Here is a 112,524-nt window from a genome sequence, read left to right as displayed (position 1 = left end):
CCATCGTTGGAGAAGCCGAAGAATATGCCGTGCTTCCGTGGTTCTGGAGTCAGCAGGGAAACCTGAAACTCCAGATTGCGGGTCTGGTGCGGCCCGGCGATCAAACAATCGTGCGCGGCGAGCCAGCCACGGGCAAGTTTTCGGTCTTCTGCTTCCGCGATGGCGAGCTTGCCGCTGTCGAATCCGTCAATCAGCCGGCCGACCATATGGCCGCCCGGCGCCTGCTCGGTCAGCGGCGTTCGTTGAGCACCGCACAGGCGCGGGATCCCGAATTCGACTTCAGGAACTACTCCAAACTTCAGCCAGCAGTCGCTGGCTGAACTGGCTATTTCCGATGAAAAAGTTCGCACCGGCAACGAAGACGTTGCCGCTTACTAAAGGACAGCTATGAGCTCCGTCTCGATTCACCCGTCTCGTTCGACCAGCAAGGACCAGCGCCGGGTGGCGTTCGCCACCATAATCGGCACCACAATTGAGTGGTACGACTTCTTCATCTACGCGAACATGGCGGGCCTGGTCTTCGCGACCCTGTTCTTCGAACCTGCCGGCTCTGAGATCGGCATCCTGATCTCCTTTGCGTCAGTCGGATTGAGCTTCCTGTTCCGTCCCCTGGGCGCCTTCCTGGCCGGCCATTACGGCGACAAGATCGGCCGCAAGGCGATGCTGGTCCTTACGCTCATTCTGATGGGCGGCGCCACGACGCTTATCGGAGTTCTGCCGACCTATGCGAGTGCGGGCGTCGTCGCCCCGGTCCTCCTGCTGCTGCTTCGAATCGTGCAGGGCATATCCGCAGGCGGCGAATGGGGCGGCGCGGTGCTGATGGCGGTAGAGCATGCGCCCCGGGGGAAGCGAGGCCGGTTCGGGTCCTATCCGCAACTCGGTGTTCCGCTTGGCATGCTGCTTGCCTCGGGGGTACTGGCGCTGATGTCCGGTGTCGTCTCGCCCGGTGAGGCTTTTGTGCAATGGGGCTGGCGAGTGCCGTTCCTGATCAGCTTCGTTCTGATCATCGTTGGCTATGTGGTGCGAAAGTCTGTCGACGAAAGCCCTGTCTTCGAAGAGATCGCGGAGAAGAAGCAGCAGGCCCGGGTTCCGATTGTCGAGCTGTTCAGGAAACACTCGCTGCTGGTGATAATCGCCGCACTGCTGTTCGCCGGCAATAACGCCGCGGGCTACATGACGACCGGCGGCTACGTGCTCAACTACTCCACGAACCCCGAGGGGCCGCTCGCAATGGACCGCACCGAGGTCCTGCTCGCCGTGACAGGTTCAGCCGCTCTGTGGTTCGGATTCACCCTGCTCAGCGGATTCCTGGCAGACAAGATCGGTCGCAAGAACACCTACCTGATCGGTTTCAGCTGTCAGGTGCTGACAGTCTTCCCGCTGTTCTGGCTGATCAACACCGGTGACATCTGGTCTCTGTTCCTAGGCCTGGCGCTGTTCACCGTTGGGCTGGGGCTGAGCTATGGCCCGCAAGCTGCGTTGTATAGCGAGCTTTTCCCGGCGTCGATCCGTTTCTCCGGTGTCTCGATCTCTTACGCGCTTGGGGCGATACTGGGGGGAGCTTTCGCCCCAACGATCGCTACTGCGCTGGTTCAGGCGACCGGAACTACTACGTCCGTCGCCACGTACCTGTTGCTCCTCACGCTGATCTCCATCGGCGCGGCGGTGCTGATCCGCGATCGTAAGGGCATCGACCTAAGTATCAGGAACCAGGCGGAGCAGGAAGTCGGCGCGACCATCTTCGACAAGCGCCGTGGCATTCCTGCCGAGTGATGACGAGCGGGCGTTAACGGCGGGCGGCGCCGAAGAGTCGACGGATTCCGGTGGCCAGGGCGGCAAGCCGTCCAACCCGCGAAACGCGCTCGCGACGAGGCGGCAGCCACAGGTCGGGGTCGATATTGATCGCGGGTTCGACGGCCGCGCGTGCCACGGAGGCGTCATGCGGCCCGGCTGGTTGTGTGTTCATGGTCCGGCTACCTCCTGCAAGTCATATCCGGTTCGCGGATTGCGATCGGCTAAATTCCGTAAGACGGAATTAAAATACTGTTCTATGGAAAAGAATAGGCGGCTCTGACTGACTGCGTCAAGGGTTGTCCGCACTCGCAGCAGGCAGTTGGGCCGCAACGTGATCGGCGTCCGGCCGGACCTGTGCAGGTCCGGCCGGACGCCTCAGCGACGAACTGACGTAGGGTCGGCGACGAACTGACGAGGGGGAGCGTCGTCCCGCCGGTCAGCCAGGCAGCGTCGTTGGTTATCAGCCGCCGAGCCATGCAGTGATCGGCCCGCGGGCGAAGTAGACCACGAAACCTGCGGCGACGACCCACAGCAAGGGGTGGATCTTCCTGGCCTTGCCCGAGGCTCCGCGGATCAGCACCCAGCTGATGAAGCCGACGCCGATCCCGTTGGCAATCGAATAGGTCAGCGGCATGGTGACGATGGTGAGGAACGCCGGCAGTGCGATCGAGAACTTGGCGAATTTGATCTCCCGGATCTGCTGCATCATCAGGGCACCGACCACGACCAGGGCGGCCGCAGCGACCTCCATCGGTACGACGGCGGTCAACGGCGTGAAGAACATCGCGCCGAGGAAGAGCGCGCCGGTGACGACCGAGGCCAGCCCGGTCCGGGCGCCTTCGCCGATACCGGCGGCCGAATCGACGTAGACGGTGTTCGAGGAGCCGGAGGTCACTCCGCCAGCGACTGCACCGAGGCCCTCGATCACGAACGCCGACTTCAGCCGGGGGAACTGGCCGCTCTTGTCCGCCAGGCCGGCGCTCTTGGCCAGGCCGGTCATAGCGCCCATCGCATCGAAGAAGTTGGTGAAGACCAGGGTGAAGACCAGCATGGTCGCGGTCAGTACGCCGACCCGCTCGAACGCGCCGAACAGGCTGAACTGTCCGATCAGGCCGAAGTCCGGGATCGAGACGAACTTTTCTGGCAGTACCGGAGGATTGAGGTGCCAGCCACCGGGATTGTCCGGCCCCGACGGGCCGAGTTTCATTACTGCCTCGATGATGACCGCGAGGATCGTGGCGACGATGATGCCGATCAGCAGTCCGCCCTGGATCTTCCGCGCCATCAGGATGCCCATGCAGACCAATGCCACGACGAAGACCAGGGTCGGCACCGTGGAGATCGAGCCGCCGTCTCCAAGTTGCACCGGCGGCCCGCCCTCCGTGCCCTGCACGAAGCCGGAATCGACGAAACCAATGAAGGCGATGAACAGGCCGATGCCGACTGTGATGGCGGCCTTGAGTTCCTTGGGAACCGCACGGAAGATCGCGGTTCGGGCCCCCGTGGCGCCGAGCACCACGATCAGGATGCCGTTGATGGCTACCAGGCCCATCGCCTCGGGCCAGGTGACGTCGCCGATCACCGCGACGGCGAGGAACGAGTTGATCCCGAGCCCGGCGGCCAGGCCGAAGGGCAGATTGGCCACCAGGCCGAACAGGATGGTCAGCACGCCCGCAGTGAGGCCGGTAACCGCGCCCACTTGTGCCGCGGGCAGCCAGCCGCCGGCGACATCGACGGGAGCAGCATCCGGGCCAAAGCCGCCGAGGATCAGTGGATTGAGGATGACGATGTACGCCATCGTGAAGAATGTGACGATCCCGCCGCGGAACTCGCGGACGATTGTGGAGCCGCGTTCGGTGATCTGGAAAAATTTGTCGATCCGGGAAAGCTTCGGATTCTGTGTGCCGGCGGGTTGTTCCTCTTCGCCGGTCTTCGCCAGGAGTGTCATGTCGGTCTCCGGTCTCAGTAGTCGATCCGGGCCGCGAGCGTGTTCCACGCTTCAAACGGAGCCGTCGCCTTGATTTCCTCGGTCTGCAGGTGCCGGACCGGCATCGGGCGGTCTTCGACGGCGATGTCGAAGTAGTCGTAGAAGTTCGCGTCGTCGAAGCCGGCGTTTGCCGCGTCGTGCCGGTCGGCGGCAAAGACTACTCGTTCGACCCGCGCCCAGAGTGCCGAAGACAGGCACATCGGACAGGGCTCGCAGCTGGTGTAGAGCGTCGCTCCGGTCAGATCGAAGGTGCCGAGGGTCTGGCAGGCGTTACGAATAGCGCTCACCTCCGCGTGGGCGGTCGGATCGTTATCCGCGGTGACGCGGTTCACGCCTTCGTGCCGCGAACCGTCTGCGGCGACGATCACTGCGCCGAACGGGCCGCCGCGATCATGCACATTGGCTACTGCAAGATTGAGTGCGTGACTAAGCACGTGCTGGTCATCTGTTGGCGACGTCATGGCTATTCCTTTGGTTGCGGCTGCCGCCATGCGCGCATCGAGCTCGGCTGGGTGCGAGTCGTCGCTGACTTAGGCGGCAGCAGTTTAAATGAAGGTGCCTACGCCCGGTAGATAGCGCCGGTGAAGTCCGGAGCCCGCCGTGAGCTGTTGATGACACTAACAACAAAGTGTGAGCCACGCCATACTTTCGGAATAAATATTTCGTTACATGGAATTATCCCGGCCATCGCATTGACCCGTGGGCGCGACTGTCCTTAGGCTGGCCCGGTATCCGGCCGTGTGCCGATAGAACCTGGATCAGCAGACAGGGCGTAACTGAGCTGGCACGATGATGCCAGCATTCGCCGCGGCTTCGGCTCGGTCGGCGTCATCGAAACCCTTGTAGACACTGCGAGAAAGGTTCTACCGATGACTCAACCATCCCGGCTCTGGATCAAGAATCCACTGGACACCTTCACCGGAAACGATCTCGATGCCTCCGGAGGCATCGTTATCGAAGACGGGCGAATTGCCGAAGTGCTCGGCTCAGGCCGGCATCCGGCCGTGCCCTGTGAGCAGGTATTCGATGCCAGTCAGCACGTGCTGTTGCCCGGCCTGATCAATAGCCATCACCACTTCTATCAGACGCTGACCCGGGCCTGGACGCCGGTAGTCAACACCCCGCTCTTCCCGTGGCTGCAAAACCTCTATCCGGTCTGGGCCCGGCTCACGCCGAAGGATCTGGAGCTTGCAACCAAGGTGGCGTTGGCGGAGTTGCTGCTGTCCGGCTGCACCACAGCGGCCGATCACCACTACCTTTTTCCCGGCGGCCTCGAGCAGGCGATTGACGTCCAGGTCGATGTGGTGCGGCAACTGGGGATGCGCGCGACGCTCACCCGTGGGTCGATGAGTCTTGGTGAGGCCGAAGGAGGATTGCCGCCGCAGTCGACCGTGCAGGCCCCGGACGTCATCCTCGCCGACAGTGAGCGTCTGGTGCGGGAGTACCACGAACCGGGTGATGGCGCGGCCATCCAGATCGCGCTCGCCCCCTGTTCGCCGTTCTCCGTGACGACCGACATCATGTCCGCGAGCGCGGAACTGGCGAGGACCCTGGATGTCCGGCTGCACACGCATCTGGCCGAGACCCTCGACGAGGAGGAGTTCTGCCGTGAGATGTTCGGGCTGCGCACCGTCGACTACCTGGAACACGTCGGCTGGCTGACCGATCGAACCTGGCTGGGGCACGGCATCCACTTCGATGACGACGAAGTGGCGCGCCTCGGTGCTGCCGGCACCGCAGTCGCACACTGTCCGACATCGAATATGCGGCTAGCCTCCGGGATTGCCCGGGCGGTGGAGCTCGAAGATGCCGGCGTGCCGGTGGGCCTGGGAGTCGATGGCTCGGCGTCGAACGACGCGTCCAACATGATTTTGGAGGCGAGGCAGGCGCTGTACCTGCAACGCCTGCGGTACGGCGCCGAGTCGGTGACCGTTGATCGCGCACTCGGCTGGGCCACCCGCGGTTCAGCGCGGGCGCTCGGCCGGCCAGACCTGGGCGAACTCGCACCGGGCAAGCAGGCGGACCTTGCCATGTTCCGGCTCGACGAGCTGCGATTTTCCGGAAGCCACGACCCGCTGTCCGCCCTGTTGTTGTGCGGCGCGGATCGAGCCGACCGGGTTATGGTCGGCGGGGCCTGGCGGGTCGTCGACGGAACGCTGCCCGATGTCGATCTGCAGCAGCTCATCGCCGAGCACTCGGCGGCAGCTCGAAGGTTGGTGTCGGGCTGACGGGCGTTGGGGGTGCGGGTAGCTGGCGCGGCCCGTCTCGCCCTTGAGTCGTGGGTTCGTCGCTCAATCGTCGGTTAAAATCCACGATTGAGCGACAAACCCACGAGTCACCGGGCGGGCCTCCATTGTGACGTGCGCCACGAGATGACGTACGCTGGTCTTTTGTAAAACTTGTGACGGACGTCACGAGCCCTGGGAGCAGCAGGCAGGGAAAAAATGAGCTGACATCCGTCTAGGGGTGTCGGCTTTTTTTATGTCCGGCTTAGTGCTTGTCGCCGGTGCAGCCAAGGGAGATTGCAGAATGTGTGCCGCTAGTCCGATTCGGCCGGACCGGCTAAATCTCGAATAGCTCTTGTCGTGGAAGCCCAAGCGCAATATAGTGGAAAAAACTTTCCACAAAGTGGAAGTGAAGGAGGAAGACTTGAACCTTTCGGAGTTCAACGCGGCGCCGGCGCAAGACGCTCGCGCGCTTTTGCTGCCGTGTCTGGATGTCGAGCGCTGGGCGGCCGACGTCGTGGACCGCCGTCCGTTCGCAGCACGCTCTGACGTGCTCGAATCGGCACGAGCCGCGGCTCGGCCGTTCACCGATGCCGAGATCGAGGGCGCGCTGGTTCACCACCCGAGAATCGGCGATCGAGCGGCCGGTGCGGGACAAGAAGCCAAGATGTCACGCGCAGAGCAGTCCGGCGTCGATCCGGCCGATGCCGAGGTCGCGGATGAGCTGAAGCGCGGAAATCTGGCCTACGAGCAGAAATTCGGCCATGTCTTCCTGATCCGTGCTGCCGGTCGGAGTGCCGATGAGATTCTGGCCGCGCTCAACAGCCGGCTGTTGAATTCGCCCGCGCAGGAGCGGGAGATCATGGCCGAACAATTACGCGAGATTGCCGTTTTGCGGTTGGAAGGAGCCCTGCAGGAATGAGTCAGATCACAACGCACATACTCGATGCCGCCCTGGGAAAGCCGGCGGAGGGTGTGGCTATCCGCCTGCTCGACCCGGCAGGAGACGTGCTTGCCGAGGGACGCACCGATAGCGACGGGCGGATCGGCGACCTCGGACCCGACCGGCTCGAACCCGGCCGTTACCGGCTGGAATTTTCAACCGCAGACTACTTCGCCGCCACGGATCGGGACACCTTCTACCCGGGAGTCAGCATCGATTTCCTGGTCGGCGACGCCGGCGAGCACTACCACGTGCCGCTGCTACTGAGCCCATTCGCCTATTCAACCTACCGAGGGAGTTAAGTCATGTCAGCGCAAAACATCGTGCTGGGAGCCAACCAGTACGGAAAGGCCGAGGTGCGCCTCGTCCGGATCACCCGTGACGCGCCACGTCACCAGATCGAAGACCTCAGCGTGACGTCCCAGCTCCGGGGCGATTTCGCCGACGCGCACCTCACCGGTGACAACGCCCACGTGGTGGCCACCGATACACAGAAGAACACTGTCTATGCCTTCGCCAAAGACGGCGTCGGAACGCCGGAAGAGTTCCTGCTGCGACTCGGCAGCCACTTCGTAGACAGCTTCGACTGGGTCGATGGCGGTCGCTGGGCAGCCGAGAAGTATCAGTGGGATCGCATCGAGGTCGGCGGGCAGGGACACGACCATTCCTTCGTGAAGGCCGGCACCGAAACCCGGACCGCCGTCGTCACTATCGACAAGGGCAAGCCGACCGTCATCTCGGGCCTGCAAGACCTGTCCGTGCTCAAGTCGACCGGTTCTGAATTCACCGGTTACCCCAAGGATCAGTACACGACGCTGAAGGAGACGACGGATCGCATTCTGGCGACATCGGTCACCAGCCGGTGGCGGTACAACACCCTCGATGTCGACTACGACAAGTCGTTCGACGATGTGCGCCGGACCATGCTCGAGGCCTTCGCGACAACTCATTCCCTCGCCTTGCAGCAGTCACTGTTCGAAATGGGCAAGCAGGTGCTCGCCGCGCACGAGGAGATTGACGAGATCAAGTTCTCGATGCCGAACCTGCACCACTTCCTTGTCGATCTCTCGCCGTTCGAGCTGGAGAACCCGAACGAGGTTTTCTACGCCGCCGACCGGCCGTATGGCCTGATCGAGGCAACAGTTCAGCGTGAAGGTGCAGCCGACGCCGGCCGCGCCTGGGAAGGCATAGCAGGTTTCTGCTAGCCACGGGTGACGTCGGACGCCGGTCGTTTGAACCGGCGTCCGACGGCCCAAACAGACAAGGAGGTCTGACATGCGCAACAAACTACGGCCCAAGGGTCGGCCGGAGGACGAAAAACTGTCCGTCGGCGCCACATTCGCCTACGGGTTCCAGCATGTGCTCACCATGTACGGCGGGATCATCGCCCCGCCGCTGATCATCGGCGCGGCGGCGGGCATGCCGTCAACGGAGATCGGCGTGCTGATCGCGGCGTGTCTCTTCATGGGCGGCCTGGCAACTCTGCTGCAGACCATCGGAGTGCCGTTCTTCGGTTCGCAGCTTCCGTTGGTCCAGGGCGTTTCGTTCTCCGGCGTGGCGACCATGGTGGCCATTCTCGACTCCGGCGGGGGTATCCAGTCGATCTTCGGCTCGGTGATAGCTGCCTCGATACTCGGTCTGCTTATCGCCCCGATCTTTTCCAAGGTGATCAAGTTCTTCCCGCCGGTGGTCACCGGAACGGTGATCACCACGATCGGGCTTACCCTGATGCCGGTCGCGGCGAACTGGGCGATGGGTGGCAACAGCGAGGCTGAAGGTTACGGCAGCATGGCCAACGTCGGGCTGGCCGGTCTGACCCTGGTGATCGTGCTGCTGCTGAGCAAGGTCGGCAGCGCCACCATCTCCCGGCTGTCTATCCTGCTGGCGATGGTGATTGGCACGGTTATCGCCGCGGCTGTCGGGATGGCGGATTTCTCGGCCGTGCCGGACGGCGACATCGTTGCCTTCCCGACGCCGTTCGCCTTCGGGATGCCGACCTTCCATATTGCCGCGATCATCTCGATGTTCATCGTGATCCTGGTGACGCTGACCGAAACCTCGGCGGATATCATCGCGGTCGGCGAAATCGTGGACACCAAGGTGGATTCGCGACGGATTGCAGCCGGACTGCGGGCGGATATGCTGTCCAGCGCCGTATCGCCCGTGTTCAACTCGTTCACGCAGAGCGCGTTTGCGCAGAACGTCGGCCTGGTGGCGATTACCGGCGTGCGGAGTCGATGGGTGGTCAGCGCGGGTGGACTGATTCTGGTCATCCTGGGTCTGTTGCCGATTCTCGGCCGGGTGGTCGCGGCCGTGCCGACATCGGTGCTGGGTGGAGCCGGCGTGGTGCTGTTCGGCACCGTCGCGGCGAGCGGAATCCGTACCCTGGCCAAGGTCGAGTACCGGAACAATATGAACTTGGTCGTGGTGGCCACCTCGATCGGCTTCGGCATGATTCCGATCGCGGCACCCACCTTCTACGACAAGTTCCCGGACTGGTTCTCCACCATTTTCCACTCCGGAATCAGCTCGGCGGCGATAATGGCGATTCTGCTCAACCTGCTGTTCAACCATCTCAAATTTGGCAACTCGGACAAGCAGTCGGTCTTCGTTGCCGGAACTGGACGTGTAGTCAGTGAAGCTGATCTCGCGGCGCTTGCCGACGGAGACCGGTTCGAAGGTGGCAAGCTGATCGATGCCAACGGCGTCGAGGTTGCGGTGGAATCCGCGGAACCAGTTGATGCCGAAAGTCCGGCCGCAGCGCGTTCCGGCGGTGTCCCGGCGGCCGACGAAAAGTCGGATCCCGAGGTGCCGGTACGGCCGGAACGGACGACATAGGCCGTCTCGGCGGGCTAGGAATCGAAACCCAGGCGGGAGTGCGGCTCCCGCCTGGGTTTCGGCCGTCAGGAGGACAGGCATCCCTCCAGCCCCTCCGTGATCTCGGAGCGATCGAGTTCGCGGCCGATGATCACCAGTTTGGAAGTGCGCTCGGCCTGGCCCCACGGACTTGTCGGCGTTAGCTCGAACATTCGGTGCACGCCCTGGACGACGATGCGCCGGTGATCGTTGTGCATGGCCAGTAGCCCCTTGAGCCGGTACACGTCACCCCCTCGCGCGTCGATGAACGTGTTCAGCCAGCTCTCGAACGACGAGCGGTCCAAGGAACCATTCAGGCTGATTCCCACCGAGGACAGCGAGGGATCGTGGTTGTGTTCTTCCTCCAGCCACGACGGGTCTTCCGTCACTGTGCGGGTCAGGTCGAACGCTCCGATGCCAAGGATGCGTTCGAGATCGATATCGGCGTACGTCGACGTGAGGATATCCGCGCTGGCGTTGATCGAGCGCACCCGGCGGGTGACCGAGCCCAGCTTCGCCTCGTCCACGAGGTCGATCTTGTTGATAACGATCCGGTCGGCGAACGCAATCTGATCCTGGGCCTGAGCGCCGACGCCGTGTTCGCCTGTCTCGTCCAGATGCTCCTCAATGTGCGCGGCGTCGACGAGAGTGACGATCGCGTCCAATCCGAAGTTCTCCGCCACGCTGTCGTCGACGAAGAAGGTCTGAGCCACCGGGTTCGGGTCGGCCAGGCCACTGGTCTCGATCAGGATGTGGTCGAAGCGTTCACGGCGACCAAGCAGGTCGTGAAGGATCTCGATCAGGTCGGTGCGCGCCGTACAACACAGGCAACACCCATTGCTCATCTCGATGATCTTCTCGTCGCCGCTGACAACGAGGTCGCTGTCGATATCGATCTCGCCGAACTCGTTCTCGATCACCGCGATTCGCCGCCCGTGCTCCGCTGTGAGGATGTGGTTGACCAGCGTGGTCTTGCCCGATCCGAGGAAGCCGGTCAGTGCTGTGACCGGGATCTTTGGCAGTGCGTTCATGATTGTCCTCCCGAACTGGTTTCATCTGACGTGGGTTGGGTCTTGTTCAGCGGGGGCACGGCTTGCGCGGAGGCCAGGATGTGCCGGGCGCGCTCTCGTGCCTGGTCGGAAATTACGATCCGGGCGCCGTCGAAGTCCGGGCCGCGGGTCGCGTCGAGTGCCAACCGCGAAGTCGTGCCGTCGGCGGTGGACGACGGGTCCAGCGGCGATCCGGGCAGCCCGTCGATGACGAATAGGTCGCGGTGGGGCTGGAAATGTGTGGCCAACGCCCACAGCACCTCGCCATCCTGGCTGACGTCTATGTCGTCGTCGACCGCAATCACCGTCTTGACGTACGGATCCCAGCCGAGCAGGCCTAACATCACCTGGCGTGCCTGGCCGGGCCGGCGTTGACGAAGACCGACATAGCAGTGGAAATGGGTTCCGGATGTCGGGTAATGCACGGCCGTCACGTCCGGGAAACGAGCCTTGAGCTTCTCTGCCATTTCCGATTCTCGCGGAATGCGGGCCAGGTTGAGATGTTCGTCGGTGTTGCCGCCCTCAACGTCGAGCAGCAGAGCGTCCCGGCGGCGAAGCACGGTGTCCACCCGGAACACGTTGTTCGTCGACCGGTTCGATGAGTAGCCGGAGAATTCGCCGAACGGGCCCTCTTCGGCCCTGGCCTCCGGATCGATCACGCCCTCCAACACCAGGTCGGCGCTGGCCGGCACCTTGATCCCCCACCGGGGGGTACGGACGACATCGAGCGAGTCGCCGAGCAGGCCGCCGGCGATCTCCCGTTCGTCGACGTCATACCCGACCCTGGAAGACGCCGCGAGCATTAAGAGCGGATGGCCCCCGATCACCATGGCAACCGGCATCTGCTCACCGCGTTCGCGGTACTTCTGCAGCATCCGCCAGAGGTCGCCACGGGAGTGCAGGCTGGTTGCCAGCTCCGTGTCACTGTGCTTCATTGAACGGTGATAGCTCAGGTTGCCGACGCCGGTGTCCGGGTCCTCGGCAACGATTATCCCGCTCGTGACGTAGGGGCCGCGGTCGGACGCGAAGTGTTTGATCATTGGCACGGTGTCCAGGTGGACGTCGTCTTCGACCAGGTCGAGGATCGGTCCGGTCTCGACGACCCGCATCGGGCGTGGGTTGCTGGCAAGCTGGTGATACCGCTCGTGCAGTCCCGCCACGTTGGTGCCGAGCAGCCGAGCGATCCGCTCCCGTGAGGCGAACATGTTGCTCACAACGGGAGCGCCGATGCCCAGCTCCTCGCACCACACCACCGGGGACCGGCCCTGGTCGCGCAGTTCGTAGATCAATCCGGTGACGCCCTCCTCGGGAGACACCTTTTCCTCGATGATCAGCACGTCCTCCGGATGGGTCCGGCGATATGCGTCGAGCAGAACGTGGAGATCCTGGGTATCGGCGATCATGCCGTCTCCTCCGAGTGCAGTAGGTGTGCGGCAGGCGGCCCCTGCCAGCGCGGGTAGAGGTCGTGATCGATCCCGAACTGATCGAGGATCTTGCCCGAGAGGTGGCCGAGCAGATCATCGATCGTCTGCGGGGCGTGATAGAAGGCGGGCATGGGGGGGAGCACCGTCGCCCCGGCCTCCGTCACCGTGACCAGGTTGCGAAGGTGGATCAGGCTGAGCGGAGTTTCCCTGGCCACCAGGACCAGCGGCCGGCGTTCCTTGAGACATACGTCGGCAGCCCGGGGGAGCAGACCATCGGCGTAGCCGTGGGCAATAGCGGCGACAGTCCGCATGGAGCACGGAACGACCACCATCCCCAGCACCGGGAACGAACCGGAGGCGATACTTGCCGCAATATCGTCACGACGATGGACGTGATCCGCAAGCGCCCGCACGTCCTCGATCGGCAGGCCTGTCTCTAGTTCGATCGTGCGGTTCGCGGCCTTGGAGATCACGAGGTGTGTCTCGACGGTGCCGAGCCGACGCAGCGATTCAAGCAGGTGAACGGCGAGATGGGGGGCGCTGGCGCCGCTTATGCCCACAACGAGGCGGTCCCGGGGTCGCATGGTTCTCACGCCTCTTCCTGCAATCGGGACGGTTCTGCGGGAACAGGCTCTTCAGGAGCCGGGGGGCTTCGGCGAAGGACGTGGAACACGATGTTCAGCGAGACGGCGATAATCGTGCCCGAGGCGACGCCGCTCTTCAGGAAGATCTGGCACCAGTCCGGGAACTGCGTGTAGAACGCCGGCGCACCGGCGGGAACCAGGCCGACTCCTAGGGCTAGCATCACGATCACCAGGTTGCTGCTCTGGTTGAAATCGACCTTACCGAGGATCTGAAGGCCTGCCACCGCGAGGGCGGCGAAGGTCACGACCGCAGCCGCGCCGACCACGGGCTGTGGAATTGCCGCTACCACTCGGCCAATCGGCTGGAAGATTCCGAGCGCGACCAGGAGCACGCCGCCGACGATTACCGGATAGCGACTGCGAACCTTGGTGAGTGCGATCAGCCCGATGTTCTGTCCGAACGTTGTGTACGCGAAGCCGTTGAACACACCGCTGATCGCAGTCATCAGCCCGTCAACGCGGAGCAGCCGGGTGATCTCCTCCGGGCCGACCTTCTTGCCGACCACCTGACCGACCGCGAGCCCCTGACCGGTTCCCTCGACCATCAGGACGAAGACGATCACCAGGAATAGCAGGATCGACGGCACGTGGAACTCAAGCCCGCCGAAATGGAAGGGCCGCATCATCCCGATCACCGGACCATCCGAGATGCCGGCCAGGCTGCCGATGCCGGTCGCCCAGCCGACGATCGAGCCGATGACGAGGGCGAGCAGGATGGACAGCTGACCGAGCAGGCCGCGGAACACCCGGTAGAACACGACCATCAGGAACATGGTCAATGCCGCCAGTCCGATGTGCTTCGGGTCGCCGTATCCGGGACCGGCCGGATCGGGCCCCGCGATCAACCGCAAGCCGATCGGGATCAGGGTCAGTCCGATCAACGCGATGACGGTTCCGGTCACCACGGCCGGGAAGAAACGGAGCAGCCGGCTGAAGAACGGTGCAATGAGCATCCAGATCACGCCGACCACGAGCAGTGACCCGTACACAGTGGGCAGGCCGCGGTCCTCGCCGACCAGAACCATCGGGACGATTCCATTGGACGCCGCGCCGACGACCAGCGGCATCCGGATGCCGAACTTCCACACGCCCAAGGCCTGCAAGATGGTGCCGATTCCGGACAGGATCAGGTCGATGCTGACCAGGTCGGCGATCTGTTCCTCGGTCAAGCCGAGGCTGGCCCCGACGATGATCGGCACGACGACGACGCCGGCGTACATCACCAGGATGTGCTGCATCCCGAGCAGTACCGTGCTGGGGAAAGGTAGTCGTTCGTCCACGGCGGACTGGTTCGCGGAGCGTTGCTTCTTGACCATAGCTTCACTGCCTCACTGTTCGGGGCGTCAGCCGGGTCGCCGCCCGGTTGAGGTCCCCCGGCCGCGCGGCGATTGCCACAGCACCTACGGGGCGAATGCCCTTGCTATTGCTGGCTGATTACTCGGTTGAACAGGTCACCCATTGACGTCCCTTCCTCGACGAACGTTCAGCAACAAGTTGAGGAGGAACGCTGCGATACCACCGGCGGCAATACCACTTGTGAGCACGATGTTGAGCGCGCCGGGCAGGTGCTGGTACAGCTGCGGGGCGCCGACCGGCAGGAGCCCGAATCCGAACGAGACGGCGACAATGAGTAGATTGCGCCCGTCGGTCAGGTCGGCCTGGCCGATGATCTTGATGCCGATTGCGCCGACAGTGCCCAACATGACGACTCCGACGCCGCCCAGCACGGGGCCAGGGAGTGAAGCCACGAACGTGCCGAGCTTCGGCAGGAGGCTGATGATGATCAGGAAGATTCCCGCGGTTGCCACGACGAACCGGCTCATGACCTTGGTGATGGTCACCAAGCCCACGTTGTTGCCGAACGTAACGATCGAGGGTGATCCGAAGACGCCGGCCAAGACCGTGCCGGCCCCGTCTGCCCGCAACGCGCGGGCAACCTCGTTCGGACCGATCTTTCTGTTGACGATCTGACCGATCGCGAGGGTGTCGCCGACGGACTCGACCATGTTGACCAGTTGCACGATCAGCATCGGGATGATCGCGGCGATCGGGAACGTCGGCAGGCCGAACTCGAACGGCCGGACGAACCCGACCAGGTCGGCGTCCTTGACCCCCGAGAAGTCGGTCAGTCCCAGTGGTATCGCGACCAATGTGCCGACGCCGAGCGCGATCAGGATGGCGAACCGGCCGACCGCGGGCGGAGCGAACCGCTCGAGTCCGATGACTAACACGATGGTGAACAGGGCGAGCAGCAGCCCGGTGGCCGAGCCGTAGTCGGCTGCCGCGGGATCCGGACCGGCGATCAGGTTGGCGGTCGAGGGCAGAATGGAGAAGCCGATGATGGCGATGATCGTACCGGTCACGATCGGCGGGAAGAACCGCATCAGCTTGCTGAACCACGGCGCCACCAGCCAGGTGAGTGCGCCGGCGACGAGGGTTGCCCCGAACACCGCCGGTAGCCCGGCGTCATTACCGATGACGATTGCCGGGCTGATCGCGGTGAACGTGGAGCCCATCACGATCGGGAGTCGCACCCCGATGTTGAATAGTCCCAGAGTCTGCAGGACCGTCGCAATCCCGCAGACCAGCACGTTCGCGCTGACCAGGACGGCGATCTGCTCGGTGGACAGCCCGACCCCGACGCCGATCAACAGGCTCGTCGTGATCATGCCGGAGTAGGCCACGAGTACGTGCTGCAACCCCAGCGGGATCATGTGCAGCAGGCGTGGGGCGGTATCGACGGCATCCTTGATCGGGATGTCGCCGGCGGTCGCGGACTTGTTTCGCTTCTTTCGGAATGAGAGGAAGGTCATGACGCACTCCCGTGGTCCCACGCCTGGAGCAGGCCGGTCATCCCGGCGCGGGCGACGACGTCGTCCGCGTGTCGCCGCGCGTCGTCCAGCGCCGCCTCCTCATCGACCAGCAGACAGCGTCCGTCTCGGTAGATGAATTCGCCGCCGACCATCGTCCATGAGATGTCACTGGGCTGCGCCGAGTAGACCAGGGCGCTCACGGCGCGGTGCATCGGATTCAGATGCGGTGCGGACAGGTCGACCGCGACGATGTCAGCGAGCCGGCCGGCCTCGAGGATGCCGGCGTCGACGCCGGCATAGCGGGCGCCTTCCCGGGTGGCGAGCTCCAGTGCCTCCTCAGCCCGGACAACTGTCGGATCCTCGGTGCCGAGCCGCTGCGCGAAGATCGTGAGCTTCATCGCCTCGAACATGTCTTCGCGATGCCCGCAACTGGGGCCGTCGGTGCCGAGTGACACCGGGACACCACGGTCAAGGAGGTCGCGCAGACGCATCGTGCCGGAGGCCAGGTAGGCGTTGGACGCCGGGTTGTGCGCCACACCGGCACCGGCCGCCGCGATCGAGTCGATCTCGCTGTCGTCCAGCCAGACCGCGTGCGCGAGGGTGGCCCGCTCGTCGAGCAGTCCCTCGTCGGCGAGCCACTGCACCGGACGCTGGCCGTATTCCTCGACATAGCTACCCGGGTCGCCGCTGCCTTCGCAGCAGTGTGTGTGCCAGCGGGTGCCCAGCTCAGCGGCCAGCTCGATGGCGCCGCGGACGAGGGAGGGCTCGACGTAGGTGAGGTTGAGCGGCGCCGGCCAGATGGCAACCTTCTCACCGCTCGGCCGGGCCTCAATGCACTCCCTCGTGATCGCCAGCTCGTCGATTGCTGAATACCGGAACAACTCGGCGGGCTGCCCACGCCGCTTGGCGATGCGCGACGGCTCGCCAACGATGCCCCGCGCCACGGCGCCGCGCAGGCCGACCTGCTCAATCGTTTCGGCCACGGCCAGGGTCGTCTCCGGGTCGGCCGGGGCGTAATGATTGTCGATCACCGTGGTGATGCCCGCCCTGGCTGCCTCGATGGCGCCGAGCCGGACACCGGCTATAGCGTCGGACGGTTGCATGGCGATCGAGTACGGCCACATGAATTCACAGAGCCAGGGGACGATGGACATCCCCTCGCCCAAGCCCTTGGCCAGGGATTGGTACAGATGGTTATGGCCGTCGACGAAACCAGGGATCAATGCCTTACCGGCGCAATCGATCCTGGTTGTCGCCTCCCAGCCGGCAAGTTCGATCTCGGGGCCGACTGCGGCGATTCTGTTGCCGGTTATTGCAATGGCGCCCGGGCTATGCACGGTTCTGTGGTCGTCGATCGTGAGCACGATGGCTCCCGTGAGCAGGATGTCGCATCGATGTTCGCCTGCTGCGGGGGATTGCTGATGGATTTGAGAGCTGGCCGGTGGCATTGTGCCTACTTCCCTGGCAGCGTCATCGCCGCCTCATCGTTCGAGCTGACTCCGGGATCGAACTCCCCAACGAGCGGGGATGAATCTGCCGAAACGGTTGACCCAGGGGTCCTGGGAGGTCACCGGCGCTTTTGACGGGGGTGCGTCGAGATTTCATGTAATCCCGGCTCGAAGGCGGTTGTCAAGAGGTTTCGGGGACGATTTTCTATCGCTAACCGTTGCTTTCCATCCAGGGCCAGTCGTAAAGCCGACGAGCAAAAAGAATTACATGTTGTTCTTGACGGATCGGGTTTCCATGTGCTGAGCTGCAGAGGCAAGCCCGAAGGTGCGGCATGCCGCGGCCGGGGACAAGTTAATCCCAATGGAGGCCACTATGATCATCGATACCCATGTCCACCCCACTAACCTCGTCGACGAGGCTTGGCGGCACACCGGCGAGCCATTCAACGGCGAACGCACGCTCGAGATGATGGACGGGCCGTTCTGGCTGAATGGCAAGCCGCGTCGCGTCGACGTCAGCTGCATAATGCCCCCGCCGGGGAATACGCAGTGGCGTGAGGGCAATCGAACCGGGCGGGAGGGCATCCGGGATTACCAGGCGTACGTCACCTCCCTGGTGCAGAGGTATCCCGACCGGTTCGTTGGCAACTTCATCTACAATCCCCGGTTCGGTCCGGAGAACGGTGCCAAGGAGCTGGAGTTCCACGTCAAGGAGCACGGGTACAAGATGCTCAAACTCCACGCCAACATGCACTCGTACCGGCCCGACCGGGCGCTCGACTGGCTGCGGCCGGCGATGCGGGTATGTGATGAGCTCGGCGTGATCGTGCTCATTCATACTGGTGACGGACCGTACTCGATCCCGACGCAGTTCTATCCGATCATCAGGGAATTCCCGAACGTCACGTTCATTCTCGGGCACTTCGGAATCCAGACCGGCGGCGTGTACTGCTTCGAGGCGTTCTGGATGATCCAGGACTCGACGAACGTGATCGGGGAGTCCGGCTGGCTGCTTCAGTCGCGGATCGTGGAGTTCGCAAAGGAGATGAAGAAGAGCAAGATGGTTTTCGGCACCGATTCTCCTCCGAACGAGCCGGGAATGTGGGCCCGCGAACTCGAGGTTCTTTGCCACAAGCCGCCGCAGGGACTCAACCTCTCCGAGGACGACCTCGAGGGGTACCTGGGCAACAACATGGCGAAGCTCCTCGGTCTGCAGCCCACGCCCCCGCCGAAGGACGAGGCCCAGGCTCAGGCGTATCTCCGGGGCGACATCACCCAGGCGTCGGCGACGAATTCGCATGCCTCGGACTACGCGGGGTACGAACCAACCGCTTGGGCGGAGGAGGCCGCCGCCGACGCCGCTGCGGTCACCGTCTGAGTGCGCTACTCGGCGGGCCGTCGCTCGCAGTAGCGGCGCGGTCAGGCCAGGTGTGACAGCTGGGCACGTCAGGCCAGGTGTGACAGCTGGGGGCGGAGTCGGTGTTTCACCGGCTCCGTCCCTGCCGGAACAGCCCGGGCAAGGCGGACCCGCAGGCGAGCGACGTGGCGCTGGGCGGCGGCTTCGGCCGCGTCAGCGTCGCCGGCGATCATCGCGTCCAGAATGAGTCGGTGCTCATCGAGTGCGAGGCGGGGCGCTTCCGGGCTGCGCCACAGTGAGTGCAGGGCGATATGGGAACGGCCGACGATCGGCTCCAAAGCGAATGAGAGGTGCGGATTCCCTGCGAGGTCGCGGATCTCGCGGTGGAACCGCATGTCGAGCTCGATGTGCGCGGCGTTGTCGGCCCCGGCCTGGACGACGACCTCGTGGTCGGCGACAATCTCCTTCAATACCTCGAGGTGGGAGCTGTCCAGGTGCTCGGTTGCCAACCGGGCCGCGACGCCCTCGAGGGCCTCGCGCACGACGTAGAGCTGACGGAGGTCCTCGACATCGACCCGGCTGACCTCCGCACCGCGGTACATCGCCTGGGTCGCCAGGCCGTCGTGGATCAGTCGTAGCACGGCCTCGCGCACCGGGCTGCGGCTGACCTTGAGCTGCCGGGCGAGCTCGGGGACGCTCAGTGATGTGCCGGGCGGCAGTTCGTTGCGCAGTACGGCGAGTTTGAGGGTCTCATACGTCTGGTCGGCCAGCAGGCTCCGTTGCTCCGCTGTGCTGTCCTGTTCCAATCTTCTGGCCTCCCTTTAGCCGGCGCCGCGATCGCTGCCGAAATTTACATGTAATGCCAGTCTAGCTGCTCCGTCCCTCCGCGCATCCACAGCTCGCCCGCGGGATGAGGTGGACGTCGAGGACGTGGCTGTCCCGGCTGGTGAGTAGCGATGACACCGCCGCTGTCGCCAGGTCGTCGAACGAGCGCCCGATCGTGGTCAGGGTGGGCCAGCTGTGCGCGGCGGGCGCCGTTGCCCCGAACCCGACAACGGCCAGGTCGGTGGGGACCCGTAAACCGAGCTCATGGGCCACGGTCAGGACGTCGATTGCCAGGCCATCCGCAGCAGCCACGATTGCCTGTGGGCGCTGTGGCCCTTCCAGCCAGGCGGTGACCTCTCGCTTGGTTGAGTGCCGGTCGAGGCCGGTCCTCAGTACCCGAGTCGGGGCGAGGCCGGCGCTACTCAGAGCCTCCAGGCAGCCGCGGGCGCGGTCGGCCACCGGGCCGGTGTGCGCCTGTCCGGTGAGGCATCCAACCTCTCTGTAGCCGTGTGTCAGCAGGTGGTCGGTGATGGCTCGTCCGCCGCCAACGTCGTCCAGTCGCACGGAAGGCGCCTGTGCCCCGGCCGGCGGTTGGCCATTGAGATAGACGACGGGTACGTCGACGTCCGGAATCGGGTGGCCGTTCCTGTCATCCACCTCCGCGGGGACGAGTAGTAGCCCGTCTACCCGCATGTTCGACAGTGATTCGGCGTACTGCCGCTCGCGCTCGGCGGAAAAGCCTGAATTTCCCAGCAGTACGAGCGACCCCTGTGCGAACGTCGCGCGTTCGACTGCGCGCACCAACTCGGTGAAGTAGGGCTCCCCGCTATCCGGAACGATAAGTCCGATGGTGTTGCTGCGAGTGGAGCGTAAAGCCCGGGCGACGAGGTTGGGTCGGTATCCGAGCTCGGCAATGGCGGCCAGGACGCGCTCCCGGGTCGAGGCGGCGACGGGACGCGGCCCATTATTGACAACGAAGCTGACGACGGCTGGGGAGACCCGAGCTCGTCGCGCCACGTCATCGCGGGTCACTCGGCGCACGACTTAAGGTCCTCTCTTCCAATCGCCTCATGTTCGAGTGCTGCCCAATCTTCCATTTGCCAATCGTAGTCACGAGAACAAAAAAGCTTGACAGTCGGGGTTTACACGTGTTGACTCGGCCTCTAAGCACGGCATTCCGGGTTAGCGCACACGAAGAAGTGTGCGGTGCTAAGTGGCGGATGCCCCATCTCATCCAGGAGATCGACATGCCACACACCCAGGTACGGAGCGCGGAGACCAGCGGCGTCGGCCAGATCGGTTCGAGCCAGAGGCGCCCGGATGCGGCGTTGAAGGTCAGTGGCCAGTTTGCCTACTCATCGGACCTCTGGATGGACGGCATGGTCTGGGCGACCACACTTCGCAGTCCGCATGCTGCGGCCCGGATAGTCGCCATCGACACCAGCCTTGCCCTCGCGGTTCCGGGTGTGCGGGCGGTGCTTACGCATGAGGACGTGCCGGGGGCCAAGACGTATGGGATGAAGGTTTCCGACCAGCCTGTCCTCGCCATCGATGAGGTCCGCTATCAGGGCGAGTCGGTCGCGCTCGTGGCGGCCGATGACCCCGAGGTCGCCCGGCAGGCCGCCAAGCTGATCCGGGTCGAATATGAGGTCCTTCAGCCGGTCACCGATCCGGAACGCGCGCTCGAGGACGAACGACCGGTCCATCAGGACAGCAACCTGGTCAGGCACGTGAAGATCAGGCGCGGCGACATGAGTCAGGCCAGGGACGAGGCCGAGGTGGTTGTCACTGGGGATTACGAGATGGGTATGCAGGATCAGGCATTCCTCGGGCCTGAGTCGGGGCTTGCTGTCCCGACCGAAGACGGAGGAGTCGAGCTCTACGTGTCCAGCCAGTGGCTGCATAAGGATCTCGAGCAGGTTGCCCCGTGCCTCGGCCTGGAGCCGGACCGCGTCCGACTGACTCTCGCCGGCGTAGGTGGAGCGTTCGGCGGCAAAGAGGATCTGTCCGTGCACGTGCATGCCTGCATGCTCGCGCTGCGGTTGGGCAGGCCGGTCAAGATGGTCTACAACCGGCAGGAGTCGTTCTTCGGACACGTGCATCGGCACCCGGCCAGAATGCGGTTCGAGCATGGCGCACGCCGGGACGGGCGGCTCGTCTACGTCAAGGCCAGGCTGCTGCTCGACGGCGGGGCCTACACCTCGACATCTCCGGTCGTCATCGCAAACGCCAGCTACTTTGCCGCCGGTGCGTACGAGGTGCCAGTGGCCGAAATCGACGGCATCGCGGTTTACACCAACAACCCGCCCTGCGGTGCGATGCGCGGTTTCGGAGCGGTGCAGTCCTGCTACGGCGTCGAATCCAATATGGACCGACTGGCGACCGCGCTCGGCATGGATCCGGTGGAGTTGCGCAGACTAAACGCGATGACCACCGGGACTGTGCTCCCGACCGGGCAGGAGGTGGATGGCCCGGCGCCGGTGGCCGAGCTGTTGCAGAGCCTTGAGGAACTGCCGATGCCGCCCGCCGTCGACTTGGAAGCCGACATTCGGGCACTGCCGGGCGGCGTGTCCAACACCACCCATGGCGAAGGGCTGGTGCGAGGGGTGGGCTATGCCGTAGGAGTCAAAGCGATCGGCTACTCCGGCGGCGTGGACGACATCTCCACGGCGCGGATCAGGCTGACGGTGAGCGGTGGCGCTCCCGTGGTCAGCGTGCACACGGCCGCGGCGGAATGCGGTCAGGGGGTGACAACGGTTCAGGCCCAGATCGTCAGTACCGAACTCGGGGTCTCCCGGGTCGTCATCCTGCCTGCCGACACCACGATCGGGGATGCGGGATCGGCATCTGCATCCCGGATGACCTGGATGTCCAGCGGGGCGGTGCAGCGGGCGTGCCGATTTGTCGCGGCCGAGATACTTGGCCGCGCGGCAGAACGCGTGGGCATTCCGGCCTCCGCACTGACGCTCGCGGAGGATGGCGTCGTCAACGCCGCAAGCGGCGAGGCTGTGGTGACGATCGCCGAGCTGGTCGATGACGTGATCGAGCGGGAGGCTGAATTCCACCACCGCAAGACAGAGACGATCGACCCGGAGACCGGACAGGGCGACGCCCACATCGCGTTCGCGTTCGCCGCGCACCGCGCCGTGGTGGATGTCGACACCGAGCTCGGCTTGGTCCGCGTGGTCGAACTGGCCACCGCTCAGGACGTCGGGAAGGCAATGAATCCGATAGCCGTCGAGGGGCAGATCGAGGGCGGCAGCGTGCAGGGCCTCGGTCTGGCTCTGATGGAGGAGATCCTGGTCGACTCCGGCGGGCTGGTGCGCAACCCCTCATTCACCGACTATCTGATCCCGACGATCCTGGACGTCCCGTCGATGCCGATCCGGCTCTTCGAGTTCCCGCACCCGGACTCGCCGTACGGGCTGAACGGCGTCGGCGAGCCACCCACCCTGTCCTCCACCCCGGCGATCCTGAACGCGCTTCGCGACGCGACCGGCCTCGATCTGCCGCGCGCGCCGGTCCGGCCCGACGACATTGCCCTGGCCGGCGTTCGCACAGAGACACCTCGCCAAGAAGGGATGAAGAAATGAAGTTTCTGCAACCGCACAGCTGGTCTGAGGCGCTCGCGGCGAAGTCAGCCCACCCCGATGCCGTGCCCATCATGGGCGGCACAGACATCATGGTCGAGCTGAACTTCGATAGGCGACGTCCGGCCGCCCTGCTCGACCTGTCCCGCATCCCAGACCTTGCCGATTGGACCGCCTGCGATGGCCGGATCCGGTTCGGGGCCGGCGTCACCTATCGTCGGCTGATCGACGAGCTGGGCGATCGGCTTCCCGGGCTCGCGATGGCCGCCCGAACGATCGGATCACCGCAAATCCGGAATCGGGGCACCGTGGCGGGAAATCTCGGGGGTGCCTCCCCCGCGGGGGACTCCCATCCCGCGCTGCTGGCCGCCGGCGCCGAGGTGGTGATTGCCTCGTCCAGGGGTAGACGGGTGGTACCCGTGTGCGACTTCTACCTCGGCGTCAAGCGGAATGTGCTCGAAGCAGACGAGCTGATCGAGGCCGTGGAGATTGCCGAGGCGACCGGACCGCAACAGTTCTGCAAGATCGGAACCCGTAACGCGATGGTGATCGCCGTGAGTTCGTTCGGGCTCGCGCTGCATCCGGTGGATCGGGCCGTTGGCACCGGGATCGGCTCTTCTGCCGTGACCCCGCGCCGCGCGTATGCGGCCGAGCAGTTCCTCGCCGACGCACTCGAAGCGAGCGGGCTGTGGCAGTCCAGGGCTCAGCTTCCGGACGCGCTGACCACCGAATTCGGGCGCCGAGTGAGCGGAGCGGCATCGCCTATCGACGACGTCCGTGGCACCGCGAACTACCGCCTGCACTCGTTGTCCGTCATGGCCCGCAGGTCCCTCACGTGGGCCTGGCACGACTATCAGAAAGCAGCGTGAGGATGCGCATCACGACAAAGATCAACGGAGAGCCACGCGAGATTGACGACGCGTGGGAGGGCGAGAGTCTGCTCTACCTGCTCCGGGAGCGGGTGGGCCTTCCGGGCTCGAAGAACGCCTGCGAGCAAGGTGAATGCGGTTCCTGCACCGTTTACCTCGACGGGGACGCAGTGTGTTCGTGTCTGGTCGCGGCTGGGCAGGCGCAGGGGAGGGAAGTCACGACGGTCGAGGGTATCGCCGACGAGGCCGGACTGCACCCGGTGCAGCAGGCATTCATCGCAGCCGGAGCCGTGCAGTGCGGATTCTGCACTCCTGGGCTGATCGTTGCCACTCACGACCTGCTGGAACGGAGCCCTGAGCCGAGTGAGCTGGAGATTCGAGAGGCGCTGGCGGGGAACCTCTGCCGGTGCACCGGCTACGCAAAGATCCTCGACGCCGTGCGCCAGGCTGGGAACCAGCTGAGGGCCGCGGGAGCCACATCTCAGGGCGAGGCATCCCAGGGCGAGGCGGATAGGTCCGGCGGATGACGTCGCTGCGGGGTGAGGTACCGGGTCTGGCTGACATCGGGGTCGGCGCCCTGGCCTCCCCTCACGTCGTGATGCCGGCGGCCGAGGCCGAACGGATCGCCGGCAGGTTCTGGGGCCTGGACGTCCGGGCGGAACGCTTGGCGAGCGAAAAGGACGACACCTTCCGGCTGGCCGACACGACCGGTGACAAGTGGGTGCTCAAAGCGTCGAACCCAGCCGAGCCGGCTGATGAGATCGACTTCGAGGTCAGCCTGATGAGGCATGTGCTCGCTGCGGACAGCGGCGTTCCCGTGCCGCAGATCCTGCCGGCACGCGACGGGCTGCCGGTCGTCTCGGTTGAGGACGACGCCGGCCAGCGTCGACTGGTTCGAATCATGACTTACTGCGTGGGGACGCCCCTGGACTCGGTCGACTGCAGGCCGAGCGAGCGGGAACAGGTTGGGGAGTGCCTGGCCCGGCTGCGGCAGGCGACGAGGTCGTTCAGACACCCGGCCGAACGCCGCGTGCTTATCTGGGACGTGCGTAATCTCCCGGCGTTGCGCCCACTGGTGAGCACGATCGACGACCCGGACAAACGCGAGATGCTCGACGCGGCCATTTCCCGCTTCCTGCCGATGGTCGACTCGATCTGCCGGTTGCGGTCCCACGTTCTCCACAACGACTTCAGCCAGTCAAATCTCATTGTCGAGCAGGGTGCGGAGCCGTTCATTCGCGGCGTCATCGACTTCGGCGACGCCGGGCATACCGCCATCGCGATCGACGCCTCGACCGCGATGCTCAATCAGCTCCCGGCAGACATGACGCGCGACTCGGCCGACGATGTCTTCGGCAACGCCCGCGACGTTCTTCGCGGCTATTTCCGGTACGCCGACCTCGACTCAGACGAAGTACGCCTCATTCCGCACCTCATTATGGGCCGGGTGGTTTCCCGAGCCCTGATCACCCTGAGCCGCGCAGCTCTGATGCCGGACAACTCGGCCTACATTTTGAGGAACACGGAGCAAGGCTGGGGCCAACTCGAGTGGTTCCTCAGTCGGACGAACGAAGAAGTGAGCGCCGCGCTACTGTGAAGCTCGGAGAAGAGGGTTAGGAAGTTGATGAGCAGTACAGCAAATACGTCGAACCTCACGATGGTGAATGCCTTCGATCCGGAGAAGGCTTCCGGACTCGATCCGAAAACGCAAGAGATGGTCCGTCGTCGAGAGAAGCTGCTCGGGCCGGCATATCGCCTCTTCTACCAGCAGCCGGTCCAGGTGGTCCGAGGAAGCGGCACGAGGCTCTGGAATCCGGACGGCGAGGAGTACCTCGACGCCTACAACAATGTCGTGCCGGCCGGACATGCAAACTCGCGCGTGACCGCCGCCGTCCACCAGCAGATGCAAACTTTGTCGACCCATACAAGGTACTTGCAGGACGGCATCCTCGATTACGCTGAGGATCTCCTGGGGACGATGGGCCCGCTGGGTGACACCGGGCACGTGATGTTCACCTGTACCGGTTCAGAAGCTAACGACCTCGCGCTTCGGATCGCCAAGCACCACACCGGGCATGAGGGGATCATCGTCACCTCTGAGGCATACCACGGAAACTCCGAGCTGACCTCAGGCTGCTCGCCCGCCCTTGGGTCACGAGCACGGCTGGGTACCTGGGTCCGGCAAGTCCCGGCGCCGGACTCCTACCGCATACCCCGTGAGCAACTTGCCGATCTGCTCGTTGAACACGTTCGCGAACAGATCGCTGATCTGCAGCGGCGGGGTCAGGGGCTCGCGGCATTCATTGCCGACTCCGTATTCTCCTCGGACGGCATCTTCGGGGAACCGACGGATCTGCTCGCGCCGGTAGCGAAGGTCGTCCGGGATGCAGGCGGACTGTTCATTGCCGACGAGGTGCAAAGCGGTTTCGCCCGCACCGGTGATTCCTTTTGGGGCTACCAGAGGCACGGCGTGCAGCCGGACATCGTGACGATGGGCAAGCCGATGGGGAATGGCTACCCGGTGGCGGGCCTGGTCGCTCGGCCGGGTGTCGTCGAGCGCTTCGGAAATGACCAGCGGTACTTCAACACGTTTGGTGGAAACACTGTCGCGATCGCTGCCGCCCAGGCGACGCTCGACGTCCTCCGGGACGACGACCTGTTGACGAATGCGAGAACGATCGGCCAAGTCCTGCGAGATGGAATCGCCGAGCTGAGCCTGCGGTATGAGTGTCTCGGTGACATTCGTGGCGCCGGCCTCTATGTCGGTGTGGAAGTCGTCAGTGATCGTGATGGCAAGGTCCCGGACCAGGCGAGGGCCTCTGCAATCGTCAACGCCATGCGGGACCGGCGGGTTCTCATCTCATCGACAGGTCCTTCGGCCAACGTGCTGAAAATCCGCCCCCCACTGGTCTTTTCATCGGACGACGCAGACTGGTTGCTCAGCACGCTTGCCGACGTGATGTCGACAACCGACGAGGGCTGAAGCTCCAGCAGGATCGATATTGCCGGCCTGACTTTTCGGCAGCCGGTCGAGGCGGAGTCAGCATGTCGGGTCAGAGGTCGTAGGTGCGGGCGGCGCCGTGCAGTTGCTGAATCGCTGACTCCGCAGCGACTGCCGCGGCGATATCCCGGGCCTTGATCAGGCCGGGTTCTTCGATGCCCAACTGCTGTGCGACATCCAGCGCCTGACCGATCAAGGCGTCATCCCGCAGCGCGAATGCCATCGACACGACCAGCAACGCCTTGGTCTGCGGATGCAACTGGCGCACATGTGTGTTCAGTGGCAGGAGCAGGAACGAATCCGGCTGCCGGCCACCGGTCCGCAGCTGCGCCGGCATTCGACCGGTTACCTGACGGGCCAGCACGGCTGCCGCCAGTACGCCTGCCTCGACGAGAACCTCGACTCCGACGCCAAGCTGCCGTGCCATAGCGGCATGGTGGTCGACGCAATACGCCGAGCGGGCGATGTGGCTGACCCCAACTGCGATCACCTCGGTGCTGGCAGGATCGATGTGCGGCGAGGCCCAGACGTCGTCTGCGAACGTCCGATACTGCCGGAAGATCGTCGGGTTCGTACTCGCTGCCTCGCCGATCGCCCTGTCCATCTCACGGTATTCCGACACGGGAGTCCTTTCCGTCAGCCCTGCCCCGAATGTATCCGCAGACGGCATCGGTGACCAGTGACTGGCGACGTTTTGCGCCTCTCGGCGGCTATTCCCATCCGCTGTGCGAAGACCCGCTCAGGATCAATTTGGCCGAAACCCACGATTGCGCCGGTCGACGGTGGCAGGATGTAGCGAAAGTCCGCAATAGTGGCGGCCCCTATCGATTAAGGACGATCGAATGTCGGATCCCGTGATGAACACGGCCAGTGGCGGTACAACCATTCCGGAAAGGCACCGGCTGCCGGTGAAGACCTTGCTCGCGGCAAGTGTCGGAAACGCCGTCGAATGGTATGACTGGACGGTCTACGCCACCTTCTCGATCTACTTCGCCACCCAGATTTTCTCACCGGATGACCCGGCGCTCGCGCTACTGAGCACTTTCGCAACCTACGCCCTGGCGTTCTTCTTCCGTCCTCTCGGCGGCTACATCCTGGGGCGCTTCGCCGATCTTCGCGGGCGCAAGGCAGCCATGATGTTGACAATCACCCTGATGGCCGGCGGCTCGATGGTGATCGCCATCCTGCCGACATTCGAACTGGTGGGTTGGCTCGCGCCCATCCTGCTGTTGCTGGCGCGGATTGCACAGGGCATGTCCCTCGGCGGTGAGGTCGCCAATGCCTCGGCTTATCTGGGCGAGATCGCGCCGCCGGAGCGCCGCGGCCGCTATTCCGCCTTCTTCTATATCTCCACCGGCTCTTCGGTGCTCGTGGCGTCGCTACTCGGCGCGCTGATGGCCAACACGCTCAGCGACGAATCGTTGGCCAGCTGGGGCTGGCGGATCCCGTTCATCATCGGCGGACTCCTTGGCCTGGTAGGCATCTGGCTGCGGCGAGATATGGCCGAGACCGAGCAGTTCGAGGAGAACAAGGCCAAGGCCCAGGCGGTGAAGAACCCGTTCTGGGTGATCCTGCGGGACCATCCCAAAGCCGTGGCCCAAATCGTCGGTATCACCCTGCTGAGCACGCTCTGCTATTACACGTTCTTTTCCGCGCTGACCCCGTTCGCGGTTGGATTCCGCGGCGCGGACGATGGCGAAGTCTTCATTGCGCTTTCGATCGCGACGGCCCTGTTCGTGGCGCTCCAGTACCCGTTCGGCGCGTTGTCCGACCGGTTCGGCCGCAAACCGCAGCTGCTGGTGTGGTCGGCGGCAATCGCCGTCCTGATCGTGCCGCTATCCCTTCTGATCGGGCCGGGTATCGGCAACATGCTCGTCGTGTTCTGTGTCGGTCTAGCCCTCTACAGCCTGCTGAGCTCGTTGGCCCCGGCGATCATGAGCGAGCTGTTCCCGACAGAATTGCGCGGCCTCGGCATCGGGGCGTGGTACAACATCACCGTCGCGATATTCGGCGGGACGGCGCCGTTCGTGATCACTGCGTTGAGCAATGCCGGGCATCCGGATGCGTTCTTCTGGTACGTCGCCGTCGCGGCGGTCATTGCGTTCATTACGATCCTTTCCCTGAAGGAGACGAAGGGATCGGTGCTGCGATGAGCGCGGCGGCGGTCCTGCTGAACAAGGGCTGAGCCAGGGATGGCGCAACGAGGGCGGGGACCGTTTGGTACCCGCCCTCGTCTTTGCGCTACGTCGAACGCAGAGCGCCGGTTTAGCGGTTCAGTTCGGCCTCGGCGTCGAGATCAGCTGCCGGTGAGCCGGCTGCCGATCCAGCGGCAGGTCGAGAATCTTCGGCCTGGATCGGCCCCTCGGTGATGGCGATTTTGCGCGGCTTGGCGCGTTCGCTGACCGGGAGGATGACGTTCAGCACGCCATTTTCGTAGTGCGCGCTGATCGCTTCGGTGTCGATTCCCTGCCCAAGCGTCAGCTGACGCACAAACGAACCGTTCTGCCGTTCGCGGACCAGCCACTTGACACCCTCGGTGGTGCGCAGGTTCTTCTCGGCGCGGATGGTCAGCTGCTGGCCGTCCACATCGACGTCGACCGAACCGGGATCAATTCCGGGTAGCTCGGCGTTCAGGATGTAGCGATCACCATCGCGATACAGATCCATCGGCATCTGGCGCAGGCCGCGTCGCGGCCCGGCGACCCGGTCGAGTTCACGGAATGGATCGAAGGTCATAGCCATTTTCGTTGTTCCTTTCTCGCCCAGCGACTCCTGATAGACGCAACAACCATGAGTCGCTATCGCTCAACTTGCTTACATAGAACAGAACGAAGCGATCCGGAAAAACATTCCCTGGGATGATCGCGATCGCTAAGGTTGGCGCTAGTTCGGATCTTGCCCCGGTTCTCCTGGCACTGAGCAACTGCGAAACCTAGTGGCTGCACCCATACGCATACGGAGGGGGAGCTCGAGCATGATGCGGCGAACTACGGCCGCCGCTCCGTCGGGTGGTGCTCTCCCGACGTTCGGGCCAGCGCAACGAAGAAGATCGCGGCGTAGGTGACGCCGAATGCGATCGTTGATAGCGATACCCCGATAGCCAGGGCGTGCAGTGTTTCGTCGCCAATACTGAGGAAGACAATCTGGGCAATAGCCATGGCAATGGCAGCGGCAAGCCCGGCGCTTGCCGCAGCTGAGCCGTTGAGCACGAGCCTCGAGGGTTTCATAACTTCATCCTTTCCGATGGGTGTTCTCCTTTCGAAACATAGGTAGGCTCGGGGCAACCGGCAATGCTGTCACGATTCGTGGAAAAAGTGTGAGCCAAGGAATGCGCTACAGGTACACCAGGAACTCCATAAATGTTGCCTTCGTCTTCGGTGCCTTGGGTGCCAGCGTCCTCACCGGTCCTGTTCTGATTCGAATGCTGCGAGGGCTATACATCGGCGAGTCCGCCGCCCGGAACATTCTGACGAAAATGCGGAACATGCAGACACTTGATGTCTCCAAGACCGGGCGGACACCCGTGTACCGGCTGGGCCACGGGCTCACTGAAAAGTATCGGGAGATCGAAGGCACCGCCGGCCGGGTCGCCTGGGACGGGTCCTTCCACTCCCTCATCTACGACATTCCCGAGCGGCAGCGCGCCTTCCGCGACAGGTTTCGCTATTTGGCGCAGTACACGGGTTACGGGCTGATCCGACCGGGTGTGATGATCTGCCCAGAGGATCGGCTGCACCGCGTCGCTCACTTTCTTCGGGAGCGTCCTGCCGGTACTAACTTGTTTACGGCGAGGCTAGACGTGCACTCGCTGCGAGAAGCGCGTCGGATGGCGTCCGTTGCTTGGGACCTCGAGCCGCTGGCTGCGGGATACCGCGAGACATTAGGTACCATCCGGCGCGCACGCGACGACGGATTCAAGGCCGGCGCCGACAACGGCTACTGGGAAGGATTCGTGCGCTGGAACAGGCTCTACCAGGAGTTACTGACGCTGCAGCTTGCAGACCCGGAGCTGCCGGAAGAGCTACTGCCGATGGATTGGCCGAGGAGCCGGTTCTCAGAATCGTTGCACCAACTGAATTCTTCCTGGGGTCCGAAAATACAACCATTCCTGCGGACTGTCGCTGCCCAGATGGATCCCGCGGAAAATTGCAAATTCAATCCGCCGCGCTGGGGCGGTGACTGATTCGGTAAATTTCGATTACGGGTAGGTCCTAGCTGGCGCCATCAAGTGCGGGACATCAGTGCGGCTCTCGCTGCCTCGAGTTCCTTCAGTTGCCCGGATGTCTTGTGCCTGCGTTCAACACAGACCTCGATGCGTTCCCGCACGGCATCCCTGGCCTTCACCGCCTTGGTCAGTGCGTCCTTTATATGGCCAGCGACGCTGACGTCAGCCAGGATATTGTCAAACCAGGTGTCGAGAAAGCGCTGGCTGTGTTCCATCGCCAGGGACGCGCCGTGTATCTCCCCGGACACCCCGACCAGCTTCCGGGAGAACTGTGCGAGCCTGAGATCGGCGAGCTTGGCGAGGCTTACAGTTTTGTCGACGTGTTCATGCTTGAGCGAGCTGGTCAGCAGGCTGCCACCGGGATAGGAGTCGTAGATCGTCCACTGCGAGGCCTCCTGTAGATCGTCCACAAGTTCATCGAGTGCCTCGATAGTGGAGCTTCCGGTGGCGATGGCGTCGTCCAATTCCCGCAGCTCGGCCGTGAGCTCGCCCTTCTGCCCGGCGAGTTCAAGAATATGGTCAGACTGCGGTGAGCCTTCCTCCACCAGGTACTGCTCCTTCTGGTGCACGGCATGATCGAGTTCGGATTCGACATCACCAAGATCGCGAATCTCCCTCTGGATCGTCTCGACTTCCTGCGCCAGGGCGTCGCGCCGTGCCTTCGCCTCGGCGGCGATTCCCTTCGCGGCCTCGCCTTCAGCGGTTTGACGCTCGGAATCCGAACCCTTGGAGCCGGAGAAAACCGACCACATCCGATCACCGGAGAATGAGGTAAGCCGCTCGGCCTCGGCATCGCCCACCTGAGCGACATTGAGCTTGTCGAGGAGCTCGCATTCGGCCTCGTCCAGGCGCAGTTGCAATCGTTCGAGTTCGGATGTGAGTTTTTCGTGTTTGCGAACCCCGTCGCGCGCAGCGGAGATCCTGACTTCGATGTCATCTCTCTGGCTCATAGTTGTCAGCATAAGCCTCGGATTACGTCCTGTGCAGGGGTGCAAAGCAGAAAGACCGCGGGGTACTGCGAGTCCTTATCTGTTGTTGTCCGAACGGTTACTTCACGACCGGCATAGGCTGGTGGAGAACCCACGCGATGGCGGACCGGCCGCCCCGCGACGACGCACCGAGGGATATCGTGACTGAGCGATTGAAGAAACTTTCGCCATCCGGGCTGAGCTCCGAGCAGCGCGGGCTGTACGAGACGATCAGCGCCGGTCCGAGGAGCGCCGGGCCCCAGGCTTTTGCGCTGACCGATCAAACCGGCGCGCTGGACGGCCCCTTCAATGCCATGCTGCTTTCGCCCGCGGTCGGCACCGCGCTCCAGCAACTCGGCTCGGCTATCCGGTTTGAGTCAGAGCTCACGCCACGAATCCGGGAGATCGCCATCCTGAGCGTTGCCGGGCATTGGCGCAGCGATTTCGAGACCCGAGCGCATGAGGCTCTCGGACTCCAGGCCGGGCTGAATGAGGATGAACTGGCCTCGCTCCGGGCGATCCAGGTGCCGGAAAGCCTCGATGGCACCGAAGCTCTGGTGCTGCGCGCCAGCCGGGCTCTACTGGCCGACGGCCTGCTCGACAATGACTTGTATCAACAGGTAATCGAACGGCTCGGGGAGAAGAGCGTGTTCGAGCTGTCCACCCTGATCGGCTACTACTCACTGCTCGCCATGCAACTACGGCTGTTCGGGGTTGACGAGGCGCCACTGGCGGCAGAGGACGCCGGCCCAGCGTAACCGGAGTCCTCAGTCGCCGAAGGCGACGAGCATCCCCGCTGCAATGCTCACCGCTACCGCCGCCGGTTCCTTCGCGGTGATCGCAGGCAGGCCGATAGGCGTGGTGATCCGGGCCAGATCCTCTGCCGAATGCCCCTCCTTTGATAGCTGCTGCCGGAACCGGGTCCACTTGGCCGATGAGCCGATCAGCCCAATAGAGGCCAGCTCCGGCTGCCGCAGCGTCGAGTCGCACAACGCGAGATCCTCGGCGTGGTCATGCGTCATGATCAGGACGTGCGTTCCGGTCGGAAGCTCGTCGAGTGCTGCCTCGGGGACCGGCGCATGGTGAACATGCAGCAGCGCGGACCCATCGCGCAGCGGGGCAAGACGCTCGTCGGTGAGCATGTCGGCACGGGAGTCGATCAGCGACAGTTCAATGTCGTGCCGCGACAGGATGCGGGCAACCTCGATCCCGACGTGGCCCACTCCGAAGATTGCCACCGACGGAACCACCCGGATTGGCTCCAGGAGCATTGTCACCTCACCTCCGCAGCATTGGATTCCGAACTCGGCAGGCGCCTTGTCGCTGAGCTTGACGGTTTCCATCACCGGAGACTTGACTGACTTGCGGACCATCGCCCGCGCACGATCGACCGCTGTGGCCTCCAGATTGCCGCCGCCGATCGTGCCCCACACCTCGGCGGCCGCCACGACCATCTTTGCCCCGGCATTCCGTGGGGAGTGGCCTCGGACTGCCGCCAGGGTCACGATGACGCCTGCCTGGCGGCGCGCCCGCAGTGATTCGACGGCTGCCAACCAGTCCATGACTTAGGAACCGGACAGGACGGGTGCACGCTCCGGCGCGGATGCGGACGTAGCGGTCGCCGGAGTTGCCAACTGTTTCGCCTCGGTCAATGCCCAGAAGACAGCTTCTGGTGTTGCCGGTGAGGCGAGCTCGATCTCATATCCGCCCGGGCCGAAGGCGCCGACTGCCTGGCGCAGCGCCTCGCGGACGCTGAAGGCGAGCATCAGCGGCGGCTCGCCGACCGCCTTGGAGCCGTAGATCACGCCATCCTCGTGGGCGCGGTCGAACAGGGTGACATTGAACTCCTCGGGCATCTCGGAGAAGCTCGGCAGCTTGTAGGTGCCCGCCGCCTGGGTAAGCAGCCTTCCGCGGCCCTCCCCGTCCGAGGTGTCCCAACGCAGATCCTCCAGGGTGAGCCAGCCGGCGCCCTGGACGAATCCGCCCTCGATCTGACCGATATCGATCATCGGGGAAAGTGAGTCGCCGACGTCATGCACGATGTCGACGCGACGGGTCCGGTACGCCCCGGTGAAACCGTCGACCTCGACCTCCGTCGCCGCGGCGCCGTAGGCGAAGTACTTGAACGGCGAACCGAACCAGGCTTCGGGATCCCAGTGCAGGCCCTCCGTGCGATAGTAGCCGGATGCCGAGAGCTGAACCCGCTGCATGTAGGCTGCCTGCGCAACCTCGGCGAACGTCAGCTCCTTGCCAAATACGCCCAAGCCGGTGACCCGGCCCTGGGAGAATCGCACATCGCTCGGGTTCACGCCGAGCATTCCGCCGGCAACGACCGCCATCCGCTCCTGGATCTGGTCGCACGCGTTCTTGACCGCGCCGCCGTTCAGGTCAGCACCCGTGCTCGCAGCGGTCGCCGATGTGTTCGGCACCTTGTCGGTCCGGGTCGGCGCGAGCCGCACGGCGGAGCGTTCGACGCCGAGGGCGGTCGCGGCCACCTGGAGCATCTTGGTGTGCAGGCCCTGGCCCATCTCTGCCCCGCCGTGATTGATCAGCACGGAACCGTCCTTGTAGACCAGGACGAGGGCGCCGGCCTGGTTGAAGGCCGCGACATTGAAGGAGATGCCGAACTTGATCGGTGTCATCGCCAGGCCGCGCTTGAGGTTCGGGTTGCTCGCATTGAACGCCTCGATCTGCGCGCTGCGGGCAGCGAATCCCGAGTCCTCCAGTAGCTGTGACCAGATGTCGTGCATTCGCTCCGGATGCCGCACCGGCTGACCGTAGGGCGTCGACTGGCCGGCCGTGTAGAAGTTGCGTCGCCGCAGGTCCGCAGGGTCGATTCCCAGCGCGGGCGCGCACCTGCCGAGGATGTCCTCGATCACGAAAACACCCTGCGGCCCGCCGAAGCCGCGGAAAGCGGTCTGGGACGTCTTGTTTGTCTTGGCGACCCGGCCATCTGCCTCGAGGGCCGGAATGAAGTACGCGTTGTCCAGGTGACACAGCGCCCGGGCGAGCACCGGCTCGGAAAGGTCGAGGCTCCAACCACCATCGGCGGTCAGCGTTGCCTTCAGTGCCAGAATTTTCCCGTCATTGTCGAACCCGGCCTGCCAGGTGACGTAGAACCCGTGCCGCTTGCCGGTCATTGTCATGTCCTGGGTGCGGTTGAGCCGCAGCCGCACCGGGCGGCCTGTCAGCTTGGTGCCGATCGCGGCGATCGCCGCGAGTCCGTGCGGCTGCATCTCCTTGCCGCCGAAGCCGCCACCCATCCTCAGGCACTGCACCGTGACCTCGTTATTACTCAGCCCGAGCACGTGCGCGACGATCTCCTGTGTCTCGGAAGGATGCTGCGTTCCGGCCTGGATGTACAGCTGGCCGCCCTCGTCGTAGTACGCCAGCGAGGCCATCGTCTCGAGATAGAAATGCTCCTGGCCGCTGAACTCGGTCACACCGGAGAACACCCGTGGCGCCGCCGCGAGCGCGGCGTCGGCATCCGCACGCCGGGTTATCCGGTGTGCGCCCTGGTACGAACCGGCCTCGATTGCCTCGGGCACTGTGATCAGGGAGGGCAGCGGCTGATAATCGACCTCAACCGCCTCCGCTCCGAGACGTGCCGCTTCCTGGGTCTCGCCGAGAACCCAGCACACGGCGTGGCCGTAGTACATCACCTCGGTTGGGAACAGCGGCTCGTCGCCCCTGACGCCGGAGTCGTTGACTCCGGGCACATCGGCGGCGGTAAGCACGCGAACGACGCCGGGGACGTCGAGCGCCGGCTCTGTGCGCAGTGCCTTGACGAGCGCGTGGGCGTGCGGAGCCTGCACCGGCCACGCGGTGAGAGTGTCGGCCCGAGAGATCGCAATGTCATCCGTGTACAGGGCCGCGCCGGTGACGTGACCTGCCGCGCTCTCGTGCGGCTCTGGCTTACCGACAACGGGTACTTCTGGGCGCTGGGACAGGGTGCTCATACCGTTACCTCCAACTCTTCTGATGTTTGGCCGAAGAACTTGAGCATCGCCTGCGACAGCATTGCGCTGCGGTATGACGAGCTCGCCCGGTGGTCACTCATTGGTGTTCCCTCGCTGTCCAGCACGGCTGCCGCCGCACGTGCAGTCTCCTCGGTCCATGGCTTGCCGACCAGTGCTGCCTCGGTGTTGCGAGCGCGCAATGGCGTGGCGGCGACCCCGCCGAGGCCGATCCGGGCTGAGGTCACGATGCCGTCCGTGATGTCGAGCGCGAATCCGATCGCGACGCTCGAAATATCGTCGAAGCGGCGCTTGGCGATCTTGTGGAACGCAGTCACCCGGGCTAGCGGCAGCGGAATCCGGATCGAGCGAATCAGCTCGTCCGGACGGCGTACGGTCTTCCGGTAGCCGGTGAAGTACTCGTCGAGTTCGACTTCGCGCTCGCCGTCGACGGACGCCAGCACGACCCGTGCGCCAAGCGCGAGCAGCGCGGGCGGGGCATCGCCGATCGGCGATCCGGTTCCCAGGTTGCCACCAAGGGTGGCGCGATTGCGGATCAGCCGCGAGGCGAACTGCGGGAACAGCTCGGCAAGCAGCGGCACCCTGCCGTCGAGCACGCGCTCGGCCTCCGACAAGGACACACCGGCGCCGATTTCGAGTTCGTCGTCGCCGAACTCCAGCGCGCCCAGCTCCGGCAGGCGGTCGATGGCGATGACGAGTGGCGCGCGCCGACCGCGGAGGTTTACCTCAACGCCCCAGTCGGTCGAGCCGGCCACCGGCACGGCCGTGGGGTTCTCGGCGAGTAGTTGCACGGCGTCCGCGAGCGTGGCGGGCCGGATGAACCGGCCATCGGCTGCCTCCAGCGTGGTCGGTACCGGCTCCGGCGCCGGGCGATCGCGCCGAGCGGCGAACGTGTCATCGGCGGCCGGTTCACCAATCGAGTAGGCAGCATCGCGGATCGGGCGGTAACCCGTGCAGCGGCAGAGGTTTCCGCTGAGCGAGTGCAGATCGAAGCCGTTCGGTCCGTGCTCACTTGCGCCATCTGACGCGCCGCAGGCGGCGGGCACGCTGTCGGCCTGCGCGGCGCCGTCGGCCGGAACGCGGTCCTCATGTGCGGCGCCGTCTGCGGTCGGGGTGCGGTCGCGGCGGTAGAACTCCGCGGCCATGCTGCAGACGAAACCCGGCGTGCAGTAGCCACACTGCGAACCACCCGCTATCGCGAGTTTTTCCTGCACCGGGTGCAGGTTCTCAGGCGTGCCGAGACCCTCCGATGTCACGACCTCCTGGCCGTCTAGCGCGGCGACCGGAACGAGACAGCTGTTAACCGAGGTCCACATCGTGCCGCCATCGCCATCGGACTGGGCGACCAGCACTGCGCACGCGCCGCATTCACCCTCCGCGCAGCCTTCTTTGGCGCCGATCAGGCGATTACCGCGTAACCAGTCCAGGGCGGTCGTGTGCGCTGACGCGCCATTCAGCGGCCGTCGCTGTCCGTTCACGGTGATGTTGGTCTGATCCATTTGGCCCTACTCCTTATGACTGTCGAGGCGACATCCGCGTCGGCCCCCGTCATACGAAAAAGAGCCGGCATCAAAGGATGCCAGCTCATTTTTACCCTGTCCGCTACTCTCAGGTTCCGGGGTTGGCCCGGGCATTGCTTCGTCAGCTTCCGGGGTTGGCCCGGGCGTTATTTCGTCAGCATAGCGCACTTGTTGCCGTGGCGCACATCACAAATTGTGCACGGGTTCCAGCCAGCGCTCCGGGCTGTTCTGGTATCCACGGGTGGCCCGGCGGCCCGGTGCTACAGTCGGTGGATCTAGCTCTTGGGAGAGTCGAGCCGTCGTCCCCAAGAGCGCGAATCCCGCCACGCCGACGGGCATCGGACACCAGACGATCGACGCAGACGGCTGCTGAAGAGGGGAGCGAGGCGATGGCACCTACAACCGCCGATGCAAGCGAGCGCGACGCGCTGCTGCTCAGGAAGGCCGTTGACCTGGCCGCGGCCAACGTGCTCAACAGCGGGGGGCCGTTCGGCGCCATCGTCGTAGCGGCGGACGGCAGGGAGTTCGAAGGACTAAACCGGGTAACCGCGAACCTCGATCCAACCGCGCATGCCGAGGTCACGGCAATCCGCAATGCCTGCCAGCGGCTTGGCACGTTCAGCCTGGACGGCGCGACCTTATACACCAGCTGCGAGCCGTGCCCAATGTGCCTGGCCTCCACGCTGTGGGCCCGGATCGATCGCGTGCTGTACGCTGCCGACCGCACCGATGCAGCCGCCGCGGGTTTCGACGACGCGGCGTTCTACCAGTACTTCGACCAGCCGAGCATCCGGGACACGGTGATGCCGGTTCGGCAACTCCGCCTGGACAGTGCGGTGGAGCCGTTCAACGCATGGAACGCAAGCGGGAACCGGCTCGACTACTAGTCGAGCACGCCCGCGGACTGACGAGGGTTGCCTGCTAGCCAGGTTGAACCCGAGCCACCGGGCATTGCGGCGAATCTTTGTGGAATTTGTATCGCACCTCAATCGTTGTCGGGGCAGAGAGCAAGTGTGCGGGTCGTGAGCGGGCCCGCCGGATCGGAACGACACGACTCTAGGAGACTCATGGCGAGAAGAGCCTCGGCACGCGTTGAATTCGAAAACGATCAGGGCGAGATCGTCCAGTACCTAAGGCATGCCAATGGCGGTGGGCTGGTCTCCCCGGAGGCCAACGTGCCGGAAAGCGCGAGGATTGATCAGGCCGCCTACGTCGAAGCCGGTGCTCGAATCGGCGAGCGGACCAGGATCGGCGTCGGAAGCTGGCTTGAGCACGGCGCGGTGGTCGGCAATGACGTCACGATCGGCGGCAATGTCCGAGTCGGCGTGCGCGCCCAGGTTGAGGACGGTGCCCGAATAGGCAGCGGCGCCAGGATCGGGGAGCGAGCCACAATTGGGCAACGGGCGGTGGTCAGGTCGGACACCCGGGTTGCGCCGGGGGCCGTGATAGGCCGGCAGACTACGGCTCGCCAGCGAGCACGTGGTGGAGTCGCGGCGTAGCGATCAACGGCTCCTTCCACTCCGGCGACGCTTGTCCGTGAGCACGATGCGAGGCCGAAGCGGGGCGAAATCGCGGAAACCAGGTCAGGTCAACGACTGACTGCTCCGCGAATGATGGCGGTCTCAACCGGACAGCGCATCACCGCACGACGTGTGTGGCGGTGTCGGAGGCGTGGGTCAGACTGGGTCTATGGATATGGGACTCAGGGGCAAGCGTGCACTAGTGACGGGCAGCTCGGGCGGGCTGGGTGCGGCGATTGCGCGGCGTCTTGCCGCGGAGGGATGCGTGGTCGTGATCCACGGGAGGGACCCGGTCGCTACCGACGCGGTCATGGCCGAACTTCGCGAGGTCGGCGTGATCGCGACTGCTGTGCTCGGTGACCTGACGGATCCGGAGCAGGCTCGTCGGGTCTGCGAGGAGGCAGCGTTCGGAGGGTCGATCGACATCCTCGTGGCGAACGCGGGGCCGTTCGCTGAGCATGCGTTCTTCGATGCGAGTGATGAGGAATGGGTGAGCGCGTTCGAAGGCAACGTGCTGTCGGCGGTGCGGTGCATCCGTCACCTCGCTGGTCCGATGCGCGAACGAGGATGGGGCCGCATCGTGACAGTCGGCACGCGCGGGGTAGGTGCGCCGTTGGCCAACATGGTGGAGTACTCGGCGGCGAAAGCTGCGTTGGCGAATGCCACTGGCGCGCTCGCGCAGGAACTCGCCGGCTCTGGGGTCACAGCGAACACCGTCAGCCCAGGCGTCATGCTCACGCCTGGACTGCAGCGGATGTTCCTCGACCGCGCGCAGGCTCAGGGGGATGCGAGGTCGTGGGAGGAGTTCGAGCCCGAGGTCGTCGCGACGTATGCCCCGAACCCCGTGGGCCGCCTTGGCAGGCCCGAGGACATCGCTGACGCTGTCGCATATCTTGTCAGTCCGCGTGCGGGCTATGTGACCGGCGCGACCCTTCGTGTCGATGGCGGCATCACGGGATCTATCAACCCCTAACGGCTGCGGGGCTCGGTAGTGCAGTGATCGGTGGAGACCGCCATCGTCTTCGGGCGTCGCAGATCGGCCGGTCCGGCGACACCCTCCTGGTCACGAGGCTCGACCGCCTCGCCCGGTAGTTGCCCTGCGCGCGGGACATCGCCGATGAGCTCACCAAGTCGACGTCCAGCGATAGGGCAATCACGTCCGATCCGGCTCTACCCGGAGACGGCGGGTGATGTGTTGATCGGCTGCTCCGCGAATGATCGTTTCGGGATCTCTCCGGCCCGGCCCTGTTCTGTCTTCAGTTCCCGAACGGCGACCCAGCCTGAACCGGGGCTTGCAGTTGGGTGGCGTCGAGCAGGACGCGGACGGCCTCCCTGTCGCCTTCGACTGTGATGTCCTCGCAGCTTTCGAGGGGAGATCGGTCCCCGCTGATAATTAGGGACTTCCATGCCCTTGTCGTGCTGGTGACGAGCGCGTCGACGTCGTCGGAGCCGAACATCTTCGTAATGAATGTCCCTTCCGTTGCCAGAGTCGCGAGATACTCGACCGGCTCGCGGTCAGCGACGCGGGAATCGGTCAGCTTAAGCGAGATGCGGCGACTCCGTGCGCCATGGGCTAGCGGTCGCGCATGTGCACGCATTGCCAGGACGACCGTATCGGGGCTCATGTCCGCGTCGAGCGGGAGTCGTGGTGAGCGAACGGCCCAAAGCGATAGAGCACTGTTGACTGCCTCAAGATCACGTCCCCAGTCCGTAAGGTCGTACATTGTGACGTGAGTGGGCATGGGCAGTTTGCGGCGCACAGCAATGCCTGCCTCTTCAAGGTTATGAAGCCGCTGGGAGAGCGCCGCAGGTCCGATGCCCGGTATGTCGCGTTGTATGTCTAGAAACCGCTTGGGCCCGAGTAGCAGTTCTCGCACGATTATCAGCGCCCAGCGCTCCCCGATGAGATCGAGTGCGTGAGCGGAGGCGCACCCGTCGTTGTATGAGCCGTATGTTCTGCGCACTGCCATATTCTCAGTTTACTACTTGACTAGAAGTGTCAACTACTGTTTTAGTAGTGAAATGACCCCGCGACCCAGTTCCACCATCTGGCCTGTGGTGCACGACGAGCGTCGAGCACTGATTCAGGACCTGGATGCGCTGCAACCGCAGCAGTGGCAGACGGCGTCGCTGTGCCCCGATTGGGACGTGCACGACGTCCTGGCTCATCTCGTCGACACCGCGAAGGCGACCCGACTTGGCTTCGTCCGCCGCATGGTCGCAGCTGGCTTCGACTTCGATCGGGACAACGCCGCGGGGGTAGCGCGGGAGCGCGCAGAGGATCCGGGTCGCACTCTGGCTGAGTTTCGCGCTGTGCTCACTCGGACAAGCAGCCCCCCGGCACCGCTCGCCACTCGGCTGGTCGAAGCGTTCGTCCACGGGGAGGACATCCGTCGTCCTATCGGGATCAGCCGCGACTACCCGACTGCCCATGTAGCCACCGCGCTGAGGTACCAGCTGAAGACGACCGTAAAGATCGGCGGCGGCAAGGAATATGCCGAGGGGTGGCGACTGGTCGCCTCCGACGTGGCTTTCGAACACGGCGCGGGCCAAGAGGTTCGCGGCCCCGCCATCGTCCTGCTGCTCGCCGTGTCAGGACGACCGGTGGAGGTGGGCGAGCTCACTGGGCCGGGCGCTGTGCCCTTCGCGCAGCGCATTCGCTCTTGAGTGTAGGAAAAGGTGGGCACTAAGGGTTGGCGGCCACTGTAGAACGAACACATGGAGGCTGTGCTTATGTCGCGAATCATTCGGTTCGACCACGTCGGTGTCACCGTTCAGGACCTCGACCAGGTGGCGGCGTTCTTCGTCGGACTCGGGCTCGAGATCGAGGGCCGGGCATTCGTGGAGGGCGAGTTCATCGACACAGTCATAGCGATCCCTGATTCCCGTACAGAGATCGTTATGTTGCGAACGCCTGACGGAGGTACAGGAGTGGAGCTTTCTAGCTTCGTTCGGCCCGACCCCGAGAGGGGATCGCCCGCAGCCGCGGCTAACGAGCTCGGCCTGCGCAGTTTGTCTTTCGAGGTCGATGATCTCCAGGCGCAGGTCGATCGGCTGGCCGCTGAGGGTTACGGGTTGGTGGGTGGCATCGGCGAGTATGAGGGCGTCTGGCGAATGGCCTACGTGCGCGGCCCGGAGGGAATCATCGTGGCCTTGGCTGAACGGATCGGCTGACCGCGGCCACCGGGTAGCGACATTGCCTCGGCGGCTGCCGGTTGGCCAGTCGTTGACTGCATCGCCGAGGCTTGGCGCGCAGACTTCCAACCCTCGATGCCGGTAAGCGGAACGTCTCGCGGGAGGCTCAATACGGTGGACTAGTCGAAGACAACTCTCGACTTAGACCTCCCCGAAATGCTGCAGTTAATCCAAGCGGATCCCAAGTATTTGAGCAGGGTGGACACCGCGTCCTCATTGGTGAGTGGCAACATGTCCCCGAGGTCTGGGACCGTGTCCGCCGCTCCGAACGTCGATGAGAAACTGAGGACATGATCAAGTTTCTTCACCTTCCTGTCTCGTTAACCACGAAGAGTGGGGATCTGACTCTCCGTCGCGCCAGTCACGATGACCTCGACGCACTCATCGGCCTTCTCTCTGACGATCCGATCAGCGCAGCGAGGGGTGATCAGGCTGACCCAGCTGACGGCCCAGCCTATGAAACCGCGCTCGTGGAACTGATTGCTGATCCGTCCAACGAGATTCTGTTGATAGTCGACGACGCAGATCGCCCCATAGCCACGATGCAGCTCACCCGGATCCCCGGGATGGCTCGACGTGGGTCAACGCGACTCCTAGTCGAGGCCGTCAGGGTCGGAGACGACCATAGGTCGAGCGGCATCGGTTCAGCGATGATGCGCTGGGTAATTGAATCGGCTGCCCCGGCGACGGGGTCATCCCTCGTGCAGCTCACGTCAGATGAAGCACGGGCCGATGCTCATCGCTTCTACGAGCGGCTGGGGTTTGTGGGTTCTCACCGCGGATTCAAGTTCAAGGTCGGCTAGCGGGGGTCCACACGTTCCAGTCGCACGGTGACCGACCGCTACGTGGCACAGATAGTTGTCACAGCCTCTTGCCTTAGAGCGCGCTCTAATGCATACGCTGATCGTTATGAGCATCACGGCGCACGACATCAGCCAGCATCTAGGCCAGATTTCGTCCGAAGCACCATCCGGTCCGGCCGAGGTGCTGAATTGTGCGCAGGACATGCCCAGCCGACTCGACTGGCCGCTGAGTATCGCCACAGTGGCCGAGCTACTCGGCGTCTCGACGCATACCCTGCGCTACTACGAACGCATTGGACTGGTTCGGGTGCAACGCGACAGCTCGGGCTACCGATCCTACGACCGGACCGCTCTGGCCCGGGTGAATTTCATCACCAGGCTACGGATGTCCGATATGCCTATCCGTGATATTCAGCGTTACGTCGCGCTCGTCGAAGAAGGGGACAGCTCTGTGCCCGCGCGGCTGGAGATATTGCTGAACCAACGTGACCGGGTGCGCCAGCAAATCGCCGACCTGCAACTTTCGCTGGCCGTCATTGACTACAAGGTCACCACCTACGGCGGCAACTGCAGCGACTAGCGTTCGCCACAACCGGTACGTCACCTGCAGGCAAGCAGGGCATTTCAGCACGTTTCGCTGCTTGATCCTGCCCAAAATGTGCGGGCAAAAAGCGCCCGCAGCTTCGATTGGAGAAGAAAGATGAACAATGCATCGATCCCTAACCGCCGGATCGGCGAGCTCAGCGTGTCAGCGATCGGGCTAGGTTGCATGGGCATGAGCCTGGCATACGGCCCCGCGGATCGAGGTGAATCGCTGGCCACCTTGAACCATGCCCTTGACCAGGGCGTGAACTTTTTCGACACATCTGACATGTACGGCAATGGTCACAATGAGCGGCTGCTCGCCGAGGTGCTGGCCACTCGACGCCACGAGGTGGTGCTGGCAACCAAGTTCGGAATCGTTACCGACCCTGAGACCTCGCTGCCGCAAGGAAACAATGGTTCCGCGCAATACGCCCGCAAGGCAGTTGACGAGTCTCTGTCCAGGCTGGGTGTTGACGTGATCGACCTGTACTACCTGCACCGGGTTGATCCGGCCGTACCTATTGAGGAGTCCGTGGGAGCGATGGCCGATATGGTCGAGGCTGGAAAAGTCCGGCATCTCGGCCTGTCTGAGGCCTCGGCCGAAAGCCTCCGCCGTGCGTCAGCGATCCATCCGATCGCGGCGCTGCAAACCGAATGGTCGATATTCAGCCGCGATATCGAGCGCGATGTGCTTCCGACAGCGCGCGAACTGGGCGTCACTGTGGTCCCATACAGTCCGCTAGGCCGGGGATTGCTGACTGGATCCCCGGTTGCTTCCACCGATCTCAGCGAGACCGATTTCCGCCGAACTCTCCCGCGCTGGCAGGACGGAAACCTGCAGACGAACCTGGCTCTGGTACGGCGGATTCAGGAACTCGCCGAGCAGCTGAGTTCCACACCGGCACAGATCGCGCTGGCCTGGCTGCTTGCCCAGGGTGACGATATCGTCCCCATTCCCGGCACGAAGCGTCGCAGCTACCTGGATGAAAACATCGGTGCGCTCAGTCTGCAGCTTCCGAATGAGGTGCTGGCCGAACTAGCCGAGATGCAGCCTGCCGGAACCCGTTACCCGGACATGGGCTGGGTGAAGGGCGACAGTGCGCCGACCACAGTCGGATAATCCCTGGATCGCGGCTGGCTCAGTCGGCCTAGCGAACTGGCGACGGTCCGAGGTCTCACGGCTCTCTGCGCGGTAGCTCATCAAACTCTTAGACTTTGATGCGATCCTGAGGGAAAGCGCGGCGTCGATGGTGGCTTTGCCATTGGCGTCGCGTCTTCAATTTTAGGCAAGGGACGTAAGGCGTGAAGGATACGACGACAATAGAACCCAAGGACGAGAAGAAGAATGACTCCGACGTAAAGTCGGCGCTCAGCCCGAGCAAACTGGTCGCGAGTGGTGCAGCTGCAGCGACGGCATCGGTCGTCGGCGGCCAGCTCGGTGTGGCCGGGACGGTTATCGGAGCCGGCCTGGTCAGCGTTGTCTCGGCCGTCTCTCTGACTCTTTATCAACACTCGCTGGACAAGGGCCGGGAGAGACTTCTCAGGAGCAAGACCGACACCCGCCGGCTGCAACGGCTTGAACCCGTCGGCTCGACGACGGGCCGGACGCCGACATCTACTTTTCCGCTGATCGAGCGGGACGAATCCAGTGCCGCATCTGACCGTAGCGACAGTGACGCAACCAGCGCTCGTGATAGCAATGCAACCACGGTTCTCGATCCCCGCACAGCGCTGATCAGGACGCAGACCGGGCGGATTGAGACGCCCACCACGGTGCTGGACCGGCAGGACCTCTTTCCCGGCACCGGTGGCGACGGGGACGAATCCGAGCCGACGACGGACCAATCTGAGCAGCCGCAGCGCTGGTGGCATCGACTGTCGAAGAAGCAGGTTTTCCTGGCGGTCGGCTTGGCCGCGGCCGCATTCGTACTTGGCCTCGGCGGCATCCTGGCGGCACAGGCTGTGACCGGAACGGACCTGTCGAAGGGCACCGGGACCATCCACACCCAGCTTTCCTCGGGAGGTGGCTCGGCGAGCGATGACGGCAGTGAGAAGGACGGCGAAACTGACGGGAGCTCCTCTGACGGCAAGGACGATTCCTCGTCCGACACCACGGTGAAGGACTCCGGAAACACCGAGAAGCAGCAGAACGGCGAACAGCCAGCGACCGATCCGAGCGACGTACCCACCGGTCCGGAATCCGACTCCGCGACGAACCCAGGGGACGATACGCCGAGCACCGAGCCGAGTGCACCGAGCAATCCTGGCAACGAACAGGAATCGGGTGGTTCTGACACCACGGAGCAGGGCGGCAGCGATTCAGCTGGACGCGACTCGTCCGGCAGTGGAACGTCCGGGAGCGACAGCTCATCCGGGAACGGTGGGGGCGGATCGTCGCAGCGCGGATCGTCGCAGCAGGGCACAGACGGCGCTGGTTCGTCGACTGCGCCCTGACCGCGGCACCGGTTCGGCTACCTGGGCGGGTGCTCCGGTTGGTTATCCGAGGAAGTTTGCCAGGTTGTCCAGCGTCGAGGCCTGGATCTTTTTCAGGCCGAGTGGCGCAAACGTCTTCTCGAAGAATCCGCCAATTCCGCCGGCGCCGTTCCATGACGTTGTGACAGTGACTTCGGAGCCGGACGCGGCGGGCGTCACGCGGTAGACCGTGACCAGAGTGGAATTGGCGTCGCGCTCGGTGACGCTGTCGGCGTCGACGGACACAGCGGATTCAACGTCCCGGATCCGCTTCTTCGTCGCGTGCAGCTTCCACCGCACGACGGTGCCATCGCCTGTGCCGCCCTTCAGCACCTGGTAGTCGGTGTACTGCTCGGGCAGGATTCGTTCCCGCACCGTGCTGTAGTCGGCTAACGCAGACCTGACCTGTTCCGGCTCGGCGTTCATCGTTTTCGAGGCGGAAGCCACAACCTGTGCCATATCACTCTCCTTTGTCTGCAGCCACCACGCTAGCAGCGGCACAGATCGGTCCCGCAGGAACCCAAAAAGCCTGGGGCCGGCCGGCGGCGCGGATAGGGCGGTCCGGAATAAACCGGACCATCGTTCAGGCTATGCACACTATGAGCAATCTCAGCACAGCAGGAACAATCGACATCAAAGACCTTGGCACCGTGACCCGTCTGGGTTTCGGGGCGATGCGGATCACCGGCGAGGGCATCTGGGGTGACCCTGTCGACCGGGACTCGGCCAGGGCAGTCGTCCGACGGGCAGTGGAACTCGGCGTGGATTTCATCGACACTGCCGATTCCTACGGTCCCGAAACCAGTGAGCAGATCCTGGCCGAGGCGCTGTATCCCTATCAGGACGGCCTGAAGATCGGGACCAAAGCCGGACAAGCTCGCACCGGGCCGGGGCAGTGGATCCCGCTGGGACGCCCGGAGTACCTCCGTCAGCAGGCGGAGCTGAGCATCCGCCGGTTGAAGGTCGACGCGCTCGACCTGTTTCAGCTGCATCGGATCGACCCGAAGGTTGACACGGCGGAACAGTTCGGCGTGATGCGGGAGCTGCAGGCCGAGGGAAAGGTAAAAGCACTCGGACTCTCCGAGGTCAGCGTTGCTGAAATCCAGGAAGCGGAGAAGTACTTCACTGTTGCCTCGGTCCAGAACCGCTTCAACCTGACAGACCGGAAGCACGCCGATGTGCTCGACTATTGCACCGCGAACGGCATCGCATTCATCCCGTGGGCGCCGGTGTCAGCTGGTGAACTCGCGCAGCCGGGAGGCCCGGTGGACGCCGCAGCAAAGCGGCTGAACGTCTCGCCGGCCCAGGTAGCGCTGGCCTGGCTACTTCAGCGCTCACCGGTGGTGGTGCCTATCCCGGGGACCTCGTCGATTGAGCACCTGGAAGACAATCTGGCCGCTGCCGAGCTGACTCTTGATGCCGACACCGTCGCCGAACTGGATGCCGCCGGACCGGTTTCCTAAGTGAGTCGCGCGATAGGTCTGCTCGCGCGACACATAGATGCCGCAGTCGCGACATCCATGCCGCGTAGTACCGCGCGAAACAGCCCGCCAGCTTCTCCGCTGGCGGGCTGTTTCGACTCGTGGCGGCACAGGCGTGGTGCTGCCCCACCACGTCTGTGCCGCCCGGCGGACGACATCGCGGGCATTACACCAAACGAGTCTCAGGAGACTTGGTCAGGCGTGGGTCCCGCTCCGCAAGGCCTCCCAGCGCGTCATCGATCTTGGTCAGGATCGCGTCATCGAGCTTCACTCCGGCGGCCTGGACGTTTTCCGAAACCTGCTCAGGGCGGGAAGCACCGATCAGGGCAGAGGCGACGTTCTTGTTCTGCAGCACCCAGGCGACGGCCAGCTGTGCCATGCTCAGCCCGACCTCGGCGGCAATCGGCTGAAGCTTCTGAACACCGCTCAGCACCTCATCGTTCATGAAGCGGCTGATCATGTTGGCGCCGCCCTTTTCGTCGGTCGCGCGGCTGCCTGCCGGCGGCTCGGCGCCGGGCTTGTACTTGCCGGTAAGGACGCCCTGAGCCACCGGTGACCAGACGATCTGGGAGAGGCCGAGCTCTTCGGACGTCGGGATGACCTCAGGCTCGATCACTCGCCACAGCATCGAGTACTGCGGCTGGTTGGAAATCAGCAGGAAGCCAAGTTCTGTGGCCAAGGAGTGTCCGGCACGGATCTGTTCCGCGGTCCATTCGCTGACCCCGATGTAGAGCGCCTTGCCCTGCCGCACGATGTCGGCGAACGCCTGCATCGTCTCTTCCAGCGGGGTCTCGAAGTCGTACCGGTGTGCCTGGTAGAGGTCGACGTAGTCCGTACCCAGCCGGGTCAGCGAACCGTTGATTGACTCCATAATGTGCTTGCGCGACAACCCGGTGTCGTTGTGGCCCTTCGGGCCGGTCGGGTGGTAGACCTTGGTGAAAATCTCCAGGGATTCCCGTCGCTCGCCGCGCAGGGCGTCACCGAGCACCTGCTCGGCGGCGGTGTTCGCATAGACGTCGGCGGTGTCGAAGGTCGAGATGCCCTCGTCGAGCGCTGCACGGACGCACTTGGCAGCGATGTCGTTTTCCACCTGCGACCCGTGGGTCAGCCAGTTTCCGTAGGTGATTTCCGAGATCTTGAGGCCGCTGTTTCCGAGATATCTGAATTCCATTACTTCAGCCTACGTCGGCGAGCTCAACCGTGCAGCAGGCCGTTGGGCTTAGCGGTGCAGTAGCTTGAAGCGACGCCAACTCTCATCTGCCGCCTTGATCGAAGCCCCGGTGCGTTCGGCGTCGATAGTGGAAAGCGCAGTCACGATTGCTTGCTGCGCCGCCATGCCGGTGGTCAGTGAAGGGAAAAAGGACGCTCCTTCGCTCGGCACCAGGATTATCTCGTCGGCTGAGTCCTGAAGTTCCCGGGGCACCGTGTCGCTGATAACGAATACCGACACGCCGCGCTTCTTGGCCTCGGTGCTGGCGATCAGGGCGGATTCGTACAGTCGCCAGAACGACACCACGACGTACACGTCTCCGGGCTGCATCTTTGCGATTGAATTCGCCAGCGTCGCGCCGCCATCGACAATCGCGTGCGCGTCATAACCGGCAAGCCGAGTGTTGTGTGCCATTGCGATAGCGATGCTGGAATAGCTGCCCTCGGCGCTGATGTAGATCCGATGCGCCGAGCCCAGGCCCGTCGCAATCCGATTCAACTGATCGTGATCAACCTCGCGCAGGAAGACGGCCAATGAATCCAGGTCCTGCTGAACCGAGGAGTGGGACGGCAGCGCGCTGCCCTGATGAGCCCTGATCACCTCGGTGAGCGACAGGTACGACAGATGGCGCGTTCGTATCTGTCGCTGCAGGTCGGGCCAGCCTTCGAATCCCAGTGACTGTGCCAGCCGCGTGACTGTCGCGACTGTTGTGCCGGAGGCAGTCGCCAGCTCATGCGCGCTGGCATATGACGCTCGAGACGGGTGGGTCTGCAGTTGGTGCAACAGCGCATGCGCCTTCGCTCCCAGCCCCTTCGCAGGCACCAGGGAACGGAGCCAATCGTCGACAGAGTCGGCGGCGACTGCCGATGTCGACTGCTCGGCGGATCGAGGCCCCTCGGGAACTGAATCTACGGTAGTCACGCGACTAGTCTAGACACTCTCCACGTAAGAAAACTTGCAAAAGCAGTTGCGTGTAAAGAATCTTGCGTCTAGGTTCTTGAGAGACAACTTCGTGATTTGCCTCACGCCCAGGAGCCAAAATGTCGCTTAACGCCCGACTGGATCGCCTGCCCTTGAGCAGACCGCATTACAAGCTGCTTCTGATCGGCGGGTTGGGATATACCTTCGATGGCATGGACGCCGCTATCGTTGCGTTCCTGCTGAATGACCTGCGCGAGGTCTTTGGACTTAACAACGCGCAACTCGGCCTGGTGTCCTCGGCCGCACCCTTTGGTTTCCTCTTCGGCGCAATCTTCGCCGGAATCCTGGGTGACAAGATCGGGCGCAAGAAAGTGATGATGGGGGCGCTCGCGGTTTATGCCATCTTCTCGCTCGTCGCCGCGGCCGCACCGAACTTCGAGATTTTCCTCGTCGCGCGAATCTTCGCCGGGTTCGGTGCGGGTGCCGAAAGTGCCATCATCGCACCGTTCCTCTCCGAATTCGTTCCGTCGTACAAGCGGGGCTGGTTCGTCGGCACACTGTCCGGCTTCTTCTCGTTCGGCTTCGTCGGTGCTGCCCTTATCGGCAGATTCATCGTGCCGAATATTGACGAAGGCTGGCGCTGGGCACAGGTGATCACCGCGGTACCAATCGTGATGCTGTTGTGGTGGCGCCGCAATCTGCCGGAATCACCGCGATACCTGAGGAATGCCGGCAGGCCGGACGAAGCGGAGGCCGTCGTCGCAAAGCTTGAGCAGGATGTTCTCGCTGCCACTGGTAAACCGTTACCGCCCGTCGATCAGAGTTTCGCGGAGGCTGAGGCGCCGCGCAAGTTCAAGACGCTGGAAGCCATTACCTATCTCTGGTCGAGAAAGATGGCGAAGGTGACGGCGGTGACCTGGCTGATGTGGTTCGTGATCACCTTCTCCTACTACGGATTCTTCTCCTGGATTCCAACCCTGCTGGTGGACAAGGGAATCACCGTCACCACCAGCTTCACCTTTTCGCTGATCATCTACCTGGCGCAGATACCCGGCTACTTCAGCGCCGCGTACTTCAATGAAAAGATCGACCGGAAGAACGTCATCGCGGCCTATCTCACCGGTTCCGCGCTTTCAGCGCTGTGGCTGAGCCAGATGACCGATCCGATCCTGATCACCTGCGCGGGGGTTGCTCTGTCGTTCTTCCTCAACGGAACCTACGCCGGGCTTTACGCCTACACGCCTGAAGTGTTCCCGACCTGGCTGCGTGCCACCGGGACCGGGCTTTCTTCATCCTTTGGACGAGTGGGCTCGATAACCGCCCCGCTCCTGATCGGAGTCTTCTCCGCCCAGCTGGGCTTCGGCGGGGTCTTCGGACTGACCACCACCGTTTTGGCCGTCGGCGTGATCTGTACCCTGCTGTTCGCGGTCAAGACCGCAGGGCGTTCGCTGGAAGACATCACCCAGGCAGAAATCAAGGGGAAGGTATGAGTGAAGAATTCGCCTCACTTGAGGACGTTCATCGCGCGGTAGCCGAGCACATCGGGGTGAAGCTGTTCACGGTGCTCGGGTTCGCCGACCAGGGCAGGACGATGTGCCGGATCTACTCCACCCACCCCGTTGCCTATCCGGTGGGCGGGACGAAAGACACCTCGCAGGATGTCGCCGCCGAATGGCTGGCTCTGGCCATCGAGGAACAGAAGCCCTATTTCGGCCAGGGGCCGGCCGAGGTCGAGCGCATCTTCAAGGACGCCGAGGTTATTCGGTCGCTCGGCTGCGGGACGATCATCAATGCCCCGGTGGTCAAGGACGGAGTGACCATCGGAGCCCTCAACATCCTGGACGCCGAAGGCGCCTACGACCAGGAATCGGTCGGGGATGCCGTAGACATCGCCGGGCGGAGCGCGGGCGCGGTCAGCACAGCGCTCCGCCGCACGCTGAACCACTAATCACCGAACGAAGGATCCGCTGGTGGCCAACAACCTACTCATTCGTAACGCAAACGTCCTCGACGTCGTCGAGGGCAGCTATACGCAAGCCGATATCCGGATCGACGACGGGATGATCACCGAAGTCGGCAGCTCTCTCGGCGCAGCAGAGTCTGCACGGGAGATCGACGCGGGCGGGAAGTTCGTCCTGCCGGGACTCATCGATGCTCACGTGCACGTCACGGCGGCCACCGCGGATCTGGGGTCGCTGTCCTCCTGGTCGCCAAGCTACGTGGCATTCCAGGCAGGCCGACTGATGGGAGACATGCTCGATCGGGGATTCACCACGGTCCGCGACGCGTCGGGGGCCGACTTCGGGCTGCACGACGCCCAGGCGGAAGGGCTCGTCCGGGGTCCCCGGCTGTTCTTTTGCGGGAAGGCACTGAGTCAGACCGGTGGACACGGCGACTCCCGGGCGAGGGGTACGGCGTTGTTCGACTCACATCAGTGTTGCGCCGGCCTGGGCCGGATAGCGGATGGCGTCGATGCGGTGCGGGCGGCTACTCGGGACGAGCTGCGAAAAGGTGCGCATCACATCAAGGTGATGGCGTCAGGAGGCGTCGCGTCACCAACTGACCGGATCGATTCGACCCAGTACTCGCTCGATGAGTTGCACGCGATAGTCGAGGAAGCCGAAGCGGCAAACCGCTACGTCACCGCTCACGCCTATACGGCAAAGGCGATTAATCGGTCGTTGGAGGCCGGTATTCGCGGCATCGAGCATGGCAACCTGCTTGATGACGAGACGGTCAGCCTGTTTCGGAAGCATGACGCTTTCCTGGTGCCGACGCTGGTCACCTACTGGTCCCTGCAGGAGGAGGGCCGGGAATTCGGACTTGGCCAATCGAACTGGGAGAAAGTTGCGACGGTCCTCGATGCCGGCCGCCGAGGTTTGGAGCTCGCCGTCCGTGGCGGGGTGAACATCGTTTACGGCTCGGACCTGCTCGGCGGGATGCAGCGGCATCAGGCTCGGGAATTTCAGATTCGCGCCGAGGTACAGCCGACGATCGATGTCATTCGTTCGGCCACCGTCACTGCCGCCAAGCTCCTGCAGCGTGAGGGTGAGCTCGGCGTCGTCGCCCCCGGCGCACACGGTGACCTGTTGATTCTGGACGCCGATCCGGTTGACGACATTTCGATTCTCGCCGAGTCGAGGATCGGAACCGTAGTTCAGGCAGGCCGCGTCGTACTTGAAAAGTAAAGCCGGGTGCTTCGATCGGCCCGGTTATGGTGGCGCGCCAGCCGAACGCGACGTAGCTTTAGGGAAATGACGCCGAGATAGGCAGGCTACGATGCAGAACCTGGACCAGTTGGTAGTGGAACACCTCGAGCTTGCGGCACGGGACCATCACGGGCGCAGTGCGCACCTGCTCATTCATGACCGGAACCTTCGGCAGGCGATAATCGCGATGACGCAGGGCACGACTCTGGCCGAGCATGACACGCCACCAGCCGCCAGTCTGCAGGTGCTGAAGGGTGCCGTTCGACTGAATTATGGCTCCGGCTACGTCGACGCAGAAGCGGGACAGTTGCTGCGCCTGCCCGAGCAGCGACACAGCGTCGACGCCCTGGAAGACTCCGCGATTCTGCTCACCGCGGTGACGTCGATCGACTGACCGCGGTGCGGGGCCGATCGACTGACTAGCGGCGCGAGGCTGCGCAGCTAAGACACAGCCTGGTCGCCGGAAGGGCCTCCAGCCGAGCCGGAGCGATCGGTTCGCCGCACTGCTGGCATTTGCCGTAGCTGCCGTCCTCCACCCGGAGCAGGGCCGCATCGATCTCGTTCACTTCATCGTGCGTGTCGGCGAGAAGCTGTGCGGTCTGGGTCCGTTCGTAGGCGATGGTCGATCCTTCTGGATCGTGTTCGTCGTCAATTGCCGCGAACTGCGTTGCGGCAATAATGTCCGCGTGCTCATGGGCGAGCGCTTCGCTTCGTCGCTGCGCATCAGAGCGGGCAGCGAGCAGATTCTCGCGTGGTGATGGCTTTGGCATGAACAGTTAACGCCGAGACAGCGCGTTCAATTCCGGATCAGGACGCTGGACGAGGTCTGCCGGGAATGGCACGTCAAACTCGGGAGAGCACAAAGACCGGGATCTCGCGGTCTGTCTTCTTCTGGTAATCCGCATAATCCGGATAGGCAGCGACAGCACGTTCCCACCAGGTCGCCTTCTCCTCGCCCGTCACCTCGCGGGCAACCATCTGCCATTTCTCCGGCCCGTCCTGAAGGTCAACGTCCGGATGAGCCTTGATGTTGAAGTACCAGACGGGATGCTTCGGCGCGCCACCCAGCGAAGCCACCACCGCGTACTCGCCGTCGTGCTCCACGCGCATCAGCGGCATTTTGCGAAGTTTGCCGGACTTGGCGCCCGTCGTGGTCAGCAGGACCACAGGCATGCCGCGCATCGTTGTGCCCTTGGTGCCTCCGGAGCCTTCGTACAGCTCGACCTGGTCGCGGACCCATTTTTCCGGACTCGGCAGGTACTCCCCGTTAAGTGTCATCTCTTGATTATGCTCCTGCTACCGAACGCGGTGTAACGCTGTCGCGGCTTGTCAGAGCGCGGTGGCCTTGGCGAGCAAGACGTCGCGTTCACGAATATTGGCGGTAAGGGATGCCGCAGTCGTGAACTCGGAGCGGGCCTCCGCGGTGCGGCCGAGCCGGGCCAGTAGCTCGCCACGGACGCTCGGCAGGAGGTGTGTGCCGCGAAGTGCGCCCCCGGCGGCGAGCCGGTCTACAAGGAGCAGGGCCGACGCGGGGCCAGTCGCCATCGAGACCGCCGCAGCCCTGTTGAGTTCCACAATCGGGCTGGGCGCGACTCTGCCGAGCGCCTCGTAGAGTACGACGATGTGCTCCCAGTCCGTGTCGCCGAAGTGCGCAGCCGTGGCATGGCATTCGGCGATCGCAGCTTGCAGGGCGTAGCTGCCTCGTCCTCGGCCGAGCGCGTCTGCGCGGGCGAGCGCCGCGCATCCTCGGCCGATCTGCGCTCGATCCCAACGGCTCCGGTCCTGGTCGGCAAGCAGGATCGGCGTGCCGTCCGGCTGTAACCGGGCGCCGAACCGCGAGGCCTGGAGTTCCATCAGGGCGACGAGTGCGTGCACCTCGGGCTCGCGCGGCATGAGTCCGGCGAGCACTCGTCCGACGCGGAGTCCTTCGTTTGCGAGCTCTGCGCGAATCCACCTTTCACCTGATGTGGCCGCGTACCCCTCGGTGAAGATCAGATAGACGACGCCGAGCACGGAGGCAAGCCGCTCCCGCCACTCGTTCGGGTCGGGAACCTCGAACGCGACGTTCGCAGCGGACAGCGTCTTCTTCGCCCGGACGATCCTCTGCTGAATGGTTGCCACCGGCACCAGGAACATCCGGGCGATCTCCTCGGTGGTGAGACCACCGATGATCCTCAGGGTCAGCGCGATCTGGGCTTCGCGGCCGAGCACCGGATGGCATGCCGTGAACACCAGGCGCAACACGTCGTCGTCGATCGGCTCCCACGCGTCGGATGCGATGCCTTCCATTCCCGACGGATCGGCCTCCAGCTGCTGAGCGAGCTGGCGGTAGCGCTCATCGAGCCGCTCACGGCGGCGCCATCCGTCAATCGCCTTGCGCTTTGCGACGGCCGTGAGCCAGGCGGCCGGCTTCTGCGGGACGCCCGAGACCGGCCATTGAGCGAGCGCATCGACGACAGCCTCCTGAGCGAGATCCTCGGCGAGGCCCACATCGCCGGTCACCCTGGCCAGGGTCCCGACGATGTGGGCGCTCTCGATCCGCCAGACGGCCTCGACCGTGCGCGGAACCGAAGTCATGCCCGGATCCCGGCTGGCGGAATCACTCCTGGCCTCGCTCCGCCCGCCATGCCGCTTCCTTCTTGATCGCATCGGTGTCTGCGAACTCGGCGAAGTCGTCCATCTCGTTGACCCGGCGCACCTCGAGCTTTGAGCCCGGCCCGAGCGGGCAGCGGCTGGCCCACTCGGCAGCCTCTTCCTTGGACGAGGTCTGGATGATCCAGAAACCGTTGAAAAGCTCGTGCGTCTCACCGTAGGGGCCGTCGGTAACCACCGGAGGGTCCGTCGAGAAGTCGACGACGAAGTTCTCGGTCATTTCGTCAGCGAGTCCTTCGCCGGCGAGTAGCACACCCGCCTTGATCAGTGACTCGTTGTAGGCGCCCATTTTTTCGATGATCTCCTGGAAGGGGACCTGCTCGTACGCTTCGCGCGCCTGATCGGTCGAACGCATAATCAGCATGTACTTCATCGGATTCTCCTTGAGTAGTGAGAGAGCGGGAGTGCGTCCCTCTGCTATCACGTCGAACGGTGCGCGCCCGGATCGACAAGCGTGTCAAGAAAGTTTCCTTAGCCGCTCTTGCGACGGAATTCCCGCTTGTGGTCGGCCGGGCCGTGCGCCTCGTGCACCTTCGAATCACCCTGGACAGGACCGTTTGGATCCTTCGTATTGCGATCGTTCTTGGCGTCGAGCACCTCTTTGAACTTCTTCTTCATCTCTTCGCTCGGGCCGGTGGGCTTGGAGTTTTTGTTCGACATTTGAATCTCCTTGGAAAGCTCGTGCAGATGACTATCAACGGTAACCGGCAATCAGCCATCCCCGCTCCGCTTTTTGGCGCCTGGCCTGTATTTCGGAACCGAACGCCGCGGTCGCCAGGCACAATGCGGTCGCTCTTCCGGGAAGGGCCGCAGTCAGCCGAAGACCATCTCGGTCATTCGCCATAGCCGCTCCAGGACGTGTTTCGGCAGCGCCGGCGTCGATTCTCCGGAGTCGTCCTCGACGCTGAGCAGCGAGCAGAACTGCTGGATAGCGGTGCCTTTGAGCTGGTGAACGTCACCGGGCAGCACGAGCTGTGCGGCCCAGTCCCACGGCACGTCCGGATGGTCGGGGTAGGCCCAGTGCCACATCCAGATTGGATACTCGAGCGCACGGATTCCGAGCCGGTCGCAGGCAATCAGCGTTGCCCGGCCGGTTGCTTCGTGGTCCGGTTGTCCGTCGGAGCGCCAGGTGGTCAGGCACCACGCCTGTGGATCGGCATCCTCAAGCACTACCTCTAGAGCAGAAACCAGGGTGGTTTCCTCGTGCACGAGGGAGCCCTCGGTGAAGCCCAGCCGGACCGGGGGATCCACCCCGAGCACGGCGAGCGCATCGGCAGTTTCCGCAGCCGTGGCCTCAACAACCTGGGATTGGGTCAGGGACGGGGCGGCGGCGAGAGTGTCGGCGCCGTCGGTGACAGCGATGACCCGCACCGGGATCTCGTTGGCCCGCGCCAGGGCGATAAGCCCGCCCACGCCAAGTACTTCGTCGTCGGGGTGAGGCGCGATCACGATAAGTTCCGTGCAGTCTTGCAAGGACAGCTCGGGGAAGTCGCGGCCCCATTTGTTCCACACGGTTTCGGGAGTGCCGGGTTTCCGCGCGTCGGTGTCTCGAATCTTCCGACTCATCGTTGCGCCATCGCTCGGGTGCCCCATCTCCTCGAGGCCGGTGCACCGCGGGGGAGGCCCGTTCGCTCCGGCGGGTACAGCTCAAGTGAACTGTGACCAGCTTGCCGCACCGACTGGCAGATATCCACCAAAACCGTAGCACTGGGTCTTCTCGCGACGCTGTCCGTTCCCTTGCAGCTGAAGCGGTCCACCTCACAGACCGTTGCGTCCGTCAGGACTTGCTCACAGAAGTCACCGCCAGCGCACCTGGACCGTGCGCCACCTACGACAAATCCAACTGCGACGAACAACTACGGAATAATCGCGCCAGCAGAACCCCGGAAACATCAGGCAGGCGATTTCTTCTTGGCCTGTGGAGGCTGCCGGGCGATACGTCGGTCAGCTGTAAGAGTACTGAGCGGAAGTAACGCTTTGGGTACGAAGTAGCTGGATACCAGGTGGAACGTGTTTGAGTCGGGCATTGTTTAACAGTCCCCATTTGCTTGAGTCCGAAAGAGACGGCGTTGAAAAATAGAATAAAGACGATCCCACTTCTGCTACTGGGAGTGGGATCGCTAATGCTCGCTGGCGGTTTACCTGCCATGGCAGCTACCCCTGGCGAAAATCCAGACGGTTCCCGTCTGGTGACGGACGGAACAAAAGTATCCATCGTTGCCGGCCAAACCGTGTTGACTACGACCACCGTTCCCGAAGGGGAAGCGGACTTGAAAGTCGTGTCGTACCTGGGCGCACCCGCGGTAATGTATGCCGAAGCCGACGACACAACTGATCCATTGCCCGCGATCTCATCGGTCGCCAGCGCCGAGGCTGTCAGGCTTTTCTGGGAGGACGTAACACACAAGACCGAGCCATTCACCGTCACCAGAAACGATGAAGTCATTGGTACTACCAGCGATCTGAACTTCACAGACACGACGGCAGTGGCAGGTGTAGAATATGACTACGTAGTTACCACCGCTTCAACCGATGATTATGAAGCACCTGAAGATGTAGGAACGGGCGTGGAAGCGCCTGAGGGCCCAGTCTCCTCACCTCAAGACCCGGTAGTCGCCGAACCACCAATCATCTGGCTACCGCAGCCAGAGACTGAAGTTCCGGAGATTATCGAATCGCAAGTGGAACCTGACAACGAACCCGGACCGATTTCTATCGGGGTTTTAGCTTCTAGACTATCTGCCGCCAAAGGCGCAGCTGAACAGTTTGTTTCCGCGGCGAAGGCGAAATCAACCTCAAAGGCAACGCTGCGATACACCACCTTTATCAGCAGCAAAACCGTCAAGACATTCATGTGCGAACTCAAAGATCGTCGATATGGAGGAGATGACCGCGGCTACTCGGCAACTGCACGTAGCTACCGCACCCGAGTTCAGGTCAATGCGACATTTGGCAAAAGCGCAAGTGTGACGGCCGGTAAGCGAGTTCAAGACACCCACTCGTACAACACGTCCGGGAAGCTTGTGGGAACACGTAACGCCGGAAGCAAAGGCATTAAGGTCCTTGTGAAAAGCCGGTCCGCAACCAGGGCAAAAGTCAGAATCAATCACTCAGTCGGTAACCCGTTCTGTTACACCGGAGCCATCAAGTACAACATGGACGTGACCCTATCGAAGTACGGTGGTTACAAGGTCGCAGGGAGCCACCGTCAAGCGCCACATCATGAAGTATATCGGTCGCGCGACGACGGACCGTTCTATTTTGTTTACAAGAAGGCAGCGAAATCCTTCACCTGTCTGGTAGCTGGCGCGTGCAAATCAGCAAAAGTCAACAAGTCCACCCTATGAGCCCTAGGAGAAAACGATGAACTTCCGACTAAAACCATGGGCCACCAGACTCCGCGCATCACTAATCGGAGCAACAATCGGACTGCTTGGCGGACTCATCTACATGGGCTCACTCACACTGTGGTCGATCATCATGCACCCCGACTCGAAGATGTACGCCATGGATGCCGTAGTCGCTAACGTCGCAGCATGCATCGTTGGAGCCGTATTCGGTGCCCTGGCGGGTCTTGGTGTTCGCGAAGGTCTCAAGTGGGCAGCGTCACGGGGATCAACTCTTCCGAAGGCGCTGGTAATTGTGGGAGCGGTTGCTACCGGGGTCGTGGCACTCATGTGGATCGTCCTCGCACTGACGCTCTCGCTACCTCCGATTGTCACAGCTGCTCTTATTGCACTGGCCGCCGGTGCAATCGCTGCTGGTATCGGCCGCATCATGGTGTCTCCGCTCGGCGGTGCCCCCGTCTAAAGCTGATCTTGCGACGGTCGGCCATGGGCGTCGCACCATGGCCGACCGTTGTCTCTGCATCTGCCCATCCCGAAGGTGTTGCTGATGCCGGACAACCCACAGATTTTCAGCGGCGCACTTCCCCTCGTTTATGGATGAACGCGGGTTGGCTGCTGGGCATCTGCGCCAGGATGTCCAGTGCAGGCAGCAGCGGCTCGCGGTCCTTCAAGCTGGCCTATCGTATGCTTAGGGTCGCTCCCACGGATGCGATGCAGACGTGCGTCTTCCGGCGACAACGGGTTGACTCGGGGATCGCGGCTAGCTCCTGCACCCACTTCAGCAGGACCGATGAGGCCATCTCACGGGGCTGGCCGACGGACCACTGCACGTATGTGTGCAAGGCAGCAGCGACGGAATCTCCGGTGAGCGACAGGCCGTCACTGACCAGTGACAACCCCTGACGTCTGTGATCATCAAAAAAATTGACGAGGGAATCCGGCAGCCGATCCGCCACCAAGAAGTTTTCGAAAATTGTTGACAATATGTCTCGCTCTTCGACAGGTTGGAGAAGATCACCATCACCCATTGAAGGGGAGGCGCGCCAAGTGCCCGAGCATGTCCGTACTGATCTGGCCGACTGGACCGCAACCGAGCTGCTCACGGCCTACCGCAGCAAAGAGGTGTCGCCGGTTGAGGCCACGACTGCCGCGCTTGACCGGATTTCCAAATTCAACCCCGAGTTCAATGCGTTCTGCCTTGTAGACGCGGAATCCGCTCTGCGGCAGGCGCGTGAGTCGGAACAGCGCTGGCGGGCCGGTACGCCGGTCGGCAAGCTCGATGGTGTCCCGTCGAGTATCAAAGACCTGTTGCTGACCAAGGGCTGGCCGACGCTCCGCGGTTCGAAACTTATCGACGCCGACGCGGCCTGGAATGAGGATGCGCCGGTAACCGCCAGGATGCGTGAGGCGGGAGCGGTACTGCTCGGAAAGACAACCACGCCGGAATTCGGTTGGAAGGGCGTGACCGACAACCCGCTGACCGGGAACACCGGCAATCCCTGGGATTCCACCAAGACGTCCGGAGGCTCAAGCGGTGGATCGGCTGTCGCCCCTGCACTCGGAATGGGACCCCTATCTGTCGGCACCGATGGCGGCGGGTCGGTCAGGATCCCGGCCGCGTTTTCCGGTGTTGTCGGCATCAAGCCGACGTATGGAGCGGTGCCCGTCTATCCGCCGAGCCCGTTCGGCACGCTGTCGCACGCGGGGCCGATGACGAAGACGGTTGCGGATAACGCGCTGCTGCTCGATGTGCTGTCCGGCTTCGACAGCAGGGACTGGTCGGCGATGCCGCGCCCGGCCCTGTCATACACGAGCGTTCTGGACAAGGGGGTCAAGGATCTGCGGATCGGCTACTGCCGCGGAAGCGGATTGGCCGATGTCGATCCGGAAGTCGCCGCGGCTTCTGCCCGGGCAGTCGAGGTGCTTCGGGCACTCGGCGCCAGGGTAGACGACGTCGATGTGTCGTTCCCGGACGCTCAGTGGGCCTACCATGTGCTGTGGTTCTCGGGCGCGGCCAAGGTGGTTGACGGCTATCCCCGGGAACGCCTGAACGAGATCGACCCGAATCTGCTGGAGATAGCAGAGGAAGGGCGCAGCTACTCCGCCAGGAACTACGTTGACGCGAATGCGGTGCGGGCAAGCCTCGGGATGGCGATGGGATCCTTCCACGAGAGGTATGACCTGCTGGCCACGCCGAGCGTTCCGATCCCCGCCTTCGAGATCGGGGAGGAGGTGCCGGTCGGCTCGGGAATGAAGCGCTGGACGGACTGGACGCCGTTCAGTTACCCGTTCAACCTCACCCAGCAGCCCGCGATCAGCGTGCCGTGCGGGCTCACCTCGACCGGACTGCCGATCGGCCTGCAACTGGTGGCCGCCCGGCACGAGGACGCGCTGCTGATGCAGGCCGCCAATGCCTACGCGCTCGCCGAACCCTTCGGCCTGCCGCCGGTCGTCACGGCAGGCTAGGGTACGTCGCAGAGATTGCGCTGACCATGGCCGGAATGCCTAGCCGAACCACGGCTTCTCCGCCGCGGCATAGGTGCCGTCGTGTTTCGCGAAGTTCAGCCACTGGTTGACGTACTCCTGAAAGACGACGTCTCCGCGCGGCACCATGAAGGCCTTCTGGCTGAAATTGAACGGTTTGTCCGGGTGTACAGCGCACAGGCCCTTCTTCTCGTGCGCCACCCACTTGGTCTCCGAGGCGTCGGTGGTCATCACGTCTGCCCGGCCCTGGAGGATCTCGTCGAAGATCGTGTTGTTGTCCTTGAATCTGATGATCTCTGCCTTGGGGTAGTTTTCGTCGGCAAAGACCTCGTTGGTGCCGCCTAACGGGGTGATCGCTTTGACGCCGGGCCGATTGATCTCTTCGATCGTGTCGTACTTGCTAACATCCTCGCAGCGGGTGATCGGCGTTTTGCCTTCGGTCAGGGTGGCGTCCGTGAAGAAGGCCTGCTCGGCGCGCTCGGTGCTGATCGAGACTCCGCCAACCGCGATATCGCAATTTTCCAGGAAGTCCGGCATCAGTTCGGACCAGCTGGTCTGGATGAACTCCGGCTCCACATCAAGCCGCTCGGCAAGATCCTTAGCCAGGTCTATGTCGATGCCGCTCCACGCTTCCGACTTTGGATCCAGGTAAGTGAAAGGCCGGTAGTCGCCGGTGGTGCAGACCTTCAGTTTTCCGCTCTCCTTCACCGCGTCCAGCCGGGACGCACCGTCGGGACCCGTTGAGCCCGTTGATCCGCCCTTGGCATCGGCGGATGACGCGCCGCTGGCGGTGGGCGTCTCGGCCTCCTGGGCCTGCGTGCAACCTGCAAGGCTCAGCAGGGATGCCGCGAATATCGCTGCAACCAGCCGGGTCGAGTTCATTGGATCTCCTTTGATCTTCAGTGCCTGCATATCTTCATGCCTGGATAGGGAAGCGCGCCATGCAGCTGAGTCGTCCCACCCGAAGCGGTTAACTGGCTACGACAGTCAGCTTAATTCGGCTGACTGCGCAATACGGGTGCAGCCCAGATGGCGGAATCGGCAGTTGGAGCCGGAGGCAAAGCGCCCGCGGGGAAGGATGCGGCGCCGGATTACCTGTGGGTGATGATGTCCGACAGTGGGACCTGTCTCAGACCTGATTTCAGCCGCCAAGCCGGTGTAGGGATTCCGGCTCGGATGTGGTTTGGTTTCACTATGGGCGAGGAAATAAGTTCCAAATCATTCAGCCGGCAACAGCGCACCCGCTATCGGGAACGTTTGCAGCACAACCTCGACGATTTCGCGAAGTTCCTGACCACGGAGAGTTTCGTGGATGAGGGAACTATCGGTCTCGAGATGGAAATCAATCTGGTCGACGAAGGCTTCCAGCCGTCCCTGCGCAACGCGCAAGTCCTCGACAACATTGCCGACGAATCGTTCCAGACGGAGCTCGGCGCGTTCAATATCGAGCTCAACTATCCCGTGCTCTCCATTAATGGCGATGGCCTGGCCCAGTTGGAGCAGGGACTGAAGGACCGGCTGGATGCGGCTGCCGCCAAGGCAGCGGATGCGGAGTCTGCGCTGCTGCTGGTAGGCACGCTGCCTACGCTGACCCGTGAACTTCTGCAAAGCGAAGACTGGATGAGTCCCGGGAAGCGCTATGAGGCGCTCAATGAGTCGGTACTACAGGCCCGCGGCGAGGACGTGGAGCTGGACATCCATGGCGACGAGGACCTGAGCGTTTTCATGGGCTCCGTGGCACCCGAGGCTGCGTGCACTTCGGTGCAGTTCCACCTCCAGGTATCGCCGCGCCGCTTTCCGGGGGCGTGGAACGCCTCGCAGATCATCGCCGGTCCACAGCTGGCACTTGCGGCCAATTCGCCGCTTTTCCTCGGCAAGCGGCTCTGGCACGAAACCAGGGTGGAGCTGATCAAGCAGGCTATCGACACCCGCGCGCCTGAGATGCAGAATCAGGGCGTGCGACCCAGGGTGTGGTTCGGCGAGCGGTGGATCACCTCAATTTTCGATCTGCTTGAAGAGAACGTGCGCTACTTCCCGGCTCTGCTTCCGGAACTCCGCGAGGACCAGGACACCCCGGAGTTCACCGAATCCGGCGCGCCGGTGGCCCATGAGCTACGGCTGCATAACGGCACGGTGTACCGCTGGAACCGGCCGATCTATGATCCCGGCACAGACAAGCCACACCTGCGGGTGGAAAACCGGGTGCTGCCGGCCGGCCCGACGTTGATCGACACGGTCGCCAATGCCGCGTTCTACTTCGGTCTGGTCGAGTCGCTGCAGCGCGAAGATCGGCCGCTGTGGAGCCGGATGTCGTTCTCGAGCGCGGAGGAGAACTTCATTGCCTGTGCCCGCGATGGCCTGGGCGCCCAGGTGTATTGGCCTGGGGTCGGTAACGTGCCCGTTGACGAGCTGATCGTTAAGCTCTTGCTGCCGATGGCGGCGAAGGGACTCCGGGCGCTTAACGTCGACGAGGACCTGGTGACCAAGTACCTGGGCATCCTGCACGATCGCGCCACCAGCAACCAGAATGGCGCGCAGTGGCAGCTCGACTGCCTGGAGCGGCTGGAGGCCAACGGCATGGACCGGAAAGACGCGCTGACCGAACTCACCAGGCTGTACGCCGGGCACTCCCGGTCCAACCAGCCGGTGCACACTTGGCCGCTGCCGGGCTGAGGCCACCAGCGAAACGGTCCCTTTGGTTCGGCGAAACGGTCCGCAAAGTTGCCAATGTAGGGGCTTATAAAGACCCCTAAATGCAAGATTCCGGACCGTTTCGCCCTGGCATGGCCCAGAAACTGGACCGTTTCGCCTGGAGCCGCGAGGCCGAATGCCTCATCACGGGGGCTGGTCCGGACAAAAGATCGGGTGCTTCAGACGTACGGTCGGGCGAGCAACCCCAGGGTGCTGCGAGCGTAGAAACATGACAAATGGAGACATGACAAGTACGGCGACCATCGACACGATTCCAGCCGCCGGCGCACAGCGCATCCGCTACGGAGCGCTCGTGGTGATCATGCTCATGAGCTTCCTGCTCGTGACCGCGGAGTTCCTGCCCGGGGGCATCCTCACCGAGCTCGCTGTCGCACTCGACATCACCCCAGGCCAGGCCGGTCAGATGGTGACTGTCACTGCCCTCGTCGGCTTGATCGTGGCCCCGACCATCGGTCTGATCTTCCCTCGGCTAGATCGTAGATCCCTGCTGGTGTGGATGGCGATCGCTGCTGCAGCGTCGAACCTCTTGGTCGCGTTCGCGCCGAACTTCGCTGTCGTACTCATGGCCCGATTCCTGCTGGGGGCGGCGCTCTCCGGATTCTGGTCGATGTCGATCACCGTCGTCTCGCGCATCGCGGGTCCCGCCAATCTAGGACGTGCCGTGATGTTTTCCGCAGGGGGCGTGTCGGTCGCGACCGTCGCCGGCGTGCCGCTCGGGGTCCTGCTGAGCGAGCTCGTCGACTGGCGAGCGGTCTTCATCGTCGCTGGTGTAGCGACCGGGGTGCTCGCCATCGCGCTGCGCACGCTGCTGCCGAGTGTGCCGGCCGAGCAGGCCGCGAGCTTCTCCGTACTGTGGAATACGCTGCGCCGACCCGGGACGGCGATCGGGCTCACCGGCCACTTTCTGGTCGTGCTGGGACACTCGCTCGCCTACACATACGTCCGATTGGCCTTGGAGCGAGTGCAAGATGCCTCGGGCGTTGCAATCAACGCCGGCACGATCGTCCTGCTACTCGCCATGTACGGGGTGGGCGGTGTGCTCGGGAACCTCGTAGTCGGCTTGGTGATCGATCGCGCGCTGCGGGTCGTCTCGATCGTCGTACCGCTGGCGGTCGCCGCGCTGGTCGCAGCAATGCTCGTGCTCTCGACTTCGGTAGTCGGCATCGGCGCAGTGACCTTCGCATGGGGGTTCTTCTTCGCCTCGTGGCTGATCGTGGTGAACACCTGGGTCGGGCGCCGGATGCCGGACCGACTCGAGGCCGGCGGAGGCCTGGTCGTCGTCGGGTTCCAGGCCGGAATTATGGTCGCTGCAGGTATTGGCGGACTGTTCGTCGACGCGCTCGGGGTGGAGGCGGTGTACGTGGCGGGCGCGGTCGCGCTCGTCGCCGGTTCGGTACTGTTCGGAGCGTCGCAGCGGAAGCCCGCGAAGGTCGACTTCGGGTGAATACGCAGCGACGACAGCTCAGCTGCCAATCCCGGCCGGTGAACGGCTGGCGCGCCAGGCCGAGGGCGTCATGCCAGTCGAGCGGCGGAACGCGCGGCTGAAGCCTTCGTCGGAGGCGTAGCCGGCGCTCCGGGAGACATCTGAGACGGAGCGTCCGGCAGCCAACATCCCTTTGGCGGCGTCCATCCGCACTTCGGTTACATAGCTGGCTGGTGTTCGGCCCAGAGCAGCGCGGAACCGCTCGGCGAAGACTGAACGTGACATCGCGCCGAGGTTCGCCAGCAGGTCGACGGTCCAGTCGCGACCCGGTTCGTTACGGATGGCGGTGACCACACGATCAAGGAACGGATCGCCTGAGACGGAGGGCCAGCCCGACGGCGCGCACCCGTTCTCTGCCCAGGCTCGAATCACGGACAGGAGTATCGTGGTTGCCATCATGCGGCAGATCACCGGGTCGCTCGAGCGCAGCTCTGGCGGTTTCGGCTGAGTCAGCCTCATCGATACGGCCAGGGCTTCGGCCAGGGCCGCAGCCACCGGTTCGAGGCCGGCAAAGCCGGTCACGGCCATCGAATCGGGGAGTACCGCGGCAATGTGGTCGGCGCTCTCGGACAGGGCCAGCTCTATGACCATGATCGTCGCGTCCGACCTGGCCTCGAGGACGCTCGAGCGATGCCCGAGCGACAAAAACGAATCGCCGGCGACGAGCGCTGCGTGCTCGGGTCGCACTGTGTTCGACGTGCGATCGATGTCGAGGGTGCAGGTGTCGCGAAACGCGGGAATGCCGCGCACGCTGCCCTCGGTGACGTATGCCAGCACGACGTGTCCCCGCGGGAGAGCGACGATTTCCGATGCCGCGATCGTGGTGAGGCGCATCGCGATCAGCCGCAGCTCGATCGTCGCGAGAATTCGTTCTAGAGCAGCTCCGTCTACCCGAGGACGCCTCGGCCACTCCTGCACGGGCATCGCCGAGTCGATCATCACCATGGTCTTGTCAACCGACGGCGAGCTACTGCTATTCCGCTGATCCGGCGGCAAGAGCCGCAAGGAGTGAAGGTTAGGACGGAGAAACCCCGTGGACCCATGGATACATCTGCTCTTCGCTGTAGTAGAGCTGCTGCAGGCCAGTGAAGCGGACTAAGTACTTGCCGCTCGACTTCTGAAAGCCGACTACGATCCCGAAAATGCCCTTCATGGGTCCCTCTGTCACGCCAACTTCATGCCCGATCTTGTATGTCTGCACGTTTTTCTCTTTTCTCTCGGAGTGAAGCAAATCAGCTGGGCAGGAGTGCGTAGGCCGCCACGCCGATCAGGTTGTTCACGGCATGGACTACGACGCCGGGCCAAACTGAACCGCTCCGGCGGCGAAGTTCGGCGGCAAGGATTCCAACGATGAAGGCTGCCGGCAGCACAACGTTGATGCCATGCATAATTGCGAAGATCGCTGCGCTTCCGAGTGTCGCGACCCACGGGGCGTAGCGAGCGAGGCCGGTGAAAATGACACCGCGGAACAGGAACTCCTCGCCGATGGGTGTCAGCACTACGAGAGCGAAGATCGACAGCACGAGTAGCAGAGGGCCTCCCTGGGAGCTGGCCGCGTAGTCGGCCTGCGTATCCGTCGGCGCATTGGTGAGGGCAATGAACAGCGGTACCAGGATGAGCTTCGCGATGAGAGCAATCACGCCGCCTGCGACTCCCAGAAGCAACCACTTGGGGGTTGTGCGTCGAACGCCGAAAACGTCCCATTGTCGCACTCTGACGGCGGCGGCAAGTGCAAAGGCAGCGAACGCGGCCGCGCCGGACATCACCCCGGCGATGACCCCGGCAACCCCCGGCGTCAGCCCGGGAATGTCTAACAATAAGGAGGTACCGCCATACCCGACGACCGCCAATGTCGCGACGCCGATGATGATCTCCAGCCAGGCTGGCCGTCGAACGAGAGTCTCGCGCTGATCTATAGTCATAAACCAATCAAAAACTATGCCACTGCGGCACAGTCAAGGGGACAGCCCAGGCGGCCACCGCTACCTGCGATCGCTGGACGGACCTAACGGTCCGCAAAGTTGCCAATGTAGGGGGTAATAAAGACCCCTAAATGCCGGAAACTGGACCGTTTCGCCATGTATGGCCCGGAAACTGGACCGTTTCGCCGAGCCCGGGGCCGGTGCGCCTTAGACGACGCCGAACGCGAGCATTGCCTCGGCCACCGATACGAATCCGCTGACGTTGGCGCCCAGCACGTAGTTGCCTGGCGCGCCGTACTCTTCGGCGGTTGCCGCGCACCGCTCGTGGATGCCGACCATAATCTCGGTCAGGCGCTGCTCGGTGTGCCCGAAGTCCCAGGCGTCGCGGCTGGCGTTCTGCTGCATCTCCAGTGCCGAGGTTGCCACCCCGCCTGCATTGGCCGCCTTTCCGGGGCCGAAGAGCACCCCTGCCGACTGCAGGAGCTCGACCGCTTTCGGTGTCGCCGGCATGTTTGCGCCCTCCGCCACCGCAATCAGACCGTTTTTCGCCAACCGCTCCGCGGCATCCGCATCGAACTCGTTCTGGGTCGCGCACGGCAGAGCGACCTGGGTGTCGACATCCCACACGCTGCCGTATTCGACGTAGTCGGCGCTCTGCCGGCGCCGCGCGTACTCCGAGATCCGGGCACGCTCCACGTGCTTGACCTGACTGAGCAGTTCGACGTCGATTCCGGCCTCGTCAACGATGTATCCGGACGAATCAGAGCAGGCAATTACCCGGGCGCCGAACGTCTGGGCCTTGGCGATCGCGTAGGTGGCCACATTTCCGGAGCCGGAAACCGTGACCCGCTTGCCGTCGAGGGAGTCGCCACGGGTCTTCAGCATTTCCTCCGCGAACAACACTGTGCCGAAGCCGGTCGCTTCGGTTCGCACCAGCGAGCCGCCCCAGGCGATGCCCTTTCCGGTCAGCACGCCTGATTCATAGCGGTTGGTGATCCGCTTGTATTGGCCGAAAAGGTAACCGATCTCCCGGGTGCCGACCCCGATGTCACCTGCCGGAACGTCGGTGTATTCGCCGATGTGCCGGAACAGCTCGGTCATGAACGACTGGCAGAAGCGCATCACCTCGCCGTCACTCCTGCCGCGCGGATCGAAGTCCGAGCCGCCTTTGCCGCCACCGATCGGCATCCCGGTCAGTGCGTTCTTGAAGATCTGTTCGAAGCCCAGGAACTTGACGATGCCGAGGTTGACCGAAGGATGGAAGCGCAACCCGCCCTTGTAAGGGCCCAGAGCCGAATTGAATTCGACCCGGAAACCGCGGTTGATCTGTACCGCGCCCTGGTCATCGACCCACGGAACCCGGAAGATGATCTGCCGTTCCGGTTCGCACAGCCGTTCCAGGATCGACGCTTCCTCGAACTCAGGATGACGCCCGACGATCAGCTTGAGGCTGTCGAACACTTCCCGGACCGCCTGGTGGAATACGGCTTCCCCCGGGTTACGATTCAGCACCTGGCTGTAGATGGCTTCCAGCCTGTCGCTCATGGGCGTACTCCTCTTGCGTCTTCGGTGACGTGTCTTGCATCGTCAGTGACTGATGCGCAGACGGCCAGTAACGGCGCCTGTCGACATCTGCGCGCATGACCTGCACGGCGGGACGGTCTGCCTATCGGTCTACCAAAACCGCCGGGTCCGGCACCGAATCGCCCAATCCGTGGGACGGGCATCGGCCAGGCCGGTCGGAAGAGGGCGGCTGAACTTCCCGATTTCAGCGCTGCGGCGGTAGTCTGGGTCACAAGAATTGAATAGCCGTTTGAGCCATGGCGGGAGAGTTCCCGCAGACGTGCATTTGGCGGGACGCCGTAGGAGCAAACCCTCCCCGGGAATCTCTCAGGCCCCTGTACCGCCGTGGCGAGGCAACTCTGGAAAGCAGCCGCAGCATGATCGCGGCTCACCGACGGTGCAAGCAGTCACTCCCAATACGCGGAGCGGCTGCGGAATCTCTCAGGTCCCATACAGAGCGGGGAGGAACCCATCTGCGGCCGGGCAGCCGGTCGCCGTCGACTCTGGAGTTCCTCTATGTCTGATGCCGTACCCGCATACACGTTCGTCGAGCCTGAGGTTGTCACGTTCGGTTCGGATACCGCTTTCGACTTCAGGCGGCGCCACATCGGCCCGGGCTGGCAGCCGACGCACCTGATGCTCGACCACCTGGGCTATCGAAGCCTGGATGCGCTGGTTGACGCCGCGGTGCCGCAGAAAATCCGGCAATCCGGCGATCTCGATGACGAGCTGCCGGCTGCCCTGAGCGAGGAAGAGGCCGCGGCCGCGCTCCGAGGCTTCGCCAACAAGAACACCACCGCTGTGCAGATGATCGGCCAAGGCTACTACGACACCATTACGCCGCCAGTGATTCGGCGCAATGTGCTGGAATCACCCGCCTGGTACACCGCCTACACGCCGTATCAGCCGGAAATTTCCCAGGGCCGCCTGGAAGCGCTGCTGAACTTTCAGACCGTTGTCGAGGATCTGACTGCGCTGCCGATTGCGAACGCCTCGCTGCTCGATGAGGCAACGGCCGTCGCCGAGGCGATGCTGCTGATGCGCCGGGCCAATAAGAAGGGCAACCGCGTCATCGTCGACGCCGAGTGCTTTCCGCAGACGATTGCCCTGCTGAAGGGTCGCGCCGAGGCGCTGGACATCGACGTCGAGGTTGCCGACCTCAGCCAGCCCCTGGTCGGTGACGGCGTGTTCGGCGTGATCGTCCAGCAGCCGGGTGCCTCCGGCGTCGTCCGCGACTACTCTGCCGTGATCGCGGCGGCCAAGGAACGCGGCGCGCTGGTCACAGTTGCCGCCGACATCCTGTCGCTGACCCTGATCACCCCGCCCGGCGAGCAGGGTGCGGACATCGCCGTCGGCTCCGCGCAACGGTTCGGCGTGCCCTTGTTCTTCGGCGGCCCGCATGCTGCCTTCATGTCCGTCCGCAATGGACTGGAACGGATGCTGCCCGGCCGTCTGGTCGGCGTATCCAGGGACGTTGACGGCGCTCCCGCCTACCGACTCGCGCTACAGACCCGGGAACAGCACATCCGGCGCGAAAAGGCGACCAGCAATATCTGTACCGCCCAGGCGCTGCTGGCGGTTGTCGCCAGCATGTACGCGGTGTACCACGGACCGGCCGGCCTCAAGGCGATCGCCGAGCGGGTGCACTCCTACGCCGCGACCATCGCCCGGATGCTCGGCGCCGCCGGTATCGAGGTGGTACACGACAGCTTCTTCGACACTGTGCTGGTCCGGGTGCCGGGGCGCGCGGATCGGCTTGTCGCCGATGCCGCCGCCGCAGGGATCAACCTGCGCCTGGTCGATGCCGATCGCATCGGGATCAGCTGCGACGAGCGAACAACGCTCGACATCGTCGCGGACCTGCTCCAGGTGTTCGGCGCCTGGCTGGTCGATATCGGCGAGGGTTTCACCGTGAACGAGCAGCGAGCGCTGCCCGGCGAACTGCTGCGCACCAGCGGATTCATGGCCCATCCGATCTTCCATAAGCACCGCAGCGAGACATCGATGATGCGCTACCTGCGGATGCTGTCCGACCGGGACCTTGCGCTGGATCGCACCATGATCCCGCTCGGCTCCTGCACTATGAAGCTGAACGCAGCCGCGGAGATGGAGGCGATCAGCTGGCCCGAGTTCGCGAACATCCACCCCTTCGCGCCTGAGCAGCAGACCGCCGGATGGCGCGAGCTGATCCAGGATCTGGAATCGCAACTGACCACGATCACCGGCTACGACACGGTGTCGATCCAGCCCAACGCGGGGTCGCAGGGCGAGCTCGCCGGACTGCTCGCCATCCGCGGGTATCACCGCTCGCGCGGCGACGAACAGCGCGACATCTGCCTGATTCCGGCATCCGCGCACGGCACCAACGCTGCGTCCGCGGTGCTGGCCGGGATGAAGGTCGTCGTGGTGGCTACCGCGAGCGATGGACGGATCGACCATGCCGATCTGACCGCGAAGATTGCCGACCACCCGGACGCCATCGCCGCGATCATGATCACCTACCCGTCTACGTACGGGGTCTACGATGCGGATGTTCGCGCGGTCTGCGAGGAGGTGCATAAGGCCGGCGGCCAGGTGTACATCGATGGCGCAAACCTGAACGCGCTGGTCGGCCTGGCCAAGCCGGGCGAGTTCGGCGGCGATGTTTCGCATCTGAACCTGCACAAGACGTTCTGCATTCCGCACGGTGGCGGCGGCCCCGGCGTCGGTCCGGTCGCGGCGCGCAAACACCTCGAGCCATTCATGCCGGGTAACGCGAATTCCCCGGAGAACAGCTCGCCTGATTCCAGCCAGCCTGGCAGCACCGGCGTGCCGATCTCGGCATCGAACTTCGGCTCGGCCGGCGTGCTGCCGATCTCCTGGGCGTACATCGCGATGATGGGTGGCGGCGGCCTGACCTCGGCCACCGGACACGCCCTGCTGGCCGCCAACTACCTGGCTTCGAAGCTGAACGACTCGTTTCCGGTGCTGTACACCGGGGACGCCGGGCTGGTCGCGCACGAGTGCATCCTCGACCTGCGTGCGCTGACCGCGAAGACTGGCGTCACCGCCGAGGATGTCGCCAAGCGGCTGATCGATTACGGATTCCACGCGCCGACGCTGGCATTTCCGGTGGCAGGCACGCTGATGGTCGAGCCAACCGAATCCGAAGACCTCGAGGAGCTCGACCGGTTCATCGAGGCAATGGTCGCCATCCGTGCCGAGATCGACCAGATCGCGAACGGCGACTTCGACCTCGCCAGCAGCCCGCTTCGCAACGCGCCGCATACCGCTGCCGCCGTCATTGACGATTCCTGGGACAAGCCGTATTCCCGGGAACAGGCCGTTTTCCCGGTGCCGGGACTCCGGGTCACCAAGTACTTCCCGCCTGTGCGCCGAATCGACGGAGCACACGGCGACCGCAACCTGGTGTGCTCGTGCCCGCCAATCGAATCATTCGAGGAGAACTGAATGACCCTGCAGCACACGGCGCTCTATGCCGAACATGAAAAGCTTGGCGCGTCCTTCACCGACTTCGGCGGCTGGCAGATGCCGCTGAAGTACTCCAGCGAACTCGGCGAGCACCATGCCGTGCGGAACGCTGCCGGGCTCTTCGACCTGTCCCATATGGGAGAGGTCTGGGTCACCGGGCCCGAGGCAGCCGAACTTCTGGACTACGCGCTGGTCGGCAAGCTCTCGGCGATCAAGGTCGGCAAGGCCAAGTACTCGCTGATCTGCAACGAGGACGGCGGCATTCTCGACGACCTGATCACCTATCGGCTGGCCGAGGACAGGTTCCTGGTCGTGCCCAATGCGTCGAATGCCCCAACGGTCGCCGCGGCGTTCCAGCAGCGTGCCGCGAACTTCGACGCCGTCGTCGATGACCAATCGCTGTCCACCTCGCTGATTGCGTTGCAGGGGCCGAAGGCCGAGGCGATCCTGCTCCGCCTGGTGGCCGGCGACCAGGCCGACGCGGTACGCGAACTGAGGTACTACGCCGCGATCGAGCTGCGAGTTGCCGGCATCGATGTGCTGCTGGCCCGCACCGGCTACACGGGTGAAGACGGTTTCGAGCTGATGATCAGCAACTCGGACGCTGTCGCGCTCTGGACCCAGCTGCTTGAGACCGGCGCCGACGACGGACTGAAGCCCGCGGGACTCGCCTGCCGGGATTCGCTCCGGCTTGAAGCCGGAATGCCGTTGTACGGCCACGAGCTCAACGTCGACATCACCCCGGCCGAAGCCGGGATGGGGAAGATCGTCAGCTACGCCAAGGACGGCGACTTCGTCGGACGGGCGGCGTTGGAACCCGCGAAGGATGTCGAGCCGGAGCACGTGCTGGTGGGACTGCGGGGCACGGGGCGGCGCGCGGCCCGCGCCGGCTATGGCGTGCACGTTGACGGCGCGGATGTCGCCGTCGGCGAGGTCACCTCGGGCGCGCCGTCACCCACGCTGGGCTACCCGATCGCCCTGGCATACGTGGAACGTTCCAAAGCCGCTGAGGGCACCGAGCTCACCGTGGACCTGCGCGGCAAGCGCGAGCCGTTCATCGTCGTGAAGCCTCCGTTTTATCGGCGGGAGAAGTAGGCGGCCGCGCGGAACCTAGTCTGTCGGATTGGCCCTTCGTTCAGGCCTGTCGGTTGGGCCGCGCGAAACGTAACCTGATAACACCTGCGAGCAAAGGAACAACATGTCCAAGGAACTGCCTCCCCTTCCGGAAAACTTCACCTACTCCAAGGAACACGAATGGGTTGAGCAACTCAGTGACGGCATCGCCCGGGTCGGCATCACCGCTGTGGCCACCGATGCGCTCGGCGAGATCGTCTTCGTCGAACCGCCGCAGCCCGGAACGACCGTCACCGCCGGTGATGTATGCGGCGAGGTCGAGTCGACCAAGTCCGTCTCCGATGTGTACTCCCCAGTGAGCGGCGAGGTGGTTGACGTCAACGCCGTTGCGGTGGACGATCCGGCAAAGGTCAACTCGGATCCATACGGCGACGGGTGGCTGTTCACCGTCAAGGTCAGCGCCGAGGGTGAACTCATGTCGGCCGCGGAGTACGGCGAATTGAACAAGCTCGGCTGATTCTCGCACCAAACCCGGACTTCCAACTGGCAGCTTCCGGGACATGTGCGCTTCCAAGCGCGCAAGCAATAGTGGTAGAGGAGCTGGACAATGGCGGTCGGCGTCTTTGATCTGTTTTCGATTGGCATCGGGCCATCGAGTTCGCACACGGTGGGACCGATGCGTGCCGCCGCCGAATTCGCCGCGGAAGTAGCCAACGCCGGAGACTCGGCGCGGGTCGGGTCGGTTCACGTCGACCTGTACGGCTCGCTGGCGGCTACCGGCGCGGGGCACGGCACGATGACCGCGGTGCTGCTCGGACTCGAAGGCTACCGGCCGGACGAGATCGAACCCGAGGTGGTGGATCAGCGACTGGCCGCAATCCGGGAATCCGGGCAGCTCAGCTTTGCCTCCGGACCGACCCTTGAATTCGGCGTCGACGATATTGTGCTGCACCCGCTCACGGTGCTGCCCAGGCACACCAACGGCATCACTATTGAGGTGCGCGACTCGGCCGGCGAGTCCCTGCTGAAAGCCACCTACTTCTCGGTCGGCGGCGGATTCATCGTCCGCGACGATTCGGCCGGAGAATGGGCGCAGGGTAAGACGGACGCCCGGCTGGCAGCATCGACGGGCGCTGGTTCCGGGGCCGGCGCTGGTTCCGGGGCCGGCGCTGGTTCCGGGGCCGGCGCTGGTTCCGGGGCAGATGCTGGTTCCGGCTCGGGCGGCGATTCCGTGGCGGACGGCGAAGCGACAGACGCCGGAGCGCCTCCGGCGGTCGAGGACGAGGAACAGTCCTTCGCGGATGCCGTCTCCGATGACGAGGTCGAGCTACCCTATCGGTTCCGCAGCGCCGACGAACTTCTCAAGCTGTGCGCCAATACCGGCCTGAGCATCAGCGAGATCATGCTCGCCAATGAATGCGCCAGCCGTAGCGAAGCGGAGGTGCGGGCGGGCCTGCTGAAGATCTTCACGGTGATGAAGCAAAGCGCCCGGCACAGCCTCGATCGTGAAGGCATGTTGCCTGGCGGCTTGAAGGTCCGACGCCGCGCGCACCGCTGGTACGAAAAGCTCAAGGCAAAGGATCCCAACCGTGATCCGGAGTTTTACCAGGACTGGGTCAATCTGATTGCGCTCGCGGTCAATGAAGAGAACGCCTCCGGAGGTCGGGTTGTGACGGCGCCGACAAATGGGGCGGCCGGCATCATCCCGGCCGTGCTCTACTTCACGACGCGCTACATTCCTGAGGTCAGGGCAGGCGGCAGGACGAGCGAAGACGACGCCGCGGTGACATTCCTGCTGACCGCCGGGGCGATCGGGGTGCTCTACAAGGAGAAGGCATCCATCTCGGGTGCCGAGGTCGGCTGCCAGGGTGAGGTTGGTTCGGCGTCATCCATGGCTGCTGCCGGGCTGGCCGAGGTGCTTGGCGGTACCCCGGCCCAGGTGGAGAATGCCGCCGAGATCGCGATGGAACACAATCTGGGACTCACCTGCGACCCGATCGGCGGCCTGGTGCAGGTGCCGTGCATCGAGCGAAATGCCATCGCCTCGGGTAAGGCGATCAACGCCGCGAAGATGGCGCTCTGGGGCGATGGCGATCACCGGGTGTCGCTCGACGAGGTGATCGAGACGATGCGGCAGACCGGTGCCGACATGAGCTCCAAGTACAAGGAGACGGCGATGGGCGGACTGGCGGTCAACGTCGTCGAATGCTGAGCCGCCCAGGGTTGCTGAGCCGCCGAGGGGATGGCGAGCCGCCCAGGAGTTGCTGAGCCGCCGAGGGGATGGCGAGTCGTGCGTTTGGCACTGAATCGTGGGTAGTAACTGACGTTTCGAGGACAAACCCACGGTTCGCCTGCCTTACCCACGGTTCGTCTGCCTTACCCAGTTGGCGGGGCCGCTGCAGTGTCCACAGAAATGTGCCGCAGCGCAGTTATGCACATAATTGCCGACTGGGACCGCAACTCCGTCCACTCGGGAATCATCGGTGGATGGATCCGTCCTCTCTACTGCCGGAAGTCGTCGACACAGCCGGGTCGCAGCACGGCATCCTGACCAGCCAGGATGCCGCAGATCTGCTCGGCAGCCGATCTGTGCTTGCCGGTTACGTGCGCCGCGGCCAGCTGTACCGAATCGGGCGCGGAGTCTACGTGCTCCCGGACGTATGGAACGAGGCCACGCCTGGGCGCAGAAAGTGGCTGCAGGCAGTCGGCACCGGGCGGCGTGAGGCCGATGCTGGCGGCGGCGGAGCGCTGAGTCACGGTTCAGCGGCATTGCTTTGGGGCCTTCCGCTACTTAGTCTCCCGCGATCGACGCATCTGACCCGCTCGGGGACCAACTCTCGTAAACATGTTTCGGAACTGATCGTGCATACTTCCGCGTTGGATGGCGAGGTCGCCACGGAGTCGGGAGTGCCAGTGACGTCGATTGCCCGTACGGCTGTTGACTGCGCCGCTGCATCATCGTTCACTCAGGCATTGATGGTGGGTGATGCCGCGCTGCGGCTGCTGCTTGGAAAGGCCGGTGAGAGGCTGGGCAGGGATCGGGAGCTGCCGACCGATCGGATCGAAGAGATCCGCCTGCACCTATTGACGAGGCTCGAGGAGCGTCGTCTCCGGGGGCGAGTGACAGCGCGCAAAGCGATAGCAGCCGCGAATCCCCTGTCGGGTTCAGCGGCAGAGTCCCGGGCCCGCGCAGCATTCATATCGCTGAAACTCCCCGCGCCGACCCTCCAGATGAAGATCAGCACCCGAATGGGCGTCTGCTATCCGGACTTCGCCTTCCGGAGTCTTGGCGTGCTGGTGGAAGTAGACGGACTCGTGAAACTTGCCGACCCATATTCCGGAAGCGCGGTTGAGGCGTTGCGCAGGGAACGTCAACGGGAGAATGCGCTGACCGAAGCGGGATGGGAGGTCTTGCGACTGAGCTGGCAGGACCTTGGTGATCGAGACGCGGTGGGCCGACGGATCATGGCAGCTCACACGCGCGCTCGTGGACGGGGAATTGCCGGCCGTGACTCCCGCGTTGCGCAGTGACTCGTGGGTTTGTCTTCGAGTCGTGGCATTTAACCCACGACTCGATGACGAACCCACGTCTCGCCTGCCTTAACCCACGACTCGAAGACAAACGACTGGCGAAACGCAGAGTAGAGCCTAGGTCGCCGGACGAAGACGAAGGCCCTGCATTCCGCCGTCGATGGCGAGGCTGGTGCCGGAGGTCGACCCCGACAGCGGGCTGGCGAGGTAGGCGATGCCGGCGGCCACCTCCTCGGGCCGCACCAGCCGGCCATGCGGTTGGCGTGCGTCAAGCGCCGCACGTTCGGCGGCCGGGTCGTCGGCCTTCGACAGCAGACGGCCGATCCACGGCGTGTCCGCTGTGCCCGGGTTCACGCAGTTCACCCGAATGCCCTCGCGCAGGTGATCGGCGGCCATCGACAGGGTCAGCGACAGCACCGCCCCCTTGCTTGCCGCGTAGAGCGCGCGCTCCGGCAGCCCGGCCGTTGCCGCGATCGAGCAGGTGTTGACGATTGCCGCATTCGACGATTTCCGCAGGTAGGGCAGTGCCGCCCGACTGACCCGGACCATGCCGAGGACGTTGATGTCCCACACCCGGTGCCATTCGTCGTCATCGTTGGTTTCGATGGTGCCCTGCGCGCCGATTCCCGCGTTGTTCACGACTATGTCGATACCGCCAAGCTTGAGGGCGGCACCGTCGACGGCTTGGCGCACCGAGTCGTCGTTCGACACGTCGGCCCGCAGCGCAGTCACGTTCGGTCCGGCGTTCTCGGGCGCCAGGTCGAGAATCGCAACGTCGGCTCCCCGGCTGTCGAGCAGGTCCGCAGCGGCGGCGCCGATGCCCGAGGCGCCGCCGGTCACGATCGCCTTGAGACCGTCGAATTCCAGTTTCATAATGTAAGTCCTTGTGTCGGGTGCCTGGCTTAGTGCCTCAAGCAGTGAATTCCTGGCGTTGCCGGCCGAGGCCCTCGATTTCGATCTCGACCACATCGCCGGCCTTCAGATACGGGAACCGGCCGGAGAGCGCGACTCCCTCAGGTGTTCCGGTGCAGATCAGGTCGCCCGGCTCGAGCACGAGGTACTGGCTGAGGTTCCAGATCACGTAGTCCACGTCGAAGATCAGATCCGCCGTGGTTGAATCCTGGCGAGGTTCGCCATTCACCCAGCTGCGCAGGCGCAGGTTGTTGTAGTCGACCTCGTCGGGCGTGACCAGCCATGGACCGGTGGGGCAGAACCCAGCGCAGCTCTTACCCTTCGACCATTGACCACCGGATACCGCGAGCTGAAAATCCCGTTCGGAGAGGTCATTGGCAACCACCAGGCCGCCGATGTGCTCGCGGGACTGTTCAGGCGACTCGAGGTAGGACGCACGCTTGCCGATGACGACGCCGAGTTCGACTTCCCAGTCGGTCTTGGTGGAACCACGTGGGATGGCGACCGGGTCGTTCGGTCCCTGCACCGTGTTCGCCGCCTTGTGGAAGATGATCGGAACCTCTGGCGGCGCCGAGCCGGATTCAGCCGCGTGCGCGGCATAGTTCATGCCGATGCACACGACGGATGACGGCCGGGCGATTGGTGCGCCGAGCCGAAAACCGTCTAGGGAGATTTCGCTGAGCGAACCCGCCTCGAGCGCGGCGGCGACCTTTCCAGAGCCGCCGGTCTCCCAGAACGCGGCGTCGATGTCATTGGCGATGGTGTCCAGCGAGTAATAGCGGTTCCGGTGCAGAACCGCCGGCTTCTCGGCGCCGCGCGCACCAATTCGGACCAGCTTCATGGGTACCTCTTCCTTGTTGCGGGAATGCATGTCGGAGCCACGGCCGCCGAACGGCCACAGCCGAGCGCCGCCAAAGCCAACGGCGCTTATCGTGCGATCCTAGTGAGCCACGACCATCCAACCGAGGATTGGCGTGGACTGAAGGTAGACGAGCACGCAGGTGAGCAGCAGGAAGAGCAGACTCCATTTGATCGTGTGGCGCAATATCTCGCCTTCTTTTCCGACCATATTGATGGCGGCGGCGCCGACGGCGAGGTTTTGTGGTGAGATCATCTTGCCCATCACGCCTCCCGTTGTGTTGGCGGCGCCGAGCAGCACGGGTGAGGTGCCGATCTGCTCTGCGGCGGTGGCCTGTAGCTGCCCGAACATGGCGTTCGCCCCGGCATCCGTGCCGGTGATGAAGACGCCGGCCCAGCCCACGATAGGGGCGAGGAAGGCGAAGAACGGTCCGGTTTGGGCCAGGGACGTGCCAAGAGTGACAATCATGCCGGAGTAGTTCATCAGGTACGACAGGGCGAAGACGCACAGAATCGTGAAAATTGCCCAGCCGAATTGCTTCAGCACGCCCCGATAGACCAACAGGGCCTGCTGCGGCGAAATCTTCAGCACCGCCATCGTCACCAGGCCGGCGAGGAACAGCAGGGTTCCGGTCGCGCTGCCGTAGTTGAACACGTAGTCGGTGTTCACCGGGTTGCCGGCCGCGTTCACGACGTTGAGCCCCGGCCAGGCGAAGGTCACGCTAAGGGTTGCAAGAAACTCCTTGATCGCTGGCACCTGGGCGAGCGAAAACAGTCCGATAATGATGATGTACGGCGAATATGCCCGCCAGCGCTCCGTCGGCGTGACCGCGAGCACCGGCGGATCCGACGGCGACGTCTTCAGGGTGGTCGCGGTCAGCTGGGAGTCGCCGCGCACACTGGGTTGATTTGGTGAACCGGGCCCACCCGACTCCCCGTCTATTCCGCCGGATGCCGTGTGGTTGCGATCGGCTGATGCTGTTGGGCCGTGATCAACGGAGCCGGCCCCGCCACCGTTGATCACGGGTCCGGGCACCTTGCCGACGAAAGAGACCGTGTTCTTCGGCTGCCAGAACCGACCGAGTATCACGATGGCGAGTGTCGCGACGAGCGCCGAGAAGATATCGGTGAGCTGGTACGAGAAGTGGTTTGACAGCAGGTACTGCGCGATGCCGAAGGATACGCCGCCGACGAGTGCGGCGGGCCAGACCTCTCTGACGCCTTTCTTGCCGTCGATGATCAGGAGCAGGGCGAACGGCACCAACACCGAGAGGATCGAGGTCTGCCGGCCGGCCATCGCGGCAAAGATCTCTGGATCAATAGTGGAGCCATCGGAGAGCTGGACGGTCCGGCCAAGAATCGTGATCGGATTCCCCATCCCGCCGAACGCGACTGGCGCCGTGTCGGCAACCAGGGCGGCAACAACTGCCTTGATCGGATGCAGGCCGAGGGAGATCAGCATGACGGCGCAGATAGCGACTGGCGCACCGCCGCCGGCGAGTGCCTCGAGCAGAGCGCCGAAGGCAAAGGCAATGATGATTGTCGCGATCCGGAGGTCGCTGGAGAGCTGGGCAAATGTCTTCCTCAGCACCTCGAAGTGGCCGGAGGCCACCGACATGTTGTGGATCCAGATCGCGTTGAAAGTAAGCCAAAGGATCGCCAGGACTGCCTGCGCCATCCCGTCAAGGCTTGCGTTGAATGCCTGAGTGGCAGGCATCTTCCACACCGTGACGGCCAGGATCAGGCCGACCGCGAGCGTCGCAAGCGAGGCCCACTGTGCCTTCCAGCGCAGACCGGCGAGCAGAAACAGCAGGACCGCGAGCGGGATTATGGCCAGGAAGCTGGACCACCACAGGCTTCCGGTCGGTGCCAAGAGCTGTTCGAACATGGTGCGACACTCCATCGTGTTCGGGGATACCGGTCGCGGTCCTCATTAGTTCCGCGTAACGGAATATAGTTCCATATCGATTCGGGCGCAAGCGCTTCATTCGCGATCGGTGCCACGGGGTGGATCCGGGCGCGAAGGACGGGGTGGAACCAGACGCCAGGGACAGGGTGGATCCGCGCGCGAAGTGAGGCGCTCAAGGCAGAGATGCGAGCCTGTCGAGCTGGGGTCGAGCACAGCTGCCGGGCGGTCGCGCTTGACATTCGGTGCGCGTATTGCAGGATATAGCCTATAGGTTCCGCGTCCGGCCGACGCCTCAACGTCGGTCCGTACCCGGAAGGGTCGGACTGCGCCGGCGCAGGCACCGTCGCCGCGCGACTGACCTGCTCAGCGACCTCGGTGAGAATTGGAGAAGGATCGATGTCTCGAATCACAGCTGCGAGAGTCACCGACATCAGGTTCCCCACCTCGATCGAACTCGACGGTTCCGATGCCGTCAATGTCGACCCAAACTATTCCGCCGCGTACATTCAGCTCGCCACCAGCGATGGGCCGGACGGATTCGGCCTGGTCTTCACCGGTGGTCGCGGCAATGAGGTCGTCGCGGCGGCGCTGCGGTCCGCCGTCGATCTGCTGCCGGACAGCGATCTGGAGGCCATGCTGGAAAATCTGGGCGATGTCTCCCGGCGGCTCGTTCACGACTCGCAATTCCGCTGGATCGGCCCGGAAAAGGGCGCAACTCATATGGCCGCCGGCGCGGTGCTGAACGCGCTGTGGGATATCAAGGCGAAGCGGGCCGGGCTGCCGTTGTGGGAGTTGCTGGCCCGGATGACGCCGGAAGAGCTGGTCGCGGTCGTCGACTTCTCACACCTGCGCGATGCGTTGACGGAACGGGAGGCCTTCGACATCCTGCGCCGTGGCGAGGGCGGCAAGGAGGAACGGATCGCCGAGCTGAAGGCCAACGGCTATCCCGCGTACACGACGTCTCCGGGCTGGCTGGGGTACAGCGACGAGAAGATGGTGCGACTGGCGCGGGAGGCGGTCTCGGAGGGTTACTCGCTGATCAAGCTCAAGATCGCAGGGAGCCTTGACGACGATGTTCGCCGGCTACGGCTGGCCCGGGAAGCGGTCGGGCCGGACGTTGCGATCGCCGTCGATGCCAACCAGAACTGGGAGGTGCACGAGGCAGCGCCGTGGATGAGGGAGCTGCAGCCGTACGACGTCCACTGGGTCGAAGAGCCGACCAGTCCCGACGACGTGCTCGGGCACGCCCGCATTCGGCGCGAGATTGCGCCGATCAGGGTCGCCACCGGAGAGGCCGTCCAGAACCGGATCATCTTCAAGCAGCTGCTCCAGGCCGAGGCGATCGACGTGTTGCAGATCGATGCGACGAGGGTGGCCGGGCCAGGCGAGAACATCGCGATTCTTCTGCTTGCCGCCAAATTTGGCGTCCCAGTGTGCCCGCACGCCGGGGGCGTCGGATTGTGCGAGCTGGTGCAACACTTCGCATTCTTCGACTACGCCGCGGTTTCCTGCAGCCAGGACGGCCGGGTGATCGAGTTCGTCGACCACCTGCACGAGCATTTCCACGCACCGGCGCGCGTGACCGGTGGTCGCTACCAAGCCCAGCTCGCGCCCGGGAACGGCGCGGAAATGCGCGACGAGTCGGTCGAAACGTGGGCCTACCCGGCCGGGCCTGGCTGGCAAGACCTGCGGGCGCGCGGCCTGATCGACTACTAGGAGGAACTTATCCATGCACATTGTTCGGTATCGATACCAGGGCCGGATCTCGATCGGAATCCTTGAGGGGGAGACAGTTCGGCGGCTCCCGCACGATTCGATGTCCGCTCTGCTGGCGTTGCCACTGAGTGACATCCGTTCGCAGGTCGATGCCGCACCGACGACCGAGGAGCGCCCTGTTCACGATGTCGACCTGCTGGCACCCTTGGACGGCAACACCGAGGTGTGGGCGGCCGGGGTCACCTACCTTCGATCGAAAGATGCCCGGGTCGAGGAGAGTGACCAGGCCAGCGTGTATGACCTGGTCTACGATGCCGAGCGGGCCGAGATATTCTTCAAATCGGTTGCCTGGCGGGTCGTCACCGACGGCGACCCTGTCGGCATCCGCGCGGACTCCGTGAACAGTGTGCCGGAATCGGAACTTGCCCTGGTGCTCAATGCCGCGGGGGAACGAGTCGGATACCTGGTGTGCAACGACATGTCCTCGCGCAGCATCGAGGGCGAGAACCCGATCTACCTGCCGCAGGCGAAAATCTATGCCGGCGCCTGCGCGCTGAGTCCCGGCATCGCGCCGGCCTGGGAGGTCGGCGCACCCGAGGCGCTGTCGGTCAGCTGCTGGGTCGAGCGTGATGGCGCGCGGGTATTCTTCGGCGAGTCACACACTGGTCAGATCAAGCGCGGGCTTGACGAACTGACCGAGCTGCTGTTCCGGGCAGATCACTTTCCAGGCGGTGCGGTGTTGTCCACCGGGACCGGGATCGTGCCGGACCTCGACTTCCGGCTACGGGCCGGGGACGTCATCGAGATCGAAATTCCCGGCGTTGGCCGGCTCCGGAACGAAGTTGCGGTTGGAAAGGACGCATTCGGCGGGGGATAGCAGCAAAAATGGCCGCTTCGCGGAAGAGTCAGCCGCGCACCGACCGACCGGCGGAACCAAGCATCTGGGCGGCCTCGACGACCCGCGCCGCCATCGCCGATTCCGCCGTCTTGCCATAGGAGCGCGGATCGTAGGCCTTCTTGTTGCCGACCTCACCGTCGATCTTCAGCACGTCGTCGTAGTGACTGAACATGTGTCCGGCCAGCGACCGGGTGAAGGCGTACTGGGTATCAGTGTCGATATTCATTTTGACCACCCCGTGAGACACCGCAGCCGCGATCTCGTCCGCGCTTGAGCCCGAGCCGCCGTGGAACACGAGGTCGAACGGCTTATCGGCGCCCACTTCCCCGCCAATTACCGACTGGATCTCGCCAAGGGTTTCCGGACGCAGGTGCACGCCGCCCGGTTTGTAGACGCCGTGCACGTTTCCGAACGTCAGGGCGGTGAGATAGCGGCCGCGCTCGCCTGCCCCGAGGGCTGCGACAGTGGCCCTTGCGTCCTCAACTGTGGAATACAGCTTCTCGTCGATGGCGCCGACGATGCCGTCCTCCTCGCCGCCGACCACTCCGACCTCGATTTCCAGCAGGGTCCTCGCCGCAACGGACCGTTCCAGCAGTTCTTCGGCTATGGCAAGATTTTCGGCGAGCGGAACTGCGGAACCGTCCCACATATGCGACTGGTAGAGCGGCAGCTGGCCACGCCGGACCCGATCGGCCGAGTGCGCAATCAGCGGGCGAACCCAGTCGTCCAGGTACTCCTTCGCACAGTGGTCGGTATGAAGCGCCACGTTGACCGGATAGTGGCTGGCCACCTCGTGGGCGTATGCAGCCAGGGCCAGCGAACCCGCGACCCTGTTCTGCACGCGGTTGCCGGAAAGGTAAAGCGCCGTGCCGAGCGAAACCTGGATGATGCCGTCGCTCTCGGCTTCGGCGAACCCCTGCAGCGCGGCGTTGAGGGTCTGAGATGACGTGACGTTGATTGCCGGGTAGGCGAATCCTTCGTCTCGCGCCCGGTCGAGCATCGCGACATAGGCGTCAGGGCTGGCGATTGGCATGGGGCCTCCGGTTCAGGGTTGGGCGTGGCATCCGCAGGAGCTGCGATGCTGATAGACGGGGTCGGTGCGAAGTCTCTGGGTTGGGCCGTCCCCGCCTTTCATCCTGTCGATCAGCAGATCGACGGCCCGGGCACCCATTTCCTCGACGTTCTGGGCGATCGCCGTGAGCCTGGGCTCGAACAGGTCAGCCCACTCGAAGTCGTCATAACAAACCAGCGCGACGTCATCGGGAACTCGCAGGCCGAGTTCCCGCAGCGCCCGCATCGCGCCGATGGTCATCGAGTTGTTCAGCACAGCGACTGCTGTGGGCTGGGGGTCATTGCCGAACAGTTTCAACAGAGCGTCGTGGGCGGCGCCGGCCTTTGAACCGCCGCTGGCGACCAGCTCCGATGGCAGCGAGATGCCGCGGGAGGCGAAGGCAGACCTGAAGCCCTGCTCGCGCTCGATCGAAGACTGCAGTCCGTCCAGGCCGGTGATGGCCGCGATCCGGGTGTGTCCGAGGTCCAGCAGGTGTTCGGTCAGCCGCTCGACCGGTGCTGAATTTTCCGGCGCGATCTGATCGCAGTCCACTTCGGCGTGCCGGTCAATCAGGACCAGAGGAGTTCCCGACCGGACGATATGCGGAATGCAGTGGTCTTCGGCCAGGGCGGACGGCGCGACGATGATGCCGTCCACTCGGCGATCCAGTAGCGAGCTGACCACGCGTTCTTCGATTTCCGGGTCATCGTGCGAGTCGCCGAGTACCAGTGTGTAGCCGGCTGTGCTGGCCCGGGATTCGATCGCGTTGACCAGGCCGGCGAAATACGGGTTGGTCAACACCGAGATGGACAAGCCGATTGTGTGCGTCCGCGACGTTGCCAGCGCGCGGGCAAGGGTGTTGTGCCGGTAGCCGGTGTTCTCGATCGCCTCAAGTACCCGTTGCCGGGTTTCCGGGTCAACCTTCCGTGTGCCGTTAAGCACGTGCGACACCGTAGACCCGGAAACCTCGGCGAGGCGGGCCACGTCGGCCATCGTTGCCATTGCACTCCTCGTTGAACGCGATTGCGATTAGCTCAACCATAAGTCATACAAGCGCTTGCGCAAGCGCTTGTCTGGCCTTATTGTCATAACACCGGCAACGAAGCCAGGTAATGATTGATGGTCGAGGGAGTCCAGATGTCTTTTCTACGTCGCACAGATGCACGTCGAGCGCCATCCCGTGGATGGGTACGCGTCGGAACCGCGATGGCCGCGGGAGCATTGCTCCTGGCATCGGCCGGCTGTTCCGGTGGCGATTCTTCTTCCGGTTCAGGCGATGCGGTCAAGATCGGCTTGGTCACCAAGACCGATTCCAACCCGTTCTTTGTCAATATTCGTGAAGCCGCCCAGGCGCAGGCCGAAAAGAGCGGCGCTGAGGTTGTCGCCCTGGCAGGCAAGTTCGACGGCGACAACGAGGGTCAAGTTGCCGCAATAGAGAACCTGGTCAGCCAGGGTGTCAAGGGAATCCTGATCACGCCGAACTCGTCATCAGGAATTCTCAATGCCATCAAGCAGGCCCGTGATGCCGGCGTCGTGGTGATAGCGCTCGACACGGCGACCGAGCCGGAAGATGCGGTCGACGCAACGTTCGCCACCGACAACAAGCAGGCGGGCGTGTTCCAGGGCAAGTGGGTCAAGGCCACGCTGGGAGACAAGGAACCTAAGACGATCATGCTGGATGGAACGCCCGGCGGCACAGTTGACACGTTCCGTCATGACGGCTTCCTCGAGGGCATGGGCCTGAAGGAAGGCGATCCGGCCATCGTCGGCCAGGAAAACACCAACGGCGACCAGACCAAGGCGCAGACCGCGATGGAGAACCTGTTGCAGAGGGCCGGCGATGTCAATTCGCTGTACACCATCAACGAGCCAGCCGCGGCCGGAGCCTACGAAGCGATCAAGGCCGCAGGTAAGGAAGACCAGGTCACCATCGCCTCCATCGATGGAAGCTGCACAGGCGTTGAAAACGTGAAGAAGGGCGTTATCGGTGCCACCGTGATGCAGTTCCCGGGAAAGATGGCCGAGCAGGGTGTCGATGCGGTAGTCAAGTTCGCGAAGGACGGTGAGAAGCCCTCGGGATTCAACGACACCGGATCGCAGCTGATCACCGATAAGCCAGCCGACGGGGTCGAGTCCAAAGACACCAGCTGGGGCGCGGAAAACTGCTGGGGCTAACCACTGCTAGCCGGCGATTGCGCGGGGCAGAACGCTTGAGCGGGCTGCCCCGTGGCAAACGCATGGAGGAGTAAACAATGACAAGTCCCACCATGGCAAAGGGCGCCGCGCAGCCGCGCCTCAGCCTGAGTAACGTGATCAGGCAGCCGCTGCTTGGCCCGCTCGCGGCACTTATCGTCGCCGTCATCATTTTCAGTTCGATCTCGGATTCGTTCCTCAATCCGCAAAACATGTCGCTGATCCTGCAGCAATCGGTTGTGATCGGCATCCTCGCCGTCGGACAGACGCTGATCATCCTGACCGCGGGAATCGACCTGTCGATCGGCAGCGTCGCAATCCTCGGCACCATCGTGATGGCGAAGACCGCCGGCGCCAACGGACCGCTGGTGGCGATTATCGCTACGTTCGCCATCTGCCTGTTGGCGGGTGCGATCAACGGCGGCCTGGTGACCTTGCTTCGGTTACCGCCGTTCATCGTCACGCTCGGGGCGTTCACCGCGATCTACGCCGCCACCCAGCTACTTGCCGGCTCGAAAACATATCAGGTGCCGCAGGGTCCGCTGACGTTCCTCGGAACTTCGTTCCGGATCGGCGGATTTTCCACCACCTACGGCGTCGTGGCCATGCTGATTGTCTACGCGATCGTCTGGTACGCCTTGTCGCAAACCGCCGGCGGGAAACACATCTACGCTGTTGGCGGGAATCCGATTGCGGCCAGACTGGTCGGCATCAAGACGAACCGCACACTGTTCACTGTCTACCTGCTCACCGGCCTGATTGCCGCGGTGGCAGCGTGGGCCGCCCTTGGCCGGATCCCGAACGCAGACCCGAATGCCTACCAGAACGCGAACCTTGAGACGATCACGGCAGTCGTTATCGGCGGCACCAGCCTCTTCGGCGGCCGGGGCAGCGTGATCGGCACCTTGATCGGAACCCTGATCGTCGGTGTGCTGCGCAATGGACTGACCCAGGCAGGCGTTGACAATCTTTACCAGAACGTCGCGACCGGCATCCTGGTCATCGTGGCGGTCGCAATCGATCAGATTGCCCGAAGGAGGTCGTCATGAAGCAGGCGCCAGTGCTGGAAGCACGCGGACTGGTCAAGCGATACGGTAGCGTCACCGCGATCAATGGCGCGGACTTCGAGCTCCGGGCCGGCGAGGTACTTGCCGTTATCGGCGACAATGGCGCCGGGAAATCGAGCCTGATCAAAGCGCTCGCCGGCGCTGTGGTCCCCGACTCCGGGCAGATCTTGATGAACGGTAAGCCGGTGCATTTCCGGAGCACAGGAGACGCCAGGGAACACGGGATAGAAACCGTGTACCAGGATCTTGCCGTCATTCCCGCCCTCGATATCGCGAGCAACGTCTTCCTTGGCCGCGAGATCAGGAAGAAGGGGATTCTCGGCTCAGTTTTCCGGCAGCTCGACAAGAAGCGGATGCGGGAGCAGTCCGCGGGGCACCTGGCCGACCTGAAGATCGGTGTCGGCTCAGTTACCCAACCGGTCGAGACTCTTTCCGGTGGGCAGCGGCAGGGCGTCGCCGTGGTGCGAACCTCCGCCTTCGGCCGGCAGGTCATCATCATGGATGAGCCGACCGCGGCCCTCGGGGTCAGGGAATCCGGGATGGTGATCGACCTGATCCGGCAGCTGCGGGACAAGGGCCTTCCTGTCGTGCTGATAAGCCACGATATGCCGCACGTCTTCGAAGTTGCCGACCGGATCCACATCCATCGGCTCGGTCAGCGCGCCGCGGTGGTCCGGCCCGATGAGCGCTCGATGGCCGAAGTGGTCGCCCTGATGACGGGTGCGACCGAGCCGAGCGATGAGGAGCGCTCGGGTGGCTCCTGAGCAGCCCGCGCCACGGGCGGTGTTCGTCGGCCTAGCCACCCTCGATGTGTTGCATTGGGTGGACGCGCCGCCCGCGGCCAACCAAAAGGTGACGGCGCTTCGCCAGGATGTCGCTGCCGGAGGGCCGGCGACGAACGCCGCGGTGACTTTCGCGGCCCTTGGCGGCCAGGCGCAGCTGATCAGCGCGGTCGGTGCTTCCGCGGCCGCGTCGGTGCTCCGGGAAGACCTTGAGACGCACGGTGTCGAGCTGATCGACGTTGTTGGTTCCGGGCGTTTCCAGCTTCCGGTCTCGGCAATTGCGGTGACCGAGGCGAGTGGCGAGCGGACGATCGTCTCAGTCGACGCAGCCGGCCAGGCCGTGCCGGTCCCGGCTCAGGCCCTCCGGTCTATCGCCGGCGCCGCCGCTGTATTGGTCGATGGCCATCACCCGGAACTCGCCCTGGCCGCGGCCAGCGAGGCGCGCAAGTGCGGCGTTCCGGTGATCCTGGACGCCGGCCGGTGGAAGCCGGTGATGTCGGAGTTGCTGCCATTGACCGACATTGCTATCTGTTCCGCCGATTTTCGGGTGCCCGGCACAACCTCGTCGGCCCAGACCGCGGCAGAGCTGGCGGCGCTGGATGTGCCGGCGATCGCCGTGACCAATGGCGCCGCGCCGATCAGTTGGCGGCAACAGAACCAGGCTGGAATAGTGGATGTGCCGGAAGTCCGGGCGGTGGATACCCTCGGCGCCGGCGATAGTTTTCACGGGGCGTTCGCGTTCTTCCATGCCGATCCGGCGATGGAATTTTCCGACGCCCTCGCCGCAGCGGCCCGGGTGGCAGCCTTGCGCTGTCAGTTCACCGGACCGCGCGAATGGCTCGGCCACCTGGCTGAGCTTGATCTGAAACGGAGTAGTTCATGACCGCGGTTCCGGGGTTGGCCACAGAAACGCGGACGTTCGAGCAGCTGGTGCAGCGCGCCAGGACGCTCGCCGTCCCCGGGCAGCGTCACATCCTCGGCCTCACCGGAGCGCCCGGCGCCGGAAAGTCGACAGTCGCCGAACAGCTTGTCGATGAGCTCGGACCGGAGCTGGCAGTGCTGGTGCCGATGGACGGTTTCCATTTGGCCAATCGGGTTCTCGCCGACCTCGGTCGGCGTGAGCGCAAGGGCGCCCACGACACCTTCGATGACGACGGTTACGCAAACCTGTTGGAACGCATCCACAGCCAGACGTCGGATGCGGTGATCTATGCACCGGAGTTCCGCCGCGACCTCGAAGAGCCGATCGGCTCGAGTATTGCCGTTGCAGCCGATGTTCCGCTGATCGTGACGGAGGGCAACTACCTGCTGCTCGATCACGGAGCCTGGCCGCGCGCCCGGCGCTGCGTCGACGAGGTGTGGTTCCTTGCGCCGGGTGAGGATGTGCGGCACGACCGGCTGATCCGACGGCACGAGTCTTACGGAAAGTCGCCGGACGAGGCCCGGACGTGGGCGCTTGGCAGCGACGAGCAGAACGCCCTGCTGATCGCGGCCACCGCGCACAACGCCGACGCCGTCATCGAACTGATCTAGTCCTTGGTGCTGTCGGCAAACGTTTTGACCGCGGTTTCGGCGGCCGCCGCGATCAGGGCGTCGTCGTGCTGGGCACCCTGGGTGTCTCGTTTGGAAAGGACGGCGAGCACGATCGGCTCGTCATCCGGCGGCCAGAGCACGGCGATGTCGTTTCTCGTGCCGTAGGCGCCATCGCCGGTCTTGTCGCCGACGGACCAGTCGGCAGGTACCCCTGCCCGGATCAGATCGGTTCCCGTGGTGTTGTCGCGCAGCCAGCTGGTGAAGATATCGCGCCGGTCTGCAGGGAGGCCGTCATCCAGGGCGAACGTCTTCAGCATCTTCGCCCACATTCGTGGCGTGCTGGTATCCCGGATATCGCCGGGAACCGCCTCATTCAATCCCGGCTCGTTCCGGTCGACGTGAGTCACGTCATCGCCGTTGTCGGCGAGGAAGCTTTGCAGCCCCCGTGGTCCGCCTATTTCCTCGAGGAGCAGATTCGCAGCCGTGTTGTCGCTGTACTTCATGGTGGCAGCTGCCAGGTCTTTCACACTCATGCCTGAATCTATGTGCTTGCTGGTGACCGGAGAATGGCTGATGATGTCGTCGGCCGAGTAGCTGACAACATCCTCAAGCTGTTCGTCGGACTTCTGCTTGAGGATGGCGGCGCACAGGAAGGCTTTGAAGGTGGACGCATAAGCGAAACGGTCGTCGGCGTTATAGGCCAGGGAGTTTCCGGTGCCAGTATCCACCGCGTAGACGCCCAGGTCGGCGTCGAAGGTTTGTTCAAGCTTCTCGAATTCCTGATCCGCCTGTAGTTCGACGGGAGGCGCCGCAGTCTGGCTGCTTTCGGCTGTTGGCGGCGCTGCCGTGTTCCCGGCATCCGGCGAATTGCTGCCGGCCTCGGGCCCAGAGCAGCCGAGTGCCGATGCCAGCACGACGGCCTGCGCCAGAAGGAAGGCACCGCGGCGGATATTGCGTCTCTTCATATTTCTCCCTGTGTCCTTGTGCTGAATCAGCTTGTTTGCTCCGGCGTCGTTCGTTCCAGTCTCGTTGGTTCCAATCTGGTTCGTTCCGGCCTCGGAGTGTCGTTACTGGGTGTCTTTGCCCTTGATCCCGCCCTGGTCGGTTTTTTTACCGGGTTCCCTGCCGGGCTGCTGCTCGGATTTCTGGTCAGGCTGCTGACCGGATTGCTTCTCGCGCTTCTCGCGCTTCTCCTGCTTTTCGTCCGAGCCAGCCTTCTGATCCGAGCCAGCCTTCTGATCCGATTCAGTCTTCTCGCCCGAGTCTTCCCCGGTCGTGCTCTTACTCCGAGTCGACTGCGAGCCCAGAATCGACGCGGCCGGCCGCGCGAAGGCAGTATTTCCCTTGGTGTGTTTGACCGCGGTCTTCATGTACGACGACCAGGTCTTACCGGAGATCGTTGCGCCGAAGACAATCGGTGGCATGCTCCCTCTGCTGTTTACCCGCCAGTCGTGGGTTCCTTGCGGGTCTCCGGTCCATACGGCCGTCGAGAGGGTCTTGGTGATGCCGACCAACCAGGTGGCGCCGACCTCGAAATTGGTCGTGCCGGTCTTCGCCCCGGCTGGAACCCCAATCTGCAATCCATTCGTGGTTCCGCCATTGAACGTCTGCGTCAAGGCATAGGCGACACCGTCCGCCACCTCCTTCTTCATCACCCGCTTGCAGTCCGCGTCGGGAACATCGACCTGGTTGCCGTCTCGATCGAGGATCGAATCAATCGGAACCGGGTTGCAGTGAATGCCTCCCGTGGCGAAGGTCGTGTATGCCGCGGCCATCGTGAGCGGCGAAATTGACAGCGAACCGAGAATCGACGCCGGGTACAACACCTGCTCGGTGTCACCCGGACCCGAGGCGTCGTCCAGAGGCTTCCCGGTGCCCAGATGCACCCCGAGATCCATCGCCGTGTCGCGGATCTTGCACATGTCCAGCTCCGAAGCCATGTCGGCGTAAGCCTTGTTCACCGAGTTCTTCGTGGCATTCAGGACCGACATGTTGCCGTTGGCTCCGCCGCTGTCTCCGGCGTTCCTCGGTCCGTACCCGTTCGCCGCATAGTCACGACCATCGCAGCTCGTCGTCCGGAAGCCGTAATACTTTGCCGCTCCGCCGTTAACTGTGTCGTTGAGCTGCCGGCCGGATTTCAGCCAGGCTGCCAGTACGAACGGCTTCCAGGTAGAGCCAGGCTGAAACCCGGTGCCGCCGTTGAATTGTTTATCGACGTTGTAATTGACGTTCGTCTCGCCTCGCCCGGCCTTCTCGGACGTCGAGTACTTCCGGTTCTGCGCCATCGCGAGGACCCTGCCGGTACCGGGCTCGACCGTGACGATGGTATGTCCGGCGCCGGAGGCGTCCTTGTTCGGAATCCGTTTGCTTACTGCCTTTGCCGCAGCCTTCTGCATATCCGGATGCAGGGTCGTCTTGATCCGCAAACCTCCGCGGGTCAGGAAGTTCTTCCGATCCTCGAGGGTCTTCCCAAAGGTGCTGTCAGTCTCGATCGTGCGTTGCACGTAATCGCAGAAGAAGGCGCTGACTCCTGCCGCCTGGCACCCATTCGGGACTTTGTGGACGTCCAGGTCGAGCTCGGTCTTCCTCGCCTCATCGAAGTCCTTCTGCGAGATTTTGCCGTGCTTCAACATCAGGCTCAGCACCACGTTGCGTCGCTGCAACGCCTTCTCGGGCTCCGACTCCGGATTGAACGCGGATGGGTTCTGCACTATGCCCGCCAACAAGGCGGACTGCTGAAGGTTCAGGTCCTTGGCCGGAATGCCCCAGTAATGCTGGGAGGCCGCTTCGACGCCGTACTGACGCGGGCTGCCACCGTAGTTGTTGATATTCAGGTACCGCTCAAGGATCTCGCTTTTGTCGTACTTCTTCTCGACCGCGATCGCAAGCTTCGCCTCGCGCATTTTCCGGGCGATGCCGGAGCTGCCGTCCGACTCTGTCGCCTCGGCGATTCCCTCGTCATCGCCGCTTTGATGCGAAGCCTCGATCAGCACGTTCTTCACGTACTGCTGGGTCAGGGTCGACGCGCCCTGAGTCGACGGGGAAAGCACGTTATGAACCGCTGCCCGGGCAATGCCGTTGATGTCGACGCCGCCGTGGTCGAAGAACCGGTAGTCCTCGACCGCCACGGTCGCGTCCTGCAGGTCGGCCGGCATGTCTTCCAGCGGTTTCTCGATCCGGTTCTCCCAGTAGAACTTAGCGATTGTCGAACCGTCAGCTGCCAGCATCGTCGTCTGCTGTGCCAGCGGGCCCTCTTCCAGGGATGCAGGCAGCGATTCAAAGATGCCGATGGCGGCATCCGCGCCGGCAGACACCGCGCCGACGGCCGGCAGCGCCAGGCCGGCGCCGACCACGCCCGTGATCGTGCTTACGGCGATAAAGGCTAACAAGGCGGCAAAGCCCTGTTTCGCGTTCTGTGGCGCTGCCATTAGTCCTCCGCTCCTTGGCCGAATCAGGTCGATTCCGGCTTCTCCTGACCGAAAGTCAAGCAAGTCAACCGGATGTATGTCCAAGACTGAAGGAGATATTTGTCCATACTCTTAAGGTATGGTTGACGGATGGACCTGCTCAGGCACCTGCGCTGCTTCGTTGCGGTGGCGGACGAAGGAAATATTTCCCGGGCCGCCGAAATCCTGCACATGGCTCAGCCCCCGTTGAGTCGTCGCATCATGGCCCTGGAAAAAGAACTCGGTCAGACCCTGATCGATCGGAGTCGTCGAAAGATCAAACTGACCCCGGCAGGCGAGCTCTTGCTGCCGGCGGCGCAGGACGTGCTGGCGCAGGCCGATGGCGTGTACGAGTTGATGGCCGAAGAACCACGGGCGATGTCGGTGCGGCTCGGCGTGCCAAGCGGTTCCGACCTTGCCGGGCTGGCTGCCCTGATCCGCAGCCTCAAGGCCGAAGGCGTATTGCTCACGGTGAAGGAGTTCTCCGGCTCAGACCTGCAAAGCGCCTGGCACCGTGGCGATGTGGATGCCGCCCTGGATACCTCGGAGCGACCGGACGGTGACGCCCAATGGTGGGCGCCGCTTGGCTTCGCGGCAGCTTCCCACGGCATTTTGAACGGGGAGGCAATGCATATCGACGAACTTCGGCTGAGTAACATCCGAGGCTCGGTAGCTGCATCGGCAGCCGATCCCGTAGCCGCTGATGCTGCGGCGACGCCGGCGCCCCCGGAATCCCGGCACCTCCTCTTGCTTCCCGATGATGCGCATGGACCGATGCGTGCAGCTATCGTCAACCGGCTGTCATCCGCCGGTCTTTCCCTCGATCAGTTGGTGATCGCGGAACATGCCTCCAGCGCGGTGAGCGAGGTTCTGGCCGGTGAGGGCTTCCTGCTGTGCGATGCGGGATTCGCCCAGCGAACCGGGCTGGAATTCCGGCCAAGCGCCGACACAGAGCTGCGACGTCCGGTTATCCTGCGCGGCCGCGACGCTCTGCTCGCCGCAGCTCGGGCGCACGATGATTCCGAGGCGTTTCTGATACAGCTCTACGCGACGGTCGGTGCCCGGCGGGATGCCGATCGGCCAGCAGATACCCCACGTGTTCTTGCCCCGCATCCGACCAACGGATTGTTCTCCAGGTGAGCAGCAGTCAACTCCCGTCGTTAACCGCCAACGGCTCGCCATCGAAACCGCATATCGTGAGCACTCTGAAAGCTCGATGGCAGGAGCTGGGCGCGGGCGGCGCGTTTCTCGCCCGGAGCCTTGCTACCGGTTCGGAGATCGGGTTCAACGTGAACCAGATGCTGCCGTTGGCGTCCGTCGCAAAAGTGCCGTTGGTGCTGGCCGTCTTCGATGCGGCCAGCCGGGGAGAACTCGAACTGGATCGCCAGTTGCTGGTATCCAGGGAAGCTGCCACCCCCGGGCCGACCGGTACATCCGCATTTCAGCACCCCGCCCGGATCGCGATCGAGGACCTGGCCTACCTCAGCCTGACAATTAGCGACAACGCGGCGGCCGACACGCTCTTCGCCGAGATCGGCCCTCCAGCGGTACAGGAGGTGATTAATCGGTGCGGTATCGAAGACTTGCGAATCCGGCATTCGATGCGATACCTGTACGACTCGGTTGAACGAGATGCGGCCGGCGACGAAACCATGGCGCTGGCACTTGCGACGCGATCGGAGTCGAAGGGGTCCAAGCGACAGCTCCTGAGCGGGATCGACCAGCGCCTTGCCAACGTCGGCTCTGTCCGCTCCTTGGTGGCTTTGCTTGAAGCAATATGGACCGATGAGGCCTCGGCACCCGAGGCGTGCGCCCGGCTCCGGCGGTTGATGGGATTGCAACTGTCCACGCATCGGCTGGCCACCGGGTTTGCTGCCGATACATTCCGGCTCAGCGGAAAAACGGGCACGTTCCTCAACCTTCGTCATGAGATCGGCGTCGTGGAGACCAGCCAGGGCGAGAAGTTCATCATCGCAGCGTTGACATCGTCATCCCTGCCGGTTTTCGCGCAGCCGGCGCTTGATGCCGCCATCGGGACCAACGCCCGCCAGGCAGTCGAATTCCTTCGCCGTCACGACGCCAGGCCGCGATGAATGGCGTTGACGGCCGGGAGTAGTCCGGTTCCGCGCGGAATAGCGGGGGAGTGCCTCGACGTTTGAGTGCTCATGACGCAGACTCCGATAGGAATAACCGGCGCGACCGGAAAAGTTGGCCGACTGCTGGTTGCAGAACTCGACAACGCCGAGGTCCCGATGCGGCTGATTGTCCGGGATCCGGCCAGGATCCCCGGCGATTTCGGCGAGCACGCCAGTGCCCAGGCGAGCTACGGCGATGCTGCTGCACTTCGACGGGCCTTCGAGGGGCTGGAGACGGTGTTCATGGTGTCGGCGGCCGAATCGGCGAATAGGGTTGCCGAGCATTTCAGCGTTATCGACGCGGCGAGGTCGGCCGGCGTGCACCGGGTCGTGTATCTCTCCTTCGTCGGTGCCGATGAAGGGGCCGCCTTTACCCTGGCCCGGGACCATGCGAAGACCGAACAGTACCTTCGTGACTCCGGCTTACAGTTCACGATTCTGCGCGACAACCTGTACCAGCACGCCTTCGCCGCGTTCACCGGAACCGATGGGGTGATCCGCGGCCCGGCCGACGATGGCAGGGTGGGCGCGATCGCGCACCGGGACGTTGCGGCGTCCGCCGCAGCAGTCCTGACCGCCGGTGGTCGTTTCGACAGCGAGACATTCACCCTCACTGGCCCGCGCACCTACTCGCTGAGCGAGGCTGCCGAGCAACTGGGCCGGGTGGCTGGACGCACAATCAGCTACCATGCCGAGACCGAGGACTACGAATCGCGTGAGCACTTTGGCGCGCCGCGCTGGGAGGTGACCGGCTGGATTTCGTCGTATCTTGCGATCGCGGCCGGAGAAATGGACGTTGTCACAGATGACGTACTTCGGCTCACCGGTCGTCAGCCGATCGATTTCGCCCAGTACCTCGCGGAGAACCCTAGGGACTACAAGCGCCTGGGCTAGCCGGGTCAGGCAGTAGTTCATCCAGCCCGGCATAGCTGAACTCGTTGTGGCAGACCGGCCCGGGCGCGATTCCAAAACGCCGAACGCTTAGGTCCATCACCACGCTGTATACGGTTTTGTCTCCCGGCGGTAACCGGAGGTCCGCGCCGGCGTGGCGGCAAATCGCGTCGATGCCGCCCGAATGGTCCCGGAACACCTGCTCAAGCGTGTCGGTGCTGATCCGTCCCCGTAACGGCCTGAGTATCGCCTCTGCCTGGGCGCAGCGTGCTCCGGTCGACGGCATTGTCTTGGGTCCTACATCGCTGACGTCGTTCTTTGCCCGGAAATGATTGGTGTGTACCAGCAGCCCGTCATCGGGAGTCAGCTCGGACGCTCCGTCGGGAGAGAGCTCCAGGTCCACGGCGCTCGGATGCTCCCCGGCCTGCGCGATCAGGATGTTCACCGACGCAGCCCGAGGGCCGGCGGATGCCGCGGCGACGGCGGCCCCGAATTCTCTTTCTTCCAGCGCCGCCCGCAGTCGCACGTGATAAGGAACGCCAGCGCGTGGCCCATCGGACTCGGAGCGCAGCAGATTCACCGTGAGCCCCAGGCCGGCGTCGTTGAGTCCAACTTTGGCGAGCATGCCAGCCTCCGCGAGGCAGAGCACCTCGTGGCCGCGCTCATCGCGGGTTGCCAGCAGAATTGTGGTGTCGGGAGTGTCCGATGCCCAGTCCCAATTCTGACCGAGAAGCACGTTGCCAGTGGCGCTCGCGGCCGGGAGGACAGCGCTCGCCGTGCAGGCGTCGGGTAGCGGAAGCGGCGAGCCGGCGAGAAGCTCAGTTCGAGCGTTGATGGCGTACACGGCATTCGTGGATACGCCGGCGCCTTCGGCCAGCGCGTCGAGGGCGGCGCCGATCCTCGGATGCCACTCGTGTGTGAGCCGCCGGAACTCCGTACCCAGCCTGGCAACGTCTGCATCGTCGAGTTGCGCCTTGTCGCGGAAATTCCGGGCGTAGTTCTCGAAGTTCTCGCTTACCTCGGCTGCCGTGGCCTCACCAAGCTGGCCGCCAATCGCCTGAAGAGGTCCGGAGAGTTGCAGCAGACGAAGCGGAAGGTTCGGTATTGCCATCTCATGCACCTTTGCGATTGTGCGTTCCACCCGTTCCGGGTCGTTCCACCCGCTCCGGGTGGCGGGCCGAACGTGATTACCAGGCTACCCATGATGCCACCATCGTTGCTGGACGGCGGTGCTGGACGGCGTTGCAGCCGGGTCACCCGGGTCACCCGGGTCAGCCTGGTCAGCCGGGTCAGTCAGCCGGGGGGCGATGCTTTCCGGTGATTTGAACTAAGGGCTTGACTCGGGGGAGAGGCGGGCGTACGTTATCAACGTAACGGTTTATCAATGAAGTGGTTGTCAATGAAAGACCAGGCAGAAGAACTGCTCGACCGGGCGTTCATGGCCTTGGCGGATCCCGCGCGGCGTCAGATCATCGCTCGGCTAAGCCGCGGCCCAGCCACGGTCAACGAACTCGCCGAGCCCTTCGGCATCAGCAAGCAGGCGGTGTCAAAGCATATTCAGGTCCTGGAACGCGCGAACCTTGTCTCCCGAAGCCGGGAGGCGCAACGGCGTCCCGTGCATCTGAGACCCGAACGGCTCGAGGCACTCACCGCCTGGATCGACAAGTACCGACTAGTGCACGAACAGCAGTTCCGTCGACTCGACGGCCTGCTCGACACCATGAAAAAGGGAGATAACAATGAGCACTAACCCAGTCACCATCACCGTGCCCGAAGGCGGCCCGTTCATCGAAATCGTGCGCGAATTCGATGCCCCGGTCGACGCGGTCTACCGCGCGCACGCCACCCCGGAGCTGGTCAAGAAGTGGCTTGGGCCGAACGGCTACGAGATGGAGATCGAATACTACGACGTCCGTACCGGAGGCCGATACCGCTACACGCACCGGAACGGAGAGGGCGAGGAATTCGTGTTCAACGGGGTCTTCCATACCGCCCGGCCGAACGAACTGATCATTCAGACCTTCGAATACGAAGACTTCCCGGACGCGGTCAGCATCGAGACGCTGCGCTTCGAGGAACTGCCGAACGGCAGGACCCGATTGGTTGGCCACTCCGTCTACCCGAATCAGGAGGCCCGCGACGGCATGGCCGCCAGTGGCATGGAGCAGGGCGTGCGCGAGGGCTACGAACGCCTCGATGAGATTCTTGGCAGCTGAGCAACGACCGCGTTTCAGCCGTCGGCCGGATCAACCTCACTGAGTCCGTCCACTCCGACCCGGACCCACCGGCCGACGGCCAGCTCGTGCAGGAAATCCGCAGCGTGGCTGACCACGATGAGCGCGCCGCAATAGCCATCCAGCGCGGAGACCAGCTGGGCCACGCTGTCCAGATCGAGGTTGTTCGTCGGCTCATCGAGGATCAGCAGCTGCGGAGGCTGCCGGACCAACAGAAGCTGGGCGAGGGCGACTCGGAATCGCTCGCCGCCGGATAGCTGCGCGACCAGCTGCTCAGGCTTGTCGCCGCGCAGCAGGAAACGGGCGAGACCGGCCCGGATCTCGTGCGGAGTCGCCTCGGGAACCGCCGTCCGGACGTTGTCCATCACCGTACGGGAATCGTCGAGCGAGTCCAGACGCTGCGGAAGATAGCCGATCCGATCGATGACGAATCGCGGCTCGAAGTCTGTTTCGCCGGCGGATTTCTCGGCGTTGGCCACAGGGTATTCCGCAGCGGTCCTTCCCGCAGGGTATCCGGCGGGGGTCTCCGCGGCCTTTCCCGCGGCGTTTCCACCTGCGCTTCCAGTCGCGCTTCCCGCGGCGACGATGGCATTCAGCAGCGTCGTCTTACCGGAACCATTGTCACCCAGCAGCGCGATCCGTTCCGGGCCGCGCACCTGCAGCGTGGTGCCCCGGAAGTCGACATCCAGAATGGTCCGCCCGGCCGGAACTTCGGATCCGGAGAGATCGATCCGGATCACCCGGTCGGCTCGCACCTGCTCTTCGGCGGCTTCGGCGGCCGCTTCTGCCTCCGCGACCTTTTCCAGGTGCATCGTGCGGTGCTTGCCGGCGGATTCCTGCGCCTCGCGCTTTCGCTGATTCATGATGATCTTCGGCTCGCGCTTGTTAGCCTGCATCTTCTTGCCATACCGAACCCTGCGGTCAAGCTTGATCCGCGCTTCGGCCAGCTGGCGCTTCTCGCGCCGGGCGGTGGATTCCGCTGACGTCAGCATCCGACGTGCCGCTTCCTGTTCTGCATCGATCTGCTCGAGGTAGCTGCTGAAGTTGCCGCCGAAATTCCGGAGCTCGCCATCGCGCAGTTCGGCGATGTTATCCATCAGGTCCAGCAACTCCCGGTCGTGGCTGACCACGATCAGTACCCCGCGCCAGCCACGGATCGCGGCGTACAACAGCTCGCGGGCGCGCCGGTCCAGATTGTTCGTCGGCTCGTCGAGCACGGTGATGTCGGGTTTGCGCAGCAGCAGACCGGCGAGCCCGGTGAGCACAACTTCGCCACCCGAAAGCGTTGCGACCCGCCGGTCGAGCACGTCGCCGTCGCCCGCACCATCTGCGTCGCGGGCACCGTCCGGATCACTGTCCGGGGCGTCGGCACCGTCCGGGGTGTGGGCGTCGTCCGGCAGGATGCCGAACCGGCCCAGTTCAGCCTGCGCCAGCTCCTCGATTTCCCAGTCGTCGCCAACGGTTGCGAAGTTGTGCTCGCTGGCATCGCCCGCGTAGATGGCGTGCAGCGCCGCACGTTTGGCGCTGATGCCGAGTAGATCAGCGATGGATCGATCACCGGTCAGTGTGATGTTCTGCGGCAGATACCCGACGGTGCCGTCGATAGACAGCGTTCCGCCGGCCGGCACGAGTTCGCCGGTGATCAGCCGGAGCAGCGTTGACTTGCCGGTGCCGTTGCGGCCGACAAGCCCGGTACGCCCTTCGCCAAAGGCACCGTGCAGTTGGTTGAATGCGGTGCTGCCGTCAGGCCAGGCGAATGACAGGTCAGCGAAAACAATTGAATAAGCCAAGAAAAGCTCCTCAGACGTCCGTAAATGGGATGCGCTGAGGAGCCAGGAATGTAAGAGGTACCCGGTGAAGGCGGTGACAGGCTCGTCGACTCAGCGCGAATTACGCGGAAACGTCGAAGAACTTCACACTTCAGCCTTTGCTCGGGGATAGGACACCATCAATACTGCACTGTCGGCAGGCCAGGCGGCAAGTGATTATCCCGCCGGGCGTCGAGGTCCGGACGGCACGGCGACGCCGAGGTCTGGACGGCACGGCGGCGTCGAGGTCCGGGTTCCGTAAGGTTCCGGGCGCGGACACCTTACGGAACCCGGACCTCGGGTGCGAACTCTTAGTCCTGCTGGACCTCGGACTTGTCCTCGCCCCAGAGGGTATGGAACGTGCCATCGACATCAACCCGGTTGTAGGTATGCGCGCCGAACAGATCACGCAAGCCCTGGGTAAGCGCAGCAGGCAGCCGGTCGCGACGCAGGCCATCGTAGTAGGCCAGCGACGACGAGAACACCGGCACCGGAATGCCCAGCTGCACCGCTGTGGCGACTACCCGTCGCCAGGCCGGGACGGCATCTGCAATCGCGCTGGCGAAGGCCGGTGCGAACAGCAGGTTCGCCGGGCGCTCGTTCTGGTAGGCCGCGGTGATGTCCTTCAGCAACTCGGCCCGGATGATGCAGCCCGCGCGCCAGAGCGACGCGATCTCTGCCAGGTTGAGTTCCCAGTCGTATTCCTTGGCCGCGGCGACGAGCATGTCGAGACCCTGGGCGTAGCTGACCAGTTTCGAGGCGTACAGCGCCTGACGGACGTCCTCGACAAAGTTGTCCGGAAGCTCTGTCGGTATTTCGTTTCCGACCAGCGTGGTCTGAGCTTCCTCGCGCTGGGCATGCTGCGAGGACAGCGCGCGGGCGAAAACCGATTCAGCTATTCCCGAGGTCGGCAGCCCGAGCTCGAGCGCGGAGATAACGGTCCAGCGGCCGGTGCCCTTCTGGCCTGCGGAGTCGACCACGACGTCGATAAACGGCTTGCCCGTCTTGGCATCCACATGCCCGAGCACCTCGGCAGCGATCTCGATCAGGAAGGAGGACAGCTCGCCCTTGTTCCATTCGGCAAAGATTTTCGACTGTTCGGCGGGCTCGATCCCCGCAGCGGACCGCAGCAGGTCGTGGGCCTCGCCGATCACCTGCATGTCGGCGTACTCGATGCCGTTGTGCACCATCTTGACGAAGTGCCCGGCGCCATCGGTTCCGATCCAGGCGCAGCAGGGGACGCCATCGACGTGCGCGGAGATCTTCTCCAGCATTGGACCGAGCGATTCGTACGACTGCTTCGAGCCGCCGGGCATGATGGACGGCCCGTTCAGCGCGCCCTCTTCGCCCCCGGAGACTCCCACACCGACGAAGTGCAGACCCTTTTCCGCCAGCGCGGCCTCCCGGCGGCGAGTGTCAGTGAAGAGAGAATTGCCGGCATCGATGATGATGTCGTCAGGTTCGAGTAGTGGCACGAGGTCTTCGATCACGGCGTCGACCGGTGCGCCGGCCTTCACCATGACGAGCACCCGGCGTGGCCGCTCGAGCGCGCCGACAAGTTCTTCGAGTGATTCGGTTGGGATGAATTCACCCTCATCGCAGTGCTTCTCGATCAGAGCATCGGTTCGGGCTTTGGTGCGGTTGTGCAATGCGACCGTGTACCCGTTGCGGGCAAGGTTTCGCGCCAGGTTCGCGCCCATCACGGCAAGTCCGGTCACGCCAATCTGTGCAGCCATAACAACTCCTAGTCACGCCCGCGGTTCGTGCGGGCTATCGAATGCGTTCGCTTTTCAGCGGATGGCGGGCTCACTTGGTCTCGCTTTAGATTACTGTGCGTCCGCTTGGCGGTTGAGGTCGCGCCCGGCCGGGTCGAGAGTGAAACGGATCGGCGTGCGTGCTCAGAACGCCGGTGAATCCGCAACGTACACTTGCCCCCGGAGTTGGGTTCAACAACGGGCCCCGACGAGGAGAGACATGACTGCCGTAATCGTGATGGGCGTTTCAGGTACCGGAAAGACGACCATCGCGGAGGCGCTTTCCGAAGAACTGGACTGGGCCTTCGCGGAGGCCGACGAGTTTCACAGCCAGGCGAATATCGCGAAGATGGCCAGCAGCACGCCGCTGGTCGACCACGACCGCTGGCCCTGGCTCGGCCTGATCGCTGCCTTTCTCAGTCAGTGCGAGACGGACGGCGACAACGTCATCGTCACCTGTTCTGCTCTGAAGCGGGCGTATCGGGACGTCCTGCGCCGCAGCCAGACGCGGGTTCTCTTCGTTCACCTCGATGCTTCTTTCGACGTAATCGCCGAGCGGGTGGCGAACCGCAAGGGGCACTATATGCCGCTTAAGCTACTCGACTCACAGTTTGAGATCCTGCAACCGCTCGAACCGGACGAGGAGGGCGTTGTCATCGACTCGGCACAGTCGCCGGAGGAGATCGTTCGCCAGGCTGCCGCGTGGGTGCGGGACAGGTGTCAGGACGAGCAAAGCGGCGTCGGCTAGGCCGGCGAGTCCGGGCAGACCCGCTAAGGCAGGCGAGGCGGCCGGCGCCGGCTAGGCCGGCGAGTCCTTCATTTCGATCTCGACGAAAACGAAATCTTCCTCGCCCGGGTTGACCACATTGTGCTCGCTCGGCACCGGCCGGGTGTACGAGGCGCCGATCACCAGCGAACTCGACGCCGAGCCGTCCGGCTTCTCCACGATAAGTTCACCCGTCGTCATCGGCACCACGACGTAATTCAGATCGTGGGCGTGCCAGCCGGTTTCGCTGCCCGGCGGGAATCGCCACTCGGTGACCCGGGTGTACTCATTGTCGATCTGCACCGTTGGCACTGCTTGAGGTCTGCTCATGGCACGACTCTACTGATTAAGAAGCCGCAACTCGTGGGTTTGTCGTCGAAACGTTGATTATTTACGACGAATGGGCGACAAACCTACGAACGAACACGGCGCGGGGCTTCACATCCGACAACACGGCGCGGGGCTTCACCGCGGCCCGCCCACCCGTGCCGGCAGCTTCTGCACGGACTTTCCGATACTCGAGTGACGGCGGAGTCGCCGTAATGACACGATGAATAGAAAATCGCACACGAGACAGGCGAGGGCGCAGTGTTTCTTGGAATCGATATTGGCACCGGCAGCAGCAAGGCGGTCCTGGTAGACCGCGATGGCGAGATCATCGACTCGGCCGTTGTCGCCCATGCGGTGTCCTTGCCAAAACCCGGCTGGGCCGAGTTCGATGCGGAAGAGGTCTGGTGGGCAGAGGTCGGCCTGCTCTCCCGGGAGCTATTTTCCCGCAATGATGCCGTGGATGTGGCCGGAGTCTGCGTCAGCGGGGTGGGACCCGCGCTCGTGGTCACCGACGAGAACCACACGCCACTCAGGCCAGCCATCCTCTATGGCATCGACACCCGCGCCGGCGCGGAAATCGACGAGCTGAACCACGAGATCGGCGAGGAGGTGATTTTCGCCGAATGCGGCAAGGCGCTCTCCTCGCAGGCCGTCGGGCCCAAGCTGCGCTGGATAAGCAACCACGAGCCAGAGGTTTTCGAGAAGACAGCCCGTTGGTTTGGCTGCAGCTCGTTCATCGTGGCGAAGCTCAGTGGCGCCTATGTGCAGGATCACCATACGGCCAGCCAGTGTGATCCGCTCTACGACATCCGGGCGGGCGAGTGGAACGAGCCGCGGGTCAAGGAAATCGCCGGACATATCCCGATGCCGAGGCTTGCCTGGTCGTCCGACGTTGTCGGCGAGGTCACCGCGCAGGCTGCCGAATTCACCGGTATCCCGCAAGGCACCCCGGTGTGCGCGGGAACCGTTGACGCCTGGGCGGAATCGTTCAGCGCCGGCATCCGCAAGCCGGGCGATCTGATGCTGATGTACGGCTCGACCCTGTTCTTCGTGTTGATGCTGAGCGAATTCCGGGCCAGCGACAAGTTGTGGACGACGGCCGGCATCGAAAAGGATTCCCTGACCCTCGCCGCCGGGATGTCGACCTCGGGCAGCCTCACTACCTGGATGCAGCAACTTTTCGGCGGCGTCGAATTCGCCGAGCTATTGGCCGAAGCGGGGGAGGTGCCCGCCGGGTCGGAAGGGCTGCTGGTGCTGCCCTACTTCGCGGGAGAACGATCGCCGATTTTCGATCCGGACGCACGGGGCGTCATCGCCGGCCTGACGCTGCGGCATTCACGTGGTCATCTATTCCGGGCGACGTACGAGGGCATTGCCTTCGGCATCCGGCAGATCATCGACTTTCTGGAAGCCGGTGGAGAGCCGATCGAACGGCTGGTGGCGGTCGGTGGCGGCACGCAGGCCAGGTTGTGGACACAGATCGTCAGCGACGTGACCGGCCGGCCGCAGATGGTGCCGACCCAGACCATCGGCGCCAGCTACGGTGACGCCCTGCTGGCCGCCATCGGCACGGGAGCCGTGCCGCCGGACACCAATTGGGCCACGGATGGGACACTGATCGAGCCAGATCAGCGCAACAAGGAGATTTACGCCGAGCTGTACGGCCACTATGAGTCGTTGTATCCGTCGACCCGCGAGCACATGCACGCGCTGGCCCGGGTCCAGGGGCGTCCGAAAATTCAGGACAGCCCGGAAGCGTAGGGGCGATTCAAGACGCGGCGGGCCGACGCCGCAGCAGGGCGAGGATTGCATCTGCCGTCGCGGTGTCTGTAACGAGCTGCCTGATGTAGCCGCCTTTGGCCGCGGCAATAATGCTGAGCGTCTTCTCTGCCCCAACGGCCACCCCGACGGTATGTTCAATCTTGCGCAGCATTGCCGGGGACGTTCGCACCACGCGATCACTGCCGGTGAATTCGATCTCCGTGCCGTCGGCGGCGAAGAAGTTCAGACAGACGTCTCCTACAGCATTCACCAGTGAATCGTCGTCCAGGGGGATGAACCGTGAGATCGAGCCGCGAGCGGCCGGTGGCGCGCCAATGCCCAGTAAGGCGCCCTTGGCGGTATCCCAGAGCCGGGTGACCCGCTGGAACGATGGGTCGCTGAGCAGACTTTGATACAACTGTGCGGACGGCATCGCCTGGGCGAACAGGAAAGTTGGATGCGCCCCGGTCTTCTCCGCCACCGCCCGGGTTATTTCGTTCGTCTGGTACCAGGGTTCCGGTTCCGCCTGGCCGCCGACCGTCGGCGCGAGCACGATGCCGGCCAGCGACGGCAGCCGTGTGCGGCTGACCTCGTACAAGGTCCGGCCCGACGACACCAGCAGTGAGTTGCCGGGAACCAACTGCATGTCCTCGATGGCGGCGCCCACCTGGGCGGAGAGTCCGGAGAGCATACCGGCCGAATGGTTGCCGCCAGACAGGTAAACCTTCTGCAGGCCGAGGGCATCGGCCAGTTCGTGGCCGAGGCTGCCTTCATTAGCCTGCTGCGGATCGATGACGTCGATCTGGACCAGGCCGACTCGTCTGGCCTCGGCCAGAAAACGGCTGACAGTGGGCCTGGAAACTCGCAGCTTTGCCGCGATCTCGACCTGGGTTGCGTCGTCCAGGTAGTACATCCGGGCGGCCTGGTACAGCGTCTCAAGCGGGAAACGGCTCGATGCTGCCGAAATGCCGGGCGAATCGGTCATGACCTGCAGTCTAGTCGAGATCGCCACCCCGTTTACATGTGTTCTGCGGCAGAAACTATGTTCTTGACATTTGTGCAGGAACCCTTAAGCTGATTCTGCCAGTCGCTTTTCTCGATCCAAGGAGGGGTCATGTCAGCCGAACTGCCAGAAACAATGCGAGCAGTGGTCGTGCACGGGCCGGAAGATTACCAGCTGGAGCAGCTACCGGTTCCCACTCCTGGCCCCGGCCAGATGCTAATCCGGGTAGAAGCTGTCGGTGTATGTGCCAGCGACCTGAAGTGCTATCACGGGGCGGCCAAGTTCTGGGGCGATGAGAACCGCCCGGCCTGGGCGCAGACCGGAATAACGCCCGGCCATGAATTCGTCGGAACCATTGTTCAGGCCGACGCAGAAGCCGTCAACCATCACGGCGTCGAGGTTGGCGACCGGGTAGCCTGCGAACAGATAGTTCCGTGTTGGAAGTGCCGCTACTGCTTGCGAGGCGAGTACTGGATGTGCGCGCCGCACGATATGTTCGGCTTCCGCAACTACAACGGCGCAATGGCCGAGTATTTGGTCGTTCCGAAGGAAGCACTGGCGCACAAGGTCTCGAAGGACCTTCCGCCGGCACACGCGGCGTTCTCCGAGCCGTTGTCCTGTTCGCTGCACGCGGTGGAGCGCGCGAACATCAGCTTTAATGACGTGGTCGTTATCGCGGGCTGCGGACCGATCGGCCTCGGCATGGTTGCCGGTGCGAAGGCGAAGAATCCGCTGAAGGTCATTGCCCTCGATATGTCCGACGACAAGCTTGCGCTGGCGGCCAAATGTGGTGCCGACCTCACCATCAATATTGCCAAGCAAGATGCCGTCCAGATCGTGAAGGACCTCACCGAGGGATATGGCGCCGACGTCTATATCGAAGGCACCGGCCACCCCTCCGCCGTCTCCCAGGGGCTCAACCTGCTGCGCAAGCTCGGCACATATGTCGAATACTCCGTGTTCGGCTCCGATGTCACAGTGGACTGGTCGATCATCAGCGATGACAAGGAACTCGACGTGCTTGGCGCACATCTCGGGCCGCACTGCTGGCCGGCAGCGATCCGGATGATCGAATCCGGGGTGTTGCCGATGGATGAGATCTGCACCAACCAGTTCGGGCTCGATGACTTCCAGGTCGCGCTCGATATGGTCGCCGACACCAACGGTGCTTCGGTCAAGGTCTCGATCCTGCCCTAGACGCAGCTGGGACGCACTCCCGAGACGGGCATGATCTGCCACCGGGCGAGCCGGGTTACGCACCAACTACTAAAACAATGGCGTTTTCGCTTCAACAGCAGGGTTCGACGTATGGAGCCCGGCTCGGGAGGACTTTTCTATGAGTACCAGCACAGCAGAAGGCGTGCATGAGACACGCCTCGATCGGATCGGCATCCCGCACGTTTTGCGCTGGGGGTTCCTCGGCGTCCTAATCTTCATGACCGGAAACGGCGTCGAGTCGAACTTCATCTCGCCGCACATGACCGAAACTCTCGGCAACGACAAAGTCGATCTGGTCGCTACGATTATCACGATGTACGGTGTCTCCGCTCTGGTGGGTTCGTACCTGTCGGGCGCACTCTCCGATCTGTTCGGGCCGCGGCGGGTGATGCTGCTCGGATTCATCGTTTGGGTGGTCTTCGAGGCACTGTTCATCCTCAGCCTCAACCTTGAATCGATTCCACTGGTCTTCCTCACGTATTTCATGCGTGGCTTCGGCTACCCGCTCTTCGCCTTCTCATTCCTGGTCTGGATCAACTCGGTGGTGCCTCGAAAGAGGAACGGGACGGCGGTCGGCTGGTTCTACGTTATGTTCACCGGAGGACTGCCGACCCTGGGGTCGCTCTTCGCTGTCTTCTCCATTCCCGCGTTCGGCGGCGGCCATAACGGCGAAACCATGACGATGATTGCCTCGACGGGCCTGGTCGTCGTGGGTTTCCTGTTTGCCTGGTTCGGTGTGAAGGAACCCCGGGGACGGACGCGACTCGCACCAGCTGAGGATTCTCCGCGTCAGGTACTGCTTTCCGGCATCACCCTAACGATCAAAGAGCCAAAGATCCTGATGGGTTTCCTGGTCCGGCTGATCAATACCGCGCCAGAGTTCGGCATGTTCATCATCCTGCCGACCATCATCGCGAACGATCTCGGCTGGGGTCAGAGCCGCTGGCTCACGATGACCGTCATCGTGTATGCCGGCAACATCCTCTTCAACGCTGCCTTCGGTGCGCTCGGCGACAAGTTCGGCTGGCAGCGCAGCGTTAAGTGGTTCGGGGTGTTTGGATCCGCCATCGGCTTGCTGCTGTGGTGGTACGTACCGCACATGGTTGAGCCCGGTTCGGACTGGGGCTTTGTACTGTCGGTGCTCGCCGGAACGGTGTTCGGCATCCTGCTCGCCGGGTTCGTGCCGATGGGAGCGATCATGCCAGCGCTGGTACCCGAACATAAGGGAGCCGCGATGGCGATGTACACCACGGCCGCTGGTGGTGCGGCGTTCCTCGGTGGCGCGGTTGTCGCCGTCGTCCGTCCGTGGGGTGGGGATGTCGGCGTCGTCTGGGCATTTGTCGCCCTCTACGCTTTGGCCTTCGTGCTGGTCTCGTACCTGAAGGTTCCGGACGATACCGCCGGGGCGCGCCAGCACTGAGAAGCAGCGATAAGCCCGGGATCGGGCCGGGCGGGTCCTTGGGCAGCCGGGGCCGGGCCGGCGCCTGGACCGATTGGTCTCGGGGTCAGACGACCAGCAACAGAAGGACAAGTGCGATGACGAAGATATTCAATCAACCCAGCGAGTTCGCCGAGGACCAGCTGACAGGCTTCCTGGACCTTTACGCTGACCGGCTGCGCGGGGTTCCTGGTGGCGTCATCGCCCGGCGGGCCGGGGAGCCACAGGTCGCAGTGGTGATTGGCGGTGGTTCGGGCCATTACCCGGCTTTTGCCGGCCTTGTCGGCGAGGGATTCGCCAGCGGCGCTGTCGTCGGTAACATCTTCACCTCACCCTCGGCCACGCAGGTCTATTCGGTGGCGAAGGCAGCCAACCAGGGCAGGGGCGTCATCCTGAGCTTCGGCAATTATGCTGGCGACACAATGAACTTCGGCCTGGCTGCCGACCGGCTCCGCAAGGAGGGTATCGACACCCGGATCGTCCTGGTCACCGACGACATCGCCTCCGCCGATGCCGAAGACCAGCGGCGCGGCATCGCCGGTGACTTCGCAGTGTTCAAGGTGATGGGAGCAGCGGCAGGTGAAGGTCGGTCGCTTGATCAGGTGGAACGCCTTGGCCAGGCCGCGAACTCGGCCACCAGGACACTCGGCGTCGCCTTCGATGGCTGCACAATGCCGGGCGCCTCCGAGCCGCTCTTCACCGTCCCGCAAGGGCATCTGGGACTCGGACTCGGCATCCACGGCGAGCCGGGAATTCGAGACGAACCGATGCCGAGCGCGGAGGATCTCTCCCACGTCCTGGTGTCCTCAGTCCTGGAGCACGCGCCAACCGGCGGATCAGTCGGCGAGAGCAGAAGGGTCGCCGCGATTCTGAACGGACTGGGCACGACCAAGTACGAGGAACTCTTCCTGCTTTGGGGGACGATCGCGCCGCGGCTTCGGGAGGCCGGGTTCCAGCCGGTCGAGGCGGAGGTGGGCGAGCTGGTGACCAGCCTCGACATGGGTGGCTGCTCGCTGACTCTGATGTGGCTGGACGACGAGCTCGAGCGGCTGTGGTGCGCCGATGCTTATACGCCGGCCTATCGGAAGCAAAGGTCGCCGATAGCCGCGATCAGTGCGGACGCTGACGACTTTTGGGAGCCGGGTGCCGAACAGGACGTTGCGCCGCAGGCGAGCCCGGCTGCGCAACGGCTCGCCGGCCTGGTGCGGGACGCCCTCGGCTTGATCGCCACCGTGCTGCAGGACAACGAAAAGTTGCTCGGTGACATCGACGCGGTGGCCGGCGACGGCGACCACGGGCGCGGGATGGTCAAGGGTGCGAATGCTGCGGTCGAGGCCGTGGAACTGGCCCTCTCGAATGGATCCCCTGGTACGGCCTCGCACGCGGCGGACGGCGGATCTCCTGGAGCCTCCTGGCTGTTGAAGAAGGCCGGGCAGGCCTGGGCGGAACGGGCTGGCGGAACCTCTGGTGTGCTCTGGGGTGCCGCGTTCGAAGCCTTCGGCGCATCGCTCGGCGACGACTCGGAGCGGTATCAGCCGAAGGATGCCGTCGCCGCGGCGCAGGCGTTTGCCACGGCGATTGTCGAACTCGGTGGTGCCACCGTCGGCGATAAGACGCTTGTCGATGCCTTGCTGCCATTCGTCGATGAGCTGACGGCCCGTGTGAACGGTGGGGAGGACCTACTGACGGCGTTCCGGCACGCTGCCGCGCTCGCATCCGAGAGGGCCGAGGCGACCAGTGAACTGACGCCGAAGCTCGGCCGGGCGCGTCCGCTGGCCGAAAAGAGTCTGGGCACGCCGGATGCCGGCGCGACCTCTATGGCGCTGGTTCTCAGCTCTCTCGCTGACGCCGAACTGTGGAAAGGGAAGTCATGGATGCTCGAGGCTTAAGAATCGTGGTTGGTAGCGACGATGCCGGCTTCCAGTACAAGGAGGCGATTAAGGCCGACTTCGCTAAGAATCACCGAGTCGTCGACATCGTGGACGTCGGCGTCGGCGCGGATGGGCACACGGCATACCCGCATGTGGCAGTTGACGCCGCCAGACTTGTTGCCGAGGGAAAGGCTGACCGGGCATTTCTGGTCTGCGGAACCGGGCTCGGTGTAGCCATCGCTGCTAATAAGGTCAGAGGAATTCGCGCCGTCACCGCACACGATTCCTACTCGGTCGAACGCGCGATCCTGAGCAACAACGCGCAGGTGCTGACAATGGGTCAGCGGGTCATCGGCTTGGAACTTGCCCGCCGGTTGGCCGGGGAATGGCTGAGCTACAGCTTCGATGCGTCCAGTGCCTCCGCGGAAAGGTCGCGGCAATCGGCAGCTACGAAGTCTGATCCGCGGGTCTGCAGTGGGGCGTGGTGCGAACCGCGGTCGCTGGTCGGCGCGTGAAACGTGGACTATTAGCTTCGAACCGGCACTATCCCACGTCTAAGGGGCGTGGCCGAGGGGCGGAAGGCTGGAGTATGACTTGTTGCCCCCCAAAGCGTCGCTCAGCTGAGCACGGTGTACCTGTGTGACTTCACCCGCTCGGCAAGCTGCGTCCAGGGATGGGGCTGCGCCGCTAACAGTTCTGCATACAGCTCGGCGGGGACTTCGTGGTAGGCATAGAGGCCGCCGTGCCGGAACTCCACGTAGAGGGTAGACGTCTTATCGTCGTACCCGACCGCAGCGAGGCTGTCGGACCGGATTGGCTGCAGCTCCACTGTCTCCTCCGAAATTCAGCTGTGCGCTTGGATCAGGAACCGGTGCGCTTGGGCGAGGAGAGGCCCGTCTGCAAGGATCTCCTCGTGGATGCGGCGCAGTTGATCACGGTACGCGTCAACGCTGAAGTTCGGAACCTGCCAGTCGATGACCTGGAGAAAACCGACCAGGGCGCCGACGTCGCCAAACCAGGTATCGATCAGCGCCTCTTCTGCCTTTTCGATGACGAAACCCGCTGCACGAAGCCCATCCACCGCGGCTTCAAGTGTCCAGTCGGAATAGTCAAGCGGCTGAGCCCCGAGTCTTGCATTGATTTCCGAAAGATCGCGGCCGCCGACCTGCTGAGTCAGGAAACGGCCGTCAGGTTGTAAGACTCTTTTGACCTCTGTCGGATCAAAGGATTCATGCTTATTGACGACTAGGTCGAGTTCGTTGTCTCTAAATGGAAGCCTTGAATCGTCGGTGAAAGCGACGACGTTCACGCCTAGCGGTGCCAGCCTAGTGCGAGCAACCGGAAGGTTTGGTTCCCACGACTCGGTCGCCGTGACGTATTGCGGCGATTGAGTTCCTAGCTCTTCAAGTAGTTCCTTAAAAAATTCACCGCCGCCCGTGCCCATGTCGGCCATAGCGGCCGCTTGCCGTGCCGCGCTTGCAACAAGCGCTGGGTAATCCCAGGGTGTCGGTTCCTCGAATATTCGGCCTTCGAAGGCAGAGAAGTCCCAACCTTCGAAACGGAATACCTCACTGGCTAGACTGTCAAAGTCCATGCGAGCACTGTACGGCAGATGACGGACCGGGGACTCTTTGCGCTGCATGCACTCGAGACCGCCGAGACCACCGTTGATCTTAGCCAAGACGTTCTTAAGCAGGCGTGAGCAACCGCCTTCTGCACTACCGAGCACGTGTGCTTGCCGCCCGCAACTCGAGCTGCCGTAGTTCCGAACTTATAAGCGTCTGGGTGTCGGTCTCACGA

104 protein-coding genes and 1 riboswitch (1 of these 105 cut by a window edge) are annotated in these 112,524 nt (G+C 63.7%); of the genes, 58 read left to right on the top strand and 46 right to left on the bottom strand.

The genetic code is table 11. From position 1 onward, the window contains the following. Positions 1-320, top strand: partial view of an NAD(P)/FAD-dependent oxidoreductase gene (locus LWF01_RS15150; RefSeq protein WP_349638199.1) — the final stretch only. Its footprint begins 919 nt before the window's first position; 320 of the gene's 1,239 nt are visible here — the last part of the coding sequence; the start codon falls outside the window, past its left edge; it ends in the stop codon at positions 318-320. 67 nt (positions 321-387) lie between these two features. Then, on the top strand, positions 388-1,773 hold the full coding sequence (locus tag LWF01_RS15145; RefSeq protein ID WP_349638198.1) for an MFS transporter: 1,386 nt from the start codon (positions 388-390) through the stop codon (positions 1,771-1,773). A 13-nt stretch (positions 1,774-1,786) separates the two neighbouring features. On the opposite strand, the gene LWF01_RS15140 is transcribed toward LWF01_RS15145, so the two are convergent. The 3 genes from LWF01_RS15140 to LWF01_RS15130 form a co-directional block, all read right to left on the bottom strand. Continuing rightward, positions 1,787-1,966 carry a hypothetical protein gene (locus tag LWF01_RS15140; RefSeq protein ID WP_349638197.1) on the bottom strand — a complete coding sequence of 60 codons (180 nt, stop codon included), beginning with the start codon at positions 1,964-1,966 and terminating at the stop codon, positions 1,787-1,789. Between the two features lie 288 nt (positions 1,967-2,254). Further along, positions 2,255-3,742 (bottom strand): NCS2 family permease, encoded by a 1,488-nt coding sequence (locus LWF01_RS15135; RefSeq protein WP_349638196.1) that lies wholly within the window; start codon positions 3,740-3,742, stop codon positions 2,255-2,257. A gap of 14 nt (positions 3,743-3,756) precedes the next feature. Next, positions 3,757-4,242: a nucleoside deaminase gene (locus LWF01_RS15130; protein WP_349638195.1), complete on the bottom strand. Its 486-nt coding sequence runs from the start codon at positions 4,240-4,242 to the stop codon at positions 3,757-3,759. Positions 4,243-4,650: 408 nt separating this feature from the next. Between LWF01_RS15130 and LWF01_RS15125 the strand changes: the two genes are divergently transcribed. From LWF01_RS15125 to LWF01_RS15105, 5 genes are all read left to right on the top strand, one after another. Then, positions 4,651-6,009, top strand: a complete 1,359-nt coding sequence (locus tag LWF01_RS15125; RefSeq protein ID WP_349638194.1) for an 8-oxoguanine deaminase — start codon at positions 4,651-4,653, stop codon at positions 6,007-6,009. A gap of 421 nt (positions 6,010-6,430) precedes the next feature. Further along, the gene (uraD, locus tag LWF01_RS15120) at positions 6,431-6,928 is read left to right on the top strand and encodes a 2-oxo-4-hydroxy-4-carboxy-5-ureidoimidazoline decarboxylase (RefSeq protein ID WP_349638193.1); all 498 of its coding nucleotides are present in this window, start codon (positions 6,431-6,433) and stop codon (positions 6,926-6,928) included. Continuing rightward, positions 6,925-7,251, top strand: a complete 327-nt coding sequence (gene uraH / locus LWF01_RS15115; protein ID WP_349638192.1) for a hydroxyisourate hydrolase — start codon at positions 6,925-6,927, stop codon at positions 7,249-7,251. Before uraD ends, uraH begins: the two co-directional genes overlap by 4 nt. Before the next feature lie 3 nt (positions 7,252-7,254). Then, complete coding sequence (gene pucL / locus LWF01_RS15110) at positions 7,255-8,154, top strand: factor-independent urate hydroxylase (RefSeq protein ID WP_349638191.1); 900 nt, start codon at positions 7,255-7,257, stop codon at positions 8,152-8,154. Between the two features lie 70 nt (positions 8,155-8,224). Next, positions 8,225-9,787: a nucleobase:cation symporter-2 family protein gene (locus LWF01_RS15105; protein ID WP_349638190.1), complete on the top strand. Its 1,563-nt coding sequence runs from the start codon at positions 8,225-8,227 to the stop codon at positions 9,785-9,787. A 65-nt stretch (positions 9,788-9,852) separates the two neighbouring features. Here LWF01_RS15105 and LWF01_RS15100 read toward each other — a convergent pair whose 3' ends face one another. From LWF01_RS15100 to LWF01_RS15075, 6 genes are all read right to left on the bottom strand, one after another. Next, positions 9,853-10,836 carry a CobW family GTP-binding protein gene (locus LWF01_RS15100; protein WP_349638189.1) on the bottom strand — a complete coding sequence of 328 codons (984 nt, stop codon included), beginning with the start codon at positions 10,834-10,836 and terminating at the stop codon, positions 9,853-9,855. Beyond that, complete coding sequence (locus LWF01_RS15095) at positions 10,833-12,257, bottom strand: UbiD family decarboxylase (protein WP_349638188.1); 1,425 nt, start codon at positions 12,255-12,257, stop codon at positions 10,833-10,835. Before LWF01_RS15095 ends, LWF01_RS15100 begins: the two co-directional genes overlap by 4 nt. Continuing rightward, the gene (locus tag LWF01_RS15090) at positions 12,254-12,862 is read right to left on the bottom strand and encodes a UbiX family flavin prenyltransferase (protein ID WP_349640941.1); all 609 of its coding nucleotides are present in this window, start codon (positions 12,860-12,862) and stop codon (positions 12,254-12,256) included. Before LWF01_RS15090 ends, LWF01_RS15095 begins: the two co-directional genes overlap by 4 nt. A gap of 5 nt (positions 12,863-12,867) precedes the next feature. Then, positions 12,868-14,238 (bottom strand): nucleobase:cation symporter-2 family protein, encoded by a 1,371-nt coding sequence (locus tag LWF01_RS15085; protein ID WP_349638187.1) that lies wholly within the window; start codon positions 14,236-14,238, stop codon positions 12,868-12,870. A 135-nt stretch (positions 14,239-14,373) separates the two neighbouring features. Next, positions 14,374-15,735, bottom strand: coding sequence for a nucleobase:cation symporter-2 family protein (locus LWF01_RS15080; RefSeq protein WP_349638186.1), 1,362 nt, complete (start codon positions 15,733-15,735; stop codon positions 14,374-14,376). After that, entirely contained in the window at positions 15,732-17,183 is a 1,452-nt protein-coding gene (locus LWF01_RS15075; protein WP_349638185.1) for an amidohydrolase family protein, read from the bottom strand. The genes LWF01_RS15080 and LWF01_RS15075 overlap by 4 nt, the downstream gene beginning before the upstream one ends. A 373-nt stretch (positions 17,184-17,556) precedes the next feature. On the opposite strand from LWF01_RS15075, the gene LWF01_RS15070 reads away from it, so the two are divergent. Next, positions 17,557-18,561 carry an amidohydrolase family protein gene (locus LWF01_RS15070; RefSeq protein WP_349638184.1) on the top strand — a complete coding sequence of 335 codons (1,005 nt, stop codon included), beginning with the start codon at positions 17,557-17,559 and terminating at the stop codon, positions 18,559-18,561. A gap of 68 nt (positions 18,562-18,629) precedes the next feature. Here the strand turns inward: LWF01_RS15070 and LWF01_RS15065 are convergent, their stop codons facing one another. Next, entirely contained in the window at positions 18,630-19,346 is a 717-nt protein-coding gene (locus LWF01_RS15065) for a GntR family transcriptional regulator (protein ID WP_349638183.1), read from the bottom strand. A 61-nt stretch (positions 19,347-19,407) separates the two neighbouring features. Further along, entirely contained in the window at positions 19,408-20,406 is a 999-nt protein-coding gene (locus LWF01_RS15060) for a LacI family DNA-binding transcriptional regulator (RefSeq protein ID WP_349638182.1), read from the bottom strand. 206 nt (positions 20,407-20,612) lie between these two features. Between LWF01_RS15060 and pucD the strand changes: the two genes are divergently transcribed. The 5 genes from pucD to LWF01_RS15035 are packed head-to-tail and all read left to right on the top strand — an operon-like array spanning position 20,613 to position 26,807. Further along, complete coding sequence (gene pucD / locus LWF01_RS15055; RefSeq protein ID WP_349638181.1) at positions 20,613-22,958, top strand: xanthine dehydrogenase subunit D; 2,346 nt, start codon at positions 20,613-20,615, stop codon at positions 22,956-22,958. Then, positions 22,955-23,824 carry an FAD binding domain-containing protein gene (locus LWF01_RS15050; protein ID WP_349638180.1) on the top strand — a complete coding sequence of 290 codons (870 nt, stop codon included), beginning with the start codon at positions 22,955-22,957 and terminating at the stop codon, positions 23,822-23,824. The genes pucD and LWF01_RS15050 overlap by 4 nt, the downstream gene beginning before the upstream one ends. A 2-nt stretch (positions 23,825-23,826) precedes the next feature. Continuing rightward, positions 23,827-24,351, top strand: a complete 525-nt coding sequence (locus tag LWF01_RS15045; RefSeq protein WP_349638179.1) for a (2Fe-2S)-binding protein — start codon at positions 23,827-23,829, stop codon at positions 24,349-24,351. Beyond that, a complete protein-coding gene (locus tag LWF01_RS15040) occupies positions 24,348-25,421 on the top strand; it encodes a phosphotransferase (protein WP_349638178.1) in 1,074 nt (357 codons plus the stop codon). Before LWF01_RS15045 ends, LWF01_RS15040 begins: the two co-directional genes overlap by 4 nt. A 27-nt stretch (positions 25,422-25,448) precedes the next feature. Continuing rightward, positions 25,449-26,807, top strand: coding sequence for an aspartate aminotransferase family protein (locus LWF01_RS15035; protein ID WP_349638177.1), 1,359 nt, complete (start codon positions 25,449-25,451; stop codon positions 26,805-26,807). A 70-nt stretch (positions 26,808-26,877) separates the two neighbouring features. Here the strand turns inward: LWF01_RS15035 and LWF01_RS15030 are convergent, their stop codons facing one another. Continuing rightward, positions 26,878-27,447 (bottom strand): carboxymuconolactone decarboxylase family protein, encoded by a 570-nt coding sequence (locus tag LWF01_RS15030; protein ID WP_349638176.1) that lies wholly within the window; start codon positions 27,445-27,447, stop codon positions 26,878-26,880. A gap of 220 nt (positions 27,448-27,667) precedes the next feature. Between LWF01_RS15030 and LWF01_RS15025 the strand changes: the two genes are divergently transcribed. Beyond that, positions 27,668-28,978: an MFS transporter gene (locus tag LWF01_RS15025; protein WP_349638175.1), complete on the top strand. Its 1,311-nt coding sequence runs from the start codon at positions 27,668-27,670 to the stop codon at positions 28,976-28,978. A 112-nt stretch (positions 28,979-29,090) separates the two neighbouring features. Here the strand turns inward: LWF01_RS15025 and LWF01_RS15020 are convergent, their stop codons facing one another. Then, a complete protein-coding gene (locus tag LWF01_RS15020) occupies positions 29,091-29,567 on the bottom strand; it encodes an Hsp20/alpha crystallin family protein (protein ID WP_349638174.1) in 477 nt (158 codons plus the stop codon). Between the two features lie 245 nt (positions 29,568-29,812). Then, on the bottom strand, positions 29,813-30,052 hold the full coding sequence (locus LWF01_RS15015; RefSeq protein ID WP_349638173.1) for a hypothetical protein: 240 nt from the start codon (positions 30,050-30,052) through the stop codon (positions 29,813-29,815). Positions 30,053-30,141: 89 nt separating this feature from the next. On the opposite strand from LWF01_RS15015, the gene LWF01_RS15010 reads away from it, so the two are divergent. Further along, positions 30,142-31,008 (top strand): PaaX family transcriptional regulator C-terminal domain-containing protein, encoded by an 867-nt coding sequence (locus LWF01_RS15010; RefSeq protein WP_349638172.1) that lies wholly within the window; start codon positions 30,142-30,144, stop codon positions 31,006-31,008. Between the two features lie 41 nt (positions 31,009-31,049). On the opposite strand, the gene LWF01_RS15005 is transcribed toward LWF01_RS15010, so the two are convergent. After that, positions 31,050-32,000, bottom strand: coding sequence for a hypothetical protein (locus tag LWF01_RS15005; RefSeq protein WP_349638171.1), 951 nt, complete (start codon positions 31,998-32,000; stop codon positions 31,050-31,052). A 179-nt stretch (positions 32,001-32,179) separates the two neighbouring features. On the opposite strand from LWF01_RS15005, the gene LWF01_RS15000 reads away from it, so the two are divergent. Next, positions 32,180-32,776 (top strand): carboxymuconolactone decarboxylase family protein, encoded by a 597-nt coding sequence (locus LWF01_RS15000; RefSeq protein ID WP_349638170.1) that lies wholly within the window; start codon positions 32,180-32,182, stop codon positions 32,774-32,776. Positions 32,777-32,785: 9 nt separating this feature from the next. Here the strand turns inward: LWF01_RS15000 and xdhC are convergent, their stop codons facing one another. Genes xdhC through LWF01_RS14985 form a run of 3 tightly spaced genes read right to left on the bottom strand, consistent with a single transcriptional unit; the run spans position 32,786 to position 37,494 of the window. Next, complete coding sequence (gene xdhC, locus LWF01_RS14995; protein WP_349638169.1) at positions 32,786-33,580, bottom strand: xanthine dehydrogenase accessory protein XdhC; 795 nt, start codon at positions 33,578-33,580, stop codon at positions 32,786-32,788. Positions 33,581-33,583: 3 nt separating this feature from the next. Beyond that, positions 33,584-35,977 (bottom strand): xanthine dehydrogenase molybdopterin binding subunit, encoded by a 2,394-nt coding sequence (gene xdhB, locus LWF01_RS14990; RefSeq protein ID WP_349638168.1) that lies wholly within the window; start codon positions 35,975-35,977, stop codon positions 33,584-33,586. Continuing rightward, positions 35,974-37,494 carry a xanthine dehydrogenase small subunit gene (locus LWF01_RS14985; RefSeq protein WP_349638167.1) on the bottom strand — a complete coding sequence of 507 codons (1,521 nt, stop codon included), beginning with the start codon at positions 37,492-37,494 and terminating at the stop codon, positions 35,974-35,976. Before LWF01_RS14985 ends, xdhB begins: the two co-directional genes overlap by 4 nt. Positions 37,495-37,904: 410 nt before the next feature. On the opposite strand from LWF01_RS14985, the gene LWF01_RS14980 reads away from it, so the two are divergent. The 3 genes from LWF01_RS14980 (at position 37,905) to LWF01_RS14970 (ending at position 40,008) form a co-directional block, all read left to right on the top strand. Then, the gene (locus tag LWF01_RS14980; protein ID WP_349638166.1) at positions 37,905-38,402 is read left to right on the top strand and encodes a nucleoside deaminase; all 498 of its coding nucleotides are present in this window, start codon (positions 37,905-37,907) and stop codon (positions 38,400-38,402) included. Between the two features lie 180 nt (positions 38,403-38,582). Next, positions 38,583-39,014 carry a DapH/DapD/GlmU-related protein gene (locus LWF01_RS14975; RefSeq protein WP_349638165.1) on the top strand — a complete coding sequence of 144 codons (432 nt, stop codon included), beginning with the start codon at positions 38,583-38,585 and terminating at the stop codon, positions 39,012-39,014. A 190-nt stretch (positions 39,015-39,204) separates the two neighbouring features. Further along, entirely contained in the window at positions 39,205-40,008 is an 804-nt protein-coding gene (locus LWF01_RS14970; protein ID WP_349638164.1) for an SDR family NAD(P)-dependent oxidoreductase, read from the top strand. 283 nt (positions 40,009-40,291) lie between these two features. On the opposite strand, the gene LWF01_RS14965 is transcribed toward LWF01_RS14970, so the two are convergent. Next, on the bottom strand, positions 40,292-41,005 hold the full coding sequence (locus tag LWF01_RS14965; RefSeq protein WP_349638163.1) for a winged helix-turn-helix transcriptional regulator: 714 nt from the start codon (positions 41,003-41,005) through the stop codon (positions 40,292-40,294). A 52-nt stretch (positions 41,006-41,057) separates the two neighbouring features. On the opposite strand from LWF01_RS14965, the gene LWF01_RS14960 reads away from it, so the two are divergent. The 6 genes from LWF01_RS14960 to LWF01_RS14935 all read left to right on the top strand — a co-directional run bounded on the left by LWF01_RS14960 (position 41,058) and on the right by LWF01_RS14935 (position 46,072). Then, on the top strand, positions 41,058-41,702 hold the full coding sequence (locus LWF01_RS14960; protein ID WP_349638162.1) for a maleylpyruvate isomerase family mycothiol-dependent enzyme: 645 nt from the start codon (positions 41,058-41,060) through the stop codon (positions 41,700-41,702). A 66-nt stretch (positions 41,703-41,768) separates the two neighbouring features. Further along, the gene (locus LWF01_RS14955) at positions 41,769-42,209 is read left to right on the top strand and encodes a VOC family protein (protein WP_349638161.1); all 441 of its coding nucleotides are present in this window, start codon (positions 41,769-41,771) and stop codon (positions 42,207-42,209) included. Positions 42,210-42,520: 311 nt separating this feature from the next. Further along, entirely contained in the window at positions 42,521-43,033 is a 513-nt protein-coding gene (locus LWF01_RS14950) for a GNAT family N-acetyltransferase (RefSeq protein WP_349638160.1), read from the top strand. A 106-nt stretch (positions 43,034-43,139) separates the two neighbouring features. Then, entirely contained in the window at positions 43,140-43,613 is a 474-nt protein-coding gene (locus tag LWF01_RS14945; protein WP_349638159.1) for a MerR family transcriptional regulator, read from the top strand. Positions 43,614-43,733: 120 nt separating this feature from the next. Beyond that, entirely contained in the window at positions 43,734-44,738 is a 1,005-nt protein-coding gene (locus LWF01_RS14940) for an aldo/keto reductase (protein ID WP_349638158.1), read from the top strand. A gap of 182 nt (positions 44,739-44,920) precedes the next feature. Further along, positions 44,921-46,072 carry a hypothetical protein gene (locus tag LWF01_RS14935; RefSeq protein ID WP_349638157.1) on the top strand — a complete coding sequence of 384 codons (1,152 nt, stop codon included), beginning with the start codon at positions 44,921-44,923 and terminating at the stop codon, positions 46,070-46,072. A gap of 42 nt (positions 46,073-46,114) precedes the next feature. On the opposite strand, the gene LWF01_RS14930 is transcribed toward LWF01_RS14935, so the two are convergent. Beyond that, positions 46,115-46,549 (bottom strand): SRPBCC family protein, encoded by a 435-nt coding sequence (locus tag LWF01_RS14930; protein ID WP_349638156.1) that lies wholly within the window; start codon positions 46,547-46,549, stop codon positions 46,115-46,117. A 140-nt stretch (positions 46,550-46,689) separates the two neighbouring features. On the opposite strand from LWF01_RS14930, the gene LWF01_RS14925 reads away from it, so the two are divergent. After that, complete coding sequence (locus LWF01_RS14925; RefSeq protein ID WP_349638155.1) at positions 46,690-47,553, top strand: aldo/keto reductase; 864 nt, start codon at positions 46,690-46,692, stop codon at positions 47,551-47,553. 184 nt (positions 47,554-47,737) lie between these two features. Here the strand turns inward: LWF01_RS14925 and LWF01_RS14920 are convergent, their stop codons facing one another. Together LWF01_RS14920 and LWF01_RS14915 are read right to left on the bottom strand one after the other, a co-directional pair. Further along, the gene (locus LWF01_RS14920; RefSeq protein WP_349638154.1) at positions 47,738-48,742 is read right to left on the bottom strand and encodes an aldo/keto reductase family protein; all 1,005 of its coding nucleotides are present in this window, start codon (positions 48,740-48,742) and stop codon (positions 47,738-47,740) included. A gap of 48 nt (positions 48,743-48,790) precedes the next feature. After that, positions 48,791-49,702: a MurR/RpiR family transcriptional regulator gene (locus tag LWF01_RS14915; RefSeq protein ID WP_349638153.1), complete on the bottom strand. Its 912-nt coding sequence runs from the start codon at positions 49,700-49,702 to the stop codon at positions 48,791-48,793. Between the two features lie 119 nt (positions 49,703-49,821). On the opposite strand from LWF01_RS14915, the gene LWF01_RS14910 reads away from it, so the two are divergent. The 4 genes from LWF01_RS14910 (at position 49,822) to LWF01_RS14895 (ending at position 53,305) form a co-directional block, all read left to right on the top strand. Beyond that, positions 49,822-51,192 carry an MFS transporter gene (locus LWF01_RS14910; protein WP_349638152.1) on the top strand — a complete coding sequence of 457 codons (1,371 nt, stop codon included), beginning with the start codon at positions 49,822-49,824 and terminating at the stop codon, positions 51,190-51,192. Beyond that, positions 51,189-51,650, top strand: a complete 462-nt coding sequence (locus LWF01_RS14905; protein ID WP_349638151.1) for a GAF domain-containing protein — start codon at positions 51,189-51,191, stop codon at positions 51,648-51,650. The genes LWF01_RS14910 and LWF01_RS14905 overlap by 4 nt, the downstream gene beginning before the upstream one ends. Before the next feature lie 22 nt (positions 51,651-51,672). Further along, positions 51,673-52,890: a metal-dependent hydrolase family protein gene (locus LWF01_RS14900; RefSeq protein ID WP_349638150.1), complete on the top strand. Its 1,218-nt coding sequence runs from the start codon at positions 51,673-51,675 to the stop codon at positions 52,888-52,890. Between the two features lie 91 nt (positions 52,891-52,981). Continuing rightward, a complete protein-coding gene (locus tag LWF01_RS14895; RefSeq protein ID WP_349638149.1) occupies positions 52,982-53,305 on the top strand; it encodes a cupin domain-containing protein in 324 nt (107 codons plus the stop codon). Between the two features lie 25 nt (positions 53,306-53,330). On the opposite strand, the gene LWF01_RS14890 is transcribed toward LWF01_RS14895, so the two are convergent. The 6 genes from LWF01_RS14890 to LWF01_RS14865 all read right to left on the bottom strand — a co-directional run bounded on the left by LWF01_RS14890 (position 53,331) and on the right by LWF01_RS14865 (position 57,129). Further along, positions 53,331-53,681 carry a TraR/DksA family transcriptional regulator gene (locus LWF01_RS14890; RefSeq protein WP_349638148.1) on the bottom strand — a complete coding sequence of 117 codons (351 nt, stop codon included), beginning with the start codon at positions 53,679-53,681 and terminating at the stop codon, positions 53,331-53,333. 73 nt (positions 53,682-53,754) lie between these two features. Beyond that, a complete protein-coding gene (locus LWF01_RS14885; RefSeq protein ID WP_349638147.1) occupies positions 53,755-54,189 on the bottom strand; it encodes a nitroreductase family deazaflavin-dependent oxidoreductase in 435 nt (144 codons plus the stop codon). A 51-nt stretch (positions 54,190-54,240) separates the two neighbouring features. After that, positions 54,241-55,488, bottom strand: a complete 1,248-nt coding sequence (locus LWF01_RS14880; RefSeq protein ID WP_349638146.1) for an RNA polymerase sigma factor — start codon at positions 55,486-55,488, stop codon at positions 54,241-54,243. A gap of 22 nt (positions 55,489-55,510) precedes the next feature. After that, a complete protein-coding gene (locus LWF01_RS14875) occupies positions 55,511-55,936 on the bottom strand; it encodes a YciI family protein (RefSeq protein WP_349638145.1) in 426 nt (141 codons plus the stop codon). A 98-nt stretch (positions 55,937-56,034) separates the two neighbouring features. Then, positions 56,035-56,223 (bottom strand): DUF5302 domain-containing protein, encoded by a 189-nt coding sequence (locus tag LWF01_RS14870; protein ID WP_349638144.1) that lies wholly within the window; start codon positions 56,221-56,223, stop codon positions 56,035-56,037. 153 nt (positions 56,224-56,376) lie between these two features. Next, positions 56,377-57,129 carry a PIG-L deacetylase family protein gene (locus LWF01_RS14865; RefSeq protein WP_349638143.1) on the bottom strand — a complete coding sequence of 251 codons (753 nt, stop codon included), beginning with the start codon at positions 57,127-57,129 and terminating at the stop codon, positions 56,377-56,379. Between the two features lie 557 nt (positions 57,130-57,686). Between LWF01_RS14865 and LWF01_RS14860 the strand changes: the two genes are divergently transcribed. The 3 genes from LWF01_RS14860 (at position 57,687) to LWF01_RS14850 (ending at position 61,376) form a co-directional block, all read left to right on the top strand. Then, complete coding sequence (locus LWF01_RS14860; protein ID WP_349638142.1) at positions 57,687-58,910, top strand: hypothetical protein; 1,224 nt, start codon at positions 57,687-57,689, stop codon at positions 58,908-58,910. Between the two features lie 16 nt (positions 58,911-58,926). Beyond that, complete coding sequence (locus tag LWF01_RS14855; protein WP_349638141.1) at positions 58,927-59,373, top strand: hypothetical protein; 447 nt, start codon at positions 58,927-58,929, stop codon at positions 59,371-59,373. 584 nt (positions 59,374-59,957) lie between these two features. Beyond that, positions 59,958-61,376 (top strand): amidase, encoded by a 1,419-nt coding sequence (locus LWF01_RS14850; protein WP_349638140.1) that lies wholly within the window; start codon positions 59,958-59,960, stop codon positions 61,374-61,376. A gap of 39 nt (positions 61,377-61,415) precedes the next feature. On the opposite strand, the gene LWF01_RS14845 is transcribed toward LWF01_RS14850, so the two are convergent. Next, positions 61,416-62,276 (bottom strand): transporter substrate-binding domain-containing protein, encoded by an 861-nt coding sequence (locus LWF01_RS14845; protein ID WP_349638139.1) that lies wholly within the window; start codon positions 62,274-62,276, stop codon positions 61,416-61,418. Positions 62,277-62,588: 312 nt separating this feature from the next. On the opposite strand from LWF01_RS14845, the gene LWF01_RS14840 reads away from it, so the two are divergent. After that, positions 62,589-64,067, top strand: coding sequence for a glutamate-cysteine ligase family protein (locus LWF01_RS14840; protein WP_349638138.1), 1,479 nt, complete (start codon positions 62,589-62,591; stop codon positions 64,065-64,067). A gap of 247 nt (positions 64,068-64,314) precedes the next feature. After that, entirely contained in the window at positions 64,315-65,550 is a 1,236-nt protein-coding gene (locus LWF01_RS14835; RefSeq protein WP_349638137.1) for an MFS transporter, read from the top strand. Between the two features lie 18 nt (positions 65,551-65,568). Here LWF01_RS14835 and LWF01_RS14830 read toward each other — a convergent pair whose 3' ends face one another. From LWF01_RS14830 to gdhA, 3 genes are all read right to left on the bottom strand, one after another. After that, positions 65,569-66,594 (bottom strand): helix-turn-helix domain-containing protein, encoded by a 1,026-nt coding sequence (locus LWF01_RS14830; RefSeq protein WP_349638136.1) that lies wholly within the window; start codon positions 66,592-66,594, stop codon positions 65,569-65,571. A gap of 227 nt (positions 66,595-66,821) precedes the next feature. Beyond that, complete coding sequence (locus tag LWF01_RS14825; RefSeq protein WP_349638135.1) at positions 66,822-67,511, bottom strand: CPBP family intramembrane glutamic endopeptidase; 690 nt, start codon at positions 67,509-67,511, stop codon at positions 66,822-66,824. Positions 67,512-67,718: 207 nt separating this feature from the next. Next, a complete protein-coding gene (gene gdhA / locus LWF01_RS14820) occupies positions 67,719-69,056 on the bottom strand; it encodes an NADP-specific glutamate dehydrogenase (RefSeq protein ID WP_349638134.1) in 1,338 nt (445 codons plus the stop codon). Between the two features lie 269 nt (positions 69,057-69,325). After that, positions 69,326-69,427: riboswitch (glycine riboswitch) on the top strand. Positions 69,428-69,590: 163 nt separating this feature from the next. Here gdhA and gcvP point away from each other — a divergent pair. From gcvP to LWF01_RS14795, 5 genes are all read left to right on the top strand, one after another. After that, complete coding sequence (gcvP, locus tag LWF01_RS14815; protein ID WP_349638133.1) at positions 69,591-72,524, top strand: aminomethyl-transferring glycine dehydrogenase; 2,934 nt, start codon at positions 69,591-69,593, stop codon at positions 72,522-72,524. Next, on the top strand, positions 72,525-73,640 hold the full coding sequence (gene gcvT, locus LWF01_RS14810) for a glycine cleavage system aminomethyltransferase GcvT (protein WP_349638132.1): 1,116 nt from the start codon (positions 72,525-72,527) through the stop codon (positions 73,638-73,640). Positions 73,641-73,743: 103 nt separating this feature from the next. Next, positions 73,744-74,136 (top strand): glycine cleavage system protein GcvH, encoded by a 393-nt coding sequence (gcvH, locus tag LWF01_RS14805; RefSeq protein WP_349638131.1) that lies wholly within the window; start codon positions 73,744-73,746, stop codon positions 74,134-74,136. Between the two features lie 90 nt (positions 74,137-74,226). Next, positions 74,227-75,831: an L-serine ammonia-lyase gene (locus tag LWF01_RS14800; RefSeq protein WP_349638130.1), complete on the top strand. Its 1,605-nt coding sequence runs from the start codon at positions 74,227-74,229 to the stop codon at positions 75,829-75,831. A gap of 275 nt (positions 75,832-76,106) precedes the next feature. Beyond that, positions 76,107-77,150 (top strand): type IV toxin-antitoxin system AbiEi family antitoxin domain-containing protein, encoded by a 1,044-nt coding sequence (locus LWF01_RS14795; RefSeq protein ID WP_349638129.1) that lies wholly within the window; start codon positions 76,107-76,109, stop codon positions 77,148-77,150. Positions 77,151-77,267: 117 nt separating this feature from the next. On the opposite strand, the gene LWF01_RS14790 is transcribed toward LWF01_RS14795, so the two are convergent. The 3 genes from LWF01_RS14790 to LWF01_RS14780 form a co-directional block, all read right to left on the bottom strand. Further along, positions 77,268-78,023, bottom strand: a complete 756-nt coding sequence (locus LWF01_RS14790) for an SDR family NAD(P)-dependent oxidoreductase (RefSeq protein WP_349638128.1) — start codon at positions 78,021-78,023, stop codon at positions 77,268-77,270. A gap of 37 nt (positions 78,024-78,060) precedes the next feature. Beyond that, positions 78,061-78,903 carry a fumarylacetoacetate hydrolase family protein gene (locus LWF01_RS14785; protein WP_349638127.1) on the bottom strand — a complete coding sequence of 281 codons (843 nt, stop codon included), beginning with the start codon at positions 78,901-78,903 and terminating at the stop codon, positions 78,061-78,063. 99 nt (positions 78,904-79,002) lie between these two features. After that, positions 79,003-80,808 carry an L-lactate permease gene (locus LWF01_RS14780; RefSeq protein WP_349638126.1) on the bottom strand — a complete coding sequence of 602 codons (1,806 nt, stop codon included), beginning with the start codon at positions 80,806-80,808 and terminating at the stop codon, positions 79,003-79,005. 417 nt (positions 80,809-81,225) lie between these two features. Between LWF01_RS14780 and LWF01_RS14775 the strand changes: the two genes are divergently transcribed. Further along, entirely contained in the window at positions 81,226-82,545 is a 1,320-nt protein-coding gene (locus LWF01_RS14775; protein ID WP_349638125.1) for an enolase C-terminal domain-like protein, read from the top strand. 13 nt (positions 82,546-82,558) lie between these two features. Further along, positions 82,559-83,422: a fumarylacetoacetate hydrolase family protein gene (locus LWF01_RS14770; RefSeq protein ID WP_349638124.1), complete on the top strand. Its 864-nt coding sequence runs from the start codon at positions 82,559-82,561 to the stop codon at positions 83,420-83,422. Between the two features lie 28 nt (positions 83,423-83,450). Here LWF01_RS14770 and fbaA read toward each other — a convergent pair whose 3' ends face one another. After that, positions 83,451-84,476, bottom strand: coding sequence for a class II fructose-bisphosphate aldolase (fbaA, locus tag LWF01_RS14765; RefSeq protein ID WP_349638123.1), 1,026 nt, complete (start codon positions 84,474-84,476; stop codon positions 83,451-83,453). Positions 84,477-84,488: 12 nt separating this feature from the next. Then, positions 84,489-85,496: a LacI family DNA-binding transcriptional regulator gene (locus tag LWF01_RS14760; protein WP_349638122.1), complete on the bottom strand. Its 1,008-nt coding sequence runs from the start codon at positions 85,494-85,496 to the stop codon at positions 84,489-84,491. Between the two features lie 135 nt (positions 85,497-85,631). Here LWF01_RS14760 and LWF01_RS14755 point away from each other — a divergent pair, with 135 nt between their 5' ends. From LWF01_RS14755 to LWF01_RS14735, 5 genes are all read left to right on the top strand, one after another. Continuing rightward, positions 85,632-86,669 (top strand): substrate-binding domain-containing protein, encoded by a 1,038-nt coding sequence (locus tag LWF01_RS14755; RefSeq protein WP_349638121.1) that lies wholly within the window; start codon positions 85,632-85,634, stop codon positions 86,667-86,669. 77 nt (positions 86,670-86,746) lie between these two features. After that, positions 86,747-87,736 (top strand): ABC transporter permease, encoded by a 990-nt coding sequence (locus tag LWF01_RS14750; protein WP_349638120.1) that lies wholly within the window; start codon positions 86,747-86,749, stop codon positions 87,734-87,736. Continuing rightward, entirely contained in the window at positions 87,733-88,518 is a 786-nt protein-coding gene (locus tag LWF01_RS14745) for an ATP-binding cassette domain-containing protein (RefSeq protein WP_349638119.1), read from the top strand. The genes LWF01_RS14750 and LWF01_RS14745 overlap by 4 nt, the downstream gene beginning before the upstream one ends. Further along, positions 88,508-89,419: a PfkB family carbohydrate kinase gene (locus LWF01_RS14740; RefSeq protein WP_349638118.1), complete on the top strand. Its 912-nt coding sequence runs from the start codon at positions 88,508-88,510 to the stop codon at positions 89,417-89,419. The genes LWF01_RS14745 and LWF01_RS14740 overlap by 11 nt, the downstream gene beginning before the upstream one ends. After that, entirely contained in the window at positions 89,416-90,069 is a 654-nt protein-coding gene (locus LWF01_RS14735; RefSeq protein ID WP_349638117.1) for a nucleoside/nucleotide kinase family protein, read from the top strand. Before LWF01_RS14740 ends, LWF01_RS14735 begins: the two co-directional genes overlap by 4 nt. Here the strand turns inward: LWF01_RS14735 and bla are convergent. Both bla and LWF01_RS14725 read right to left on the bottom strand, forming a co-directional pair. Then, positions 90,066-91,034 (bottom strand): class A beta-lactamase, encoded by a 969-nt coding sequence (gene bla / locus LWF01_RS14730; protein WP_349638116.1) that lies wholly within the window; start codon positions 91,032-91,034, stop codon positions 90,066-90,068. The two genes, LWF01_RS14735 and bla, sit on opposite strands and share 4 nt — an antisense overlap. Before the next feature lie 102 nt (positions 91,035-91,136). Next, positions 91,137-93,497: a transglycosylase domain-containing protein gene (locus LWF01_RS14725; protein WP_349638115.1), complete on the bottom strand. Its 2,361-nt coding sequence runs from the start codon at positions 93,495-93,497 to the stop codon at positions 91,137-91,139. A gap of 129 nt (positions 93,498-93,626) precedes the next feature. On the opposite strand from LWF01_RS14725, the gene LWF01_RS14720 reads away from it, so the two are divergent. From LWF01_RS14720 to LWF01_RS14710, 3 genes are all read left to right on the top strand, one after another. Next, positions 93,627-94,655: a LysR family transcriptional regulator gene (locus LWF01_RS14720; RefSeq protein WP_349638114.1), complete on the top strand. Its 1,029-nt coding sequence runs from the start codon at positions 93,627-93,629 to the stop codon at positions 94,653-94,655. A 56-nt stretch (positions 94,656-94,711) separates the two neighbouring features. Further along, entirely contained in the window at positions 94,712-95,608 is an 897-nt protein-coding gene (locus LWF01_RS14715; RefSeq protein ID WP_349638113.1) for a serine hydrolase, read from the top strand. Positions 95,609-95,680: 72 nt separating this feature from the next. After that, positions 95,681-96,544: an SDR family oxidoreductase gene (locus LWF01_RS14710; RefSeq protein WP_349638112.1), complete on the top strand. Its 864-nt coding sequence runs from the start codon at positions 95,681-95,683 to the stop codon at positions 96,542-96,544. On the opposite strand, the gene LWF01_RS14705 is transcribed toward LWF01_RS14710, so the two are convergent. After that, positions 96,519-97,652: a C45 family autoproteolytic acyltransferase/hydrolase gene (locus tag LWF01_RS14705; RefSeq protein ID WP_349638111.1), complete on the bottom strand. Its 1,134-nt coding sequence runs from the start codon at positions 97,650-97,652 to the stop codon at positions 96,519-96,521. The genes LWF01_RS14710 and LWF01_RS14705 overlap by 26 nt on opposite strands. Positions 97,653-97,925: 273 nt before the next feature. On the opposite strand from LWF01_RS14705, the gene LWF01_RS14700 reads away from it, so the two are divergent. Continuing rightward, a complete protein-coding gene (locus LWF01_RS14700; RefSeq protein WP_349638110.1) occupies positions 97,926-98,291 on the top strand; it encodes an ArsR/SmtB family transcription factor in 366 nt (121 codons plus the stop codon). Beyond that, a complete protein-coding gene (locus tag LWF01_RS14695; protein WP_349638109.1) occupies positions 98,281-98,757 on the top strand; it encodes an SRPBCC family protein in 477 nt (158 codons plus the stop codon). The genes LWF01_RS14700 and LWF01_RS14695 overlap by 11 nt, the downstream gene beginning before the upstream one ends. 14 nt (positions 98,758-98,771) lie before the next feature. Here LWF01_RS14695 and LWF01_RS14690 read toward each other — a convergent pair whose 3' ends face one another. Together LWF01_RS14690 and gnd are read right to left on the bottom strand one after the other, a co-directional pair. Beyond that, positions 98,772-100,565 (bottom strand): ABC-F family ATP-binding cassette domain-containing protein, encoded by a 1,794-nt coding sequence (locus tag LWF01_RS14690; RefSeq protein WP_349638108.1) that lies wholly within the window; start codon positions 100,563-100,565, stop codon positions 98,772-98,774. 329 nt (positions 100,566-100,894) lie between these two features. After that, the gene (gene gnd, locus LWF01_RS14685; protein WP_349638107.1) at positions 100,895-102,319 is read right to left on the bottom strand and encodes an NADP-dependent phosphogluconate dehydrogenase; all 1,425 of its coding nucleotides are present in this window, start codon (positions 102,317-102,319) and stop codon (positions 100,895-100,897) included. 238 nt (positions 102,320-102,557) lie between these two features. Here gnd and LWF01_RS14680 point away from each other — a divergent pair, with 238 nt between their 5' ends. Continuing rightward, positions 102,558-103,085: a gluconokinase gene (locus LWF01_RS14680; RefSeq protein ID WP_349638106.1), complete on the top strand. Its 528-nt coding sequence runs from the start codon at positions 102,558-102,560 to the stop codon at positions 103,083-103,085. Positions 103,086-103,136: 51 nt separating this feature from the next. On the opposite strand, the gene LWF01_RS14675 is transcribed toward LWF01_RS14680, so the two are convergent. Next, positions 103,137-103,433 (bottom strand): cupin domain-containing protein, encoded by a 297-nt coding sequence (locus LWF01_RS14675; RefSeq protein ID WP_349638105.1) that lies wholly within the window; start codon positions 103,431-103,433, stop codon positions 103,137-103,139. A gap of 258 nt (positions 103,434-103,691) precedes the next feature. Here LWF01_RS14675 and LWF01_RS14670 point away from each other — a divergent pair, with 258 nt between their 5' ends. After that, positions 103,692-105,194 (top strand): FGGY-family carbohydrate kinase, encoded by a 1,503-nt coding sequence (locus LWF01_RS14670; protein ID WP_349638104.1) that lies wholly within the window; start codon positions 103,692-103,694, stop codon positions 105,192-105,194. A gap of 7 nt (positions 105,195-105,201) precedes the next feature. Here the strand turns inward: LWF01_RS14670 and LWF01_RS14665 are convergent, their stop codons facing one another. Beyond that, positions 105,202-106,179, bottom strand: coding sequence for a sugar-binding transcriptional regulator (locus LWF01_RS14665; RefSeq protein WP_349638103.1), 978 nt, complete (start codon positions 106,177-106,179; stop codon positions 105,202-105,204). Between the two features lie 129 nt (positions 106,180-106,308). On the opposite strand from LWF01_RS14665, the gene LWF01_RS14660 reads away from it, so the two are divergent. The 4 genes from LWF01_RS14660 (at position 106,309) to LWF01_RS14645 (ending at position 111,239) form a co-directional block, all read left to right on the top strand. Continuing rightward, positions 106,309-107,394 (top strand): alcohol dehydrogenase catalytic domain-containing protein, encoded by a 1,086-nt coding sequence (locus LWF01_RS14660; RefSeq protein WP_349638102.1) that lies wholly within the window; start codon positions 106,309-106,311, stop codon positions 107,392-107,394. A gap of 139 nt (positions 107,395-107,533) precedes the next feature. Then, positions 107,534-108,835 carry an MFS transporter gene (locus LWF01_RS14655; RefSeq protein ID WP_349638101.1) on the top strand — a complete coding sequence of 434 codons (1,302 nt, stop codon included), beginning with the start codon at positions 107,534-107,536 and terminating at the stop codon, positions 108,833-108,835. Between the two features lie 116 nt (positions 108,836-108,951). Beyond that, positions 108,952-110,742: a dihydroxyacetone kinase family protein gene (locus tag LWF01_RS14650; RefSeq protein ID WP_349638100.1), complete on the top strand. Its 1,791-nt coding sequence runs from the start codon at positions 108,952-108,954 to the stop codon at positions 110,740-110,742. Then, positions 110,724-111,239, top strand: a complete 516-nt coding sequence (locus LWF01_RS14645) for a ribose-5-phosphate isomerase (protein ID WP_349638099.1) — start codon at positions 110,724-110,726, stop codon at positions 111,237-111,239. Before LWF01_RS14650 ends, LWF01_RS14645 begins: the two co-directional genes overlap by 19 nt. Before the next feature lie 101 nt (positions 111,240-111,340). Here the strand turns inward: LWF01_RS14645 and LWF01_RS14640 are convergent, their stop codons facing one another. After that, a complete protein-coding gene (locus LWF01_RS14640; protein ID WP_349638098.1) occupies positions 111,341-111,553 on the bottom strand; it encodes a KTSC domain-containing protein in 213 nt (70 codons plus the stop codon). A gap of 15 nt (positions 111,554-111,568) precedes the next feature. Then, on the bottom strand, positions 111,569-112,318 hold the full coding sequence (locus tag LWF01_RS14635; RefSeq protein WP_349638097.1) for a class I SAM-dependent methyltransferase: 750 nt from the start codon (positions 112,316-112,318) through the stop codon (positions 111,569-111,571). Positions 112,319-112,524: the final 206 nt, after the last annotated feature.

The sequence above is a fragment of the Saxibacter everestensis genome, assembly GCF_025787225.1.
GTDB lineage: Bacteria > Actinomycetota > Actinomycetes > Actinomycetales > Brevibacteriaceae > Saxibacter > Saxibacter everestensis.
Note: the sequence above shows the minus strand (reverse complement) of the source record. Positions and strands in the feature narration are given on the sequence as shown.

What these genes read in the sequence shown, in the direction of transcription:
- LWF01_RS15145 (WP_349638198.1), top strand. Translation starts at nt 388, where the DNA reads ATGAGCTCCGTCTCGATTCACCCGTCTCGTTCGACCAGCAAGGACCAG.
- LWF01_RS15140 (WP_349638197.1), bottom strand. Translation starts at nt 1,966, where the DNA reads ATGAACACACAACCAGCCGGGCCGCATGACGCCTCCGTGGCACGCGCG.
- LWF01_RS15135 (WP_349638196.1), bottom strand. Translation starts at nt 3,742, where the DNA reads ATGACACTCCTGGCGAAGACCGGCGAAGAGGAACAACCCGCCGGCACA.
- LWF01_RS15130 (WP_349638195.1), bottom strand. Translation starts at nt 4,242, where the DNA reads ATGACGTCGCCAACAGATGACCAGCACGTGCTTAGTCACGCACTCAAT.
- LWF01_RS15125 (WP_349638194.1), top strand. Translation starts at nt 4,651, where the DNA reads ATGACTCAACCATCCCGGCTCTGGATCAAGAATCCACTGGACACCTTC.
- uraH (WP_349638192.1), top strand. Translation starts at nt 6,925, where the DNA reads ATGAGTCAGATCACAACGCACATACTCGATGCCGCCCTGGGAAAGCCG.
- pucL (WP_349638191.1), top strand. Translation starts at nt 7,255, where the DNA reads ATGTCAGCGCAAAACATCGTGCTGGGAGCCAACCAGTACGGAAAGGCC.
- LWF01_RS15105 (WP_349638190.1), top strand. Translation starts at nt 8,225, where the DNA reads ATGCGCAACAAACTACGGCCCAAGGGTCGGCCGGAGGACGAAAAACTG.
- LWF01_RS15100 (WP_349638189.1), bottom strand. Translation starts at nt 10,836, where the DNA reads ATGAACGCACTGCCAAAGATCCCGGTCACAGCACTGACCGGCTTCCTC.
- LWF01_RS15095 (WP_349638188.1), bottom strand. Translation starts at nt 12,257, where the DNA reads ATGATCGCCGATACCCAGGATCTCCACGTTCTGCTCGACGCATATCGC.
- LWF01_RS15090 (WP_349640941.1), bottom strand. Translation starts at nt 12,862, where the DNA reads ATGCGACCCCGGGACCGCCTCGTTGTGGGCATAAGCGGCGCCAGCGCC.
- LWF01_RS15085 (WP_349638187.1), bottom strand. Translation starts at nt 14,238, where the DNA reads ATGGTCAAGAAGCAACGCTCCGCGAACCAGTCCGCCGTGGACGAACGA.
- LWF01_RS15080 (WP_349638186.1), bottom strand. Translation starts at nt 15,735, where the DNA reads ATGACCTTCCTCTCATTCCGAAAGAAGCGAAACAAGTCCGCGACCGCC.
- LWF01_RS15075 (WP_349638185.1), bottom strand. Translation starts at nt 17,183, where the DNA reads ATGCCACCGGCCAGCTCTCAAATCCATCAGCAATCCCCCGCAGCAGGC.
- LWF01_RS15070 (WP_349638184.1), top strand. Translation starts at nt 17,557, where the DNA reads ATGATCATCGATACCCATGTCCACCCCACTAACCTCGTCGACGAGGCT.
- pucD (WP_349638181.1), top strand. Translation starts at nt 20,613, where the DNA reads ATGCCACACACCCAGGTACGGAGCGCGGAGACCAGCGGCGTCGGCCAG.
- LWF01_RS15050 (WP_349638180.1), top strand. Translation starts at nt 22,955, where the DNA reads ATGAAGTTTCTGCAACCGCACAGCTGGTCTGAGGCGCTCGCGGCGAAG.
- LWF01_RS15045 (WP_349638179.1), top strand. Translation starts at nt 23,827, where the DNA reads ATGCGCATCACGACAAAGATCAACGGAGAGCCACGCGAGATTGACGAC.
- LWF01_RS15040 (WP_349638178.1), top strand. Translation starts at nt 24,348, where the DNA reads ATGACGTCGCTGCGGGGTGAGGTACCGGGTCTGGCTGACATCGGGGTC.
- LWF01_RS15035 (WP_349638177.1), top strand. Translation starts at nt 25,449, where the DNA reads ATGAGCAGTACAGCAAATACGTCGAACCTCACGATGGTGAATGCCTTC.
- LWF01_RS15025 (WP_349638175.1), top strand. Translation starts at nt 27,668, where the DNA reads ATGTCGGATCCCGTGATGAACACGGCCAGTGGCGGTACAACCATTCCG.
- LWF01_RS15020 (WP_349638174.1), bottom strand. Translation starts at nt 29,567, where the DNA reads ATGGCTATGACCTTCGATCCATTCCGTGAACTCGACCGGGTCGCCGGG.
- LWF01_RS15015 (WP_349638173.1), bottom strand. Translation starts at nt 30,052, where the DNA reads ATGAAACCCTCGAGGCTCGTGCTCAACGGCTCAGCTGCGGCAAGCGCC.
- LWF01_RS15005 (WP_349638171.1), bottom strand. Translation starts at nt 32,000, where the DNA reads ATGAGCCAGAGAGATGACATCGAAGTCAGGATCTCCGCTGCGCGCGAC.
- xdhC (WP_349638169.1), bottom strand. Translation starts at nt 33,580, where the DNA reads ATGGACTGGTTGGCAGCCGTCGAATCACTGCGGGCGCGCCGCCAGGCA.
- xdhB (WP_349638168.1), bottom strand. Translation starts at nt 35,977, where the DNA reads ATGAGCACCCTGTCCCAGCGCCCAGAAGTACCCGTTGTCGGTAAGCCA.
- LWF01_RS14985 (WP_349638167.1), bottom strand. Translation starts at nt 37,494, where the DNA reads ATGGATCAGACCAACATCACCGTGAACGGACAGCGACGGCCGCTGAAT.
- LWF01_RS14980 (WP_349638166.1), top strand. Translation starts at nt 37,905, where the DNA reads ATGGCACCTACAACCGCCGATGCAAGCGAGCGCGACGCGCTGCTGCTC.
- LWF01_RS14975 (WP_349638165.1), top strand. Translation starts at nt 38,583, where the DNA reads ATGGCGAGAAGAGCCTCGGCACGCGTTGAATTCGAAAACGATCAGGGC.
- LWF01_RS14970 (WP_349638164.1), top strand. Translation starts at nt 39,205, where the DNA reads ATGGATATGGGACTCAGGGGCAAGCGTGCACTAGTGACGGGCAGCTCG.
- LWF01_RS14965 (WP_349638163.1), bottom strand. Translation starts at nt 41,005, where the DNA reads ATGGCAGTGCGCAGAACATACGGCTCATACAACGACGGGTGCGCCTCC.
- LWF01_RS14960 (WP_349638162.1), top strand. Translation starts at nt 41,058, where the DNA reads ATGACCCCGCGACCCAGTTCCACCATCTGGCCTGTGGTGCACGACGAG.
- LWF01_RS14955 (WP_349638161.1), top strand. Translation starts at nt 41,769, where the DNA reads ATGTCGCGAATCATTCGGTTCGACCACGTCGGTGTCACCGTTCAGGAC.
- LWF01_RS14950 (WP_349638160.1), top strand. Translation starts at nt 42,521, where the DNA reads ATGATCAAGTTTCTTCACCTTCCTGTCTCGTTAACCACGAAGAGTGGG.
- LWF01_RS14945 (WP_349638159.1), top strand. Translation starts at nt 43,140, where the DNA reads ATGAGCATCACGGCGCACGACATCAGCCAGCATCTAGGCCAGATTTCG.
- LWF01_RS14940 (WP_349638158.1), top strand. Translation starts at nt 43,734, where the DNA reads ATGAACAATGCATCGATCCCTAACCGCCGGATCGGCGAGCTCAGCGTG.
- LWF01_RS14930 (WP_349638156.1), bottom strand. Translation starts at nt 46,549, where the DNA reads ATGGCACAGGTTGTGGCTTCCGCCTCGAAAACGATGAACGCCGAGCCG.
- LWF01_RS14925 (WP_349638155.1), top strand. Translation starts at nt 46,690, where the DNA reads ATGAGCAATCTCAGCACAGCAGGAACAATCGACATCAAAGACCTTGGC.
- LWF01_RS14920 (WP_349638154.1), bottom strand. Translation starts at nt 48,742, where the DNA reads ATGGAATTCAGATATCTCGGAAACAGCGGCCTCAAGATCTCGGAAATC.
- LWF01_RS14910 (WP_349638152.1), top strand. Translation starts at nt 49,822, where the DNA reads ATGTCGCTTAACGCCCGACTGGATCGCCTGCCCTTGAGCAGACCGCAT.
- LWF01_RS14905 (WP_349638151.1), top strand. Translation starts at nt 51,189, where the DNA reads ATGAGTGAAGAATTCGCCTCACTTGAGGACGTTCATCGCGCGGTAGCC.
- LWF01_RS14895 (WP_349638149.1), top strand. Translation starts at nt 52,982, where the DNA reads ATGCAGAACCTGGACCAGTTGGTAGTGGAACACCTCGAGCTTGCGGCA.
- LWF01_RS14890 (WP_349638148.1), bottom strand. Translation starts at nt 53,681, where the DNA reads ATGCCAAAGCCATCACCACGCGAGAATCTGCTCGCTGCCCGCTCTGAT.
- LWF01_RS14885 (WP_349638147.1), bottom strand. Translation starts at nt 54,189, where the DNA reads ATGACACTTAACGGGGAGTACCTGCCGAGTCCGGAAAAATGGGTCCGC.
- LWF01_RS14880 (WP_349638146.1), bottom strand. Translation starts at nt 55,488, where the DNA reads ATGACTTCGGTTCCGCGCACGGTCGAGGCCGTCTGGCGGATCGAGAGC.
- LWF01_RS14875 (WP_349638145.1), bottom strand. Translation starts at nt 55,936, where the DNA reads ATGAAGTACATGCTGATTATGCGTTCGACCGATCAGGCGCGCGAAGCG.
- LWF01_RS14870 (WP_349638144.1), bottom strand. Translation starts at nt 56,223, where the DNA reads ATGTCGAACAAAAACTCCAAGCCCACCGGCCCGAGCGAAGAGATGAAG.
- LWF01_RS14865 (WP_349638143.1), bottom strand. Translation starts at nt 57,129, where the DNA reads ATGAGTCGGAAGATTCGAGACACCGACGCGCGGAAACCCGGCACTCCC.
- LWF01_RS14860 (WP_349638142.1), top strand. Translation starts at nt 57,687, where the DNA reads ATGCTCGCTGGCGGTTTACCTGCCATGGCAGCTACCCCTGGCGAAAAT.
- LWF01_RS14855 (WP_349638141.1), top strand. Translation starts at nt 58,927, where the DNA reads ATGAACTTCCGACTAAAACCATGGGCCACCAGACTCCGCGCATCACTA.
- LWF01_RS14845 (WP_349638139.1), bottom strand. Translation starts at nt 62,276, where the DNA reads ATGAACTCGACCCGGCTGGTTGCAGCGATATTCGCGGCATCCCTGCTG.
- LWF01_RS14840 (WP_349638138.1), top strand. Translation starts at nt 62,589, where the DNA reads ATGGGCGAGGAAATAAGTTCCAAATCATTCAGCCGGCAACAGCGCACC.
- LWF01_RS14835 (WP_349638137.1), top strand. Translation starts at nt 64,315, where the DNA reads ATGACAAATGGAGACATGACAAGTACGGCGACCATCGACACGATTCCA.
- LWF01_RS14825 (WP_349638135.1), bottom strand. Translation starts at nt 67,511, where the DNA reads ATGACTATAGATCAGCGCGAGACTCTCGTTCGACGGCCAGCCTGGCTG.
- gdhA (WP_349638134.1), bottom strand. Translation starts at nt 69,056, where the DNA reads ATGAGCGACAGGCTGGAAGCCATCTACAGCCAGGTGCTGAATCGTAAC.
- gcvP (WP_349638133.1), top strand. Translation starts at nt 69,591, where the DNA reads ATGTCTGATGCCGTACCCGCATACACGTTCGTCGAGCCTGAGGTTGTC.
- gcvT (WP_349638132.1), top strand. Translation starts at nt 72,525, where the DNA reads ATGACCCTGCAGCACACGGCGCTCTATGCCGAACATGAAAAGCTTGGC.
- gcvH (WP_349638131.1), top strand. Translation starts at nt 73,744, where the DNA reads ATGTCCAAGGAACTGCCTCCCCTTCCGGAAAACTTCACCTACTCCAAG.
- LWF01_RS14800 (WP_349638130.1), top strand. Translation starts at nt 74,227, where the DNA reads ATGGCGGTCGGCGTCTTTGATCTGTTTTCGATTGGCATCGGGCCATCG.
- LWF01_RS14795 (WP_349638129.1), top strand. Translation starts at nt 76,107, where the DNA reads ATGGATCCGTCCTCTCTACTGCCGGAAGTCGTCGACACAGCCGGGTCG.
- LWF01_RS14790 (WP_349638128.1), bottom strand. Translation starts at nt 78,023, where the DNA reads ATGAAACTGGAATTCGACGGTCTCAAGGCGATCGTGACCGGCGGCGCC.
- LWF01_RS14785 (WP_349638127.1), bottom strand. Translation starts at nt 78,903, where the DNA reads ATGAAGCTGGTCCGAATTGGTGCGCGCGGCGCCGAGAAGCCGGCGGTT.
- LWF01_RS14780 (WP_349638126.1), bottom strand. Translation starts at nt 80,808, where the DNA reads ATGTTCGAACAGCTCTTGGCACCGACCGGAAGCCTGTGGTGGTCCAGC.
- LWF01_RS14775 (WP_349638125.1), top strand. Translation starts at nt 81,226, where the DNA reads ATGTCTCGAATCACAGCTGCGAGAGTCACCGACATCAGGTTCCCCACC.
- LWF01_RS14770 (WP_349638124.1), top strand. Translation starts at nt 82,559, where the DNA reads ATGCACATTGTTCGGTATCGATACCAGGGCCGGATCTCGATCGGAATC.
- fbaA (WP_349638123.1), bottom strand. Translation starts at nt 84,476, where the DNA reads ATGCCAATCGCCAGCCCTGACGCCTATGTCGCGATGCTCGACCGGGCG.
- LWF01_RS14760 (WP_349638122.1), bottom strand. Translation starts at nt 85,496, where the DNA reads ATGGCAACGATGGCCGACGTGGCCCGCCTCGCCGAGGTTTCCGGGTCT.
- LWF01_RS14755 (WP_349638121.1), top strand. Translation starts at nt 85,632, where the DNA reads ATGTCTTTTCTACGTCGCACAGATGCACGTCGAGCGCCATCCCGTGGA.
- LWF01_RS14750 (WP_349638120.1), top strand. Translation starts at nt 86,747, where the DNA reads ATGACAAGTCCCACCATGGCAAAGGGCGCCGCGCAGCCGCGCCTCAGC.
- LWF01_RS14745 (WP_349638119.1), top strand. Translation starts at nt 87,733, where the DNA reads ATGAAGCAGGCGCCAGTGCTGGAAGCACGCGGACTGGTCAAGCGATAC.
- LWF01_RS14735 (WP_349638117.1), top strand. Translation starts at nt 89,416, where the DNA reads ATGACCGCGGTTCCGGGGTTGGCCACAGAAACGCGGACGTTCGAGCAG.
- bla (WP_349638116.1), bottom strand. Translation starts at nt 91,034, where the DNA reads ATGAAGAGACGCAATATCCGCCGCGGTGCCTTCCTTCTGGCGCAGGCC.
- LWF01_RS14725 (WP_349638115.1), bottom strand. Translation starts at nt 93,497, where the DNA reads ATGGCAGCGCCACAGAACGCGAAACAGGGCTTTGCCGCCTTGTTAGCC.
- LWF01_RS14720 (WP_349638114.1), top strand. Translation starts at nt 93,627, where the DNA reads ATGGACCTGCTCAGGCACCTGCGCTGCTTCGTTGCGGTGGCGGACGAA.
- LWF01_RS14710 (WP_349638112.1), top strand. Translation starts at nt 95,681, where the DNA reads ATGACGCAGACTCCGATAGGAATAACCGGCGCGACCGGAAAAGTTGGC.
- LWF01_RS14705 (WP_349638111.1), bottom strand. Translation starts at nt 97,652, where the DNA reads ATGGCAATACCGAACCTTCCGCTTCGTCTGCTGCAACTCTCCGGACCT.
- LWF01_RS14700 (WP_349638110.1), top strand. Translation starts at nt 97,926, where the DNA reads ATGAAGTGGTTGTCAATGAAAGACCAGGCAGAAGAACTGCTCGACCGG.
- LWF01_RS14695 (WP_349638109.1), top strand. Translation starts at nt 98,281, where the DNA reads ATGAGCACTAACCCAGTCACCATCACCGTGCCCGAAGGCGGCCCGTTC.
- gnd (WP_349638107.1), bottom strand. Translation starts at nt 102,319, where the DNA reads ATGGCTGCACAGATTGGCGTGACCGGACTTGCCGTGATGGGCGCGAAC.
- LWF01_RS14680 (WP_349638106.1), top strand. Translation starts at nt 102,558, where the DNA reads ATGACTGCCGTAATCGTGATGGGCGTTTCAGGTACCGGAAAGACGACC.
- LWF01_RS14675 (WP_349638105.1), bottom strand. Translation starts at nt 103,433, where the DNA reads ATGAGCAGACCTCAAGCAGTGCCAACGGTGCAGATCGACAATGAGTAC.
- LWF01_RS14665 (WP_349638103.1), bottom strand. Translation starts at nt 106,179, where the DNA reads ATGACCGATTCGCCCGGCATTTCGGCAGCATCGAGCCGTTTCCCGCTT.
- LWF01_RS14660 (WP_349638102.1), top strand. Translation starts at nt 106,309, where the DNA reads ATGTCAGCCGAACTGCCAGAAACAATGCGAGCAGTGGTCGTGCACGGG.
- LWF01_RS14655 (WP_349638101.1), top strand. Translation starts at nt 107,534, where the DNA reads ATGAGTACCAGCACAGCAGAAGGCGTGCATGAGACACGCCTCGATCGG.
- LWF01_RS14650 (WP_349638100.1), top strand. Translation starts at nt 108,952, where the DNA reads ATGACGAAGATATTCAATCAACCCAGCGAGTTCGCCGAGGACCAGCTG.
- LWF01_RS14645 (WP_349638099.1), top strand. Translation starts at nt 110,724, where the DNA reads ATGGATGCTCGAGGCTTAAGAATCGTGGTTGGTAGCGACGATGCCGGC.
- LWF01_RS14635 (WP_349638097.1), bottom strand. Translation starts at nt 112,318, where the DNA reads ATGGACTTTGACAGTCTAGCCAGTGAGGTATTCCGTTTCGAAGGTTGG.